Origin of the sequence: Brevundimonas diminuta (genome assembly GCF_039673845.1) — a bacterium.
GTDB lineage: Bacteria > Pseudomonadota > Alphaproteobacteria > Caulobacterales > Caulobacteraceae > Brevundimonas > Brevundimonas diminuta_E.
In genome coordinates this window covers 1-113095 of the sequence record NZ_JBDJMK010000003.1, presented here as the reverse complement: position 1 = coordinate 113095, position 113095 = coordinate 1, and the positions used below count along the sequence as shown (strand labels likewise).

Here is a 113095-nt window from a genome sequence, read left to right as displayed (position 1 = left end):
GGCGATGCGCGGGACGATGGCGGTCGAGGCCGGGTGGTCCCCCTCCAGCTTGCCGCGCGCGATGTCGTTGATGATCCCGACCGCCTGCAGGGTGTGCTCGTCCACCGTATAGGCGTGGTACATGTTGAACTGGGTCTGGCCGACGATCCGTCCCCACTCGGGCAGGAAGCGGCCGAGGAAACCCGTCTCATTCATGATCGACAGGACGCGATAGGGCCGCGCCCCATGCGCCAGCACCTTCAGGAAGGCCTCGGCCGCGCGCGGATCACGGCGCAGGGCGGGCGTCACCAAGGTCAGCGAGCGGATCACGGCGGCGAAGGCGTCGGGGTGCAGGTCCAGATCCAGCCGATCCGCCTCGACGAACAAGAGCAGCAGCCGCACCGGATCTCGGGCGAAGACGTTCGGTCCGGTGACGGTCAGCCGCCCCTCCTCCACCGCCAGACCGTCGAAGGCCAGCTTGACCCGGCGCCGCCGGATCAGCCGCGACAGGCCGCGCGCCAGCCCTTCGGCCTTCTTCTGCTGACGCGCCTCCAGCTGGGCCGAGACGGCGCGGGTCAGGGCGCCGACCTCGCGCGCGACCTGAAAATAGCGGCGCATGAAGCGCTCGACCGCCAGTTCGTCGCCGCGCCCCCGCCAGCCCATGCGCCGGGCGATCTCGGGCTGGAAGTCGAAGGTCAGCTTCTCCTCGGCTCGCCCCGCGACCAGATGCAGCAGGATGCGCACCCGCCACAAAAAGCCGATGGACTCGCGGAAACTGCGCAGTTCGCGCGCGGTCAGCAGGCCCTCCAGCGCCGCCTGCCCCCGCTCGCTGTCCGGGGCCAGAGAGCGGGCGATCCAGAACAGGGTGTTGAGGTCGCGCAAGCCCCCCTTGCCGTCCTTGACGTTCGGCTCGACGCGATAGCGGACGGCGCCGGTCTTCTGCAGGCGCACGTCGCGCTCGGCCATCTTGGCGGCGATGAAGGGGCGCGGATCGGCGCGGGCGACGGCGGTGCGGAACCGCTTCAGCAGGCTTTCGCCCAGACCGGCGTCCCCGGCCAGAACCCGCGCCTCAAGCAGGCTGGTCCGCACGGTCATGTCGTCGCGCGCCAGCGCCAGAGTCTCGCCGATGGAGCGGAAGGCCGAGCCGACTTTCAGGCCCAGATCCCACAGGACGTAATGGACGAACTCCACCACCGCCCGGGCGCGCGGGCTGATCGCCTGCCCCGGTCGCAGGAACAAAAGGTCGAGGTCCGAGAAGGGCGCCAGCACCCCGCGCCCGTAACCGCCGACCGCCAGCAGGGTCAGCCGCTCGTCGGGCGCCGGATGGATCTGTTCGGTCGTGAAGCGCCACAGGGCGGCCAGCATGGCGTCGGCGGCCTCGGCATAGAGGCGGGCGGCCTCGGCGCCGTCGGTCGAATTCTCTGCCCGGCGGGCGGCGCGGGCGCGGTCGGCGTCGAAGCTCTCGCGCAAGGCGGCGGTGACAGCGGCGCGTGGATCCGGCGCCGAGGCGGCGTCGAGAATGGCGGACGGGAGCGGGGACGGTGCGGTCACGAAAGGGAGCATAGCACCAATTCTCCCTTCCCCCTCGATGGGGGAAGGGCGGGGGATGGGGGTGCGCGCTCGACGGGGCGGTTGAGGCGCAGGAGACGCGACAGCCCCTCGCGCGCCTAGCTGGAAACCGCCTGCCTTCACCCCCACCCAACCATCCCCCATCGAGGGGGAGGGCTTAAGGTGTTCAGCCCTTCGCCATCCCCTTCAACCGATAGAGCGCCTCCAGCGCCTCGCGCGGGGTCAGGTCGTCGGGGTCGATGGCGGCGACAGCTCCGTCCAGCATGGACTTCACCGGCGGCGGGGGCGGTTCGGCCGCCGCGAACAGGGGCAGGTCGTCCAGACGGGCGGTCGCCGCCTTTTCGTTCTCCAGCCGCTCCAGCACCTCGCGGGCGCGGCCGACGACGGCGGTGGGCACCCCGGCCAGACGCGCCACCTGCACGCCATAGGAACGGTCCGCCGCGCCGGGCGCCGCCTCGTGCAGGAAGACCAGTTCGCCGTTCCACTCGCGCGCCTTCATCGACAGATTGCAGACGTGGTCGAGCCGTTCCTCGAGCTGGGCCAGCTCATGATAGTGGGTGGCGAACAGGGTGCGGGCGCGGTTGGTTTCGTGCAGGGCCTCGGCGGTGGCCCAGGCGATGGCCAGGCCGTCGTAGGTGGCGGTGCCGCGCCCGATCTCGTCCAGCACGACGAAGCTGCGGCCGGTCGCCTGGGTCAGGATGGCGGCCGTCTCGACCATCTCCATCATGAAGGTGGAGCGGCCGCGCGCCAGATCGTCTCCAGCCCCGACGCGGCTGAACAGACGGTCGACCACGCCCAGCTTCATCGATCGCGCCGGGACGAAGGCCCCGGCCTGCGCCAGCACCACCAGAAGCGCATTCTGGCGCAGGAAGGTCGACTTACCGGCCATGTTCGGCCCGGTGACGATGGACAGGCGCGAGGCCCCGACACCGTCGCCCGCCAGCTGGCAATTGTTGGGCGTATAGGGCAACCCTTGCGCCTTCACCGCCGCCTCGACCACCGGGTGACGGCCCGCCTCGACGGCGAAGCACAGGCTGTCGTCAACGGCGGGGCGCACTGCCCCGACCTCTTCGGCCCATTCGGCTAGGGCGGCGTGGGCGTCCAGTTCGGCCAGCGCCTCGGCCACGCCCTGAAGCGGCCCGGCCAGACGTGCGACCTCGCGCCGCCAGCCCTCGAAGGTCTCGGCCTCGATGGCGAGAGCGCGGTGCCCGGCCTGACTGATTTTCGCGTCCAGCTCCGACAGTTCGACGGTGGTGAAGCGCACCTGATTGGCCAGAGTCTGGCGGTGGATGAAGGGGCTGTCCGGCCCCGCGCGCAGCAGGGGTTCAGCCGCCTTGGCGCTGGTCTCCAGGAAGTAGCCGAGGACGGCGTTGTGGCGGACCTTGAAAGCGATTCCGCTGTCGGCGACGGCCCTGGCCTCCAGCTCGGCGATGATCTTGCGGCTGTCGTCGCGAAGGGTGCGGGCGGCGTCCAGTTCGGGCCGGTGGCCGGGGTTCACATAGCCGCCGTCGCGCGCCAGGTGCGGCGGCTCGTCCATCAGGCCGTCGGTCAGTTCGGCCAGCAGGTGCGAAAGGTCGCCCGCAAGCGCCAGCCGGTCGAGGCAGGCTGTCACCCGCGCAGGCGGCCCGGCCAGCGGGTCATTGACTGTGACGGCGAACAGGGCGCTGAGTCCTTCAGCCGTTTTCAGGCCCGAGCGGATCGCCGCCAGATCGCGCGGCCCGCCGCGTCCCAGCGCCAGACGCGAGGTCGCCCGCGCCACATCGGCCGAGGCGCGCAAGGATTCGCGCAGGTTCCGTCGCAGATCGCGCCGCTCCAGCAGCCACTCGACCGCATCCAGCCCGGCGTTGATCGCCGCCGGATCGCGCAGGGGCCGAGAGACGCGCTCGGCCAGCGCCCGCGCCCCGCCCGAGGTCACGGTGCGGTCGATGGCGTGCAGCAGGGACCCGTCGCGCTCGCCCCGTTGGGTGCGGTCGATTTCGAGGCTCAGACGCGTCGCCGGGTCGATGGCCAGAAAGCCGCTCTCGCCCGAGCGGCGCGGCGGGGTCAGGGCGGGAATCCTGCCCGCCTGCGTCGTCTCCAGATAGGCGGCGATCAGGCCGAGCGCGGAAATCTCAGCCTCTTCAAAGGCGCCGAAGCCGTCCAGCGCCGAGACGCCGTAAAGCCGCTGCACCCGGTCCTTGGCCCCGACCGGCTCGGCCAGGGCCTGAGGCATGGCCTGAACCACCCCGCCGGAGCCGTCCAGCGCCCCCTTCATCGTCTCGTCCGAAAACAGGCGGTCGGGGACCAGCACTTCGGACGGGCGGAACGCCGCCAGCGCCGCGCCCAGATCCGACAGGTCGCAGGCGACCGAATCCACCACGCCCGCCGACAGCTCGACCACCGCCACGGCGGCCCTGCCCTTGCGGATCGCCACGGCCGCCAGACGGTTGGCGCCGCGCGCGTCCAGCAGCGTATCCTCGGTCAGGGTGCCGGGCGTCACCACCCGCACGATGTCGCGGTGAACCACGGCCTTGGAGCCGCGCTTCTTGGCCTCGGCCGGGTCTTCCAACTGTTCGCAGACGGCGACCTTGAAGCCCTGACGGATCAGCCGCGCCAGATAGCCGTCCATGGCGTGGACCGGCACCCCGGCCATGGGGATGTCCTCGCCCTGATGCTTGCCGCGTTTGGTCAGGGCGATGCCCAGCGCCGCCGCCGCCTTCTGCGCGTCCTCGAAGAACAGTTCGTAGAAGTCGCCCATGCGGAAAAACAGCATGGCTTCGGGCTGGGTGGCCTTGACCGACAGATACTGGGCCATGACCGGCGTAGTGCCGGCGTCGGGCTTGAGGTCGGTTTTAGCCAAGGTCTTGGGGGGATGGGAAAGCGGCGCGTTCATCTGACCCGCAGGGTGGCGGATCGGGGCGGCGGCCTCAAGCGCGGGCGGCGTTCCTCATGCACAGGCGAAAGGCGACCTGTGGACAGCTCTGTGGATCAGGCTGCGCTGACGATGCGCAGACGCGGGCGCGAGGCCAGGGCGGCGGGCGTTTCGTCCAGCGCCAGGGCGTCCCAGTCGATGTCGGGGCGCGGGGCGTGGGAGGCGGCGATGATGGCGCGCAGCTCGGCCGAGGACGCCACGCTGGCGATCACCGAGGCCACGCCGGGCAGGGTCAGGGCGTAGGCCAGCGCCGCCTGCATCGGATCGACGCGCGCCTCGGCCAGACGGCGCCGCGTGCGCGACAGGGCCATGCCGTGAGCGGCCAGTTCCGGCGGCAGGCTCTCACGGTTGGCGAACAGCAGGCCCTGAGCGAAGACCGAGGCCAGATGCACCTCAATGCCCTGCGCGGCCAGATCGGCGATGACGCCGGTGCGCGCCGCGCGCTGGTCCAGAATATTGCAAGTCAGCTGCACCACGTCCGGCTGGAACCGGCGGGCCAGCAGGCCAGGGCCGTCCTCGACCGTGGCGACGACGCCGACCTTGCGGAAGACGCCGCGCGCCTTCAGGGCCTGAAGACGGTCCCACAGGGCGCGGCCCTCGGCGCCGGCCAGATCGGCGGCGTTCTGCACCAGAACGGCGTCGCCGCGCGGCAGGCCCATCCGCTCCAGCGAGCGGCGGGCGCGGGCCTCGACACGGTCCAGCCCGTCGGCCAGCGGCACGGTGCGCACGGTGACGCGGAAGGGCGAAGGGAAGGGCCAGGCCTGACCCAGCATCCGCTCGACGTCGCCTTCAGGTCGGGTGGCGACCAGGCCGATCCCGGCGTCGCCCGCGGTCTGAAGCAGGTGGCGCGTCGCCTCTTCCCGCTGGCCGGGCGGCAGCGGGCGGGACCGATCAGGCTCAACCACCAGTGCGATGGCGAGTTTGTCGGCCGGAGAGGGCGGAACGGCGAATCTCACAACCCCGATCATCCGACCCAAAGCTTAAGGGAGATTGACCGAAATCAAGGCTGTTGGTGAATGAAGACGCTTAATCGGCGTCCGGCTGGTTTTCCGGCTGAGCAGCGATGAAGGCCGGGTGGGCTTCAGCCTGCGCCTCGATCTCCAGCAGGCGCGGGAAGGCGCTCAGCTCGACATTGAACCGCCGCGCTGAATAGAGCTGAGGAATCAGATAGCAGTCGGCCAGCGTCGGCGCCGCGCCGAAACACCAGCCGTCGCCATGACGCGCGACCAGCGCCTCAAGGGCGGTGAAGCCGTCGATGATCCACTGACCGGCCCAGGCGTCGACGCCCGCCTGATCGGCGCCCATCGCCCGCACCGCCTTCAACACCCGCAGATTATTGAGCGGATGGATGTCGCAGCCGATCAGCGCCGCCATGGCTCGCACCTGGGCCCGGCCGCCTGCGTCCGATGGCAGCAGGGGCGGCTCAGGAAACGTCTCTTCCAGCCATTCCAGAATGGCCGGGCTCTGGGTCAGGACAAGGCCGTCGGCCGTCTCCAGCGCGGGGACCAGCCCCTGAGGATTCAGCGCCAGAAAGCGTTCCGACTTCTGCGCCCCGGTGCGCAGGTCCAGGGCCGCCCGCTCATAGGCGCCCCCTTTCAGATTGAGGGCGATGCGGGTGCGATAGCTGGTGCCGGAGCGCCAGTAACCGTGCAGGATCATGCCTTCACCGTAAAGCTGAGCGGCGGCAGGCCGCTGATGACCGCCTCGACCCGATCGCCGCGTTCGATGGCGCCGACGCCCTCGGGCGTGCCGGTGAAGATCAGGTCGCCAGGCGCCAGCGCCCACAGCTCCGCCGCCTTGGACAGGATGCCGTCGACGTCCCAGATCATGTCCGACAGGCGGCTGGACTGACGCACCACGCCGTTGACCTTAAGCTCGATGGTCGCGTCCGGCGCGGGCGGCGTCAGGCTGAGGGCGCCGCAGGGCGCGGACTGATCAAACGCCTTGCCCGCCTCCCACGGCCGCCCCTTGGCCTTGGCTTCGGCCTGAAGGTCGCGCCGCGTCAGATCGACGCCGACAGCCCAGCCGACCGGCCGCGCATCGGGGCCCAGGGCGACGACCAGTTCGACTTCATAATGCAGGTTTTCCGTCAGCGACGGATAGGCCGGGTCCGCCCCGTCCACGACCAGGGCGTCGCCCGGCTTGGCGAAGAAGAAGGGGGCGGGCTTGTCCGGGTCAGCGCCCATTTCGCGGGCGTGGGCGGCGTAGTTCTGACCCACGCACAGGATGCGCCGCACGGGCAGACGGCGCGTGTCTCCCTCGATCGGCAGGGACGGCGTCGGGGCGGGCGGGAACAGCCATTGGGTCATGAGATCGACTTCATATAAGCGCCGCTGACGGCGCGCCAGACAGGTGTGTCAACAGGATCAGCCCGGCGGCTGTTCCCCTGTTGCGTTGCAGGAACCTTGATCGTCGGTGTGGCGTTCCGGTCTGGGCTTCTCTATTTAATCGTCAAGCTTACACAAGGAGCGGAGCGCACATCATGGCCACGTCCAAGGCTCGCGAAGACATCAAGAACGATCTCAAGACCCTGAAGGAGGACCTCAAGGCCGGCGCCCGCGAGGAAACCCAGCGTCTGAAGGAAAAGGCCTCCGAAGCCGAAGCCCGCCTGCGGGAGCAGGGCGAGGAACTGCGTGAAAAGGCCCGCGGCTATTACGACGACGCCAAGGTGCGCGGCCGCGAGTATTATGACGACGCCGCCGAACGGTTCGACGAGGCCCAGCGCTATGTCGTCGAGCGCGTTCAGGAACGTCCGATCCAGTCGACCGCCATTGCTCTGGGCGTCGGCGTGGTTCTGGGTCTGCTGCTCGCCGGTCGTCGCCGCTGATGGTGGGGCAGGGGCTGATCAAACGCGCGGTGGCGACCTTCGTCGCCGCAGGCGCCAGTTTCGTGTCCATGGTCGCGCTGGGCGCCACGGTCTACTACCTGCTGCTGCTGGCGGTTTCGCCGCTGATCGCGGCGGCGGTGACCGCCCTGCTGTTCGCCCTGATCGCGGCCATCGTCGCCCTGGTCTTCCTGCGCAAGGCGCGCGGCGACGATGAAGACGACTACGACGACGAGCCCGAAGGCCTGGGCGTGCGCGCCATGCGCCTGTTCCAGCAACGTCCGATCCTGGGCGCGGCGGCGGCTCTGGCCGGCGGCTTCATCTTCCTGCGTAACCCGGCGCTGGCGACCATGGTGGCGGCCGCCTTTACGGAGAAGGGCCGCGCCGCAAATCGTAGCAGTCGGCGACGTTAACAGGGAACGGCCAAGCCTTCGGGGCGTTGTTTTCTGCAGGCGACGCTATCGACGGGAGGGGTCGAAAGCCCGCTTCCGTCAACACCTGAACCGGAGGGTAAGCCTATGTTCCGTTGGGCTATTATTTTCTTCATCGTCGCCTTGGCCGCAGGCGTTCTGGGTTTCGGCGGCATCTCGGGCATGTCGTTCGAGATCGCCAAATTCATCGCCATCATCGCCGTCATCCTGTTCATCGTCTCGCTTATCATGGGCGGCGTGCGGGGGCGCGGCGGACCGCGTTTGTAAGCCGACGCTGAACTGTCGAAATCAGGTCGCGACCTTCGGGACGCGGCCTTTTTTCATGGCGGAAGTCAGATCCCATATTGGTCGCTCTCCCCCCCGCTCATCCCGGCGGGCGCCGGGATCCAGCACTTTGGCTACGAAGCGCGGCCCAAGGGCGAGATCTCTGTTTGGCCGACTTACAGAGTCCCAGCGCCCGCCGGATGAGCGGGCATGTAAGCATCGACGCCCACGCTCAAAATGAGTTCGGATTTTCGAGGGGTCAGGCGCGGCGGCGCGGCAGGCGCCAGACCTGCTGATCGGCGAAGGTCCGGCCGTCCCACGCCACGACTGTCACCACCACGGCTTCGGCGTCCCACTCGATGCTGTTGAAGCTGGGCGGCGCCCCGCGCTCGCGGTGCGACAGCGTCCCGCACCCGATGGCGTAGGAGCACTGATCCCCCATCCCGATCGGCAGGGCGAAGGGCACATGGACGTGGCCGGTGGTGATCAGGTCCACCCCGGCGTCGGCGAAGATTTGTGCGGCCTCGGCGCCGCGCTTGACCTCGCCGGTCATGGGGGCGCCGATCATCTCGATCAGGGGGTGGTGGCAGGCGAGGATGCGCAACGCCCCGTCCGGCGCCTGACGCAGGGCCTCGGCCGCGCGCCGGGTCTGATCCAGATCGATGACGCCCTTGGACCAGTTGAGCCGCGCCTGCCAACCGCGCGCCGTGGTCACGCCGCGCACCATCAGATCGGGGTGGCGGAACTCATGGTCATGGGCCGGATGGCCGGTCGCCTGCTCAAAGGCGCGCCACGGCCAGAACAGCCGCGCCATCACATCCCAATAGGGCACGTCGTGATTGCCGACCGTGACGAAGACCGGCCGGGGCATGGCCTTCAGCCACTCGCCCGCAGCGGCGAATTCATCGGGCAGCCCCTTCTGGGTGATGTCGCCGGTGACGAGGATCAGGTCCGCCGCAGCGCCGTGGGCGTAGTCCAGCGCCGCCGCGATCGCATGGCGATGCTCGCAGCCGAAATGGACGTCCGAGAATTGGAGAATCCGCCCCACTAGAGGCCGTCTCCTCCGGCACTGGGTCTGGGCGCCAGGGCCATGAAGGCGCGCGGCAGGAAGCTGACCGTCGCCTCCCGGCCCAGCAGCACCGGCTCGCCGTCGATCACCGCCGGAATGCGCGAGCGCGCCTCGGCCACGATGCGGCGGGCGGGTTTGGCGGTCACATTGGGATCCTGGCGCCAGTCGTCGAACAGGGCGTGGGCCGCCAGTCGAAAGGCCTGCGCTGCGTCCCTGGTGTTCATCGCCGCCGCCTCCAGCCCGTCAGCCTTCTCCATCGCTTTGGAGATCAGGGGGCTGATCAGCACAAGGGCCTCGGCCTTCTGACGCTCGGACCCGTCCAGACTGTAGCGGACGCGGCCGCTGAAGGCCTTCTTCAGCGCCCGGCGGCCATAGGTCCAGGCCATCTTCAGCTTACCCTCGCGGATCGCCTCGCGCGCCGGGGCCCACAGGGCGGGCGAGCCGAGGATGGCGGCGCAGTAGAAGGCCTCGCCCTCGACCTCTCCGCCCGCGACGGGCTGGGGCGCGCCTTCTTCAAGCGCCAGCTTCAGGGCCGCCTTCCAGTCGGCCGTGCCGTACAGGGCCTTGGGCAGCATGTTCATGGTGCCGCCCGGCAGGGGGGCGACCAGCGGCCCGTCCGTACCGGCCCGCGCGGCGACCGAGCGCGCCGTTCCGTCGCCCGCGAGCACGAACAGCACGTCCGGCTTCGCCGTCAGCGCTTCGTCGATCTGTTCGGACATGCGCGGCCCGTCCAGCGACACCACCTCGGCCTGACAGGGATAGTCGGCCAGCAGGGCCTTCGCCTCGTCCGCCGCATGGGGACCGACGCTGCCCGACAGCGGATTGACCAGAATGATGATCCGCTCCAGCCGGACGGCGTCCGTCAGGGGACGCGCGCCGCCGCCCGCAGGCGTCGCATCGGCGGAAGAATTCTCAGGGGCGTTCAGGGTATCGGCCATGGGCGGCGAACGCCTGTCCCCCGCGCCAGTTCCGCCCGGCAGGCCCGGCGCGGGAATTAAAGTGAAGCTTGTGGCGTTTTGCCTCGGAACCGCCGGCTTCCGATTGCGTTATCGGGACTTCAGGGGAGCCCCCTAAGGGATGAAGGACAGAACCATGAACAAGGCGATCATCGCCATTGCCGGCGCCGGACTTCTGGTCACCGCCTGCGCCAGTGATCCGTATTACGGCGGCGGCGCCGGTTCGAGCCAGGCCGTTCGTCAAGGCGCCACCGGCGCCGCCCTGGGCGCCGTGGCCGGCGCCATCATCGGCAACAACGTCGGCGGCGGCAGCGCCAGCACCGGCGCAGCCCTCGGCGCCCTCGCGGGCGGCGCGGCCGGCGTGGTGCGCGGCTCCAACCAGGACCGCAACAACCAGCAGCGCTATCGCGACAACCAGGGCCGCTATTACTACTGCTACGATAACCGTCAGACCGAATGCTATTGGGAAAACGGCCAGCGCCGTTACTGATCCCGGCGTTACGCCTCTGGCGCCCGAAGCGTTTTCGGGACAATCTGAAGGGCGATCCGCATGGCGCGGGTCGCCCTTTTGCTGGACAGGGCGCGCGCCATACGGCGGGCGCAAGGGGCTTGAGATGAAACACGTTTGCGTCGCCGCTTTGCCGGCCGCTGCTCTGATCGCCGTCGTCGCCCTGGCCGGGTGCGCCACGACCGGCGCCTATAAGACCCGCAGCGATCTGGTGACCAACCCGTCGGCCTGCGCCGACAAGCGGTTCGAGGTCTATTTCGTGCCCGACCGCGCCACCCTGACCGACGCCGCCCGCATGGCCATCGGCATGACGGCGGACCAGCTTCAGGGCTGTCAGATCAAGCACGTCAAGGTGACGGGTCTGGCCGACGCCCGCACCGGCACCGCCGCCGCCAACCAGAGCATTTCCGAACGCCGCGCCCGCGCCGTGGCCGAGGCCCTGTCGGGCGCCGGTCTGCCCGCCCCCGCCTTCGACATCGAGGCGGCCGGGGCCGAAGGCGCCGTGGTCGGCGGGGTCAATGATCCCCTGCGCCGCCGCACCGAAGTCGTGATCGAGGTCGTCCCCCCACGCTGAAGCTGACTGGCAGAGCGACGCGACGGCGACTGCGGCTCGCCGTCGCGGCCTGTGGATGACGATGGCGCGACGGGCTAAGGTCGCGCCTTTCCTCCTGTTGTTCCGGCGGCGATTGTCTTGCGTATCCTGCTTCTGCTGTTGACCTGGTGCGCGCTGGCGCTCGTTCCGGCGCTTCCGGCGGCGGCGTCTGCGCCCGCGTCTGAAGCCGCCCTGCGTCAGGCCCTGGTCGCAGGCGCCGCCCCCGTCGCCAAGAGCGCTGTAGGGCCGGGGCCGCAACGCACCGAACGTATCGAGGCTGAGTTGGTCCCTATGGGCGCATGGGCGGTTCCCGGCTCGACCGCCGTCGTCGCCATCCGTCAGTCGATCAAGCCGGGCTGGCACACCTATTGGCGCAATCAGGGCGATTCCGGCGGGCCGACCAGCCTGAGCTGGTCCCTGCCTGCGGGCGTTGTCGCGGGCGACATCCTGTGGCCCCTGCCCGAGCGGCAACGTCTGCAGAGCCTGATGAACTACGGCTATTCGGGCGTGGTCTTCCTGCCTGTTCCGATTGAGATTCCGGCCGATGCGACGCCGGGCCGGAACCTTCCCTTACGCGTCACCGCCCACTTCTACGTCTGCAGCGCCGAGATGTGCGTGCCCGAGGATCTGGACCTGTCGCTGGACCTGCCGATGCGCGATGGCGCGGCGCCGCTGCATGCGCGCTTCGGTCAGGCGATTCAGGATGTCGTCGCCAGCGCGCCCCGTCCCGCCGGGATCGAGGCCCGCGCCGTACTATCGGACGGAAAACTGATCGTGACGGCCAGCGGCGGACCTCTGGCGGGCGCGGCGCCGAAATGGGCCTATTTCCATCCCTTCGACGGCGGAGTGATCGACCACGCCGCCCCTCAGTCCGGCGAGCGCGGCCCGCAGGGGCTGACGCTCGGCGTCGCCGCCGGGCGCGGCCTGACCACCGGCGGCCTGACGGGGCCGGTCAGCGGCGTGCTGTCGACCGATCTGGGCGCGTGGGAGATCACCGCTGAACCGGGCGCGGCCCTGACCGGCGTGACGGGCGAGGGCGCGATCGGCGACGGCGAAGGGCTTCAGGCCAAGGCCGGCGCCGCGTCTGGATCGACGGATTTCGTCAAGGCGGCGCTGTTCGCCCTGCTGGGCGGGCTGATCCTGAATCTGATGCCCTGCGTCTTCCCTATTCTGGCGATGAAGGCGGCCTCGCTCAGCCGCGCCGCCCATGACCCGGCCGAGGCGCGCCGCGACGGACTGGCCTTTCTGGCCGGGGTGCTGGCGACCTTTGTCGTTCTGGCCGGAGCCCTGCTGGCCCTGCGGGCGGGGGGGCAGGCGCTGGGCTGGGGCTTCCAGTTGCAGTCGCCGGGCGTGGTGGCCGCGCTGGCCCTGCTGATGCTGGCGGTGGCGCTGAATCTGTCGGGCGTCTTCCATATCGGCGCGGGGCTGCAGGGCGCGGGGCAAGGCCCGCTGTCGCGTCTGCCCGGCGCGGCGGGCGCCTTCTTCACCGGGGTGCTGGCGGTGGTCGTGGCCGCGCCCTGCACGGCGCCCTTCATGGCCTTTGCGCTGGGCGCCGCCCTGCTCATGCCCTGGCCGATGGCGCTGGCGGTGTTTCTGATGCTGGGGCTGGGGCTGGCCCTGCCCTATGTGCTGATCAGCCTGAACCCGCGCCTGTTGTCCCGCCTGCCCAAGCCGGGGCCGTGGATGGAGACGCTGCGCAATCTGCTGGCCTTTCCCATGTATGGCGCGGCCCTGTGGCTGGCCTGGGTCTATGGCCGTCAGACCGCCGACGCGCTGGCCCTGTTGTTCGGGGCGGGTCTGATGCTGGCGCTGGCGCTATGGCTCTATGGCCGGGTGCAGGCCGGAGGCGGCAAGGGCCGTGTCGCAGGCGTCGCCGCCCTCTTGGCCCTGATCGCGGCGCTGGGGCTGGGCGTTCTGGCCGTCAGGGCCGCGCCTGCGACGACTGACGGCGCGGCGACCTCAGCCCATCTATCTTCCGACGCTTGGTCCGAACAGGCCGTGCAGGCGGCTCTGGCGGAAGGGCGGCCGGTTCTGGTCAACTTCACCGCCGACTGGTGCGTCACCTGCAAGGTCAACGAAAGCACGGCCCTGTCGTCAGCCCGCACCGCGCAGGCGCTGGAACAGGCGAACGCCGTCTATCTGGTCGGCGACTGGACCCGGCGCGACGACGCCATCACCGCCGAACTGCAACGCCATGGCCGTTCGGGCGTGCCGCTGTATCTGGTCTATGCGCCGGGTAAGGCCGAGCCGCGCATCCTGCCTCAACTCTTGACCGAAGGCGTCGTCATCGACGCGCTGAAGGACGCCGCCGCCTGATATTTCGACCTCCGGGAGATCGCCATGTTCCGCCTGCTGACCGCCGCCTCCGCCTCGCTCCTTCTGCTGGCCGCCTGTCAGCAGCCGCCGGCCGCCGCCCCGGAACGATCAGAAACCGCCGCCGTCGCGCCCGAGGCGACCGAGGCGCCCGGTCCCGGAGAACTGGCCCCCGCCTTCACCCTGATCGACGCCGAGGGTCAGCAGCGCTCTCTGGCCGATTTCCGGGGCAGGACAGTGGTGCTGGAATGGACCAACGAAGGCTGTCCCTTCGTGCAGAAGCACTACACCGGCGCCATGCAGGCCCTGCAGCGCGAGGCGACCGCCGACGGCGTGGTGTGGCTGACCATCATCTCCTCGGCGCCGGGCACGCAAGGGTTCGTCGAGGGCGATGAGGCGCAGGGATGGAAGGCCAAGCACAAGGCCGCCTTCACCCACCTGCTGCTGGATCCGACCGGCGAGGTCGGCAAACGCTATGACGCCAAGACCACGCCCGACATGCGCATCATCGATCCGGAAGGGCGGCTGATCTACGTCGGCGGCATCGACAACCGCCCGACCAGCAAGGTCGAAGATCTGAACGGCGCCGACAACTTCGTCCGCGCCGCCCTGGCCGACGCCAAGGCCGGGCGCCCGGTCAAGACCGCCTGGGCCGCGCCCTACGGCTGCGCCATCAAATACCCGGAGACGGTCGAGGGCTGAGAACGGCCTTTTTCACGAGGACGTCGGCCCTCCTGAAGGCGCGGTAGGCCACATCGGGCCTCAAGTAGCGCGAAGCGCGATAGGCCCAAGAATAAGCCACAGCCAGAGGCTAGGCCTCGGGCTGTGGCGGCGAGGTGATGACCTCGACGTTGTCGTTCAGCAGATAGGACAGTTCGTCCAGCGCCAGCTTGCGCGCGGCCGAGTCCGCAGCCGTTTCCAGCGCCGCGACCTTGACCGGAATGTCTTCCGAAATGCCGCGCAGAATGCATTTCAGGTCATTGTCCGTGCCGCGTTCCTTCAGGATCAGATGGCCCTGCAGGTCCCGCTGGGCCAGTTCCGTCGCCTGGGTCTTGAACGCCGCATAGGCCGCGCCGGTGAAGAAGCCCGAGCGGTCCGCCTCGCCCGAGGCCATCCAGCCGTCGACGATCGACTTCAGCGCGCCCGAGCGGACGACCAGATCGGCGAACAGAGGCTCCTGCGCCACCGAGACGGGCGCGGCGGGGGCGACGGGCGGCAAGGAGGCGGCCTCGGCGACCGCGGGATCGGCCAGCATCAGGGCGACAGCGAGGGCTATTCCGCAGGACATGGCGTGCCTTTCACAAAGGATCGGGGACAATCGGCTTCCGACAGGAAATCCTGCTTGACCCGGTCTTGGATTGAACTCTTCTCGGCCTGAGCCGTAAACCTTAGCCTGCAAACACCGGGCCAGAATGCGGATCGCTTCCGAACAAGGCCCCCTTTGGGAGACCAAGATGCCGCATGCCGCCTGGACCGAACTGGAGGCCGTCGCCCGCCGGGACGCGGGTTCCCGCATCCAGGACCAGTTCACGGCTGACCCTGACCGGCTGTCGCGCATGACGCTGGAGGCGGCGGGTCTGCATCTGGACCTGTCCAAGCAGAGCTGGACCCGGGCGGGGTTCGAGGCGGCCCTGTCGCTGGCGCGGGCCTGTGACGTCGAGGGGCGCCGCGCCGCCCTGTTCGCGGGCGAGCCCGTCAATCTGACTGAGGAACGGGCCGTTCTGCACCCGGCCCTGCGCGCGCCGGACGGCGCCGATTTCCGCGCTTCCGGCGAACCGGTATCGGCCGAGGTCGAGGCTGTTCGCGCCGAAATGAAGACCTATGCCGAAGCTTTACGGTGCGGGAATGAGACAGGGGCGACCGGGCGCCGCTTCAATACGGTGCTCCATATCGGCATCGGCGGCTCGGATCTGGGGCCGCGCCTGATCTGGGACGCTCTGAGGCCGCTGGACCCGGATATCGACCTGCGCTTCGTCGCCAATATCGACCCGCGTGACATGGCCGAGGCGATGGCCGGGCTGGACCCGGAAACGACGCTGGTCATCGTCGTCTCCAAGAGCTTCACCACCCAGGAGACGCTGCTGAACGCCGAAGCCGCCAAGACCTGGCTGGCCGAGGCCCTGCCCGCAGAAGGACTGGAGCGGCATTTCATCGGCGTCACCGCCGCGCCGGACAAGGCGGAGGCCTTCGGCTGCGGCCGCACCTTCGCCTTCCGGGACTGGGTCGGCGGGCGCTATTCCCTGTGGTCGGCGGTCAGCCTGTCCTGCGTCATCGCCCTGGGGTGGGAGGCGTTTCAGGCGTTTCTGGACGGAGCGGCGGACATGGACCGCCATTTCCTCGAGGCGCCGCTGGAAAAGAATGCGCCCGTCGTGATGGCGCTGGCGGAAATCTACAATGTCGACGGCCTGCATCGCGGAGCGCGTAGCGTGGCGCCCTACGCCCATGCCCTGCGCCGCCTGCCCGCCTTCCTGCAGCAGCTGGAGATGGAATCGAACGGCAAACAGGTGCGCCGCGACGGCTCGCCCGTCGGACGCCAGACCTGCCCGGTCGTCTTCGGAGAGCCGGGCGCCAATGGCCAGCACGCCTTCTTCCAGCAACTGCATCAGGGGCCGCAGGTCGTCCCGGTCGAATTCATCGTCGTCGCCCGCACCTGCGAGGAGACGCCCTCGACCTATCTGTGGGCCAACGCCCTGGCCCAGGCCCAGGCCCTGATGCTGGGCAAGAGCGAAGCTCAGGCCCATGCCGAGTTGATTGCCTCGGGCGCCTCTGAAGCCGAGGCCGATCGGTTGGCGCCGCACAAGGCCTTTCCCGGCAACCGCCCGTCGACGACCGTTCTGATGAAGCGGCTGACCCCGCAGGCCCTGGGCGCACTGGTCGCCCTTTATGAGCACAAGACCTTCATCGAGGGCGTGATCTGGGACATCAACAGCTTCGACCAGTGGGGCGTGGAACTGGGCAAGGTTCTGGCCAAGGCGCTGTTGAAGGACGCCGCCAGCGGCGCGCCGTCGCCGGATCTGGACGCATCGACGGCCGACCTGCTGCGAAGGCTGACTGCGTGACAGTTGTCGCGACGGGCTGGCAGAGGCTGGAGGGGGTGGCCCTGCTGGCGGTCGCCGTTCTGGCCTATGTTCGTTTCGGAGCAGGGTGGGAGTTGTTCGCCCTTATGTTTCTGGCGCCTGACCTGTCGTTCTTCGGCTATCTGGCGGGACCGCGCATCGGCGCCCTGGCCTATAATCTGGCGCACAGCCTTATCGGGCCGTTGCTGCTGGCCGGCGTGGGCCTGCTGGCGGACCAGAGCCTGATCCTCGCTCTCAGCCTGATCTGGCTGGCCCATATCGGTTTCGATCGCGCGCTGGGTTACGGGCTGAAGTCGCCGGAAGCCTTCGGCGTCACCCACCTGGGGCTGATCGGCAAGGCCCGCAGAGGTCTGTCGGGCTGATCGGAAATTGAAAAAGGCCCGGTCGCGAAACCGGGCCTTCATTCACAGAACGTCTCAGCGCCTACCAGCGGCGATCATAGCGATAGTCGCGGTCGCGGCGGTTCTGATGGCTGCGCCATTCGCCCTGGTTCCGCCAGTAGCGGCCGTCGCGGTAATAGCGGCCGTCGTTGCGCTCATAACGGCCGTTGTAATAGCCGTCGCGGCTGTTGATGCCGTGTTCGCGTTCCCAGTGGCCCTGGTTCCGGTAGCAGCGGCCGCCGCGATAATAGCCGCAGCTGTCGTTGTTCGAGGATGAGGCCGCGCCCAGCGCCGCACCCGCCAGGGCGCCGCCCGCGACATAGCGTCCATCGCCCTGGCCCAGCAGAGCCCCGGCGACGCCGCCGACCACTGCGCCCAGGACGGCGTCACGACCGGTGTTGTCGCGATCGCGGTCGCGATAGTTCTGGGCGGCGGCAGGGGTCGAAGCCAGCATCGTCAGGGCGATAGCGCCAACGCCGATCTTGGACAGGGTCTTCATGGCGGGCTCCTTTCGAAAGCCGGTTGATCCGTTGTCCCCCTTTTAAGCGGGCCTGTCTGAACAAGCCCGGGGGCGCCTGTTCATTTTCGCTTCATCAAGGCGCCGAATTTCGGTCCGCCCCGCCCTTGACGCTCCCCGTCCCCCTGCCTAACTCCCGGGTCGTTAGCACTCGGGGAGGGCGACTGCCAAAGTCGTGGGCTCCGAGGGCTGCCACCAACATCCTGACAGGAGTTACTCAGATGGCGTTTCGTCCGCTCGGCGACCGCGTGCTGGTCAAGCGCGTTGAAGAAGAATCCAAGACCAAGGGCGGGATCATCATCCCCGACACGGCCAAGGAAAAGCCCCAGGAAGGCGAAGTCGTCGCCGTGGGCCCCGGCGTCCGTGACGAAGACGGCAAGCACGTCGCCCTGGAACTGAAGGCCGGCGACCGCATCCTGTTCGGCAAGTGGTCGGGCACCGAGGTCAAGATCGACGGCGAAGACCTGATCATCATGAAGGAATCCGACGTCCTGGGCGTGCTGTCGTAAGACAGGCTCAAGGTTTCCGGAATTCTAACGTAAAATCTTATAGATAGGAGCAGCCCGCATGGCCGCTAAAATCGTAAAGTTCAACACCGACGCCCGCGACAAGATGCTGAAGGGCGTCAACGTCCTGGCTGACGCCGTCAAGGTGACCCTAGGTCCGAAGGGCCGCAACGTCGTGATCCAGAAGTCCTTCGGCGCCCCGCGCTCGACCAAGGACGGCGTCTCGGTGGCCAAGGAAATCGAGCTGGAAGACGCCTTCGAGAACATGGGCGCCCAGATGATCCGCGAAGTCGCTTCCAAGGCGAACGACAAGGCGGGCGACGGCACCACCACCGCCACCGTCCTGGCCCAGGCCATCGTTCAGGAAGGCCTGAAGGCCGTGGCCGCCGGCATGAACCCGATGGACCTGAAGCGCGGCATCGACAAGGCTGTCGAAGCGGTGCTGGAAGAGATCAAGTCGAACTCCAAGCCGGTCTCCAACAACTCGGAAATCGCCCAGGTCGGCACCATCTCGGCCAACGGCGACGCTGAAATCGGCGACCTGATCGCTCAGGCCATGGCCAAGGTCGGCAACGAAGGCGTCATCACGGTTGAAGAAGCCAAGACGGCCGAAACCACCGTCGACATCGTCGAGGGCATGCAGTTCGACCGCGGCTATCTGTCGCCCTACTTCATCACCAACCCGGACAAGATGGAGGTCTCCCTCGAAGAGCCCCTCATCCTGCTCCACGAGAAGAAGCTGACCTCGCTGCAGCCGATGCTGCCGGTGCTGGAAGCCGTGGTTCAGTCGGGCCGTCCCCTGCTGATCATCGCTGAGGACATCGAAGGCGAAGCCCTGGCGACCCTGGTCGTCAACAAGCTGCGCGGCGGCCTGCGCGTCGCCGCCGTCAAGGCGCCGGGCTTCGGCGATCGCCGCAAGGCCATGCTGGAAGACATCGCCATCCTGACCGGCGGCCAGGTCATCTCTGAAGACCTGGGCATCAAGCTGGAAACGGTCACGCTCGACATGCTGGGCAAGGCCAAGAAGGTCCAGATCACCAAGGACGACACCACCATCGTCGAAGGTTCGGGCGAGAAGGACGGCATCGAGGCCCGCGTCGGCCAGATCAAGCGCCAGATCGAGGACACCACCTCGGACTACGACCGCGAGAAGCTGCAGGAACGTCTGGCCAAGCTGGCCGGCGGCGTCGCCGTCCTGCGCGTCGGCGGCTCGACCGAAGTCGAAGTGAAGGAAAAGAAGGACCGCGTCGACGACGCCCTGAACGCGACCCGCGCCGCTGCCGATGAAGGCATCGTCCCGGGCGGCGGCGTGGCCCTGCTGAAGGCCTCCAAGGTGCTGGATGGTCTGAAGGGCGACAACGCCGATCAGAACGCCGGCGTCAACATCGTCCGCCGCGCCCTGCAGGCGCCGATCCGTCAGATCTCGGAAAACTCGGGCGTCGAAGGCTCGATCGTGGTCGGCAAGGTGCTGGAATCGGCCAAGGCCGAGTTCGGCTTCAACGCCCAGACCGAAGAGTACGGCGACCTGGTGGAAATGGGCGTCATCGACCCGGCCAAGGTCGTCCGTTCGGCTCTGGCCTCGGCCGGTTCGGTCGCGGGCATCATGATCACGACCGAAGCCGCCATCGCTGACGCGCCGAAGAAGGCCTCGGCCGGCGGCGCCCCCGACATGGGCGGCATGGGCGGTATGGGCGGCATGGACTTCTAAGGAAGTCCGACTTCTCAAAGCTCAAACGACGGAAGGGCGGGATCGAAAGGTCCCGCCCTTTTCTTTGCGCACACGACGCCTCTCCCTCCCCGGGACGGGGAGGGAGAAGTCGCGCGCTAGCCTGTCAACTTCCTGTTTCGCCTACCTCACGCCCCGCCAGCCGCGCGCCTTCGACGACCGCCGGGTCGGCGCGGGCGGCCGCCAGCACCCAGTCGCGGAAACGGACGATCTTGGGAGTCAGACGGCGACCGGGCGGGTAGCAGAGCCAATACCCCTCGGCCAGGGCCACCGTCGCCTCGAACGGCCGGACCAGCAGGCCGCGCTCGATCTCGCGGCTGTAGAGAATGGGCGACCCCAGCGCCACGCCCTGATCGCCCAGAGCCGCCGCCACCTCCATCGCCTGATTATCAGCCGTCAGGCGCGGCGGCGCGGCCGCGTCAGCGGGCGCCACGCCGGCGGCGGCGAACCATGCGGCCCATTCGCGCGGCTCTCCGATCAGATGGGCGCGCTTCAGATCGGCGGGCGTCTTCAGGTCCAGCCCGTCGGCGCCCAGGCTGGACAGGGTGGAGCTGGTATCCACCCGCACGGCCAGTTCGGGATTGGCCAGTTGAAACGACCCCAGCCGCGTCGCTAGCCACTGGGTCGCCAACGTCTGCAGGGTGGTGATGGCCAAGACGCCCTGATCGGCCTCGACCACCTCGGCCACCGCCCGCCGCAACAGGGTCATCGCCTCGGTCGCCGCCGTGGACAGGCGCTCGCCCTCGGGCGTCAGGGCCACCTGCCGGGCGCCGCGTGTGAACAGGGGCCGATCCAGCCTCTCCTCCAGGTCGCGGATGCGCCAGCTGACCGCCGCCTGGCTCATGCCCAGAACCTCGGCCGCGCGGGTGAAGCTGAGCAGGCGCGCCGCCGCCTCGAACACGCGCAGGGCGTCTACAGGAATGCGAGCAAGAAGATCCGACATAAGCCTGCCTTATGGATAGGCGCCGCCGTCCCGTTTGTGGATTTCGGCGTCGTTCGCCATTCTGAGCTTACCAGAAAGGAGGACGACGTCATGGAGCATCTGCACCGCACTCATAAGGAACCCGCGTGGGGCTGGATCGGCGCCCTGATCGATGCCCGCCGCCTTTCACGCCAGAAGACCGGCGAAGTCCGCCTCAGGGCCCGACCCTGCCCGGCGCCCCCGCGTCGGGCGGCCTGCTGACGGCCGCCGTTCCGCCGGGCGCGATCTCAGGGCGCAACCCAAACGCGACACGGCGTCGCGCCCGGCTCCCTTCGGCCTGCAGGACAGTTGCCCCGACGCGATACGCCTGCCCATAAAGGCGCTTCATCGTCACAGAGGGGGCCCTGATCGATGCGCCGCACCATCCGTATTCCGTCCTTCGCCGCCGCCGCGCTGATCGCCGCCGCAGGCCTGACCATCGCCGTTCCGGCCGAGGCGCAGGCGCGTCGCGCCGCGCCGAGCGCAGAGCGTGCGGACTGGCCCGCACGAGCCGCGCCCGCTCAGGCGCGCGCCGTGACCTTTACCGCCGCCGTTTCGCCGTCGGGCTCTCTGGTGCTGCCGCTGGGGTCGCAGGCCGAACTGGCCGCGCGCGGCGCAGCTCTGGACGCCGGAACCCGTCAGGCCATCGCTGCGGCCCTGAGCGCCGCCCGCTTCGACTACAAGGCGCGCCAGACCCTCAGCCTGCACGGCGTCGGCGGCTGGGACCGCATCCTGATCGTCGGTCTGGGCGAAGCGCCCAAGGCCGCAGACATCCAGACCGCCGGGATCGTCGCGGGCCGCGTCCTGAACAGCCAGCCCGGCGCCCTGACGGCCCTGACGACCGGCCTGTCGGCGGATATGGCGTCGGAACTGGCGACCGGCCTGGGCATCGGTCACTACCGCTCAGACCTCTATGTCACCACCGGCCGCGACGGTCCGGCGCCGGGCGCCCTGACCGTGGCGGCCGACGACCCCGCGAGCGCACAGGCGCACTATCGTCGCGGCGCGGCTCTGGTCGAGGCCATGGCCTGGACCCGCGACGTGTCCAATGAACCGGCCAACGTCATCTATCCAGAAACCTTCGTCGAGCGCGCCCGCGCCGCCTTCGCCGGCGTGCCGGGGGTCGAGATCACCGTGCTGGACGTGCCCGCCATGGAGCGGCTGGGCATGGGCGCCATCCTCGGTTCGGGTCAGGGATCGGCGCGGCCGCCGCGTATGCTGGCCGTGCGCTATCGCGGTCAGGGCGCGTCTTCGGCCGGACCGGTGGCCCTGCTGGGCAAGGGCATCACCTTTGATTCCGGCGGCATCTCGCTGAAGCCGGGCGCGAACATGGGCAATATGAAGATGGACATGTCCGGCGCCGCCAGCGTCGTCGGCGCCGTCCTGGCCCTGGCCAAGGGCGGCGCGCCCGTGGATGTGGTCGCCGTCGCCGCCCTGTCGGAAAACATGCCGGGCGGAAACGCCATCCGGCCCGCCGATGTCCTGACCGCCATGAACGGCAAGACCATCGAGATCATCTCGACCGACGCAGAAGGGCGTCTGGTGCTGGCCGACGCCGTGGTCTGGGCCGATACGACGATGAACCCGGCCGCCATCGTCGATGTGGCCACACTGACCGGCGCGGTCGGCGGCGCTCTGGGCGGCGACTATGCAGGTCTGTTCAGCCGTCACGACGCCCTGGCCGATCAGTTGAAGACGGCGGGCGATGCGACGGGCGAAAACCTGTGGCGCCTGCCGCTGCACCCCAACTATGTGCGGGCGACATCTTCGACCATCGCCGACATCAAGAACTCGGGCGACGGCGGGGCGGGCGCAGGCACGGGCGCCCACTTCATCGGCGCCTTCGCCCGGCCGGAGACGCCCTGGGCGCATCTGGACATCGCCAACATGGCCTTTGGCGCGGCGAACGACGTAAAACCGGCTGGTTCAGCGGGTTTCAGCGTGCGCCTGCTGGAGCGGTTCGTGCGCGACTTCCAGCCGGTGGCGAAAGAAAAGGGCACGGGCGGCTACTGAGGCCGCCCCTTCTCAGCCTTCCTTGATGGCGACGATCTCGACCGACTGGCCCGCGACCGTCGCCTCATCCCCCTCGCGTTTGCCCATCAGGGCGCGGGCCAGGGGCGAGACGTGGCTGACGCTGCCCTTGGTCGGGTCAGCCTCGTCCTCGCCGACGATGCGCCAGGACTGGGTGCGGCCGTCCTCGCGCTCGATCGTCACCGTGTCGCCGAAGCGTACCTTGCCGTCGGGCGGCGCCTCGACCAGCTGGGCCGTGCCCCGGCGCGCCGACCAGTAGCGCAGGTCGCGCGTCGCCCGCGCCATGGCGGTGCGGTCGGCCTCGATCGAGCCCGCCGCCTGAGCCGCCGTATAGGCCGCGCGCGCAGCCGCCAGCTCGGCCTCGATCTGGGCCAGCCCCTGCGGCGTGACAAGATTCGGATGGGGCGAGATCGGCCGGTCCGGCAGGTCCGCCGCCGTGGCTTCCAGATCTTCTTCCCGTGTAAAGGCGACACTCATGTCCGCCAGCATAGGCCGCGGCGGTCATTCCGGCTAGGAAGGCGTCGATGACCTCCGCCCCCGCAACAGTCGCCGTGATCGGCGCCGGTCCCGCCGGACTGATGGCCGCCGAACGCCTGGCTCAGGCGGGCCTGCGCGTCGTCGTGCACGAGCGGATGCCCTCGGTCGCGCGCAAATTCCTGATGGCCGGACGCGGCGGGCTGAACCTGACCCATTCGGAGCCACTCGAGCCCTTCCTGAACCGCTATGACGCCGCCGCGCAGGCGCGCATCAAGGGCTGGCTGGACGCCTTTTCGCCCGCCGATCTGATCGAATGGGTCGAGGGGCTGGGCCAGCCGACCTTCGTCGGTTCGTCCGGCCGGGTGTTCCCGAAAGCGATGAAAGCCTCGCCCCTGCTGCGCGCCTGGCTGGCGCGGCTGGAAGGGCTGGGGGTAGAGATCCGCACCCGCTCACGCTGGACCGGCTGGCAGGGCGAGGCCCTGACCTTTGACACGCCCGATGGCGAGCAGATCGAGCGGCCCGACGCCGTGATCCTCGCCCTCGGCGGCGCCAGCTGGGCGAAGCTGGGGTCCGACGCCGCATGGGTTTCGACGCTGGAGGAGGCGGGCGCCGAGGTGGCCGATTTCCGGCCCGCCAATGTCGGCTTCGACATCGCATGGTCGCCGTTGTTCCGCGACCGCTTCGCCGGAACCCCGCTGAAAGGCGTCGCCCTGACACACCAGGACCGCACCGTTCGCGGCGAGGCCATGATCGCTGCCTATGGGATTGAGGGCGGCGGGATCTACGCCCTGTCCGCCGGTCTGCGCGAAGCGGTGGAACGCGACGGATCAAGCCTGCTGATGCTCGACCTGCGGCCCTATCTGAGCGTCGAGGCGCTGACGCAACGCCTGTCGAAACCGCGCGGCAAGGACAGCCTGTCGAACTGGTTGCGCAAGACCGTGCGGCTCGACGCCGCCGCTGTCGCCCTTCTGCGCGAAGGCGGGCCCCTGCCCGCAGAACCCGCCGAACTGGCCGACCGGATCAAGGGCGTCCCCCTGACCCTGACCGGGGTGCAGGGCCTGAGCCGCGCCATCTCCTCGGCCGGAGGCGTGGCGCTGAACTCTGTGGACGAACGGCTGATGTTGAAGGCGCGGCCCGGCGTCTTTGCGGCAGGCGAAATGCTGGACTGGGAGGCGCCGACGGGCGGTTATCTGCTGCAGGCCTCCTTCGCCTCGGGCGTCGTGGCGGCGGAAGGGCTGCGCCTCTGGCTGGACGAACGCTGAAGCCTTTCGGGGTCGACAGCAGCGGCCTCAAGGGGCAGCGTGGCGCAAATCGTTCAAGAGCCGAGCCTGCCCATGACCCTCGCCCGTTCCGCCGCCGTCGGCCTGATCGCCGTCCTGATGTGTTCGACCTCCGCGCTCGCCCAAACCGGCGTCCAGACCGGCCGCATCGACCCGGCTCGACTGAACGAAGCGACCCGCGTTCTGGCCTCCGATGAGTTCGAGGGCCGCGCCCCGGTCACGCCCGGCGAAGACCGCACTATCGCCTGGCTGACGCAGCAGTTTCAGGCGCTGGGCCTGGAGCCCGGCGGCCCGAACGGATCGTGGGTGCAGGTCGCCCAGGTCAGCCGCACCAGCCAGGACGGCCCCGCCGCCATCAGCGTCTCCTCCAACGGCCGCACCACCGAACTGCAGCGGGCCAAGGACGTCATCGTCTCCTCCGACCGGCCGGTGGAGCGCATCAGCCTGACCGACGCGCCGCTGGTCTTCGTCGGCTATGGCGTCGATGCGCCCGAGCGCGGCTGGGACGACTACAAGGGCGTCGATCTGACCGGCAAGATCATGCTGGTGCTGGTCAACGACCCCGACTTCGGCGCGCCCGAAGGCCACCCGGTCAACGGCAAGTTCGACGGTCCGGCCATGACCTTCTATGGCCGCTGGACCTATAAGTTCCAGGTGGCGGCGGCGCACGGGGCGGCGGGCGTTCTGGTCATCCACGACACGCCGGGCGCGGGCTATCCCTGGGCGACGCTGGAGAATTCCTCGACCGCGCCCAAGTTCGACATCGTCCGCGCCGATCCGGACAAGGAGCGCGTGGCGGCGCAGGGCTGGATTCAGGGCGCGATCGCCGAACAGCTGTTCCAAGACGCCGGGCTGGACTTCGCCGCCCTGAAGGACCAGGCGCGCACGCCCGACTTCCGCCCCGTGGCGCTGGACGGCGTGACCATGTCGATCGACTTCGGCCAGAAGGCCGACCGGGTCGAGACGCGCAACGTCATCGGCCGCCTGCCCGGAACCAGATACCCGAACGAGACGGTGATGTTCGGCGCCCACTGGGACGCCTATGGCCGCGCCACGCCCAAGAACGGCGACGACATCTATAACGGCGCCGTCGACAATGCGACGGGCGTCGCCGGCGTCATGGAGATCGCCCGCCTGTTCGCCGAGGGGCCGCGTCCCGAACGCTCGACCGTATTCGTCAGCTGGGCGGCCGAGGAAACCGGCCTGCTGGGCGCCGAATACTATGCCGCCAACCCGGTCTGGCCGCTGGAGACGACCGTCGCCAACATCAATATGGACAGCCTGCTGCCGGGGACCGAGATCGACCCCAACATCGTCGTCATCGGCGCGGGCAAGAACGATCTGGACGACCGGCTGGCGGTGCTGGCCGCGCGCGAGGGGCGACGCCTGATCCCCGACCCTGCGCCGCACGCGGGGGCCTTCTATCGCTCTGACCACTTCCCGCTGGCGAGGAAGGGCGTGCCGGCCCTGTTCGCCGCTGCGGGCTTCACCGGCCACAACGAAGCCAGCCGTGATTACGTCGCCAATCGCTATCATCAGCCCTCGGACGAATGGGCGCCGGACTGGAAGATGGACGCCGCCGCCGCCGATGTTCAGCTGCTGTATGAAGTCGGCCGCGATCTGGCCAACTCGCGCGACTGGCCCGCGTGGAAGCCGGGCGACGAGTTCGCTGGCGCCCGCAACGCCTCGGCCGCCGCGCGGAAATAACGCCTCCGTCATCCCGGAAGCGGCGCAGCCGCTATCCGGGACCGCCGGAATCTCAGACAGCGAAAGGTCGGCGCCTCTGGCGGTCCCGGCTCTGCGCTTCGCTTCGGCCGGGATGACGGGCGGGGCGCGGCGAGACGGTGCATTGTCCGCGGCGGACGTCCGTGAGATGGAACCCTCCAGCCTTCCGCTCCACGATCAGGCCGACAATTCATGACCACCCTCCCCGACCTCTACGGCGTCTGCCCGCCTCGTTTCAATGCGGTGAAGGACGCCTTCGCCGCCAACTTCACCGACGCGCCCGAAAGGCTGAACGAACTGGCCGCGCGCTTCAGCGTGACCATCGACGGCGAGGTGGTCGTGGACCTGTGGGCGGGATCGGCCGATCTGGCGGGAACCAGGCCGTTCGCCGGGGACACGCTGGTCCCGGTCTTCTCGACCGGCAAGGCGGTGATGGCCCTGATGATCGCGCGCTGCGTGGACAAGGGGCTGCTGTCCTATGAGGACCGGGTCGCCGACCACTGGCCCGCCTTCGGCGCGGCGGGCAAGGACCAGCTGACCGTCGGCCAGCTGATGAGCCACCAGTCCGGCCTGCCCGGCTTTGACGGCGGCGCCGAACCGGCCATCTGGTTCGACCAGCAGGCGGTGCTGGACAAGCTGGCGGCGCAGACGCCGATGTGGGCGCCGGGCACGGCGTCCGGCTATCACCCGATCACCATCGGCTATCTGGCGGGCGAACTGTTCCGCATCGTCGACGGGCGGACGATGGGGACAGCCCTGCGCGAAGACTTCGCCCAGCCGTTCGATCTGGACCTGTGGATCGGCCTGCCCGAGGCCGAACACGGCCGCGTCGCCCAACTTCGCAAACCCGCCGCCGCACCGGACCTCGGCCCCATCGACGCGATCAAGAAGGCCGCCTTCCTGGATCGCGGCTCGGCCCCCGGCGGGCGCGGCTCGACCGAATGGCGGATGGCGGAGATTCCGTCCGCCAACCTGCATGGCACCGCCAGGGATCTGGCGCGGATGATGTCCATCATCGCCACCGGCGGGGCTCTGGATCAGAAGGCGATCCTGTCACAGGAAACCCTGGCTCAAGCCACGCGTGAGCGCATTCACGGGCTGGATAAGGTCGTGCCGTTCCAGATGAACTGGGCGGCCGGGTTCATGCGCAACCAAGGCCTGAACATCTTCGGCCCCAATCCGACGACAGTCGGCCACACCGGCTGGGGCGGATCGATGGCGCTCGCCGATCAGGCCACCGGCGTCTCAGCCGCCTATGTCATGACGCGCCAGTCGCCGCATCTGCTGGGCGACCCGCGCGCCCTGCGCCTGGTCGAGGCCCTGTATTCGGCGCTGTAGACCTGAGCTTCAGGCTTCCGGACCCCAGGCCAGCTGGTCGTGGACGATCAGCCAGCCGTCGACGGTGCGGCGCAGGATGCGGGTGAACAGCCCGCGGTGGGGCTTGCCGTTGCGGGTCACGACCGCGCGGCCCGAGACGACCGCCGTGTTCACGTCGAACTGCAGCGTCTCGAACCACTCATAGGACAAGGCGCCCAGTCCCCCGGGCTGGGCGGCGCGCGCATCAAGGGCGGCGCGAACGCTGTCGGGGCCCTTCAGCGGGGTGTCGCCCAGAAAAACCAGCAGGGGTTCGTCGTGGACATAGGTGGCCATGACGGCGTCGACCTCGCCCGAGCTCCAGGCGGCGGCGGCGGCGTCCAGAGCATCGCTGACGGCGTCGAACGTCTCGGCGGTCGTGGGCGGCGCGACGACGGCGACGGGCGCGCCGGGGTCGATGGGCGCGGCAGCGTCCCGGGCGGCGCCGACGCGGGCGGTGCGGATGACTTCATCGCCGGTCTGGACCGCGCCGTGGGCGCAGGCGGATGTTCCTCCGGCCAGCAGGACGGACGCAGCGAGGGCGGAGAGCAGGCGGGAACGGATCATCATCGCCTTCTTCCTTACGCCGGGATGGCGCCTCGGCTCAACGCGCGGACGGCGGATTCTCGCCCAGAGCCTCCATCCGGTCCTCGGCCGGGTCGTCCAGAAGGCCCGGTTCGGGCGCGACGATGGTCTCGGCCGTGGCGGCGGCGCGGCGCACCTTCAGCACGGCGCCGACCGCAAAGACGGCCACGGCGATCCAGATGAAGACGAAGGAGGCGATCCGCAGCGGTCCCAGAGCCTCGCCCTGAAGCGCGCCGATGATGAAGACGATGGTCGGGGCCAGGAACTGCAGGAAGCCCATGCTGGACAGCGGCATCCGCCGCGCCGCCCAGGCGAACAGGGCCAGCGGAATGACCGTGGCCGGTCCGGCGAACAGCAGCCAGGCGGTGGCGGCGGGCGAGGCGGTGAAATGCCCCTGCCCCGTGGTTTCGATGTGGATCAGCCAGATCAGCCCCGGCAGGGCCAGCAGCAGGCACTCCAGAAACAGGCCCGTCTGGGCATCGACCGAGACGCGCTTTCTGATGATGCCATAGGCCGCGAACGTCAGCGCCAGAATGATCGACACCCAGGGCGCATGGCCCAGGGCGATGGTCTGCAACAGCACGCCGATGGCGGCCAGCACCATGGCGATCTTGCCCGCCCAGTCGATCTTCTCGCGGAACAGCCAGGCCCCCGCCGCCATGTTCAGCAGCGGATTGAGATAATAGCCCAGCGAGGCGTCCAGCGTGCGCCCGTCGTTCACCGCCACGATATAGGTGGTCCAGTTTCCGGCGATCAGAATGGCCGACAGGGCCAGCCAGCCCAGCACCTTGGGCTGGCGCAGCACGGCCATGACCTGCGGCCACTGGCGCGACAGCACGACCAGCAGGGCGGCCCAAACCAGACCCCAGACGGCGCGGTGGCCCATGATCTCCCAGGCGTTCGCGCCCTGATGACCCATCTGCTGAAAGACCAGCGGCACGAAGCCCCAGATCAGGTAGCAGACGATCCCGGCGGCCAGCGCAGCGCGGGCGTCAGAAGCGGGAGAGGCGGCGGCGGGAGCAGGGGAGGCGCTCACTCTGTTACCTTTCGATCCCCGCCGCATCGCCGACACGGCGGGGGTTCAACACGAATGACGCCCTCAAGCAGCCTCGCGCCGCGCGCGAGGCGTCAGGGGCCCCTTCTTACACAGTCAAAGTGCGGTAGCCGCTCTTGGGCGAGATGACGCCGGTTTCGTCCAGAAGCTGGGCGATCTGCACGGCGTTCAGGGCCGCGCCCTTGCGCAGGTTGTCCGACACGACCCAGAAGCTGAGGCCGTGCTCGACGGTCGGATCCTTGCGGATGCGCGACACATAGACGGCGTGTTCGCCCGCGGCGTCGACCGGGGTGATGTAGCCGTCGTGTTCCTGCTTATCGATGACCTGAACGCCCGGCGCCTCACGCAGGATTTCGCGGGCCTCGTCCGGGGCGATCGGGCGATCAAACTCGACCGTCACGGCTTCGGAGTGGCCGACGAAGACCGGCACGCGCACGCAGGTGACGGTCAGCTTGATCGACGGGTCGATCATCTTGTGCGTCTCGTCCCACATCTTGGCTTCTTCGTCGGTGTAGCCGTCCTCGTTGAAGGCGCCGATGTAGGGAATGACGTTGAAGGCGATCTGCTTGGGGAACTTCTTCGGCGTGGCGTCGCCCAGGCCGTAGATGGCCTTGGTCTGGTTCCACAGCTCGTCCATGCCTTCCTTCCCGGCGCCCGAGACGGACTGATAGGTCGAGACGACGACGCGCTTGATCTTGGCCGCGTCATGCAGCGGCTTCAGCGCCACCACCAGTTGGGCGGTCGAACAGTTGGGGTTGGCGACGATGTTCTTCTTTGTCGCCAGCTTGGCCGCGTCCGGGTTCACCTCGGGCACGATCAGCGGCACGTCCGGATCCATGCGGAAGGCCGAGGAGTTGTCGATGACGATGGGACCGGCCTTGCCGATCTTTTCGGACCATTCGCGCGACACGCCGCCGCCGGCGCTCATCAGCACCAGATCGACGCTGGAGAAATCGAACTGTTCGATGTCCTCGCACTTGATCGTGGTGTCGCCGAACGAGACTTCGACGCCTTTGGATTTTCGGGAAGCGATCGCGTGCATTTTCTCGACGGGGAAGTTCACTTCCTCGAGAATGGCCAGAATTTCCCGGCCGACATTGCCGGTGGCGCCTACGATGGCGACGCGATAGCCCATGACGAAATCATCCTTTGTTCGGGGGCGTTTGCGAGAAACGCTTCTGCATTTGGGTCCTTCGCAGCTGCGAAGCAACCAGAATCCTCCAATTCGGCGCCGGAATCCGCGAACGCCTTCCCCCGGCCCCATCCGGGGGCTATCTGCAGGGCATGACCTCCCGCATCCGCAACGCCTACGATATCCGCGTGGAAGAAGGCGTGATCACGCCCGAACCGGCCCAAGCCGCCCTGATCGGCGCGCTGGAACGGCTTGAGACCGATCTGGCGAAAAAGGGCCTGTTCGGCGCCCAGCCCACCGTGCGCGGCATCTATATCTGGGGCCCGCCCGGACGCGGCAAGTCCATGCTGATGGACCTCTTCTATTCCTCGACGCCCGAGCAGAAGAAGACCCGCGCCCACTTCCACGCCTTCATGGCGCGCATCCATGATCTGGTGAAACAGTGGCGCGAAGGCACGTCGCGCAGCCGCAAGGAGGTCTTCGGCACGCACAAGGGCGACGACCCCATTCCGCCGATCGCCGCCCTGATCGCCTCAGAAGCGCGCCTGCTGTGCTTCGACGAACTGCAGGTGACGGACATCGCCGACGCCATGATCCTGGGGCGACTGTTCGAGGCCCTGTTCGAGAAGAAGGTGGTGATGGCCGTCACCTCGAACCGCGCGCCCGAAGACCTCTATAAGAACGGCATCAACCGCCAGCTCTTCCTGCCCTTCATCGACATCCTGCGCCAGCGCTGCGACGTGGTCGAAACGGCGGGCGCCCGCGACTTCCGCCTGGACCGTATGAGCGGGGCCAAGGTCTGGTTCTCGCCGCTGGACGCCGAGGCGCGTCAGGGGTTCGAGACCCTGTGGTCCGACCTGAAGGGCGGCGAGCCTGAAAGCCCCATCGTCCTGCCCGTTCTGGGCCGCGAGGTGAGGCTGGAGCGCACGGTCGGCGGCATGGCCCGCGCCGCCTTCGACGAATTGTGCGGCCGCCCGCTGGGGCCGCAGGACTATCTGGCCATCGCCCGGCGCTTCCACACCCTGTTCCTGTCGGACGTGCCCCTGCTCAGCCCCGCCAACCACCACGAGGCGCGCCGTCTGGTGACGCTGGTGGATGCGCTTTACGAGGCCAAGACCCGTCTAGTGGTCCTGGCCGAGGCTGCACCCGAGGCGCTCTACACGGAAGGCGTAGGCGCCTTCGAGTTCGAACGGACAGTGTCGCGCTTCAACGAAATGCAGAGCGAAGACTGGCTGGAACAGCGCGAAGAGGCTGAGGCGGCGTAGGCCATAGCTGGACCGCGCCGCGCCGGGCTGGCAGGGTCCGGCCGATGTCAGATGCTTCGCTGTTTCCGCCGACCGCTCCGCCCGCGCGCCCTGTTTCGCCGGGCCTTTATCTGGTGGCGACGCCGATCGGGAACCTGCGCGACATGACGCTGAGGGCGCTGGACGTGCTGGCCGCCGCCGATCTGGTTCTGGCCGAGGACACGCGCGTCACGGCCAAGCTGCTGACCGCTTATGGGCTGAAGGCGAAGCTGGAGCGTTGCGACGATCACGCCTCGAGCCGCGCGGCCGAAATCGCTGTCGAACGACTGAAGGCGGGCGAGGTGGTGGCGCTGGTGTCGGATGCGGGAACGCCTCTGGTGTCCGACCCCGGCTATGTGGTGGCGCGGGCGGCGGTGGCCGAGGGCCTGCCCGTCCATCCCGTGCCGGGACCGTCCAGCCTGCTGGCGGCCCTGTGTATCGCTGGCCTGCCTGCCGACCGGGTGCTGTTCGCAGGCTTTCTGCCGCCCAAGTCGAGCGCGCGGCGCACGGCGTTGGAAGACCTTCGGACCGGCCGTCAGACGCTTGTTTTCTTCGAGAGCGGACCGCGTCTGCGCGACAGTCTGAGCGACATGGCCGAGGTGCTGGGCCCGCGCCCCGCCGCCGTCGCCCGCGAACTGACCAAGCTTTATGAGGAATGCGTGCGCGGAACGCTGGCGGAACTGGCCGCCGATCCGCGCCTTGACGCGCCCAAGGGCGAGATCGTCGTGGTGGTCGGTCCCGGCGAGGCCGAGATCGCCAGCGCCGATGACGCTGACGCCGCCCTGTCCGAGGCCCTGACCCGCCTGCCGCCCGGCGAGGCGGCGGCGGAGGTGTCCAGGGCGCTGAACCTGCCGCGCAAGCCGCTGTACAAGCGCGCGCTGGAGCTGAAGGCGCGGTGACGCCCGGCCCGCGCCCGCATCCGCCGTCTCGCCCGAAGGCGGCCTGGCGGCAGGCGTTGGGACGCAGGGCAAGCCGTCAGGGCCACGACGCCGAATGGTTCGCCGCCCTGTGGCTGATGCTGAAGGGCTATCAGGTGCTGGCTTTCCGGCTGAAGGGCCGGGGCGGCGAGATCGACATTCTGGCCCGGCGCGGGCGGGTTCTGGCGGCCGTGGAGGTCAAGCGCCGGGCGACGCTGGATCAGGCGGTTCTGGCCCTGAAACCTGATCAGCATGAGCGTTTGCTGCATGCGCTGGAGGCGACGGCGCGCGGGCGCCCGGCTCTCGCCGTTCTGGAGCCGCGGATCGACATTGTGGCGCTGGCCCCCGGCCGCTTTCCGCGTCATGTTCGCGGGGTGATCGCCAGGGGAGCGGATCGGCGTTGACGCGCGATGAAGCCGAAACAGTGCTGGAACGGGCGGGAAAGGGGTCGGACGACACCTTCCCCCTGCTGGAGTGCGCCATCGCCTGCGCCCTGCACGATCGGCCCATGCGCGAAGCGGGCGCCGTGCGCATTCTGGCGGACCATGCGGCCCAGCGCCTGAAGGAACGGGCGGCCAGCGAAAGCCCGGACGACGCCCTGACCGAGGCCCTGGCCGGCGACCTGCGCCTGAACGGCGACCTGCTGGATCATGACCTGCCCGCCAATACCGATGTAGTCGATGTCGCCGAGCGGCGGCGCGGCCTGTCGGCGGTTCTGGTCATCTTTTATCTGGATGCGGCGCGCCGGGCGGGGCTGACGGCGGCGGCGGTGGACTTTCCCGGCCACGTCCTGTTGCGGGTGGAGACGCCCGAGGGACCGGTGGCGCTGGACCCTTTCAGTCAGGGGCGGCTGGTGCTGCCTTCGGAACTGACGCGGCGCGCGCTGCTGGCTGGACTGACGCCGCACGTGGCGGACCGGCTGGACCTGCTGATGGCGCCGGTCAGCGAGCGTCAGGCCCTGATCCGCTTGCAGAACATACAATTCAATCGCGCTTTACAGGTGGGAGACTATGGCGGCGCCGAGCGCTCGGCCCTGCGCCGCGCCCTGTTGGATCCCGAAGATCACCGCCCCTGGCTGGACGTGGCCTCTGCGCGCGAAAAACAGGGCGCCCTGACCGGCGCCATGCAGGCTCTGTCACGCGCCCGCCGCATGAGCGAGGCGTGCGGTCTGTGCGACATCCGCCTCGACAGGGTCCGCCTGCAATTGAACTAGAACCTTGGCGGCCCCGGGGTCTGTGTTTCAGGTCCAAAAAAAGGGCCGCACCCGAAGATGCGGCCCTTCTCATCTTGGTCCGGCCGCGGTCAGAAGGCTTGGCCTTCTCGACCCGATGCGGCCTGATCGGCGCTCAAGCAGCGAGCCGTCGCGCGGCTCGCGTTAGCGCCCGCTGGCCTTAGGCCAGCGAGGAGTCGATATCCTTACAGGCCTGGATCAGGCCCTGGACCGAGGCGACCGACTTGGCGAACATCGCCTTTTCGTCGTCGTTGGTGGTGAACTCGATGACCTTTTCGACGCCAGCGGCGCCGATCAGGGCCGGAACGCCGACGTAGAGGTCCGACAGGCCGTATTCACCCGACAGCCACACGGCGCACGGCAGGACGCGCTTCTGGTCCAGCAGGTAGGACTTGGCCATGGCGATGGCGCTTTCGGCTGGGGCGTAGAAGGCCGAGCCGGTCTTCAGCAGAGCCACGATCTCGCCGCCGCCCTTGCGGGTGCGATCGACGATGGCGTCCAGATCAGCCTGCGACAGGAAGCCTGCGGCGACCGCGTCCGGCAGCGGCAGGCCGCCGACGGTCGAGTGGCGCACCATCGGCACCATGTCGTCGCCGTGACCGCCCAGGGTCCAGGCGTGGATGTCCTGCACCGACACGCCGGTCTTTTCAGCCAGGAAGTAGGCGAAGCGGGCCGAGTCCAGCACGCCGGCCATGCCGATGACCTTCTCCTTGGGCAGACCCGAGAACTTCTGCAGGGCCCAGACCATGGCGTCGAGCGGGTTGGTGATGCAGATGACGAAGGCGTTGGGGGCGTGCTGCTTGATGCCCTCGCCGACGGCCTTCATGACTTTGAGGTTGATGCCGATCAGGTCGTCGCGGCTCATGCCCGGCTTGCGCGGCACGCCGGCGGTGACGATGCAGACGTCGGCGCCCGCGATGTCGGCGTAGTCGTTGGCGCCCTTCAGGGCCACGTCCTGACCGAAGACGGCCGAGGCTTCGGCGATGTCGAGAGCTTTACCTTGCGGCGTGCCTTCGGCGATGTCGAACAGGATGACGTCGCCCAGCGCTTCGCGCGCGGCCACGTGGGCCAGGGTTCCGCCGATCATTCCGGCGCCGATAAGGGCGATCTTCGCGCGAGCCATTCAGGTCTCTCCAGTCGATATTGCGTGTGCGAAACGGTAGTCGCTGGAACGGCGGTCTAGACCTGTCGGCGGGTCGCGGCAAGCGTTCCGCGATACGGCTTTCGTCGTTGCGCCCCCCGCTGGCGACTGTCACGGTTCGCCATGACCTCGCACCCGCACCTACAGGCTGACTTCCGCGCCGACCCCGCCTTTGAGGCGGCCTCCGTCTTCGCCGCCGACTGGCCCCTGTGCCAGGTCCGCTTTCAGGACGACGCCCGTTTTCCCTGGCTGATCCTGCTGCCCCGCGTGGCCGGGGCGGTCGAGCTGGAAGACCTTTCGCCCGCCCAGCGCGCCCTGCTGAGCGAAGAAATCGTGCGGGCCGGGGCCCTGGTGCGCGAACTGGGCGCCCTGCGCGATCAGCCGGCGGACAAGCTGAACGTGGCCGCCCTGGGCAATGTGACCGCCCAGCTTCACATTCATGTGGTCGGGCGCCGTCGCGACGATCCTTTGTGGCCCGATCCGGTATGGGGGCGTCCCGGGGCGGTTCCGTGCGCATCACAGGCGCGCGAAACGGCGCTGTCGCATATCGCGGCCTTTTGATCCCCGTTCGCAGGTAGAACTTGACAGGAATCGGCCCCCTTCGTTGACACCCCCCCTTCTGCGTCACTAAAGCCTGTTGCACTGCAATCCGGCCCTGAATTTCCACGGGTTTTTTGAGAATCATTCGCATGTCGAACACCCCCCCGGCTGCGGGCGAAACTGGCGACCGGACGGGCCGCTACGTCCGTCACCCCAATGGGCACGTCGCACCGATGTCGCCCTTCACCGATATCTGGCGCTGGCACATGACCATGGTCGCGTCGATCCTGTTCCGCGTCACCATCGGCGCGGCCAGCGTGGGCACCGTCCTGCTGCTGGGCTGGGTCGCCGCCGTGGCCTCGGGTCCGGACGCCTTCGCCTCGGTCGCCGCCTTCTCGGGCTCGCCGTTCGGCCTGTTCATCTGGTTCGGCCTGACGTGGGTGCTGTTCTCCTTCCTGCTGAACGGCGCGCGCCACCTGATCAACGACGCGGGCAAGGGGCTGGATATCAAGTCCGCCAACCTGATGGCCCAGATCGCCGTCTGGGGTCCGATCGTGCTGGCCGTCCTGTTCTGGGTCGTGCTGTTCGCTGCCGGGAGGGTTTCGCTGTGAGCGCCGCGCCCAAGTTCAAGAACAATGTGAAAATCTCCGAGCGTCACGGCGCCGGGGAATGGAAAATCGAAAAGCTGGCCCTGCTGGCCCTGATGCCGCTGGGCCTGTGGGTCCTGTCGACCGGCTTCACCCTGGCTGGCGCCGACTACGGCGTGATCCTCGCCTGGTTCGGCAGCACGCTGAACGCCGGGCTTCTGGCCGTGACGGCGGTGGTCTTCTGCCTGTTCGCCAGCCTGGCCTGGAAGGTGATCCTTGAGGACTATGTCCCCGGTGCCTCCCGCCCGGCCCTGACCCTGGTGTCGAACCTGGTCTTCCTCGTGCTGGCGGCCGCCAGCGTCTTCTTCATCGTGCGTCTGGCGCTGGGCTCGGCCCCGCTGCCGGCCGGAGTCTGATCCCGCCATGGCTGCATACGAGCTTATCGATCACGAATACGACGTCGTCGTCGTCGGCGCCGGGGGCTCCGGCCTGCGCGCCGCCCTCGGCGCCGCCCAGCAGGGCCTGAAGGTCGCCTGCGTCACCAAGGTCTTCCCGACCCGCTCGCACACGGTTGCTGCTCAAGGCGGCATCTCCGCCTCGCTGGGCAACATGGGCGAGGACAGCTGGCAGTGGCACATGTACGACACCGTCAAGGGGTCGGACTGGCTGGGCGACCAGGACGCCATCGAATACCTGGTCCGCAACGCGCCGCAGGCCGTCTATGAGCTGGAACACTGGGGCGTGCCCTTCAGCCGCACCGACGAAGGCAAGATCTATCAGCGCGCCTTCGGCGGCATGACCCGCAACTTCGGCGAAGGCCCGGTGCAGCGCACCTGCGCCGCCGCCGACCGCACCGGCCACGCCATCCTGCACACCCTGTACGGCCAGTCGGTCCGTCGCGAGGTGAAGTTCTTCATCGAATATTTCGCGCTGGACCTGATCATGCAGGCCCAATCTGATGGAACTCAGGCCTGCACCGGCGTCACCGCACTTCAGCTCGACACCGGCCAGCTGCACCAGTTCCGCGCCAAGATGGTGGTGCTGGCGACCGGCGGTTACGGCCGCGCCTACTTCTCGGCCACCTCGGCCCACACCTGCACCGGCGACGGCAACGCCATGGTGCTGCGCGCCGGCCTGCCGCTGCAGGACATGGAGTTCGTGCAGTTCCACCCGACCGGCATCTACGGCGCGGGCTGTCTGATCACCGAGGGCGCCCGCGGCGAAGGCGGCTATCTGACCAACTCCGAAGGCGAGCGCTTCATGGAGCGCTATGCGCCGACCGTGAAGGATCTGGCCCCGCGCGACATGGTTTCGCGCTCCATGACCATCGAAATCCGCGAAGGCCGCGGCGTGGGTCCGAACAAGGACCATATCTTCCTGCACCTGGATCACCTCGATCCGGCCGTGCTGCACGCGCGCCTGCCGGGCATCTCGGAATCGGCCAAGATCTTCGCCGGCGTGGATGTGACCAAGGAGCCGATCCCGGTCATTCCGACCGTCCACTACAACATGGGCGGCATCCCGACGAACTATCATGGCGAGGTGCTGACGCTGCGCGACGGCAACCCCGACAGCGTGGTGCCGGGCCTGATGGCCGTGGGCGAGGCGGGCTGCGTCTCGGTGCACGGCGCCAACCGTCTGGGCTCCAACTCCCTGACCGACCTGGTGGTGTTCGGCCGCGCCGTCGGCCTGCGCTGCGGCGAGGTCGTGGACAAGAACTCGGCCGTGCCTTCGGCCTCCAAGGCCCAGACCGACGCCCACATCGCGCGCCTGGACCGCTTCCGCAACGCCTCGGGCTCGACCCCCACGTCGCACCTGCGTCTGGACATGCAGCGCGCCATGCAGGCCGACGCCGCCGTGTTCCGCACCGGCAAGACCCTTGAAGAAGGCGTGCAGAAGCTGCGCTCGATCGAGGCCGCCGGCGCCGACATCAAGACCACGGATCGCGGCCTGATCTGGAACACCGACCTGGTCGAGACGCTGGAATACGACAACCTGATCTCGCAGGCGCTGGTGACCATCGAAGGCGCGCTGAACCGCACGGAATCGCGCGGCGCCCACGCCCGCGAGGACTTCCCCGACCGCGACGACGAAAACTGGATGAAGCACACCCTGGCGTGGAAGCGTCCGGGCGAGGGCGTCCAGATCGATTATCGCCCGGTTCACAAATACACGATGACCGACGAGGTCTCCTACATCGAGCCCCGGGCTCGGGTGTACTAAGGAGGATTGCAGATGGTTCAGCTCAACCTCCCGCGCGGCTCCAAGCCGACCAACGGCAAGGTGCACAAGGCCCCGGCCGGCGCGCAGAACGTCAAGACCTACAAGGTCTATCGTTATGACCCCGAAGTGGATTCCGATCCGCGCTGGGACGTCTATGAAGTCTCGTCCGACGACCACGGCCCCATGCTTCTGGACGCCCTGATCCACATCAAGAACGAGATCGACCCGACCCTGTCGTTCCGCCGCTCGTGTCGCGAAGGCATCTGCGGGTCGTGCTCGATGAACATCGACGGCCGCAACGCCCTGGCCTGCACCAAGGGCTGGTCCGAGTGCTCGTCGCACAACATCACCATCGCCCCCCTGCCGCACCAGCCGGTGGTCAAGGACCTGGTGACGGACCTGTCGCTGTTCTACGCCCAGTACGACTCCATCCAGCCCTACCTCCAGTCCGACCTGCCGGACCCGGAGAAGGAGCGCCTGCAGTCGCCGGAAGACCGCGAAAAGCTGGACGGCCTGTATGAGTGCATCCTGTGCGCCTGCTGCTCGACCTCGTGCCCGAGCTACTGGTGGAACCAGGAAGAATACCTCGGCCCGGCGGCCCTGCTGCAGTCCTATCGCTGGATCGCCGACAGCCGCGACGACGCCACTCAAAAGCGCCTCGACGACCTTGAAGACCCCTTCAAGCTGTATCGCTGCCACACGATCATGAACTGCGCCCAGGTCTGCCCCAAGGGGCTGAACCCGGCCAAGGCGATCGCCGAAACCAAGAAGCTGATGGTCGCGCCGTCTCGCAAGAAGACGGCCGCCTGACGAACCGACCTGAGGCCGTTTCTTCCATGACCGACATCCTGCTCTTCTCTTACGGGACCTTGCAGGACCCTGCGGTGCAGAAGGCCAATTTCGGCCGACTGCTGGAAGGAACGGCCGATCGGCTGATGGGCTTCGTCCTGTCCGAGGTCGAGATCACCGATCCCGAGGTGATCGCCCAAAGCGGCCTGAGCCGCCACCCGATCCTTCAGCGCAGCGGCGATGCGGCCGATACGGTCGACGGCGCCGCCTTTCACATCACCGCAGACGAACTGCGCGCCGCCGACGCCTATGAGAGCGCAGACTATCAACGGGTCCTGGCGCCGATGGCCTCGGGCCGTGAAGCCTGGGTCTATATTGCGGCCTGACCTACGCCGCGTCTCCAACCTGTGCTAGCAGCCCCGACATGGCCAAGATCACCTACATCGAACATGACGGGACCGCGCACACGGTCGAGGTCAAAACCGGTCTCAGCGTCATGGAAGGCGCGATCCGCAACAATGTGCCGGGCATCGACGCCGACTGCGGCGGCGCCTGCGCCTGCGCCACCTGCCACGTCTATGTGGACGAGGACTTCGCCGCCGAGACGGGCCGTCCCTCGGCCATGGAGGAGTCCATGCTGGACTTCGCCGAGAACGTCGAGCCGAACAGCCGCCTGTCATGCCAGATCCGCGTCAGCGATGACCTAGACGGCCTGATCGTGCGCCTGCCTGAAAGCCAGCACTGAGATGATCGACGCCCGGCTGCTGGACGCGGTCGGGTCGCTGGTCGCGCGCCATGCCCGGCCGGGCCATACCCCCCTGATCGGCATCGCCGGCGCGCAGGGGTCGGGCAAGACCACGCTGGCCCGCGCGGCCGCCGCACGGCTGGGCGCTGCGCATCTTTCGCTGGACGACGTCTATCTGACCCGGGCCGAGCGGCAGGTTATGGCCCGCAAAACCCACTCCCTGTTCGCCGTGCGCGGCCCGCCGGGGACGCATGATCTGGCCCTGCTTGAGCAGACGATCGCCGCCCTGCGCGCCGCCGGGGCGGACAGCCGCTCGCCGCTGCCCGCCTTCGACAAACTGGCCGACGACCGCGCGCCCGAGGCGGACTGGCCCGTGTTCACGGGCCGCCCTTCGGCGGTGCTGATCGACGGCTGGTGTCTGGGCGCGACGCCACAGGCAGAGGCTGAACTCGTCGCGCCGATCAATGCTCTGGAGGCCAGGCAGGACGGGGACGGCCTGTGGCGAGGCGCCGCCAACGCCGCCCTGAACGGCCCCTATGCCGAAGTTTTCGCCCGTTTCGACGCCATCCTCTTCCTGAAGGCGCCGTCGTTCGACGCCGTGCTGGACTGGCGCTGCGAACAGGAGGCGGGGCTGATGGGCCTGCCGCCCGCCGACCTGCCCGCCGCCAGACGCGCCGAACTGGCCGTCTTCATCCAGCATTTCGAGCGGATCACCCGCCACATGCTCACGGGCGGCGTGAAGGCGGACCTCACCATAATGCTGGACGATCAACGTCGCCCCTTCTCCCCTTGAGGGAGAAGGTGGGCGCCGGAGGCGCTCGGATGAGGGGTGTCGGCGTCTAGGCGAGCCGTTGAAACCCGGCAGAAGATCAGGCCTCCATGCTGGGGCGCTCACCCCCCTCATCCGGCCCTGACGGGCCACCTTCTCCCACAAGGGGAGAAGGAAGCGGTCAATCCGCAGGCATGCGGCCGTAGTTGACGGCGATGCGGCCGATCAGCCCCTTGACGATCAGGTCGACCGGCGAGCCTTCACGATAGTCGCCCGCCGCCACGAAGTTCACCCGATCCTCCGAGATCAGACGATGGATCTTGTCCTGATCGCGCGGGGTGCTGTCGGGGTCATAGACGGCGATGGAGAAGCCGCCCTTGGTGTGCATCATCTTCATGGTCGGCACATCGGTGTCGCCGTCGCCCAGGAAGATCATCCGGTCAAACGGGATGGGGCGCTCTTCGTCCGGGATGAAGCGGTTGATGCGCTCGTCCTCCCAGTGGTTGTGCACGCCCTTGTTGATCCGGAACAGATACTGGGTCTTGGTCGTGTAGTTGACGCCCACGGCGGGCCAGACCGCGACATCATCGTCGTCATAGGCGTATTTCGAGGCGAAGACGTGGGTGAAGGCCCCGGCGATGGGGCAGCCCTCGATCATCTCCTCCAGCCCGGCCGAGATGATGTAGTGCTCGATCTCCAGTCCGAACTGGGCGCCGAAAGCGTTCATCCGGTCGAACCATGAACGGTCACGCAGACCTTCGAACAGGGCCACGTCGCGGCCGTGGTCGCGCAGCGTCTGGCGCGTGACCGGCGCCCCCTGTTCGCGCGCGGCCAGCAGCATCATCTGCATATACATCAGGATGCCGTCGCCATCGGCGGCGATTGTCCGTGGACGGACGGCCTCGTTCCAGAACTGCGCCGGCGTCATTCCGATCGACGGAATGAAGCTGACTTCCTGCATGTTGCCGCGCGCAAGCGTGCCGTCGAAATCATAGATGACGGCGGTCTTGAGCAGAGGGCGGGGGGCGTCGGCCATGGAGCGTCCTGAAAGGCTGGAACCGCCTTCTAGCACGACCTAAGCGTCGGGATCAGCCCAGCAGCAGTTCCGGCGCGGCGGTCGGCGCCTCGGCCTCGATCGGCAGGTGCAGGATGAAGGCTGCGCCCTTGCCGGGCTCGGACTGAACCTCGGCCCAGCCGCCATGCAGTTCGACCAGCGCCTTGACCAGCGCCAGCGCCACGCCCGGCCCGCCGCGCTCGCGCCGCACGAAGCGATCGAAGACGTGGGCCTGCAGGTGATAGGGGATGCCCCGGCCGGTGTCCTCAACGCGGATGCGCACCTCGCCCGGCCCGGTCTCGGCGGTCAGGCTGACGGCGCCGCCTTCTGACACGGCGCGGCAGGCGTTCTCCAACAGGTGATCGACCGCCTGGGCGATGCGGCGGGCGTCGGCGCGGATCGGCTTCAAACCCGCCGGGCAGGCCAGATGCAGGGTGGCGCCGCGCCCCTCGACCTTGGCCCTGATCTTTTCCGCCGCCTCGTCCAGCAGGTCGCAGACCCGCACGTCGCCCAGCGACAGCTCCATCTCGCCCGCGTCGATCTGGGCCATGTCCAGCACGTCGTCGATGGAGCGGGCCAGATGGCTGGCCGCCACGCGGATGGCGCCCGCGTGCTGGCGGCTGCGCTCGGGCAGATCGCCCATCGCCTCCAGCAGTTCCGAATAGCCGACGATGGTCGTCAACGGCGTGCGCAGTTCATAGGAGACGCTGCCGACGAACTCGCGCTTCAGGGCCTGGCTCTCGGCCAGGGCGGCCTCCTTGGCGGCCAGGGCCTGTTCCAGTTCGCGGCGGGCCGTCACGTCGAAGAAGGCGACCAGGGTGGCGCCGTCGGGCAGGGGGCGCGTCTGCCAGGCGGCGATGCGGCCGTCCTCGGTGCGGCCCTCGCCGGAGATGGCCACGCGGCTTTCGGGATCGGGGTCGGCCACCCGCGCCTTCAGCCCCAGCCACAGGGCGGCGTCGGGCAGGACCGGGCGGCACAGGGCGGCCACGGCGTCGAAATCGCCCGCCTCCATCAGCCGCTCGCCAGCGACGTTCCAGAAGCTTTCAAAAGCCTCATTGTGCAGCCGCAGCCGTCCGTCCGAGCCGAACACGGCCACGGCGTCGTTCAGCTTGTCCAGCGTCGCGCGCTGGACCTGAATCTGGGCGTTGTAGCGGCTGCGCAGCTGCAGTTCGCCGGTGATGTCCGAGAAGATCAGCAGGATGCCGCCCAGCGGGTGCGGCTGGCGCACCACCCGCAGCGTCCGCCCGTCAGGCAGGGACCAGCTGTCGTCCGGCGAGGCCTGGGCGGCGCCGTAGAAGTCCAGCTCCTCGGCCTTCCACGCCGCATAGTCGACGACCTCGGGCAGGAGGCGCTTCTGGCGCAGCCGGTCCAGCAATTCGGCGTGGGTCGGGCGCTCGTCCAGCCAGGCCGGGTCGACCCCGAACAGCGACTGGAAGGCGGTGTTGTGGAAGGCCAGCCGCTTGGACGGGCCGAAGATGGCCACGGCGTCGGCCAGATGGTTCAGCGTCTCGTCATGGGCCTCGACGTGACGGCGCAGGGTGTCGCGCGTCTCTTCGGCCTCGGTCATTTCGATGGCGAAGGCGATGACGGCGCCGCGCCCGCCCGCCAGCGGCTCGGCCAGAATTTTCCACGCGCGGCGCCGCCCGCCCGCCGTGGTCCACCGGAAGCCTTCCTGACGCGCGTTCAGGCGCAGGGCCTCAGCCACCACGGCGTCGGCGCCCCGGTCGAAGCTGAGGGCCTTGCCTCGCGCCTCGTCCAGCGTCTCGGCGCCGGTTTCCAGCAGCCAGGCGCTGTTGGCCCAGATCAGGCGCCCTGCGCCATCGACCACCCATGTCGGAGCCGGGGACTGTTCCGCCAGGGCGCCGGGCCCGGCCTCGCCGCCCTTGTCCGGCCCGCCCAGACGCGACAGTCGCAGCCATGCGCCGCCGCCATGCGGACGCCCCTCGACGGCCCAGGCGCCGTCGGCCGTCTCCAGCAGGGTCTCGAACGCCTCGCCCGCGTCGAGCAGGGCCTCCATGCGCCCGGTGTGCGACTGGTTCAGCACCGCCAGAACGGCCGCGGCGGCGTCATCCGCATTCCCGTCCGGCGACAGGGCGGCCAGCATGTCCGGCGCGCCGAACACCGCCTCGATCCCGCCGTCGGCAGTCAGCGCCAGCCGCACGTCGTCAAAGGCCATCAGGGCCGTGGCGCCGGCCTCGGCCTGCGTCAGGACGTAGTTCAGGCGATCCGTCGCTTCAGTCTCACGCGCGACCAGGCGGGCGCGCAGACGCCAGGCCCAGACGCTGACCGCCAGCGCCAGTCCCGCCGCGCCCGCTGTGGCCGCAAAGGCGATGTCGGCCGCGAGATCCGCCTCGGCCATGCCTTCCCCAGAAGTTCTGATCCATGTCCGGCCGCCTGTCTGAGGCAGGCCGATTCGGCGTTTACCATACTCTGATTGGGCGAATTGCGATGCGGCTCATCTACGCGCGGCCATACCGCCGATTGCGACCGGGCGCCGGGCAGGCGATACCGGCGCCATGAGCATGACCTGGACCGACCAGACCGCCCCCTCGCTGGACGACTTCGCCCGTCTGGCGGAAGAGGCCTTCGCCGCCCTGCCCGAGCTGTTCCGTCAGGCGGCGGGGGATGTCGTCATCCGCATCGACGACTTCGCCGATGAAGAAACCCTGCGCGATCTGGAAATCGAAGACCCGTTCGAGCTGACCGGCCTCTATTCCGGCGTTCATATCGGCGAGCGGGACGGCATGGGTCCTGCGCCGGAACCGTCACGCGTCTTCCTCTACCGCCGCCCCATTCTGGACGAGTGGTGCGAGCGCGGCGATGTCGGTCTGGCCGAGATCATCGCCCATGTGCTGATCCATGAGATCGGCCATCATCTGGGGCTGGACGACGACCAGATCCACGCCATCGAGGACGATGATGACTGAGCCCCTGCTGCGGATCGAAAACGCCAGCGTCGTGCGCGGCGACCGGCGCATTCTGGATGATGTCAGCCTGGCCATCGCGGCGGGCGAACACACGGCGATCCTGGGCCGCAACGGCTCGGGCAAGTCGACGCTGGTCAAGCTGATCCTGCATCAGCTCTATCCGGTGCATGGCGCGCGGGTCGAGGTGTTCGGCCAGAGCCCGTGGGACGTCTTTTCCCTGCGCCGCCGCCTCGGCTTCGTCTCGCCCGCCGCCCAGTCGGACCTGACCGGCGAGGATGCGCTGGAGGTGATGGACGCGGTCGTTTCGGGCTTCTTCGCCTCACGCGGGATCTGGCGGCGCGAAACCGTCCAGCCCGCCATGCGCGACGCCGCTGCCGAGGCCCTGCATCGCATGGGGGTCGAGCATCTGGTCGGCCGGTCGATGGCCACCCTGTCCTCGGGCGAGGCGCGCAGGGTGCTGATCGCCCGCGCCCTGGCCCACCGGCCGGACGCCATCCTGCTGGACGAGCCGTGCGGCGGGCTGGACCCGGCGACGCGCCGTCTGTTCCTCGACAGCCTTCGCCCGCTGGCGCAGGGCGGAGCCACCCTGATCCTTGTGACCCATCACATCGAGGAAATCCTGCCCGAGATCGGCCGCGTCATCATGATGAAGGACGGCCGCGTCGCCCGCGACGGCGCCAAGGCGGACATGCTGACCGACGACGCCCTGACCGATCTGTTCGGCCTGCCCATCCGCGTGGATGAGGGGCGCGACGGCTGGCGCAGCGCCCGGCTGGATTAGAGGCGTGTCGCCTCGAAGGTGATGACCTCGTCATCGCGGCGCGGCGGGCGTCCGTGTTCATAACCGCCTGAAACGGTGATGTCGGCGAAACCGGCCGCCGTCAGGGCCAGCCGCATCTCCTCCACGCCCCACCAACGCAGGGCGAACAGCTCCAACTCCGACGCCGTCAGTCGACCGTCCGTCCACTGATCATAGCGCAGATGCGACACGACGCTCTGGTTCAGCAGGTCGGAATCGACCCGTTCTTCGGTCAGGGTCAGCACCTCGCCGTCCGCGTCGGTCCAGCGTCGGGTCGGCCCGGGCGGCGCCAGAACGGCGCTGACCGGATCAAGGTCGAGGATCAGACGCCCGCCCGGCGCCAGATGATCGTGAAGGCGCCGCAGCACGGCCAGACCCTCCTGCGCCGTGGCGATCAGCTGGAACGATCCGGCGGGCACGATGGCGGCGGCGAACCGCGTCGCATAGGCGAAGTCGTCAAAACGCGCGACGGACAGATCCGCCGTCAGGTCGCGCCGGGCGCACGCCGCCCGGCACAGGTCCAGCATGGCTTCGGAGGCGTCGAAGCCGACGACCTCAAACCCGGCCTCCAGCAGAGGAACCAGCACGCGGCCGGAGCCGACGGCGGGCTCCAGCACGGGACCGTCGCATCCTTTCAGCCGCGCGGCGTAGAACTCCACATCGCCGAAAGAGCGCCCGACCGGCTTGTCCAGTTCATAGACCCGCGCGGCCAGACCGGCGTAGCGATTACTCAGCGCGTCCGTCATCGGCCTTCAGTCCGCGATCCGCTCCAGCTTGGCGGCGAAGAAGCCGTCCAGACCACCCCGTTCCGCCCATTGCGAGGGCAGGATGCGAAGCCAGCCTTCAGGCGTCAGGGCCTCGTCCGGCGCGCCGACTTCGGCGGGAAAAGCCGCGACGGTGCGGAAGGCCGGGTTGCGGCGCAGGAAGGCGATCACCTGCGTCTCACCCTCTTCGCGCTCCAGCGAGCAGACGCAATAGACCAGACGACCGCCCGGCTTCACCTTTTCGGCGGCGGCGTCCAGCAGGCGGTGCTGGACGTCGGCCAGTTTGGCCACATCGGCGGGGCGGGTGGCGCGCAAGACTTCGGGGTTTCGGCGATAGGTGCCGGTGGCCGTGCAGGGCGCATCCAGCAGGACGGCGTCGAAGGTGCGGTCATCTTCCCAGTCTTCGGCCGGAATGGCGACGACCTCAGCCTTGAGGGCCATGCGCTCGAAATTCTGGCGCAGGCGCTTCAGACGCGCCTCCGAACGGTCCAGCGCGACAACTTCGGCTCCGGCGGCGGCCAGTTGCAGCGTCTTGCCGCCCGGCGCGGCGCACAGGTCCAGCGCCGTCTCGCCTGCCTTCACCGCCAGCAGGCGGGCGGGGACGGCGGCGGCTGCGTCCTGCACCCACCAGTCGCCGGTCTCGAAGCCGGGCCATGCGGCGACGTCGCCGCGCTTGCCGGTGCGGATCGTGCCGCCGGGCAGGGCCTCGCCCTCGACCGCCGCCGCCAGTTCGGCCGGGTCGACGCCGGGCTTGGCCGTCAGGTCGGTGGCGGGTTCCTCGCGCGTGGCCAGGGCCAGACCGATCAGGGCCGCTTCGCCATAGGTCGCCTTCCAGCGCTGGGCCAGCCAGTCGGGCAGGTTGGATTCAGCGGTCGTCAGGCCGGGGCCGTCGCGGCCGACGCCGCGCAGAACGGCGTTGACCAGATTCTTGTAGGGGCGGGTCTTGGGATCGCGCTCGGCCAGTTTGACCGCTGTCGACACCGCCGCGAAGGCGGGCGTATCCAGCACCAGCGTCTGGGCCAGCGCGACGCGCAGTATGGTCAGCACCGCCAGCGGCGGGGCCTTCTGCAGGCGGCGATCGAGGATCTGATCGATCTCGCCCAGACGTCGCAGGGCCGCCATGGCCACAGCGCGGGCGAAGGCCCGGTCCTGCGGCGGCAGATCGCGCGCGGGCGACTGCGACAGGGCCTCGTCCAGACCGGTGCGCTTTTCCAGCGCGGCGTTCAGCAGGACGCCGGCGACCAGACGCGCCTCAACGCCGATGTCGGCGTGGGGATCGTTCGCGTCCGGATGCTGCGCCGGTTCGCGACGCGGGCCGCGCGCCTTTTCGGCGATGCGACGGCCGCGCGCGGCGGAGCTTTTGCCCTTGGGCGCGCCCCCGCTCACACCGACACCTGGGTGCCGAGTTCGACCACGCGGCCGGGCGGAATGCGGAAGAAGTCGGTCGGGTTGGCGGCGTTACGCATCAGGAAGATAAACAGCTTGTCCTGCCAAAGAGGCATGCCCTGGCGGGCGGTGGGAACGACGGAGCGGCGCCCCAGGAAGAAGCTGGTCGACATGATGTCGAACTTCAGCCCCTGCTTGCGGCACAGGCCGAGCGCACGCGGCACGTTCGGCGTCTCCATATAGCCGAAGGTCAGGGTCAGGCGCTTGAAATCGTCGCTGATCGGCTCGACCGCCACCCTTTGCAGATCCGGCACGCGCGGCCGGTCGGACGTATGCACGGTCAGGATGATGTTCTTCTCGTGCAGCACCTTGTTGTGCTTGAGGTTGTGCATCAGGGCCACCGGCGCGACATCGGCGTCCGAAGTCAGGAAGATGGCCGTGCCCGGCGCCCGGTGCGGCGGACGGGCGCGCAGCATCTCGATCAGATCGGTCAGCGGCAGGCTGTCCTTGCGCGTCTTGTCGGTCAGTATCTGCGTGCCGCGCACCCAGGTCCACATCAGCATGACCAGACCGCCGCCTAGCACCAGCGGCATCCACGCCCCGGCCGGGATCTTCAGCAGGTTCGAGGTCAGGAAGACCGCGTCGATGAAGCCGAACGGCACCAGCGTCAGCAGCACGGCCCACATCGGCCACTTCCACTTGTGCCGGACCACGGTGAAGGACATCAGGGTGTTGACCATCATGGTGCCGGTCACCGCCACCCCATAGGCCGCCGTCAGATTGTGCGACGACTGGAAGGTGACGAGCACGAACAGCACCCCGACCATCAGCAAGCTGTTGATCGCGGGCACGAAGATCTGGCCCGCCTGCGTCTCTGAGGTGTTGCGGATGTCCAGACGCGGCAAGAGGCCCAGCTGAACCGCCTGTTGCGTCACCGAGAAGGCGCCGGTGATGACCGCTTGACTGGCGATCACCGTGGCCGCGGTCGCCAGCAGCAGCATGGGCCAGTAGACCAGCTGCGGCACCATGTTCCAGAAGGGGTTGTTGGCCGCGCCGGGGTGCGACAGCAGGAAGGCGCCCTGCCCCAGATAGTTCAGCGTCAGACAGGGCAGGACGATGAACAGCCAGCCGCGACGGATCGGCGACTTGCCGAAATGGCCCATGTCCGCATACAGCGCCTCGGCGCCGGTGACAGCCAGGAAGACGCTGCCTAGAATGACGAAGCCCAGGAAGCCGTCGGCGATCAGCAGCTTGATGCCGTAATAGGGCGACAGGGCCTTCAGGATCGACAGGTCGTCGAAGATGTGCGCCACGCCCATCAGGCCCAGCGACAGGAACCAGATCAGGGTGACGGGGCCGAAGAATTTGGCCAGCCCGGCCGTGCCGCGCGACTGGACCATGAACAGGGCGATCAGAATGCCCGCCGCCAGCGGCACGATGAAGGGATCGAGGCGTCCGTTCAGACCCGGCGCCTCCTGCAGGCCCTCTATGGCCGACAGCACGGAGATGGCAGGCGTGATGACGCCGTCGCTGTAGAACAGGGCCGCGCCGCAGACGCCCAGAACGAACAGCCAGGCGCTGCGCCGTCCGATGGCATGCTGGGCCAGCGCCATCAGCGACAGGGTGCCGCCCTCGCCCTTGTTGTCGGCGCGCATCAGGAACATGACGTATTTGAACGTCACCACCACCATCAGCGCCCAGAAGGCCAGAGACACCACGCCGATGACGGCCAGATCGCCCTCGACGCCCTTCTGGGCGTGGCCGATGGCTTCGCGCAGGGCGTAGATGGGGCTAGTGCCGATGTCGCCGAACACGACGCCGATGGCGCCCAGGATCAGGGCGCGCCCGCCGGTCTTGCCGGATTTACGGCCCTGACCGTCGCCTGCGTCTCCGGGAGGCGGAGTCTTGGCGTTCGCGGGTTCGGAAGCAGAAGCGGGCGACGTGGGAGCGTCCCCGCGGGGCGTATCCCCGACCATGCATATCCTCCGGGTCGCGCGACGACGCGCCCATCAAGAGCGGCGGGGCTTTAGACCCTTTCCATCAGCGGTTCAATCGCGCGACGGTTCCGGGCGCGCGGCCGAGGACAGGATGCGGCGGTCGTCCTTGGCCTGAAGAAGCACCACCATGCTGTCGGCCTCATCCGTATCGGCGGGCAGGGAAAGCAGCACGGGGCGGCCCGTCCAGTCGCCCAGACGGCGCACTTCGCGCACCACATTGACGTGGGGCACGGCCTGACCGCGATTGTCGCCGCCCTTGATCTCGACCGTCTGCAGGCCGGAGCGATACAGCACCGCCACCACCTCGGCCCCGCCGGGCGGCGGACGGCCCGAGCCGACGCCGACGCGATCGCCGGTTTCGCGGAACTCGATCTCGGGCGGCCAGCCGCGATCACGGGCCTCGGCCTCAACCGCGGCCTTCAGTTCGGGGGGGCGGGCGCCAGACACCTGACGCCGCCCGTCGATGACCACCTGCGGGGTCGAGACGTTGCGCAGCTTCAGCGCCTGACGATAGGCGCGCTGGCGCTCGGCGAACTCGGGCCGGGCGAAGGTGTCGGGCCAGCCCAGATAGTCCCAGTAATCAACGCCATAGGTCAGGACGATGACCCCCGGCTGGGTCGCCACCGTGCCGACGGTGCGGTTGGCCTCGGGACAGCCGGAGCAGCCCTGTGCGGTGAACAGTTCGACCACCACCGGCTGGCCCGGCGCCGGAAGCGGCGCATCCCGGTCCCGCGCGCCGCGCGCGGCCGAAGGCGCAATAGCGGCGGCCGCCGTCGTCAGGCCTACGCCCGCGACGACCGCCGCCATCATCCCGTATCTGATCCAGCCCCGCGCCATGATGGCCGCGATCCTATCCCTTCGGGCCGACGGCGCCGCTCATAAATGCGTGAGCGACGTCACACGCCTTCGCGCTCAAGCAGGCCGAAGGCCGTTAGCGCACTAATAAAGCCCTTTAATCCATCAACTGCTGGGCCAGATAGACATAGTGGCGGGCCCAGCGCCGGGCGTTGGCGACCGGATCGGCGTCGTTGGAGTGGCCGCCCGCCGTGTCCTCATAATAGAGGTGGTCATGGCCCTGATCGCCCAGACGCGCCGCGAACTTGCGGGCGTGGCCGGGGTGGACCCGGTCGTCGCGCGTATTGGTCGTGATGTAGACGCGCGGATATTTCACCTCGGGCCGCAGCTGCTGATAGGCCGAATAGCGCGAGATGAAGGCGGCGTCGGCCGGAATGCGCGGATCGCCGTATTCGCCCATCCACGACGCGCCAGCCGGCAGTTCCTGATAGCGCATCATGTCGATCAGCGGGCTTTCTATGACCGCCGCATTGAACAGCTGCGGGTTCTGGGTGATCGAGACGCTGGTCAGCACCCCGCCGTTGGAGCGGCCATAGATGCCCAGATGACGCGGGCTGGTGATGCGGCGCTGCTCCAGATCGCGGGCCACGGCGGCGAAGTCGTCAAAGGCGCGCTGGCGGTTTTCGCGCAGGGCCGCCTGGTGCCATTGCGGCCCGAACTCGCCGCCGCCGCGGATGTTGGCCTGAACGAAGACGCCGCCGTTCTCGAGCCACAGCTTGCCCATCTCGGGCTTGTAGGCAGGCGGGAAGCTGGCCTGGAAGCCGCCATAGCCGAACATGATGGTGGGCCCGGTCCCGTCCATCGCCAGATTCTTGGGCCGGGTGACGAAGTAAGGGATCTTGGTCCCGTCGGTCGAGGTCGCCTCGAACTGCTCGACCACATGGGTCGAGGCGTCGAACTTGGCCGGGGCCGACTTCAGTTCTGTCAGGGCGCCGCTTGAGACATCGGCCAGGCTGAGCGTCGGCGGCGTCAGGAAGCCCTGCGTCGAGACGAAGACCTGCCCCTTGCCCCGGGCGCTGTCGCCCAGCCCCACGGCGCTGTTGGCCGGCACGGCGATGTCGGTCGCGGTCCAGCCCCCGGCGCCCGGGGTGAAGCGCTTCAGCGTGCCGACGACGTTGTCGGCGATGACGGCGACGATGCTGTCCTCGAACACCCGGACATCCTGCAGGGACTGACGCGCGCCGGGGGCGAAGACCGTGGCGGCTTCACGGCTGATACGGATGTGCTGACGCGGCTGGCCCAGAACCCCCATCGGCAGGGCCAGAAGCGAACCGGCGGCATAGTCCTGACCATCGAAGCTCCACGCCTGTTCGGGCGAGAAGACCAGCTTGCCGCCCAGCACGCCCTGAACGCCCACGCGTTCGGGCAGGGACAGCTGATAGGGCTTGCCGTCGGAACCCGGCGCCCAGATTTCCGAGCGGAAGGTATCCAGCGGACGGCTGAACAGCACCGCCTCGACCTTGCCCGCGCCGTCGCGGAAGACGCGGGGACTGACGCCATAGCCGCCGTCGCCCTGCTGGCCGCGATAGACCTCGGTCGCCTGCGACAGGGACTGGCCGCGTTTCAGGGATTTGATGATGAAGGGATAGCCCGACTCCGTCAGGCTGCCGGGGCCGAAGTCGGTGGCGATCAGCAGGGTGTCGCGGTCCAGCCACGACAGGCGGTGCTTGCCCTCGGGGATGACGAAGCCGCCATCGACAAACCGCTTGGTCGTCAGGTCGAACTCACGCACCGTCACGGCGTCCATGCCGCCGTTGGACAGGTTGATCAGGCAGCGCGTCTCGTCCGGCGCCAGGCAGTTGGCGCCCTTGAACACCCAGTCCTTGCCCTCGGCCTTGGCCAGGGCGTCGATGTCCAGCAGCATCTCCCACTGCGGCTGGGCGGTGCGATAGCTGTCCAGCGTGGTGCGGCGCCAGACGCCCTTGGGATTGGCGGCGTCCTGCCAGAAATTGCCCAGACCCTCGCCCAGGAAGCTGACGCCGGGGATGCGGTCGGTCGCGGTCAGAATGGCCTCGGCCTGCTGGCGGAAGGGCTCATAGCGGCGGTCGCCGGTCAGGGCGGCCAGCGACTTTTCATTCTCGGCGGCGACGAAGGCGCGGGCCTCGGCGCCGTCGACCTCTTCCAGCGCCAGATGGTCGTCAGCGGCCCGGACCCCCTCAGGCGACAGGTCGCGCGGGAAGTGCGGCGGCGGGGTCGTCGCCGAGGCGGCGGCAGGATCGGACACGGCGCCTTCGGCCATGGCGGGCGCGGCGGCCAGCATCAGGGTCGGCAAGGCGACGGACAGGAACAGGTTTTTCACAATCTTCTCCGCTCATCCCCGCGGAGGCGGGGACCCAGTGCTTTGGCCTCAGCAGCCGTCGCCAAAGTTTCGCTCACGGCCAAGGTCGAGCGCAGGGCTCGAACCTGGATCCCCGCCTCCGCAGGGATGAGCGGTGTGGTTTTACCGCTGCGAGGGCTGATCCATCAGCCGCCGCGTCAGATAGGTGTATTCCAGCGCAATGCGGCGGGCCGTCTCGCGCAGGTTGGCGCCGGCCGCGTGGCCGCCGTCGGTGTTTTCATAGAAGAGCACGGGATAGCCCAGTTCTTCCAGTCTCGCCGCCGCCTTGCGGGCATGACCGGGATGGACGCGGTCATCCTTGGTCGAGGTGTGGATGAAGACTTCCGGATAGGGCTGGCCCGCCGCCAGCCGCTGATAGGGCGAGTACGCCTCGATCCAGGCGCGCTGTTCGGGGATGTCCGGGTCGCCGTATTCGCCCATCCATGAGGCGCCCGCCAGCAGCTTGTGGAAGCGCAGCATGTCGAACAGGGGCACCTGAATGACCGCCGCATTGATCAGGTCGGGGCGCTGGGTCAGCATGGCCCCCATGAACAACCCGCCCTGCGAGCCGCCCATGATCCCGAGGTGCGGCTGGCTGGTAATGTTGCGCGCGATCAGATCCTGGGCCACGGCCTGAAAGTCTTCATGAGCGCGCTGGCGGTTCTGCTGCTGGGCAGCCTGGTGCCATTTGGGACCGAACTCGCCGCCGCCGCGCGTATTGGCGATGACATAGACGCCGCCCCGCTCCAGCCACAGCTTGCCCACCGTCGGCGAATAGCCGGGCAGCAGCGACGACTGGAAGCCGCCGTAGCCATAGAGCACCGTCGGGTTCGAGCCGTCCATCGCCATGGCGTCCTTATGGACGACGAAATAGGGGATCATCGTCCCGTCAGCGCTGCGGGCCTCAAACTGGTCAACGCGCATCCCACTGGCGTCGAACTTGTCCGGCAGGGCCTTGGTCAGCGCGACCGCGCCGGTCGCCGCATCGGCCAGATAGAGGCTGGACGGATTCAGATAGCCGGTGACGCTGACGAAGACCTTGTCGTCCTGTTCCGAAGCCGAGCCGACGCCGACGGAGACGTTCTGCGGCAGGTCCAGACGGGTGCGGCTCCAGTCGGCCGGGTCATAGACATAGACCGAGCCGCGCACGTTCTCGTAAAGGGCCACGACCAGCTTGTTGCGGGTGGCGTTGAGCCCCTCGACCGCCTCGCGCTCGCCGGGACGGATGACCAGACGCGCGGGCGTCTTCGGATCGGCCAGCCAGGCCTGAAGCGGCCAGGCGATGACATCGCCGGTCCTGAATTCCTGGCCCGAGGGCGCGGTCCAGTCCTGATCCGTCGTCACCACCAGCTGGCCAGCGACCAGGGCGTTGATGCTGGACTTGAGCGGCAGCTCCAGCTTCCTGGTCCGGCCGTGATCATCCAGCAGCCAGGTCTCGCTTTCGTAGAAGTTGATCCCCCGGTTCAGCAGCACGGCCTGCAATGCGCCGTCGGCGTCGCGCAGGGTGTAGCTGGATACGGAGACATCCGTCTTCTCGCCCGCAAAGACCTCGGCCTGATCGGCTGACGGCCCGCGTTTCATCAGGCGAACCGTGCGCGGATAGCCCGAGTTCGTCAGCGAGCCTTCGCCGAAGTCGCGCGAGACCAGCACCGTGGAGTGGTCGATCCACGTCACGCCGCCCTTGGATTCCGGCAGGTTGAAGCCGTCGGCGACGAAGGTCTTCGTCACCGTGTCGAACTCGCGGATCGTCACCGCATCCTTGCCGCCGTCCGACAGAGAGATCAGGCAGTAGCGCTCGTCCGGCGCCAGGCAGGTCGCGCCCTTATAGACCCAGTTGGCGCCCTCGGCCGCCGACAGGGCGTCGAAGTCCAGGATCGTCTCCCACTGCGGCGCGTCGGTGCGATAGCTGTCCAGCGTCGTGCGCCGCCAGATGCCGCGCACATGGTCCGCGTCCTGCCAGAAGTTGTCCACATAGCCGTCGTGGGTGAAGCCGGGCGAAGGGATGCGGTCGCGCGACTGCACCAGATCCAGCGCCTGCTGATGCAGGGTTTCATAGCGCGGATCGCCCTGCAGCACGCCCAGAGAGGTTTCGTTGTGGGCCTTGACCCAGTCCATGGCGCGTTCGCCTTCGACCTCTTCTAGCCACAGATAGGGATCGGTCGCGTCGCTGGTCGCGAAACCGCCGGTCGTTGCGGCGGCAGGGGAGGGCGTCTGGGCCATGGCGAAGGGGGCGGCTCCGGCGGCAAGGGAAAGAACGGCGATGGACGCCACAGTGCGAATGATCATCAGGTCCCTCGGGTGGGCTATGAATCTTGGCCGTCACCCTGACCGTCGCGCCGCAAGGGGGCAAGCGTCCGCAATCTTACGGCTGTGTAATCTTTCGACGCAGCGCGGGGGTCTCAGTCGCCGTCGTCGGGGATGCACAGGATCTGGCCGCAGGCCTTGCAGTGGACGGCGTCGGGGTCGTGTTTCTGCAGGCCGCAGGTGGGGCAGGGGAACTTCACCTTGTGCGGCCGCAACAGGGTCTGGGCCAGACGGATGAACAGGGTGATGCCCACCAGCATGACGACGATGGAGATCACCCGGCCCCAGTTGCCCGGCAGGGTGATGTCGCCGAACCCCGTCGTCGTCAGGGTGGCGACGGTGAAATAAAGCGCGTCGAGATAGCCGTTGATATGCTCGGCCTTGCCCCGGAAATAGGCGTAGACGAAGCCGGTCACGACAAAGACGAAGGTGATCAGGGCGGCCAGGGCGCGGGTGATCTCCTCGACCCGCGTGTCGTCGAACCGGCGGCCGATGGTGCGCCAGAACAGGTCGCTGTTCAGCAGGCTCCATAGGCGCAGCAGCCGCAGGAAGCCGAAATTGGCCAGCCATGCGGGAAACAGCAGCGTCGCCAGCACGAACAGATCGACCCAGACGATCGGCTTCTTCAGCCAGTCGCGGATGTCGGAATAGGCATAGGCCCGCGCCGCCAGATCCAGCCCCAGAATGGCGGCGATGAAATAGTCGGCGACATAGAAGACCCAGCCCGCCTCCTTCAGGATCGGCGCGGCCAAAAAGAAGCCGATGATCATCAGGTCGATGCTGATGACCATCAGGCGGAACTTCACCGCTGTCGGCTGCGTCCCGTGATAGAGGTAGCGCAGGCGGGCCCGCAGCCTCAGTCTGTCGTGATCGACGCTTGCGCCGTTTTCGCTGGTCATCAGGCCAAGCGATACATGAAGCCGCGAAAAATCCTATATGAAGATGGCCATGACCGCTTCTTCCGCTCTCGCCTCCGGCCGCCCCTATGTCCGCATGAACGGCGCCGGGAACGCCTTTGTCGTCGTTCAGGCCTTCGACCGCCCCTTCCATCCGACGGGCGATCAGGTGCGCGCCATGGCCGATCCGGCCACGGGGCCGGGCGGCTTCGACCAGTTGATCGGCATAGAGCCGTCGGAAACGGCCGACGCCTTCATGCGGGTGTGGAACGCCGACGGGTCTATGGTCCAGACCTGCGGCAACGCCCTGCGCTGCGTCGGCTGGCTGCTGCTGCAGGCCACGGACAAGGAGACGGTGGTCATCGACACCGCCGCCGGCCCCACCACCGCCCGCCGCGCTTCCACGCCCTCAGCCCCCCACTCCCCCTCCCCTTCAGGCCGCGTCGGGTCGGGAGATCCCGCAGGGTCGACGATCGCGGCCCATCATAGAGTCACCGTCGACATGGGTCCGCCGCGTCTGGAGTGGGATCAGGTTCCGCTGGCCGAGGCGATGGATACGCGCGGGATCGAGCTTCAGGTCGGGCCGATCGATGCGCCGGTCCTGCACACGCCCGGCGCCGTCTCCATGGGCAATCCGCACGTCGTCTTCTTCACCGACCGTCAGGACGACGCCTTCGTGCGCGCGTCCGGCTCTCTGGTTGAACACCACCCGCTTTTCCCGGAGGGCGTCAATGTCGGCTTCGCCCATGTCCTGTCGCCCGATCACATTAGGTTGCGGGTCTGGGAGCGCGGCGCGGGCCTGACGCTGGCCTGCGGCACGGGCGCCTGCGCCGCCCTTGTGGCCTGTGCGCGACGCGGCCTGACCGGCCGAAAGGCTGCTGTGACGGTTGATGGCGGGGAATTGACCATCGAATGGGACGAGGCGTCAGGCCACGTCTTCATGACCGGCCCGGTCGAGGTCGAAGGGACCGGCGCCCTGCCGACAGCGTAACTACAGGGCTTTTGAGGGCCCTTGACCCGGCGTCAGCTGTTGTCCCCGCCGTTTGCAGGTTCTAGGAACGAGGAGCGCCCCCCTTTCCGAGACACAAATGCCCGAACTGACCGATAAACAGACCTTCTCCGACGACGACGCCCTGGAGTTCCACAGCGATCCGACGCCGGGCAAGATCTCCATGGCCCCCACCAAGCCGATGGCGACCCAGCGCGACCTGTCGCTGGCCTATTCGCCGGGCGTGGCCGTGCCGGTCCTGGCCATCGCCGAAGATGCGGACAAGGCCTATGACTATACGTCCAAGGGCAATCTGGTCGCGGTCATCTCGAACGGCACCGCCATCCTGGGCCTGGGCCATCTGGGTCACATGGCCTCCAAGCCGGTGATGGAAGGCAAGTCGGTCCTGTTCAAACGCTTCGCCGACGTCGACAGCTTCGACGTCGAGGTGAAGACCACCGATCCGGACGAGTTCGTCACCGTGGTCAAGAACATCGGCGACACCTGGGGCGGCATCAATCTGGAGGACATCAAGTCCCCGGAATGCTTCGAGATCGAGGCTCAGCTGCAGGACCTGCTGGACATCCCCGTCTTCCACGACGACCAGCACGGCACCGCCATCATCTCGACCGCCGGTCTGATCAACGCCTGCCACATCGTCGGCAAGAAGCTGGAGGACATCAAGGTCGTCCTGTCCGGCGCGGGCGCGGCGGGCCTGTCCTCCATCGCCCTGATGAAGGCGGCGGGCGTCAAGGCCGAGAACACCACCATCTGCGACCGTCAGGGCGTCATCTACAAGGGACGGGACAACGTCTCCCAGTGGCAGGCGGCGCACGCCACCGACACGCCGCACCGCACCCTGGCGGACGCCATGGTCGGCGCCGACGTGGTGCTGGGCCTGTCGGCCAAGGGCGCGATCACCAAGGAGATGGTCGCCTCCATGGCGCCCAATCCGATCATCTTCGCCATGGCCAACCCCGACCCGGAAATCACGCCCGAAGACGTGATGTCGGTGCGCTCTGACGCCATCATGGCGACGGGCCGCTCGGACTATGTGAACCAGATCAACAACGTCCTGGCCTTTCCCTATCTGTTCCGCGGCGCGCTGGACGTGCGCGCGCGCCAGATCAACCACGACATGAAGATCGCCTGCGCCCACGCCCTGGCGGCGCTGGCGCGCGAAGACGTGCCGGACGAGGTCGCCGCCGCCTATCGCGGGCGCAAGCTGAAGTTCGGCCCGGACTACATCATCCCGACCCCGTTCGACCCGCGCCTGATCTGGTACATCCCGCCCTTCATCGCCCAGGCGGCGATGGATTCCGGCGTCGCGCGCAAGCCGATCGAGGACATGGACGCCTACCGCATCAGCCTGCGCCAGCGGGTCGATCCGTCGGCCGCCCTGATGCAGAAGATCCAGGGCAGCGTGCGCTCGGGTCCGAAACAGCGCGTCGTCTTCGCCGAGGGCGAGGAACAGTCGGTGATCCGCGCCGCCTGGGCCTTCAAACAGGCTGAACTGGGCACGCCCATCCTGGTCGGCCGCGAAGAACTGATCCGCCAGAACGCGGCTGAAGCCGGTCTGATCTTCGATGATCTGGGCATCCAGATCATGAACGCCCGGATTTCCGAGCGGAACACCGAATACGTCGACTGGCTCTACGCCCGCCTGCAGCGTCGCGGCTATCTGCGCCGCGACGTGCAGCGTATGATCAATCAGGACCGCAACTATTTCGCCGCCGCCATGGTCGCGCGCGGCGAGGCGGACTGCATGGTCACCGGCGTGACCCGCAACTTCAACATGGCCCTGAAAGAGGTCCGCCGCGTCCTGGACGTCAAGGACCGCATGATCGGCCTGTCGATCCTGCTGGCCAAGGGGCGCACCCTGTTCGTGGCCGACACCTCGATCCACGAACTGCCCGACGCCGCCGAACTGGCCGAGATCGCGGTCAAGGCCGCCGCCACGGTCAAGACGCTGGGCCGCACGCCGCGTGTCGCCTTCCTCAGCTATTCGACCTTCGGCGATCCCCCGGGCAACCGCGGCGAGAAGGTGCGCGAGGCCATCCGCATCCTGGACGGCATGGGCGTCGACTTCGAATATGAAGGCGAAATGCCCCCGGCGCTGGCGCTGAACTCTGAGGCGCGGGCCAACTATCCGTTCATGCGCCTGACCGGCGACGCCAATGTGCTGGTCATGCCGGCCATCCATTCCGCCGCCATCTCGACGCGCCTGGTTCAGGCGCTGGGCGGCGCGACGGTGATCGGCCCGCTGCTGGTCGGTCTTGAGAAGTCGGTGCAGATCGTGCCGCTGGGCGCCTCGGTCAGCGAGATCATGACCGCCGCCACCTTCGCCGCCTATGCGGAGGGGCCGAACGAGGCGTAACCCTCGTCACCCGGTGAAGATTGAAGAGGCGGCTCCCTGCGGGCCGCCTCTTTCTTTTTGGGCTAAATTCCCATGAAGCGTTGGGCAATGCCTGCTCACCCGCTCATCCCGGCGGACGCCGGGACCCAGTAAGAACGCCAAACTCCAGCTTGAACGCGGAAGCCCGCCCTTTAAAGCCAAAGCGCTGGATCCCGGCGTCCGCCGGGATGAGCGGAAATCAAGCGTCTGCGCCTCCATTCAAGACGCAGTCAGCCCTTGTCTTTTTAAACGTCAGGCGTCCTGCCCCAGACGGCGGCGCTCGAACGTCAGCCGCACCCATTCCGCCAGACAGAAGATCACGGCGATCACGCCCAGCCAGGCGGCGATGACGAACATGGCGGCATAGCCCTGACGCTCGATCAGTTCGCCCAGCGCCCCCCGGCCAAGGGTGCCGATCAACAGGGCCAGAGAGGTGAAGACGGCGAACTGCACCGCGCCGAACATCTTGTTCGACAGGGCCGACAGATAGGCGACGAAGGCCGCGCCCGCGAAGCCGCCGGCGATGTTCTCGCCCGCGATGGCCAGCATCAGCCGCGCCAGAGGTTCGCCGATGCCGAAGGCGCCGAACAGCTTGTACAGACCCGTCATCTGCATGAAGCCGCCGATCCACGGCGCGCCCAGCGCCAGATCCATCATAAGCAGGTTCGTCGCCGCCGACAGCACGGCGCCCAGCAACAGACTGGCCATCCGGCCGATGACCAGCAGCGCCCATCCGCCCAGAGCAATACCCAGAATGGTCATGACCACGCCGAAGGTCTTGGACGCCAGGGCGATCTCGGTCTTGGTGTGGCCCAGCGCCCCGCCGGTGTCCCCCATGTAGAAGGGGAAGGCGAACGGCCCCCAGACGCCGTCAGTGATGCGATAGGTCAGGATCAGCCCCAGCACGATCACCGCGCCCCAGCCCAGCCGCCCCATCAGTTCGACCAGCGGCGCCAGAATGGCGTCATAAAGGGTGTTGGCGAAGGCTGGTCCCTGATCCGTTGCGGCGGCGGGCCCTGCCTTGCCCCCGCGCCAGACGATGATGCCGGCCAGAAGGGCGGGCAGGATCACCGCCATGCCGACGATCCACGGTCCCCAGACGGCGGTGAATTCTCCGGCGCTGGGCGCAGGCTTGACGGTCAGGGCCGTGACCATGAAACGCACCAGCATGAAGGCCGCCCACGCCCAGGCGATCAGGGTGATCCCCAGCGCCGTCATCCGCAGACGCGGCGACCCGATCCGCTCACGCGCAATGGCGGCGCGCGGCGCAGGCTTGGGCTCGGGCGCGATCAGGGCGCCCAGAACGCCCAGCCCCATCAGGCCCGCCCCGATCACAAACGTCGCCGACCAGCCCAGATGATCGGCCAGCACCAGCGCCCCTGCGCCTCCGACCAGCGCCGCCGTGCGGAAGCCCAACTGATAGACGGTGGACAGCAGGTCGACCGGCGTCCGCTCGTCCGCCACCTCGATCCGCCAGGTGTCGATGACGATGTCCTGCGTGGCCGAGGCGAAGGCGCCCAGAGCCGCAGCACAGGCCAACACCACAATGGCGCCCGTGCCCGGATGCGACAGGGCGATGGCCAGCAGCGCCGCGATCAGCACGGTCTGGCACAGGATCAGCCACGAGCGCCGCCGCCCCATCCGGCCCAGCACCGGCGGCGTCAGGCCGACCGCAGGCGACCACAGAAACTTGAAGGCGCCGAACAGCCCCACCCACGACAGCACGCCGATGGTGGCGACCGACACGCCCGCGTCCGACAGCCAGGCGTTCAGCGTGCCGAACAGCATGGCGAAGGGCAGTCCGGCCGAGAATCCCAGCAGCAGCATGGCCAGGGTCCGCCGCTCGCGGAAGGCGGCCTTGAGCACGCCCAGCCCCTTTGGGGACGGCTGCAGCGCCGCGACCTCGGAAGCGGGCGTCTTGGAATCGGTCATGCAAGGCTCCGGCGGACGCCGCCGGGGCAAACGGACGACGGGCTACTGGCGGTTCAGGAAACCGCGACCTTGGCGCGGTTGGCGGCGTTCGTCCAGCGGGTCAGGATCAGGCGAAGGGCGTCGGCTTCCAGCGGCTTGGCCAGATGATCGTTCATTCCCGCTTCCAGACAGACGGCGCGATCCTCGGCGAAGGCGTTGGCGGTCAGGGCGATGACCGGCGTCCGGTCCCCCCGCGCGCGCAGGGCCCGGGTCGCGCGCGGCCCGTCCAGATGCGGCATCCGCATGTCCATGAACACCATGTCGAACCGGGCCGCCGCCATCGCGTCCAGGGCTTCGTGTCCATCAGCGGCGGTCTGGACGACGCAGCCCTCGCGTCTCAGCAGGGTTCTGGCCAGAAGGGCGCCCACCGGATTGTCCTCGACCAGCAGGACGCGCACGCCGCGGAACGCGACCCGGGTCACGCGGTCGTCCTCGACAGGCAGGAGCGGCGGCGTCGGCAGACCCCGCTGCGGAGCCGCCGCCGCCAGCACCCGTTCGGCCAGGGATGCGGGGCGCAGCGGCTTGATCAGATAGCCGCAGAAACCGGCGGCGCGGTAGCGGCTGATCAACTCCCGCTCGGACGGGCGCAACAGGACAACCGCTTGCCCGGCGGCCGGTTTGTTCGCCAGTTCGTCCGGCTCGGCGCCGGCATGATCGACCAGGGTCACGGCCGCCTGCCGCGCGATACGGCCCCCGCAGGCGATGACCTGATCGGTGGCGGCCTGACGCACGAAGGCGTCGGGCGTGCGGATGGCGACCGCCATGCCCTCCAGCGGCCGGGCGCGCCCAGCCGCCCCGGGGGCGACCGGAAACGACGCCTCGAACCGGAAGCGGGCGCCGGGGCCGTCGGGGCGGTCCAGCACCTCGACCTGACCGTTCATGGCCATGGCCAGCCGTCGCACCACCGCCAGCCCCAGACCTGCGCCGTCGAAGCGGGCGGCGTCGGAAACATCGGCGTGGCCGAACTCTTCAAAAATGCGGCTGCGCGCCTCTGGCGGCACGCCGGGCCCGGTGTCGTCGACGATGAAGGCCAGCCGCGCCTGAGCCGGGTCCGTAGAAACGCCGTCAGGAGGGAGGGCCTCCACGGCCAGTCGGACGCCGCCCCGGTCGGTGAACTTCACCGCATTGCCCGTCAGGTTGAACAGGATCTGCCGCAGACGGCCTTCATCGGCGACGATGTCCGGCGCATCGGCGGCCACCGACCAGACGATCTCCAGATCCTTGTCATGGGCGCGCGGACTCAGCAGTTCGGCGACGCCCCGAACCATGGCCTCCAGATCGACCGGCGCCGGGTCGAACTCCAGCGCGCCCGCCTCAAGCCGGGCGTAGTCCAGAAGATCGTTGACCAGCCCCAGCAGATGTTCGGCCGATTTCTGCGCCGCCTCCGCATAGGCGCGCTGCGCCCCGTCCAGACGGGTGCGCGACAACAGGCCCAGCATGCCGATGACGCCGTTCAGGGGCGTGCGCATTTCGTGGCTCATCAGTCGCAGGAATTGCTGCTCAGGCGCGACGCCCGACCCCGCTTCCGCGTCCGGAGAAGGCGGGTGGTCGGCCGTGGCGGGCGCGGGTGTTCTGCGGGTCTGTCCCATGACCGCCAGACTGGCGCGGCCGGGTTAATTACACGCGAACGGCGTCTGATCCTTTCCGGACGCCGGGATCGGGAAACAAGGCCCGCCGACTGGCCTGCCGGTCGAAGTCCTCATGGGCGCCCAGCGTGCTGCGACGATACATCAGGGCCTCGGCGACATGGCGGCGCAGCACGCCGTCCATCCCGTCCAGATCGGCGATGGTGCGCGCCAGCCGCAGGGTGCGGACCCAGCCGCGCGCAGTCAGCCCGCCTGCCTCGCCCGCCTTCATCAGCAGGGCGCGCCCCGCCTGATCGGGGGCGGCGAACCTTTCCAGCGCCTCGCCCGAGGCGCGGGCGTTCAGCGCCTGAATACCCGTCAGACCCGCCTCGGCCTGACGGGCCTCCTGCATCTGCATGGCGGCGGCGACGCGCGCGGCGGCCTCGGCTGTGCCCTCGGCGGGCGGCGGCAGGATCATGTCCGCAGCCGTGACCGCAGGGGTGTCCACCGTCAGGTCGATGCGGTCGAACATCGGGCCGGAAATGCGGTTCTGATAGTCCTTCTGACAGCGGGGCGCCTTGCCGCAGGCGCCCCGCCCCGGCCCGCCCAGACCGCAGCGGCAGGGGTTCATCGCCGCCACCAGCTGAAACCGCGCCGGATAGCGCACATGGGCGTTGGCCCGCGCCACCACGATCTCGCCCGTCTCCAGCGGCTGACGCAGGCTGTCCAGCGCCTGAGCCGAATATTCCGGCAGCTCATCCAGGAACAGCACGCCGTTATGGGCGAGGGAGACTTCCCCGGGCCGGGCCTTCAGCCCGCCGCCCGTCAGAGCCGCCATCGAGGCCGAATGATGGGGCGCGCGGAACGGTCGCTCGCGTGTCAGAGCGCCGCGCTCGATCAGGCCCGCCACCGACCAGACCATCGACGTCTCCAGCCGCTCCATCGGCGTCAGCGGCGGCAGCAGGCCGGGCAGTCGCGCCGCCATCATCGACTTGCCCGAACCGGGCGGGCCGACGAATAGCAGATTGTGGCCGCCGGCGGCGGCGATCTCCAGCGCCCGCTTGGCGCCTTCCTGGCCCTTGACCTCGCGCAGGTCGGGGGCTGCGCGGCCCTCGATCACCGGCCCGGGCTGGGGCGGGCGCAGCACCTGGGTTCCGCGGAAATGATTGATCAGCCCGATCAGGGAGCGCGGCGCCAGCAACCGCACATCGCCCGCCCAGGCGGCCTCTGGACCGTTCGTCTCGGGGCAGATCAGGCCCAGACCCATGCCGTTCACCGCCATCGCGGCGGGCAGGGTTCCTCCAACCCCGGCGATCTGACCATCCAGCCCCAGTTCGCCCACCGCCGCCCAGCCGTCCAGCGCGTCCGGCCCGATCACCCCCATGGAGGCCAGCAGGGCCAGGGCGATGGGCAGGTCGAAATGGCTGCCCTCCTTGGGCAGGTCGGCCGGGGCCAGATTGGCGATCACCTTCTTGGCCGGAAGCGCCAGACCAATGCCCGCAAAGGCGCCGCGCACCCGTTCACGGCTTTCGGCCACCGCCTTGTCCGGCAGGCCGACAATGGCGAAGGCCCCGGCGGGCGAACCGACCTGTTGCACCTCGACATCGACCCGACGCGCCTCGACACCGTCGAAAGCCACCGTCACCACCCGCGCGACCATGCCTGTTCCCTCCGCAGAAATGGGAACAAATCACGAACTTACACGAACTGCAAGAGCGTTGTTTGGTCAGTTTTCCGGCAGGTTCGCCTCAGGCGCAATCGTATGGATCACCTCGCCTTTTGCGTTGAGGAACTGGATGGCGCCGAAGCCTTCTTCCGTCACCGTCAGGCGCAGGCGCGGCTTGTCGTTGCGGTCCGACAGGGCGACGGCGGGCGTTCCGTCCGCATCCAGCGACAGGCGCATGCGCGTCGGCGTCGCGACCCCCGGAACCAGAGCCCCGCCCAATCCGGCCTCGCGCACCAGAGGCGGCGCCTGATTGAAGACGAAACTGACCGAGCCGTCGGGCGACACCCGCCAGCCGACCGCATCCATCGCCGGATGGTCCAGCGCCAGCACGGCCATGCCGCCGTCCACGTCGGCCGTGCCGAAGCCGCCGCGCTCGCTGCCCTTGTCGTCATAGAGGATCAGACCGGCGACGTTGAAGGCGCGCTTGTACTGGATCCCGTCGATGATCGGAGGCGGGGTCGCGCCCGACAGGGTCATGCGGATCGTCCCGTCGGCGTCGACGATGTCGATACGGCGGGCGCTGATGCGGTCGTGATCGGGCGTCTCGATCCGCGTCTGCGGCGTTCGCGTCTCGATGATGCGCTCAAGCGCCTCCAGCGACGGGCGTCTGGGCGCAGCCTCCTGAGCCAGCGCCGGACAGGCGATCGCCAGCGCCGAAACGGCCAGCGCCGCCCTGCGGATGCCGGTCTTGATGAATGTCGTCATGGGCTCCCCTCCCTTTGAATGCGGCGTCAGGCGGCCGCAGCCTTCTTCTGTTCGATGACTTCCCACATGCGTTCGGTCGCATCGATCCCGGCGAAGTTCAGCAACTGCTGGGCGCCGGTGGGGGAGGTGACGTTGATCTCGGTCAGATAGTCGCCGATCACGTCGATGCCGACGAAGATCAGGCCGCGTTCCTTCAGATAGGGGGCGATGGCGGCGCAGATCTCAAGGTCGCGCGGCGTCAGCTCGACCGGCGCGGCCGTGCCGCCGACGCGCAGGTTCGAGCGCACCTGATCCTTGGCCGGAATGCGGTTGATCGCGCCGACCGGCTCGCCGTCGACCAGGATGATGCGCTTGTCGCCCGCCGAGACGGCCGGGATGAACTTCTGGATCACCAGAGGATCGCGCGACCCGGCCGCGTGGATCTCGATCAGGGCTTCGAGGTTGGGATCGTCCGCTTTCAGCCGCACCACGCCCGAACCGGCCGCGCCATGCAGGGGCTTGAGCACCACATCGCCATGACGGCGGTGGAAGTCGACCAGGGCCTTCGGATCGGACGACACCAGGGTCGGCGGCTGCAGGCCGGGGAAGAGGGTGGCGATCAGCTTCTCGGGCGCCGAGCGCACCTCGGCCGGATCATTGACCACCAGCGTCCTGGGATGCACCCGCTCCAGCAGATAGGTGGCGGTGACATAGGCCATGTCGAACGGCGGATCCTGACGCATCAGGATGACGTCGATGTCCTTTTCCAGATCCAGCCGCTGTTCCGGGCCGAAGTCGGCGTGCTCGCCCTGTTTGCGCTGTACGGTCACCGGGCGGGCGCGGCAGAACAGGCGGCCGTCCTCCAGAGCGAGGGTGCGGAAATCATAGACCCACAGCTTGTGACCGCGCGCCTGCCCGGTCAGGGCCATCAGAAAGGTGGTGTCCGACTCGACGTTGACCGCCTCGAGCGGGTCCATCTGGATGGCGACCTTGAGCATGGGGTGTCCTTCTTGGTGGGCGCTATCGCTCGCGCCGCGGGCGCTTGCTGCTTGAGCGCGGTGCGCTGCTGATCGTTAGTTGAGACTGTGAAGCGTCGGCCGCAAGGGCGAACTGCGTGGTGTTGGCGGATTGGCGCGCATCTGGTCTTCAGACGCCCATGAAGCTGGCGCGCGACGGACACAGGTCCGAGATCACGCATCCCGGACATTTCGGCCGCTGCGCCAGACAGGTGTAGCGGCCGTGCAGGATCAGCCAGTGGTGCGCCTTGGCCAGCCAGGCGTCCGGCACGATCTGGTGCAGCTGCTGCTCGACCTTGTCCGGCGTCGCGGCGTTGGCCAGACCCAGCCGGTGCGAGACGCGGAAGACGTGGGTGTCCACCGCGATGGCCGGCTCGATCCCCAGTTCGTTCAGCACCACGCTGGCGGTCTTGCGCCCGACGCCGGGCAGGGCCTGCAGGTCAGCGCGGTTCAGCGGCACCTCGCCGCCGTGCTGTTCGACCAGCATCCGCGCGGCGGCGATGACGTTCTTCGCCTTGGTGCGATAAAGGCCGATGGAGGCGATCAGGGGGATCAGTCCCTCCTCGCCCAGAGCCAGCATCTTCTGCGGCGTATCGGCGATGGCGAACAGGGCCTTGGTCGCCTTGTTGACCCCCACGTCGGTCGCCTGCGCCGACAGGGCGACGGCCACCACCAGCGTATAGGGATTGACGAAATCCAGCTCGGTCTTCGGATCGGGCATGATGTCCGACAGGCGGACGAAGATCTCCTCCACCCGGTCTTCATCGGGCGGCCAGCTGATGATGGCGCCGACAGGGGCCTTCTTCGGCTGACGCGAGCGCTTGCCCGGCGGCGGGGTCAGGGCGGCTCGGGTCGCGCGTGAAGCAGGGCGACGAGCGGCGGTAGGAGGCGAGGTGGTTTTGCGGCCGGTCATGCGACGGACTTCGCCTTCCGCAGGGCCGTCGTCAACGGGCGGAGCCTGCTTGACGCTGATTGCGGCTTCGCTCAAGCCTCCGGACCAGGGAAATGGGGGAGAGGATCATGGTCAAGCATGCGCGCGCCCTGGCGGCTGCGTCGATGATGATGCTGGCGATGGCGCCGCTGTCGGCGGGGGCGGCGGACAGGGCGGATCATCCGACCGACCGCGCCGTTGTCTATCATGGGGCTGTCCTGATTGACGGAACCGGCGCCCCGCCGCGCAGCGGACTCAGCGTTGTGGTGCAGGGCGAGCGCATCGTGGCCGTCCAGCCGGACTCTGCGCCCGCGCCTGCAGGCGCTGAACGGGTCGATGTCTCGGGCCTCCATGTCCTGCCGGGCCTGATCGACAGCCATGTGCATGTCGCCACCCCGCCGGATGCGGCAAGGGCGCACGCCCATATGCGCCGCTGGCTCTATTCGGGCGTGACCGCCGTGCGCGGCATGGCGGACGATCTGCGCTCCGTCAGCGAACTGGCGCGTCAGGCGCGGGTGGGCGAGGTCGCCTCGCCGGACATCTATTACGCCGCCTTGATGGCGGGTGAGGGCTTCTTCAACGATCCGCGCACCCATGCCGTGACGGCGGGCGCGGTTCCGGGACAGACGCCGTGGATGCAGGCGATCGGGGTCGATACGGATCTGCCTCTCGCTGTCGCCATGGCGCGCGGCACTTCAGCCTCGGGGATCAAGATCTATGCGGACCTGCCTGCGGAGTGGGTCGCGGCCATCGCCGCCGAGGCCCGTCGTCAGGGCGTCCCCGTATGGACCCACGCCATGGTCTATCCGGCGACCCCGCAGGAGGTGATTGACGCCGGACCTGACGTCATGTCCCACGCCTGCATACTGGCGCATCAGGCCCAGCCGCCGCAGGACCGCCCGCAAAGCTACGCCACCCGCACGCCGATTGATCGCGCCCCCTTCCTGAACGGAGACAATCCCGTCGTTCAGGGCCTGTTGGACCAGATGCGCGACCGGGACATCATTCTGGATGCGACGGTGTGGGTTTACGCGGATCAGGAACGGGCCGTCGCCGACCGTCCCGGCGCCCGACAGCCCATCTGTTCCGGTCCCATGGTCTTCGCCTTGACCCGGCAGGCGTATCGCACCGGGGTCGCCATCGCCGCCGGCACGGATGGAGAGACGCCGGACGCTGATCCCTGGCCCGCTCTGTTGCAGGAGATGGAGCTGTTGCAGAACGCGGTCGGCATGACGCCGGGCGATGTCATTGTCGCGGCGACGGCTACGGCTGCGCGGGCGTTGAACCAGCAGGCGGACATGGGAACCCTGGCGCCGGGCAAGCTGGCCAATATGATCTTTGTGGCGGGCGACCCCTCGACCGATGTGGCGGAACTGCGCCGCCTTGTCTTCACGGTGAAACGGGGTCAGCGCTTCGTGCGCAGCGATTTTACAGTTCCTTCGAATTGAAACGCCGACGCCCTGATGCGACAAAAAATCGCAGATACGCCTTGTATTCCGGACAACGCTGTCCATTTTACGCGCCGGAATTGAAGCGAGCTGTCTCCCCATGGCCCTCCCCGCCACGCTCAAGAAGCGTCTGCCCCTTATTGTCGCCGGCGTCGTCGGACTGGGCCTGATTATCGGCGGCGTGGTCTGGTGGCAGGGCAAGCAGCGCTGGGAAGGCACCGACAACGCCTTCGTTCAGGCCGACACCGTGGCCGTCAGCCCCCGCATCGGCGGCGAGGTGGTCGAGGTTCTGGTCAAGGACAATCAGCGCGTCGAGGCCGGTCAGGTGCTGGTCCGGCTGGACGACGCGGACGCTCGCGCGGCTCTGGCGCAGGCGCAGGCCAATCTGGCGGCCCTGACCGCCGCCGTGGCCAATGTCGACGCCCGCGCTGAACAGGAACAGGCCACCATCGCCGCCCGCGTCGCCAGCGTGACCCAGGCTCAGGCCCAGGCCAATCTGGCCCGCGCCGAGGTCGACCGTTACGGCAAGCTGGCCGATCAGGGATGGGTGTCGCAGCAACGTATCGAGACCCAGCGCGCCACCGCCGACACCGCCCGCGCCTCGGTCGCCCAGGCTCAGGCCGACCTGACCGCACAGCAGCGCACCGCCGCCGTTCTGGGCTCGACCCGGCAACAGAGCGTGGCCGCCGTCGAACAGGCCCGCGCCCAGATCGATCAGGCACGGCTGACGCTGGACCGCACCGTCATCCGCGCGCCCGTGGCGGGCGTCGTCGGCGCGCGCGGCGTGCGCGTCGGTCAGGTGGTGCAGGCGGGCGGCCAGCTGATGTCGGTGGTGCCGCTGCAGGACACCTATGTCGTCGCCAACTTCAAGGAGACGCAGGTCGGGCGGATGCGTCTGGGCCAGTCGGTCGAGATCAGGGCCGACGCCTTCCCCGGCCGGTCGCTGCACGGCCGCATCGACAGCTTCGCCCCGGCCACCGGGTCCGAGTTCGCCCTGATCCCGGTCGAGAACGCCACCGGCAACTTCACCAAGATCACCCAGCGCGTGCCCGTCCGCATCGTGGTCGAGCGCGACGACAAGGGCCAGCCCACGGTCCTGCGTCCCGGCCTGTCGGTCGAGGTCAAGGTCGACCTGAAGAGTCAGGGCGGCGCCGCCTTCGCCGAGGCGCATCCGGGCGAGACGGGCCCGGCCCGGTGAGCGATACGGCGGCGCCTGCGCCGGCGACTGCCGCCGGCCAGCCGGAAATCAACTGGACCGTCCTGCTGCTCGGCTTTGCGGGCATGGTCATCGGCCAGTTCATGGCCATTCTCGACATCCAGATCGTCGCCGCCTCCCTGCCGCAGATTCAGGCCGGGGTCGGCGCCTCGGCCGATGAGATCAGCTGGATCCAGACCGCCTATCTGATCCCCGAGGTCGTGATGATCCCTCTGTCGGGATATCTGTCGCGGCTGTGGGGCACGCAGAAGGTGTTTCTGGCCTCCTGCCTCGGCTTTCTGATCATGAGCGTCATGGTCGGACTGTCGTCGTCCATCGAGATGATGATCATCTTCCGCGCGCTGCAGGGCTTTGTCGGCGGGGCCATGATCCCGACGGTCTTCGCCGTGGCCTTCACCGCCTTTCCGCCCGAAAAGCGGGTGACGGCCAGCGTCATCATGGGGCTGATCGTGACGCTGGCGCCGACGGTGGGGCCGACGCTGGGCGGCCATCTGACCGAATGGCTCAGCTGGCGCTGGCTGTTCTTCATCAACGTCTTTCCCGGCGTGATCGTCCTGTTCCTGGTCGGGCGCTACGCCCATTTCGACAAGGGCGATCCCAGTCTGGCCAAGGGCTTCGACTGGCTGGGTCTGATCCTGATGGCCGCCTTCCTGATGAGCCTGCAGTATGTGCTTGAGGAAGGCGCCAAGGAGGACTGGTTCGCCGATGACCTGATCCTGCTGCTCAGCATCGTCGCCGCCGTGTGCGGCCCGGCCTTCGTCTGGCGCTCGCTCAGCTATCGCAATCCGATCGTGGAGCTGCGCGCCTTCGGCAACCGCAACTTCGTCGTCGGGGTGATGATGACCTTCATCGTCGGGGCGGCCCTGTTCGGCGGCACCTTCCTGCTGCCGCTGTTCCTCGGCCGGGTGCGCGACTATTCGGCGGCCGAGGTCGGCACCACCATGGTCGTCTCAGGGCTGGCGATGTTCGCCACCGGCCCCATCGCCGGACGGCTGGTGCGCAAGGTGGACGCGCGTGTGCTGATGTTCATCGGCTTCATGCTGGCGGCCTGGGGCATGTGGGACGCGCGCGTGCTGACCGACCAGTGGGGCTTCTGGGAGTTCGCCGGGGTGCAGGCCATGCGCGGCGTCGGCGTCATGATCGCCATGATCGCCTCGCAGCAGGTGACGATGGCCACCCTGCCCCCGCACATGGTCAAGAACGCCTCGGGGCTGGTGAACCTCAGCCGCAACGTCGGCGGCGCCTTCGGCCTGGCGGTGCTGAACACCTCCCTGACCCAGAACACCGCCCTGCACCTGGCCGAGCTGACCAGCGCCATCGACCAGACCCATCAGGGGGTGCGCGACATGCTGGCGGGCATGGCCGTGCGCTTTTCCGGTTCGATCGACCCGCAGGCCTCGGCTTTGAAGGCCATCCATGGCATGTTGATCAAACAGGCGACCACCCTGGCCTTCGGCGACGCCTTCGCCCTGCTGGCCATCGGTTGCGCCTGCGCCGGTTTCCTGACCCTGCTGTCCCGGCCGGCCAAGCCCAACCCTTCCACAGCCCCTTCGGACGCCCACTGAATGCCTCGCGCCCTCGGACAGATCGATGAAATCAAGAGCCGCGCCATCCTGCGCGCGGCCGCCGAACTGTTCATGGAAAAGGGCGCCAAGCTCTCCATGGCCGAGGTCGCCCGGCGCGCGGGCGTCTCGCGCCAGACCCTCTACAACCGCTATCCGACCAAGACGGACATGGCCCGCGATCTGGCGGCCCTGCGCTCGGAAGAGGCGGTGGCGCCGCTGCTGGCCGACACGGGCGTCGAACAGGCTCTCAGCGCCATGGCCGAGACCCTGATCCGGCGCATCTATGTCGAGGGGCGCGGCTCGGCCCTGCGCGGCATGGCCCTGACCTCGCCCGAGACTCCCGAACTGGCGCGCGTCGTCTATGAGGCGGGGGCCGGTCAGAACATGCGCCGTCTGGCCGACTGGCTGGAGGAGCAGGACCGCGAGGGAACTCTGCGCGTGCCCGATCCTGTCCTCGCCGCCGAGATGTTCAGCGGCATGGCCCTGGGCCACGGCCACCTGCGCTCGGTGCTGGGCCTGCCCCAACCCGAAATCGACGACATTCCCGCCCGCGCGCGCGACGTCGCCCGCCGCTTCATGCGCGCCTTCACGCCGGACGGGGACGACGGCGCAATTGGCCCTGACGCCGGATCAGCGTAAAGCCGCCCTCACCCCCTTCATCCGCCGTCCGCCGGAGCCTTTTTCATGCTGATCCACCTGTCGTCCTGGCCCGAGATCGATGAGCGTCTGAAGTCCGGCGCCCTGCTGTCCAAGACGGTGATCGTGCCGATCGGCTCGAACGAGCAACACGGGCCGACGGGCCTTCTGGGCACCGACTGGCTGTGCCCCGAGATCATCGCCCACGCGGCGGAGAAGGGCGACGACAGCCTGATCGTCACGCCGACCTTCAACATCGGCATGGCCCAGCACCATCTGGCGTTCCCCGGCACCATCACCCTGCGCCCGTCGACCTTCATGGCGGCGATCGCCGACTGGGTGTCGTCGCTGACGCGCCACGGCTTCGAGCGCATCTATTTTCTGAACGGTCACGGCGGCAACGTCGCCACCATCGAGGCCGCCTTCGCCGAAATCTACGCCGACTGGTCCTTCACGCCCGAACCCTGGGCCGAGCGCCCGCCCTTCGTGCTGAAGCTGCGCAACTGGTGGGACCTGCCGGGCGTGCAGAAGCTGTGCGAGGACATCTTCCCGACGGGCCACGGCAGCCACGCCACCCCGTCCGAGATCGCCGTGACCCAGGCGGGCTATCCCGACCGGATCAAGACCGCCGACTATGAGCCGAAGATCGCCCCCTTCGGCCCGATCCGCGACGCCAACGACTATCGCGCCCGCTTCCCCGACGGCCGCATCGGCTCGGACCCGGCGCAGGCGACCCCGGAAAAGGGCCAGCGCATCATCGACGCCTCCGTCCCGGCCCTGATCCGCGATCTGACCGACTTCGCACAGGAAGTCTTGCCGGTCGCCTGAAACAGGCTCAGGGTCGCGTCATGAGCCCCATGCAGAAGACCGCCCGCAACGCCCTGCGCAACGCCCAGGCCGGTCAGGAACTGGCCGAGGCCTCGGCCGCCGTCATCACGCGGCGGCTGGGCATCATGGGCGAGGCCATGGCTGATCCGCTGCGCGCCGACCACGCCGAGCTGGGCCGGATGGGCGTCGAAAAGGTCGAGGCCATGACGGCCTCGGCCGGGGCGGCCTTCGCCGGGGCGATGGACCTGAGCCAGCGGGCGGGCCGCATGGCTGCGCGCGAAGGGGCCGAGGCCGCCGACTGCATGGCCAGACTGGCGCGCGCCGACACCCCCTTCGCCTTCGCCGCCGCCCAGACCGACTGGGCCATGGGCGCCTGGAGCCGGGCGATGCGCGACGGCTGGTCCTTCTACGGCGCCGCGCTGAAGGCGCAGGGACAAGCCATGGCGCCGGTCCACGCCAAGGCCACCGCCAACGCCCGTCGCCTGAAGCGCTGAACGCGGCTCAGACCGGCTCGCGCGGGCGTGATGGAACGCCCAGCCGCTTCGCCGGATTGCCCTTGCATCCATGCAAAGGACGCGACGATGGCCGACAAGGATCCCAAAGACCCCCATCCCGGCATGATGGGCGACGGCACTGAGGAACAGAACCTCAATCAGCCGGGCGACCCGTCCAAACGGATCACTGAGGACGAGGTCGACGACGCCTTCACCAAAGACCCCAAGCTGGTCCCGAAGAAATAGGGCGACCCCTCTCTCACTTCGCCGTCATCCTCGGGCTTGACCCGAGGATCCAGAGACAGCGCGCGACGGGCATCCGTTGGGAGCGCCTTCGCCGTCCCTCTGAACGAAGCAGAGCCGAAAGCTGGATCCTCGGGTCAAGCCCGAGGATGACGGCAACATTGGAGCGCGCGATGAGGGCGCGACAACTCCGCCCCTTACGCCGTGCGGATGACTCCACCCCGCGCCTCGACCGGCCACGGCGTCAGCTTGCCGCCCGCGCAGGGTCCGGCGACGCAGGCGCCCGACAGCGGCTCGAACGCCGCCCCGTGCCAGCCGCACAGGATCAGCGACCCGTCCGGCGTCAGATAACGGTCCAGCTCCATCGCGATGGGAAAGCCCGCGTGCGGGCAGCGATCCACCCAGCCCGCGACCTGACCGTCCTTCTTCACGACAAAGCCGTGGAAGAAGGCCTCGCCGATCTGCAGCACGAAACCGCGCGAGCCGGGATCGGCGATATCCGCCTCCAGACACAGGGCCACGTTCGGCGGCGTCTTCCAGACCCGCTTGCGCTCCTGCGTCTCAGGCGCCGGGCCCTCTTGCGCCACTATTCGCGCTCGGGCTTCAGCGGGCGGCTCATCAGGCTCTCAATCGCCTGATCCACCGTCAGTTCGCCCGCCAGCACCGCCGCCGTCGCCTCGCAGATGGGCGTGTCGACGCCCAGTTTGCGGGTCAGTTCGCGCACGGCGGGCGCGCTCTCATAACCCTCGGCCACCGAACGCTTGCCCTCCAGCGCCTGTTCGACGCTGAGGCCCTGTCCCAGCGCCAGACCCAGGCTCATGTTGCGCGACTGCGGGCTGGAGCAGGTCAGCACCAGATCGCCGACCCCGCACAACCCCGCCACCGTCTCCGCCTTGCCGCCCAGAGCTGTGGCGACGCGGACGATCTCGGCATAGCCGCGGGTGATGACGGCCGCATGGGCGCTGCGGCCCAGTTCGCGGCCCTCGACGATGCCGCAGGCGATGGCCAGCACATTCTTCAACGCCCCGCCCGTCTCGGCCCCGATCAGGTCGTCGGCGTAATAGGGCCGGAAGACCGGCCCCGACAGGGCGCCCGCCAGCGCCTCGGCCATCGCCGCATCGGCGCAGGCCAGCGTCACGGCGCTGGGCAGACCCCGCGCCACCTCGGCGGCGAAGCTCGGCCCCGACAGCACGGCGGCCGTGGCCGACGGGATCGTCTCGGCCAGCACATCGGTCATCAGCTTCAGCGAGCCGCGCTCAATGCCCTTGGAGCACAGAATGATCGGCAGCCCCGGCCGGGCATGGGGCGCAAAGGCCTGCAACGTCGCCCGCATGTGCTGGGCCGGCGGAACCGCCAAAATCAGGTCGCAGTCCGCCAGGTCGGCCAGGTCCGACGTCACGTTGATGGCCGAATCCAGCTCGATCCCCGGCAGGAAGGCTTCGTTGACCCGCCGCGTGCGGATGCTCTCGATCACCTCGGGCTCGCGCGCCTGCAGGATGACGGCCAGACCCGCCGCCGCCGCGCTCTGCGCCAGAGCCGTGCCCCAGGCGCCGCCGCCAATTACGCCTGCCGTATGAAATTCCATGTCTTCTCCGGTCCCCCGACCCCCGCCGAGCGTCAGGCTATTCAAGCCTTGGCGCCCTTGCGGCCCGTTTTCTTGTGCACAGGATCAACGCTCGCGCGCGTCTCGTCCAGAGGCCATCGTGGCCGGGCCGCGACATCAATGTCTGAGGTCAGCCCTTTTTCCAGTCGTTCAGCCCCCGCCAGTGCAATCATCGCCGCATTGTCGGTGCAATAAGCCATCGGCGGCGCCAAAAAGGCGAAGCCGTGTTTCGTCGCCAGATCCTCCAGCGTCCGCCGGATCGTCTTGTTGGCGGCGACACCACCGGCCACCACGAACAGTCTTTCTTTTTGCCCTACCGCCTCGCGCGCGGCGCTCGGCTGCTTGAAGGCGCCGTCAGCGAGTTCCGGATGCGCCTCGGCGTAATCCTTCATCGCCCGCTCGGTGCGTTCGGCCAGCTGGCGCGCGATCGCCTTCTGCACCGCATCGGCCAGATCCGCCCGATCCTGCTCCGTCTCGCAGGTCTGGGCCAGACGCGAGGCCGCCGTCTTCAGCCCAGAGAAGGAGAAGTCGCAGTCCTTGCGCCCCACCAGGGCGCGCGGCAGTTCGAACCGCGACCCGTCGCCCGACGCCGCCAGCTTCTCCAGCGCCGGGCCGCCCGGATAGCCCAGCCCCATGGCCTTGGCGATCTTGTCGAAGGCCTCGCCCGCCGCATCGTCGATGGTCGTGCCCAGACGGCTCATGTCGCCGATGCCGCGCACTTCCAAGAGCTGGCAATGCCCGCCCGACACCAGCAGCAGCAGGAAGGGATAGCTCGTCTCCGCCCCCAGCCGCGCCGACACCGCATGGCCTTCCAGATGGTTTACCGCGATCAGAGGCAACCCCCGCGCCAGCGCCGCCGCCTTGCCGTAGGACAGGCCCACCATGACCCCGCCGACCAGGCCCGGCCCCGCCGTCGCCGCCACGCCGTCCAGCGCGCTCCAGTCCAGCCCGGCCTCGGCCATGGCCCGACGCGTCACGCCGTCGATCATCTCCACATGGCTGCGGGCGGCGATTTCCGGCACCACCCCGCCATAGGCCGCATGATCGTCGATCTGGCTGTGGATGACGCTGGACAGCACCTCGGCGCCCGCCGCCGACAGTCGCACCACCGAGGCGGCGGTCTCGTCGCAGCTGGTCTCGAGCCCCAGCACGGTCAAACCGTCCGACCCGCGTTCGGTTGCCCCGTCCGCCGCCCTGCTATAGTCCGCGTCCATCTTCATTGGGCGGAGTTAGCGACCCGCCCCCCCTTTCGCAACGGCGACCCGACTTGACTGAACCCCTTCTGCGCATCGGCACCCGGCGTTCGCGCCTGGCTCTGGCCCAGTCCGGCATGATGCAGCGCGCCATCGGCCGCGCGCTGGGCGTGCCCGACGCCGAGGTCGAAACCCTTGTTCCCCTGGTCGAGATCGTCACCACCGGCGACCGCATTCAGGACCGCCGCCTGCTCGAAATCGGCGGCAAGGCCCTGTTCACCAAGGAGATCGAGGAGGCCCTGCTGGACGGCCGCGTCGACGTCGCCGTCCACTCGATGAAGGACGTTCCCGCCGAACAGCCCTCGGGCCTCGCCATCGCCGCAGTGCCCGAACGCGAAGACCCCCGCGACGCCTTCATCAGCGACCATTACGCCACTTTCGCCGACCTGCCGCAGGGCGCCCGCTTCGGCACCGCCTCCCTGCGGCGTCAGGCGCAGGCGCTGGCCCTGCGCCCCGATCTGAACATCGAGATGCTGCGCGGCAACGTCGACACCCGGCTGAAGCGGCTGCGCGACGGCGACTTCGACGCCATCCTGCTGGCCTGTTCAGGCCTCAACCGCCTCGGCCTCGGCGACGTCATCCGCCAGCGCCTGCCGCTGGACGCCTTCCTGCCCGCGCCGGGCCAGGGCGCCCTGGCCCTGCAGACGCGCGAGGGCGATGTCGACGCCGCCTGGACCCGCGCCCTGAACCACGCCCCTACCGCGCTCGCCGTCGCCACCGAGCGCGGGGCCATGGCCGCGCTGGAAGGCTCCTGCCGCACCGCCATCGGGGCCTACGCCCACATCGCCGACGGCCGCCTGCATCTCAGCACCGAAATGCTCAGCCCCGACGGGTCGAGCCGCTGGACCCGCTCGGGCGATATCGCTGCAGACGTTGATCACGCCGCCGCCCGCGCCCTCGGCCTCGACCTCGGCGGCCAGATTCAGGCCGTTGCCGGCGACCAGAAGATCGCGCTTTAGAACGATGACGCCGATCCGCCGCGTCTGGGTCACGCGCGCCGAGCCGGGCGCCGCCCGCACTGCGGACCGGCTGACAGCTCTTGGCTTCACCCCGCTCGTCGTCCCTTTGCTGACGCTCGCCCCCCTGCCCGGCGCCCTCGACGCCGCGCCCGAGCCTGACGCCGTCGCCGCCCTCGCCTTGACCAGCCCCAACGGCGTCGAGGCCTTCGCCCCGCTGATCCCGCGTTTCAGCAATCATCCAGTCTTCGCCGTCGGCGACGCCACCGCCGAAGCCGCCCGCGCCGCGGGCTTCGCCGACGTGCGCTCAGCCTCCGGCGACATCCACGCCCTGGCCCGCCTGATCGCCGCCGAAGCGCCGCCCGGTCCCCTGCTGGCCCCCGGCGCGCGCGAACCGGCGGGCGACCTGCCCGCCCTGCTGCCCGACCGCCCGGTCCAGCGCCTGCCCGTCTACGCCGCCTTCGAGACCCACACGCCCGCCCCCGAACTTTTCGACGCGGTCATGCTCCACTCCCCCCGCGCCGCCCGGGCGCTGGCCGCCGACCTGCCGCGCGCCGCCTCATCCGGCCGCATCGCCATCTGCATCTCCGAAGCAGCCGCCGCCCCCCTGCGCCCCTTCGATTTCGCGCAAATCCGCATCGCCGCCGCCCCTGATGAACCGGGGATGCTATCGGCTCTTGGCAAGCCTGCCGCTCCCGTATAAAGAGCCCTCCTCGCTCGTTCACGCCTCCATACGCGGACGACGCCGGGGCCGCTTTAGCTCAGCTGGTAGAGCACCTCATTCGTAATGAGGGGGTCAGGTGTTCGAGTCACCTAAGCGGCACCATTTTTTCCTGCATTTCAGGTAAGCAAGGCCTTCAGGATGGCGTCCAGCAGGGGGCGGCCTGCGGCTGTGGCGGCGATGCGGTTTTCGGTCAGGTGGACGAAGCCGTCGTCCATCATGTCGGCCAGCGGGCCTTCGGCCGTCGATAGTCCAAGGCGCTCCAGCACCGGCAGGGGGACGCCCTCGACCGTGCGCAGGCCTAGCAGAACGTGTTCCTCATCGGCGTCCGTCGGGCTGAGAAGGTCGCGCTCAGCCCAGGGCGTTCCGGCGGCGACGCCGGCGATATAGTCGTCGATGCGGCGTTCGGCGACGGTGGCGGTGCGGCCTTGCGGTAGGGTGATCCGGCCGTGGGCGCCGGGGCCGAGGCCCAGATAGTCGCCGCCGCGCCAGACGTGCAGGTTGTGGCTGGAGCGGGCCGCGATGTCGCGAGCGTGGTTGGAGACTTCATAGGCCTCGAATCCGGCGGCCTCGAGCGTGTCCTGCGTCGCTTCATAGAGGGCGGCGGCCAGATCTTCGTCCGGCGGGGACCAGGCGCCGCGCGCCACGGCCCGGCCGAAGGCGGTCGTGCCCTCTATGGTCAGTTGATAGGGCGAGACGTGCTCGAACCCCATGCCGAGGGCGGCGGTCAGTTCAGCCCGCCAGTCGGCGACGCTCTGGCCGGGGCGGGCGTAGATCAGGTCGATCGACAGGCGCGGAAAGGCGCGGGCCGCCAGATCGATGGCCCGGCGGGCCTCTGCGGCCGAATGGTCGCGGCCCAGGAATGTCAGGGCGTCGTCGTCGAACGACTGCACCCCCATCGACAGGCGGTTGATCCCGGCGTCAGCCAGGGCGGCGTAGCGACCGGCCTCCGCGTCGGTCGGATTGGCCTCAAGGGTGATTTCGATCTCATCCTGCGGCGGAAACAGCGCCTTGGCGCGCGCGATGACCGCCGCCACGGCTTCGGGCGCCATCAGGGAGGGGGTGCCGCCGCCGAAAAAGATCGAGGCCAGACGGCGCGGGCCGGTCAGGGACGCCTGCGCCTCCATGTCCGCCATGATGGCAGCGGCCAGACGCGCCTGCTGGTCGCGGCGCCCCCGGTCGCGCACCACGTTGAAGTCGCAATAGGGGCAGATCCGCGCGCAGTATGGCCAGTGGAGATAGAGGGCGATGGAGGAGGGCCCCCCGTCGCCCGTCGACTGGTCGGCGGGCGAAAGAGCGCGCGTCTCAGTCAATCAGCGCCGCCTTCAGGCGGTCGAAGGCGCGGCCGCGGTGACTGACGGCGTCCTTTTCGGCGGCGTCCATCTCGGCGAAGGTCTTGTCGGAGCCTTCGGGCTGGAAGACCGGGTCATAGCCGTGGCCGCCGTCGCCGCGCGGCGGGAAGACCAGCTGGCCGTCGACCCGGCCCTCGACCACCACGCAGGGGCCGTCCGGCCAGGCCACCGCCAGGGCCGAGGTGAACCAGGCGGAGCGATCGGTCGAGCCGGTTTCCTGCAGCCGCTCCTCGACCTTCTGCATGGCCAGGGCGAAGTCCTTGTCCGGCCCGGCCCAGCGGGCGGAAAATATGCCGGGCGCCCCGTCCAGCGCGGCGACCGACAGGCCGGAGTCATCGGCCAGTGCGACCTCGCCCGAGACCTGGGCGGCGTGGCGCGCCTTCAGCATGGCGTTGCCGGCGAAGGTGCTTTCAGTCTCTTCCGGCTCGGGCAGATTCAGCTCTCCGGCCGTGACGATCCGGTAATGTCCATCCAGCAGCGCCTCGATCTCGCGCGCCTTGCCCGGATTGTGGGTGGCGGCGACGAGCCGCATCCCCTTGATCAGCTTGAGATTCATGGCGCGACCTTAGTCCTGTCCGATCCATTGCGAAATGGTAACATCGTTAAACGATATGTAAGTTGGCATTTTGCGGCGCACAACCTATCTTCATTTTCAAGAACGACGGGCCGCACCGTTCACATGCAGGAAACATTCTGCAACATAAATCCAGCGGCGCAGCAGAATTGCACAAAAAATGTGCATTGATGGAGATAGCCACATGCAAGCGATGCGCACCACCAACTTCCTCGACCGCCTGGCCCACAGCCTGGGCAACGCCTTCCTTCTGGCCGCCCTGCCCGCCGCGGCGATCGCCCTGGTCATCCAGAGCCTCTGATCGCTCAAAGGTTCGAGGGGGGCTTTGACGATCGCCATGAACGCCGGAAAGAATAGAGCCGTGCGCGGGTCGGCCGGACCCGCCACGGCGACGGCGCCTCACCCTCCGGCCTGAGATGCGATCATGATCCGCTTCCCGAACATGAAATCCGCCGGGAAGCCGAGAGCGTCTTCTCTGCGCGCGCCCAATCTGCGGACCATCGGCCCCGGTTCGGTCGCCAGCATCCTGAAGATCGCGCTGGACGTCGCCTATGTGCTGATGATCCTGCTGACCAGCCTGCTGCTAGCGCTGTGGATCGCGTCCATCTTCATTCCCGTCGACAATCTGAACGTCACCGTGTCCGACGGCACGGACGGCCGCGAGATGCCGTTGACGCGCCCGCTGCTGCTGTTCGGCCTGGGCGCCCTGAGCGCCTATTTCGGCGGCTTCCTGATCATACTGCGGTATCTACGCAAGATCTTCCGCACCCTGACGCTGGGCGATCCGTTCCAGCCGGACAATGTGCGCCGCCTGCGCCAGATCGGCCTGATCCTGGCCGTCGTCACCGGCGGGGTGTGGATCGTGCAGGGGCTGGTCGCGTCCCGTCTCGCGCCCGGCGTCATGGAGCCGCAGGGGATCAGCGACCTGCTCACCCCCGTCTTTTCCGTGCTGGTCGTCTTTGTTCTGGCCGAGGTGTTCCGCGAGGGCGCGCGCCTTCGCCGCGAATCCGAACTGACGATCTGACCGGGACACGCTAGAAGCATTCGCCATGGCCATCCGCGTCCAACTTGACCGTATTCTCGCCCAGCGGCGCATGTCGCTGACGGAACTCGCCGACCGCGTCGGCGTGACCGTCGCCAATCTGTCGATCCTCAAGACCGGCAAGGCGCGCGCCGTGCGCTTCACCACCCTGGACGCCCTGTGCCGCGAACTGGACTGCCAGCCCGGCGACCTGTTGATCCATGAGCCCGGCCCTCCGGCCGCCTTCGACGACGGGGACTGAGGGTGGCCCGCCCCCCTTCCGGCAAGGGGCCGCCGAAAGCCGCATCCGCGACCGCCGAGGACGACACGCGCATCTGGCGCCGTGTGACCTCGACCGTAACGCCGCCCGCCTATCGCAAGGCCGCGCGGGTGACGCCAGGCGCCGTCCTGCCGACCCCCGATGAACCGCCGTCCGTGGCGGCCCCGCCCCTGCGCGGCGTGGCGGGCAAGAAGCGCGAGGCCGCTCTGACGCCCGCCTCGGCCGGACGGGCGACGACGCCGCCTTCATCAAAGACCGCCGCGCTGAGGCCCCGGTCCGCGCCCGAAGAACTGGAGCCGCGCCGCCAGCGCCGCCTGTCGCGCGAACGCGATCCGATCGAGGCGCGCATCGACCTGCACGGCTTCGGGCGGTTCGAGGCCGAGGATCAGCTGCGCGGCTTCCTGATCGGCTGCCAGATGCGCGGCCTGCGCTCGGTGCTGGTCATCACCGGGCAGGGCAGGCGGGGCGGCGGCATCATCCGCGCCTCGGTGCATGAATGGCTGACGGGGCCGCATCTGCGCGGCGTCGTGTCCGGCTTCGCCTCGGCCCATCAGCGCCACGGCGGCGATGGCGCGCTGTATGTGACGCTGAAGGGGCGCTGAATTCTTCAATGTTCCGCTCACCCCGGCGGACGCCGGGGCCCAGTAAGACCCCCCCGCTCGTCGTTCAAAGATCGACTAAACCCAAGCCCCGAGAATGAAGCCAAAGCACTGGGTCCCGGCGTCCGCCGGGATGAGCGGGAAGAGGCGGATCAGCCCTGCGCGTTCCTGACCGCCGCCGCGCCCGCAACCGGCGCGATCACCAGCGCAAATAGGACATAGGCGCCCAGCAGGGCCAGCGCCGAGGCCGGGCTCTGAGCATTGGCGGCGCGGGTCAGGGCGCCCGCTCCGAACACCACCGGCGGGATGAACAGCGGCAGCACCACCACGGCGATCAGCAGACCTCCGCGTCGGGCGCCCAGCGCCAGCGCCGCGCCCAGCGCCCCGGTGAAGGCGAACCCCAGCCCGCCCAGCGCCGCCGAGGCGCCGGTCAGCACGATCAGCTCCGGCGGCTGGCCCAGCGCCAGCGCCGCGACCGGGGCGGCCAGCGCCAGCGGCAGGCCCGTCGCCAGCCATTGCGCCAGCGCCTTGATCCCCACCGTCGCCTCCAGCGGCAGTGGGCCCGTCGCCAGCAGGTCCATCGCCCCGTCCTCCAGATCACGCTCGAACATCCGCTCCAGCGACAGCAGGGAGGCCAGCGCCAGCGCCATCCAGCTGGCCCCCGAGGCCGCCGGGGCCAGAACGCGCGGATCGCCCCCCGCCGCCAGCGGCAGGATGGCCGTCAGGCACAGCAGGAAGCCGCAGGCCAGCAACGGCCCGCCGCCGCCGCCCCAGGCCAGCGACAGCTCGCGCGCGAACAGGGCGCGGACGGCCTTCATCGCACGCCTCCAAGATCAAGAGGACGGGCCGGAACGGGCAGGGGGTCGTGCACGGCGGCCAGGATCATCCCCCCGCCCGCCAGATGTTCAGCCATCAGTTCGGCGGCGACGCCGCGCCATGCCTCGTCCAGCGGCGCCAGCGGCTCGTCCAGCAGCCACAGGGCGCGCGGGGCGGCGACCAGACGGGCCAGCGACAGCCGTCGCCTCTGCCCCGCCGACAGCTTGCGCGTCTCCAGATCCAGCAGAGGCGCCAGCTTCAGCCGTTCGACGGCCGCGTCCATCGCGTCGCCTGATCCGCCCAGCCATTCGACCTGAAAGCCCAGTTCCTGCCGCGCCGTGCGCTGGGGCTTCAGCCCCTCGTGGTGGCCCAGCAGGTGCAGCGCCGCGCGCCGGGCCGTCTCGGCCTCCATCGCACCGTTTGCATCATGAAAAACGACCGTGCCCGCATCGGGCCGGATGAAGCCCGCCACGGCGCGCAGCAGACTGGTCTTGCCCGCGCCATTGGCCCCGGTCAGGGCCGCCGCCTCGCCCGCCGACAGGCTGAAAGACAGTTCGTTGAACAGCCGCCGTTCGCCGCGCGACAGGCTTAAGGCCGCGATGCCGAGACGGGTCAGCATTTGCGAGTCTCTCTCAATGTCCACGTCAAGGGTGTGGATACATGGACGGCCCTCGCGCGCGGGACTATATGCGCATTCGCCGCAGCAGGCTTTCGCCGCGCGCGCCGGGGACCTGTGCGCCCCGACGTCCAGCGCGCGAAGGCGCAACCGAATTGTCGGGCGGCGTTTGTCAGAGGACTACTCTCCATGCCGTCGATTGACAGCCTCAAGACCCGCCAGGACCTCGCGGTCGGGCGCAAGAAATACGCCTATTACAGCCTTCCCGCCGCCGAGGAAGCCGGTCTGGCCGGGATTTCCCGTCTGCCGCGCTCGATGAAGGTGCTTCTCGAGAACCTGCTGCGTAACGAAGACGGCGTCTCCGTCACCGAAGCCGACCTGAAGGCCGTCGCCGCCTGGATCGAGAACAAGGGCGCCGTCGAGCACGAGATCGCCTTCCGTCCGGCCCGCGTGCTGATGCAGGACTTCACTGGCGTTCCGGCGGTCGTCGACCTGGCCGCCATGCGCGACGCGATGGACAAGCTCGGCGCCGACGCCAAGAAGATCAACCCGCTGGTCCCGGTCGATCTGGTCATCGACCACTCGGTCATGGTCGACCACTTCGGCAACGCCCAGGCGTTCAACCAGAACGTCGAGCGCGAGTATGAGCGCAACATCGAGCGCTACAACTTCCTGCGCTGGGGCTCGTCGGCCTTCAACAACTTCCGCGTCGTGCCGCCCGGCACCGGCATCTGCCACCAGGTGAACCTGGAGAACCTGGCCCAGACCGTCTGGACCGCCGAGGAAGGCCGCAAGACCGTCGCCTATCCCGACACCGTGGTCGGCACCGACAGCCACACCACCATGATCAACGGTCTGGCCGTTCTGGGCTGGGGCGTCGGCGGCATCGAGGCCGAGGCCGCCATGCTGGGCCAGCCGATCCCGATGCTGATCCCCGAAGTCATCGGCTTCAAGCTGACGGGCAAGCTGCCGGAAGGCGCGACGGCCACCGACCTGGTGCTGACCGTCACCCAGATGCTGCGCAAGAAGGGCGTGGTCGGCAAGTTCGTGGAATTCTTCGGTCCCGCCATCGCCGGCATGACCATCGAGGACCAGGCCACCATCGCCAACATGGCCCCGGAATACGGCGCAACCTGCGGCTTCTTCCCCGTGTCGCAGGCCACCATCGACTATCTGACGGCCACCGGCCGCGAGAAGGCGCGCGTCGCCCTGGTCGAAGCCTACGCCAAGGCGCAGGGCCTGTGGATCGACGAAGAGTCCGAAGACCCGATCTTCACCGACGTTCTGGAGCTGGACATCTCGACGGTCGTGCCGTCGCTGGCCGGTCCGAAGCGTCCGCAGGATCGCGTTGAACTGACCACCGCCGCCCCTGAGTTCGAAGGCCACCTGACCGGCACCTTCAACCGTCCCGCCGACGCCCCGCGCTTCGCCGTGGAAGGCGAAGATTTCGACATCGGCGACGGCGATGTGGTGATCGCCGCCATCACGTCGTGCACCAACACCTCCAACCCGTCGGTCCTGATCGCCGCCGGTCTGGTGGCGCGCAAGGCCCATGCGCTGGGCCTGAAGCCCAAGCCGTGGGTCAAGACCTCGCTGGCGCCCGGTTCGCAGGTCGTCACCGACTATCTGACCGACGCCGGTCTGCAGAAGGACCTGGACGCCCTGGGCTTCAACCTGGTCGGCTATGGCTGCACCACCTGCATCGGCAACTCGGGCCCGCTGGACCCGGCCGTGTCCAAGGCCATCAACGACAACGCCCTGGTCGCCACCTCTGTGCTGTCGGGCAACCGCAACTTCGAAGGCCGGGTGAACCCGGACGTCCAGGCCAACTACCTGGCCTCGCCGCCGCTGGTCGTCGCCTACGCCCTGGCCGGTTCGATGCGCATCGACATCACCAAGGAGCCGATCGGCAAGGACAAGAAGGGCAATGACGTCTTCCTGAAGGACGTGTGGCCGACCTCGCAGGAGATCGCCGCCATCCAGAAGAAGTCGGTCACGCCCAAGATGTTCGCCAAGCGCTACGCCGACGTCTTCAAGGGCGACGAGCACTGGCAGGCGATCGCCGTCACCGGCGGTCAGACCTATGAGTGGGAAGACACCTCGACCTACGTTCAGAACCCGCCCTACTTCGAGGGTCTGACCATGGAGCCCGCTCCGGTCACCGACATCGTCGAGGCGCGCATCCTGGGCATCTTCGGCGACTCGATCACCACCGACCACATCAGCCCGGCCGGTTCGATCAAGAAGGCCTCGCCCGCCGGTCAGTACCTGACCAACCACGGGGTCGACGCCCTGGACTTCAACAGCTACGGCGCCCGCCGCGGCAACCACGAAGTCATGATGCGCGGCACCTTCGCCAACATCCGCATCCGCAACCGCATCACCCCCGACATCGAGGGCGGCGTCACCAAGCACTTCCCCTCGGAAGAGACGATGTCGATCTACGATGCGGCCATGCGTTACCAGTCGGAAGGCCGTCCGCTGGTCGTCTTCGCCGGCAAGGAATACGGCACCGGTTCGTCGCGCGACTGGGCGGCCAAGGGCACCCGCCTGCTGGGCGTCCGCGCCGTCATCGCCGAAAGCTATGAGCGCATCCACCGCTCGAACCTGGTCGGCATGGGCGTCGTCCCGCTGCAGTTCAAGGAAGACGGCTGGCAGAAGCTGGGCCTGACCGGCGAGGAGATCGTCACCATCCGCGGCCTGACCGACGCCAACATCGGCAAGCTGAAGCCGCGTCAGGACCTGTGGGTCGAAATGTTCCGTCCGTCGGACGGCAAGATGGCCCGCTTCCCGGTCCGCTGCCGCATCGATAACCAGACGGAGCTGGACTACTTCAAGGCCGGCGGCGTCATGCCTTACGTCCTGCGCAATCTGGCGCGCGGCGAAGCGAAGTAGGGTCTCAAGCAGCGCAAAAGCGCGATAGACCGACAAGAATGAAGGCCGGCGGAGCGATCCGCCGGCCTTTTTCATTGGTCGGACAATTTGTACTGACGCCAATGCATTTGGCCGGAGTGTTGAGGCTTGTTCCATGACGAGGGGCTATTAGGTGTTCATCCTGGTCCTCATTTTTGGAGCCTGTCATGAGCCAGCACGTCGCCGTTGTTGAATGGAGCCGGGGCGATCAGCCTTTCAGCGACAACAAGTACAGTCGGGGCCATGACTGGCGTTTCGACGGCGGCGCGGTGGTGCGTGGGTCTTCGGCGCCGTCGGCGATGATCCCCCCGCCCTTGTCTGAAGAAGCCGCGGTGGACCCGGAAGAGGCTCTGGTCGCCGCCCTGTCCAGCTGTCACATGCTGTTCTTTCTGGCCTATGCCCGCAAGGACGGATTCATCGTCGATTCCTATCGCGATGAGGCGCAGGGCGTTCTGGGCAAGGATGAGCGCGGCAAGGTCTCCATCACTGAAATCGTGCTGCGCCCGACCATCATCTGGTCCGGCGAGAAACAGCCCGGTGCTGCGGCCATCGCCGATCTGCACCATCGCGCCCACGACAGTTGCTACATCGCCAATTCGATCCGCGCCGAAGTGAAGATCGAGCCGCGCTAGGTCGGCATCAGGCCGTCTCCTCTTCGATCAGGGAGCGGAAGGCGGCGTGGGCGGCGGTCATGCCGTCCGTCGTGGCCAGGGTGATGTTGCCCGCCGGGCGGGCCAGATCGCCGGCGGCGAAGACGCCCGGCTGGCTGGTCTGTTGCTGGGCGTCGACCTTGATGATGCGGCCCATGGGGGTGTCGGTCATCTCGCAGCCCAGGTTCTCGGCGAAGCGGCCGGACTGCCGCACATGGGCGCCGACGAAGATGGCCTTCAGCGGGATGAAGCGGCCGTCGGCCAGCCGCGCTCCGGTCAGGGTCGGCGCCTCGCCCTCCAGCCGTTCCAGCGGCGTCGGCTCGATGGTCACGCCGCGTTTGGCCAGAAGACGGGCGTCGTCCGGGCTCAGGCGCGCCGGGTCGATGAACAGGACGGCCTGACCCCATTCGGCGACGGTGACGGCGTAGTGGACCGCATGGTCGCCGCGCCCCAGGACGCCGATCGGACCGCCGCCGACTTCATAGCCGTGGCACCAAGGGCAGTGCAGGGCGGTGCGGCCCCAGCGCTCCTTCACGCCGGGCAGTTCGGGCAGGACGTCCTCGACGCCGTGCGCCAGGATCAGGCGTCGGCCCGTGGTGCGGCTTCCGTCGGCGAAGGCGACTGAGAAGCCGTCGTCGATCCGTGTCACGTCCACCGCCTCGGCCATACGGAAGGCGGCGGTGGGATAGGCCGCGACCTGGGCGCGGGCGGCGGCGGCGATCTCAGACCCCGGACGGCCGTCGTTGCTCAACACGCCGTGCGAGCGGACGGCGAAGCGGTTCCGGGGGCGGCTGTCGTCGATGACCAGAACGCGGCGGCGCGCCCGCACCAATTGCAGGGCGGCGGACAGACCGGCGTAAGAGCCGCCGATGATGACGGCGTCATGAGGCATCGGATTTTCGCGCATGGGCATGGAGCAAGTCTTCCTTGGGGCGTGCGGCCAACCGGCGCGAGAAATCCGCCGCCAGATCAGCCAGGGTGATGGCGTCCAGTCGCGCGGCCAGCAGGGCGCGGGCGGCGGCGTAGGTGTCGGACAGGGCCTCGTTGACGGCGGCCTCGATCAGACAGCCTTCTGCCTCGACTGGGGGCGTTTCGGGCAGCAGGACGGGCTCGCCCAGGGCGGCGTGGACCTGGCCCAGGGTGACGGCGTCCAGCGAACGCGCCAGCCGCCAGCCGCCTCCGTGGCCCTTTTCGGACACGACCAGCCCCTGCTCGCGCAGACCCGCCATGGTGCGGCGGACCACGACGGGATTGGTCGACAGACAGATCGCCAGCATGTCCGAGGTCATCGGCTGGCCGCAGCGTTGCTCGTGCTCGGCCATGTGCAGCAGGGCGTGCAGGATGTTGGAGAGGCGGGAGTCCCTTTTCATGTAACTTTAATTGTTACGTGATGGGTCGCGCGTCAAGGCGTTCCTGCAGGATTAATTTCAGTCGGGGGCGGCGGCGCCTTTCAGGAAGGCGCCGAAGCGGTTCAGCGCCTGCGCCGTCAGGTCCGGGTCATGGCGCATCGGGCCGTTGTTGGTCGGTTCGTCAAAGGCGTGGGTGCCGTCGGCGATCCAGCTTTCGACCTCAGAGCCGCCGTCGCGGATCATGGCGTTGACCCGTTCGGCGTTGCGGACAGTGGTCAGGTGATCGCGCCCGGCCGTCAGGGCGAAGACGCGCGGATGATGCCGCCAGGGCTTCATCCGGTTGAAGGCCCACGGGCCGATATAGGCATAGGCCAGAAAGACGGACTTCACCCCAGACAGGTCGACGGCGTCCGGGTCCGCCACCCCCATGCGACGGGGGGCGGGCGTCTCGCTCATCATCTCCATGATGGCCCATCCGCCGTGGCTCCACCCCGCCAGCGCCAGTTGCGAGGCGTCGACGTCCGGGCGCTGCGACAGGCCGTGGATGGCCGCCAGAACATCGCCCGCCCGCTCATATCCCCGGAACATCAGCCCGGTGCAGACGGTGGTCAGCGTCAGGGCCCGGCCCCAGCCGCGCGGGCCATAGGAATCGACGATGGCGGCGCGCCATCCGGCGGCCTTCGCCGCTTCGGCGTATCGGGGCAGATGGCTGCGCAGACCGCCGCAGCCGTGGAACAGCAGCACGGTCGGGCGCGGCCGGTCGTCGTCGGGACCGACGACCTGCACGTGAGGCTGCAACCGGGCCCAGCGGGCGGCGATGGTGTCCATGCCTGCAGCCTACGCCGCCGACTTTTTCTGGAAAAGGGCCTTGCGCCTTCGTCATATCGATATATCTGTTTGCGAGTTAGATATATCGAAGAGAGACATGACATGAGAGGATCCAAGGGGATCGGAAAGCGTGGCCACGGTTCGGGCCACGGATTTGGGCGCGTTTTCGGCTTCGGCCACGGCGAGCAGGGCCGCTCGATGCGCCATGAAGGCCGCCGCATGGGCGAGGGCCGGATGCGCGGCGAGGGCCACGGCCGTCGCGGCGGCGGCCGGATGTTTGAACACGGCGCCCTGCGCTGGGTGCTGCTGTCGCTGATCGCGGACAAGCCCGCCCACGGTTATGAATTGATCAAGGCCATCGAGGCGCGCATGGGCGGCGCCTATACGCCCAGCCCCGGCGTCATCTACCCCAGCCTGACGCTACTGGAGGACATGGGCGCCCTCAGCGCCGTCGCCGACGGCGGCAAGAAGCGCTACGCCATCACCGAGGAAGGCCGTCGCCTGCTGGTCGAGAACGCTGAGGCCCTGACCCACGCCGAGCGCAAGATGAAGGCCCTGCGCGGCCGCGCCGACCGCCCGGCCCGCGTCGCCAAGGCCATAGAGGCCTTCCGCACGGCGACCCACGACCGCCTGACCCAGGAGCCGCCGCTCAGCGAGGCCCAGGTCGAGGCCATCGCCGATCTGATCGAAGCAGCAGCCGAAAAGGTGAGACAGGCATGAGCCCAGCCCTTTTGCGACAACCGCGCCGCGTGCGGCACGAACTGAAATTTCGCCGCGCCCGCGTCGAAAGCGTCGAAGACCTGACGCCGGTCCTGAAGCGGATCGTGCTGACCGGCGATGAGCTGGAGGGCTTCTTCAGCCCCGGCTTCGACGACCATGTGAAGATCTTTCCCGTGCCGCGCGGCAAGCCGGTGGTCCTGCCCGATATGGGGCCGGACGGGCCGGTCTTCCCCGAGCCGCGGCCGGTCGCGCGTGACTACACCCCGCGCGTTTTCGACGTGGCCAACCGTCGGCTGACCATCGACTTCGCGGTCGGCCACGGCGGTCCGGCGACGGCGTGGGCCGAGGACGCCCGCCCCGGCGACGAACTGGGCCTGGGGGGGCCGCGCGGCTCCCTTCTGGTGCCGACCAGCTTCTCCGAACACCTGTTGATCGGCGACGAGGCGGCCATCCCCGCCATCGCCCGCCGTCTGGAGGAACTGCCTGCAAACGCCCGCGCCATCGCCTGTATCGAGGTGAACGACGCCGTGGGCGAACTGGACATGCCCAGCCCCGCCGACGTCGAGATCATCTGGGTCCATCGCAACGGCGGCCCGCGCGGCCGTCCCGAGGCGCTGACGGAAGCGGCGGTCGCAGCAGCCAAACGGATCGACCCGGCGGACGCCTATGTCTGGGTCGCCTGCGAAGCCTCGGTCGCCCGCTCGATGCGCGCGGCTCTGCTGGCCGCCCGTTCGTTCAACCAGAAATGGATGAAGGTCGCCGGCTACTGGCGCCTGGGCCGCGCCGCGACCCACGAGGTGATCGAGGACTGACGTTCCATCTCCCGCCCATCCCGGCGTCCGCCGGGACCCAGTAAGAGCGCCCGTCATAAGGACTGATCATGGGCGTGGCGTCTGAGGCCAAAGCACTGGGTCCCGGCGTCCGCCGGGATGAGCGGTGGTGAATGTGCGGCGCTAGAATCGGCCATGAAAAAAGGCGCTGCCGATGACCGGCAGCGCCCTTTCTGTGCTCAAGCAGCGAGCCGCCGCGCGGCTCGCGTTAGTGCTCTATCAGTGCCGGAAGACGCGCACGCCGGTGAAGGCCATGGCGATGCCGCGTTCGTCGGCGGCGGCGATGACCTCATCGTCACGGATCGAGCCGCCCGGCTGGATCACCGCCGTGGCCCCAGCGGCGACGGCTTCCAGCAGGCCGTCGGCGAAGGGGAAGAAGGCTTCGGACGCACAGGCTGAACCTTCGGCCAGCGATTGTGTCAGACCCTTGGCTTCGCCCGCTTCCTTGGCGCGGATGGCGGCGATGCGGGCGCTGTCGCGGCGGTTCATCTGACCGGCGCCGATGCCCGCCGTCTGGCCGTCCTTGGCATAGACGATGGCGTTGGACTTGACGTGCTTGGCCACGGTGAAGGCGAACAGCATGTCCTGGATCTCGGTCGGCGTCGGCTGGCGCTTGGTGACGATCTTCAGGTCCGAGGGCTTGATCAGCGAGCGGTCGCGCGACTGCACCAGGAAGCCGCCCGCGACCGAGCGGAAGACCTCGCCCGCGCCGTGCGGGTCGGGCAGGCCGTCAGTGATCAGCAGGCGCAGGTTCTTCTTGGCGGCGAAGACGGCCTTGGCTTCGTCGTCAGCGCCCGGCGCGATGACGACTTCAGTGAAGATGCCGGTGATGGCGCATGCGTCTTCACCGTTCAGCGGACGGTTGACGGCGATCACGCCGCCGAAGGCCGACACGGCGTCGCATTCCAGCGCGCGGGCGTAGGCTTCCGACAGATCCTTGCCGACGGCCACGCCGCAGGGATTGGCGTGCTTGACGATGACGCAGGCCGGGGCCTCGAACTCGGCCACCAGTTCATAGGCGGCGTCGGCGTCGGCGATGTTGTTGTAACCTAGTTCCTTGCCCTGCACCTGCGTCGCATAGGCCACGCCCGGACGGCGCTCGCCGGTGCGATAGAAGGCGCCGGTCTGGTGCGGGTTCTCGCCATAGCGCAGGGTCTGGGCCAGAGAACCGGCGATCGACTTGCGGGCCGGGGCGGCGTCTTCCAGCTGACCGGCGAACCAGCCGGACACGGCGGCGTCATAGGCGGCGGTGCGGGCGAAGGCGCGGGCGGCCAGCTGCTTGCGCAGGTCCAGCGAGGTCGTTCCGTCGGCCTTCAGCGCCTCGACGATCAGGCTGATGCTTTCCGCGTCCACGGCGACGGCGACGTGGCCGTGGTTCTTGCTGCCCGAGCGGATCATGGCCGGGCCGCCGATGTCGATGTTCTCGATGGCTGCTTCAAAGCCGCCGCCGGACTCAACAGTCTTCTCGAACGGATAGAGGTCGATCCAGACAATATCGATGGCGCCGATGTTGTGCTCGGTCATGGCGGCGGCGTGGGCCGGGGCGTTGCGCACGCCCAGCAGGCCGCCGTGGACGACGGGGTGCAGGGTCTTGACCCGGCCGTCCATCATTTCCGGGAAGCCAGTCAGATCGGCCACGTCTTTGACCGGCAGGCCAAAGCCCGCGATCGCCGCCTTGGTGCCGCCGGTCGAGACCAGTTCGACGCCCAGCCCCGCCAGAGTGCGCGCGGCGTCTTCCAGCCCCGCCTTGTCCGAAAGAGAGATCAGGGCGCGGACGGGTTTGATCGCGTCGGGTGCGGGCGGAAAGTCGGGAGCGGCGGGCATGGGCGGCGTCCGTTACAGCTGGGGCGGGGAGATGGCGGGGCCTCTAGCACCAACGGGACGCGGCGTCAGCCCTTCGACCCAAACACGCCGTCATCCTCGGGCTTGACCCGAGGATCGAGTTGTCCGCCACTCGACCTTCCATGAACGAGCGCCGCCCCTTCATCGCGACCTATATTTTGGCCAGCCGCCCGCTCGGCGTCCTATACGTCGGTATGACGTCGAACCTCTATGAGCGTATTCGTCAGCATCGGGAGGATGACATCGAAGGCTTTGCCCAGCGTTACGGCTGCAAGACGCTGGTCTGGTATGAAGCGCACGGCTTCGTCACTGAGGCGATCCGGCGAGAGAAGGCGCTGAAGCGCTGGAACCGCACGTGGAAGCTGGAGCTGGTCGAGAAGACCAACCCGCAGTGGCAAGACCTCTATCCCAGCCTGTTTGGATTGGCGCCTGATCCTCGGGTCAAGCCCGAGGATGACGGAGGGGGAGAGGGAGGCGTCGAGGCATTTCTGAAACGCCTCGACAACGCCTAGTCCGGATCGCCGCTCGCGCCTGCGGGGCTCAGCTTCCAGCGGACCTTGGTTTCGGCGTCGGTGCGGGCGGAACCGCGCACGACGATCTGCAAGGAACGGCGGGTCAGGCCTTCGTCGATATGGACAGCCGGTTCGATGGCCACGTCAGGGCCGTCGCTGCGGAACCACCAGCCGCGACCGGACGGGCCGCGCAGCAGGATGGAGCGGCGGTCGCGGGCCAGCGACGCCTGCACCCCCGGCTCCAGCTGGAAACGCAGGGCGTAGGGGGCGGCGATGGCGCGGGCGGCCTCGGGGCGGCCCTCGGGCGGGTGCAGCCGCTCTTCGGCGCGCAGTTCGTCCAGCCTCTGGTCGATGTAGAGGCGGCGCTGGTGCATCAGGCCGTACAGCGGCATCCAGCCGTCGTGCTCGACCTCCAGCCAGACGGCGCCTTCGCCTTCCTGATGCTGGCGGGTGACGCCGATGGCGGGGCCGACGAGGCGCGGGCCCAGAAGTTCGCCCTTCCAGCCGGCCAGAGGCTCGGCCAGAGGCTGTTCGCCCAGCGTCAGGGTCGAGGCGCCCGGCGTCAGGCGCAGGGCCTGACGGTCCAGGGCGCGCGGCGTCCATCCGGCCGAGGTGAACAGGCGGTCGCGGCCGCAGACGACTTCCAGCGCGGCGGGCTGGCCGCAGGCGGCGGCGGACCAGGCGTTGCGGGCCGGGGCCTCGACATCGACCATGACGGTCAGAAGCGGGCTGGAGACGCGCAGCAGGCCGCCGACAGCGCCGCTGGGCGGGGCGGCGGGCGCGTCGTCATGGGCGCGCGCGGCGGCGATGCGTTCGGGCGTCGAGGGGCCGCCGCCCTGAAGCACGGCCAGCCGCCGGTCGGGCAGGGTCTGGACGCGAAGCGCCAGCGTCAGGCGCGATATGGCCTCGGCGATCGCTTCGGGCGTCACCTCGGACAGCTGGGCCAGGGCGTCGTCCAGCGTCAGCAGGTCGAGCAGCAGCTCCAGCCCCATTTCCGGCGCACGCGAGGCGTGGCCGCCGTCCGGCGCGACTGTGGCGGTCAGGGCGGCGGGCAGGCGTTTCAGCGCCCTGTTGCGGATGGCGGCGCCGGTCTTGCCGGTCAGGGCGCATCCGGCGACGGCGGCGGCGGTCAGGCGCTCGGCCCGGCCCATGATCCCGCCGGGCGGACGCAGCAGCTGGCGCGCCTGATGGGCCAGAATGTCGGTCAGCTGAAGGCGTTCGACCTCGGTCGCCACGCCCGCCAGACGCCGTCCGGCGCAGGCCAGATGATAGACGCGGCGGGCCAGAATGTCCGGGTCCCACGAGAAGGGCGACCAACGGCTGAAGACCTCGTTCCACGCCAGCGTCATGGCCAGGACTTCGCGCGCGCCGCGATCGCCCTGGGCCATCATGGCGGGCAGCCAGTTGAAGCTGTGCAGTTCGACGGCGAAGGCGCGGCTGGGCGTGGGGCTGTTCCACAGCTCCACCGGGTTTCCGGCGTCAAGGCTCAGGCCCGCCAGCGTCAGCTTGCCCGACAGCAGGGGACGGGGCGCCTCTTCGGGCAGGGGGCGGAAATCGCGCGGGCTGACGGCGAAACCCTCGGCGGTCGGGCCGCCCAGCGTCAGGCCATAGCCGGGCAGGCCGTACAGCTCGACCCACAGCTGGCGCGCGCCCAGCCCCTTGGCGACCGAGGCCCACAGGCGCGGGTCGGGCCGGGCGCCGGAGGCGCTGCGCACGGGGGTCCGCATCGGGGCGCCCTTCAGGCCGGGGATGTGCCCCTCGGCCAGGGGGACGTCGCTGTCGCGTGGGGCGAAGGGGCCGAGGGGGCTCACGCGGCGGCGGCCTTCAGGGCCTGAATGTTGGCGGCATAGGCGTCCGGCCCGCCCTTGAAGACGAAGGAGCCGGCGACCAGCGCATCGGCCCCGGCGGCGACGCAGGCCCCGGCGTTGGCGGCGACCACGCCGCCGTCGACCTGAAGGTGCGCCTTCGATCCGGCGCGGTCGAGGATGGCGCGGGCGCGCTCGATCTTCCTCAGCGAGGTCTCGATGAATTTCTGACCGCCGAAGCCGGGATTCACCGACATGATCAGCACCAGATCGACCAGTTCGACGGTCTCTTCCAGCACGCTCAGCGGGGTGGCCGGGTTGAAGACGAGGCCCGCCTTGGCGTCCAGCTGGCGGATCTGGCCCAGGGTGCGGTGGACGTGGGGGCCGCTTTCGGGATGGACGCTCATGATGTCGGCGCCCGCCGCGCGATAGGCCTCCAGCCAGTTATCGACCGGGGCGACCATCAGGTGCACGTCGAACGGCAGGGTCGTGTGCGGGCGCAGGGCCTTCACCACGTCCGGGCCGATGGTCAGGTTGGGCACAAAATGGCCGTCCATGACATCGACGTGGATCCAGTCGGCGCCGGCTGTCTCCAGCGCGCGGATCTCCTCGCCCAGTTTTGAGAAGTCGCTGGCCAGGATGGAGGGGCAGATCAGCGGGGCGGCGGTCGCGGACGTCTGGGTCATGGTCCTGCGACTTAGGGCTCCTGAAGGCGGGGGGCAAGCCGGGCGGCAGACGCAAGGACAGACGACCGCGATGGCGACAGCTGTTCGTCGGCGCTTCGTGAACGGCATGTCGTGGTCGTTGGCGAAGGCGCGACGGTCGGGCGCGCAAGGCTGCTGGCGGGCGCCGGGCGCCGCGGCGATGACGGCGGCGCACCGCTTTTTCCCGTCCCCGAAAGGACTACGCCATGATCCGTTTTCTTGTTGCCGCCGCCGTGCTGGCGCTGGCTTCGCCTGTTTCTGCACAGGTCGCCGGCAACCGCCTGACCTTCACCTTCGAGACGGGCGCCGACACCGGGGCGGTGCTGGTGGCCCTGTATGACAGCGAGGCGGCCTATGCGTCCGGGGCGCCGGTCCGTGCGGCTCGGGTCGATGTGGCGGCGGGCGCGCGCGACGCCGTGTTCGAGGGGCTTCCTGCCGGGGCCTACGGCATGAAGGCGGTTCACGACGTCAACGGCAACGGGAAGATGGACATGAACCCGTTCGGCATGCCCGCCGAACCCTACGCCTTCTCCAACAACGCCGTCGGCAACATGGGTCCGGCCGGATGGGACCGCGCCCGCTTCGAGGTTTCGGGCGAGACGGCCCAGACCATCCGCATCCGCTGAACCCGCCGCTCGGAGCCGACGTCATGACCCCGACCCGCCGCAACCTGTGCATGGGCGCCGCCGCTTTTTCCGCCGCCCCTTCCGCTGTCCTGGCCGCCAGCCGCGTGCTGACGCCTGACAAGACCCGCGCGGCGCAGGCCATAGCCGCCGCTGCGGACTGGTCGTTGGCGACCGAGGACGTCGAGGGCGATATCGCGCCGCGCGCCCTGCGTCTGGTTCACGGACGGACGCCGGAGGGGCTGTCGGGCAGCCTTTATCGCAACGGCCCGGCCAAGTTCCGGCGCCCCGGCGGTTCGGCCGGGCACTGGTTCGACGGCGACGGCCTGATCCGGCGGTGGCGGATCGCGGACGGTCAGGCCAGTCTCGCCGCCCGCTTCGCCGATACGCCCAAGCGGCGTCAGGAGAGCGAGGCCGGGGCCATGCTGACGCCCGGCTTCGGCACGGCGGCGGACCCGCGCGCCCGGATTGGATCGGCCGATGACGCGAGTCCGGCCAACACCTCGATCCACAAGGTCGGCGGCAGGCTGTGGGCGCTGTGGGAGGCGGGCTCGCCTCTGGCCATGGACCCCGAGACGCTGGAGACGCAGGGCTTCGTCACCCTGCGGCCGGACCTGAAGGCCATGCCCTTTCTGGCCCATCCGCGCATCGAGCCGGACGGCCGCATCTGGAATCTGGGCGTGAACGGCCGACAGGCCATGGTCTGGCGTCTGGCGGCCGATGGAGGGTTGGAGGACGCCGAGGTCATCGCCCTGCCGCGCGCCAGCTATATTCACGACTTCAGCGCCACGGCCCGGCATCTGGTCATCGTGCTGCAGCCGTGGGTGCACGCCCGCCAGATCGCGCCGCTGGCGGCGGGCTTTGACTGGACGCCCGAGGCGGGGACGCAGGTGCTGGTGGTCGACAAGGCCGACCTGACGCAGCGCCGCCTTTATGAGCTGCCGCCCTTCGGCTTTTTCCATGTCGGCGACGCCTGGGAAGAGGCGGGCGGCGCGATCCGCTTCGACCTGTGCGCCCACAAGGACATGACGTTCGCCGCGCGCGGCGCGGGACAGATCCTGAGCGGCCTGCCGATGAACCATCAGCCTGCCGAACTGGCCATGGTCGTCCTGTCGCCGGACGGGCGTGGGCGGTTGGAGCGCACCGGCGTGACGGCCGAGTTTCCACGCAGCGATCCGCGTCGCGCAGGGCGCACGCGCCGCTTCAGCCTGCACACGACGGGCGAGCGCGTCGACCGGCCGCTGGCCTCGGCGGTCGCGGTCACCGACTGGTCGAGCGGCCGCACGCGATCCTTCGATTTCGGGCCGGGCCATGTGGCCGATGAGATGGTCTATGTCCCCCGATCCGGCGGCGCGCATGAGGCGGACGGCTGGCTGATCGGCCCGACGATCAACCTGAGGGCGGGGGTCAGCGAACTGCACGTTCTGGACCTGCTGCATATCGAGGACGGCCCGGTCGCCACATGGCGCGCCGATGTGGCCTTGCCGGCGTCTTTTCACGGGAACTGGGCGTGAGCGCCGCACATTTCATGTCCGGCGTCCGGGCCGGCGGGCGTGCGGTTGACCCGCGCGACCGAACGGTTCAAGACCCCATCGCCGTCCGGATGCGCGTCCTTGGGGCGGCGTCTTTTTGGAACCCTTCAGATGAACCCCGAAGATCGAAGTCCGTCTTCACCTTCTTCGACGCACTGAGGACCCCCGGCTTCCGCGCGGGCGTTCTCGCGAAAGGAAGCAACCATGCTGAACGCCTATGACTGGCGCGCCGATCGGCTGGTGCGGCTGGACACGGCCGTGGATCAGGGCCCGGCCTGCTGGATCGACCTGGTCTCGCCCAGCGCCGACGAGGTCGCCGCGCTTGAAGCCCTGACCGGCATCGACATCCCCAGCCGGGACGAGATGGACGACGTCGAGCCGTCGGCCCGCCTCTATTCCGAAGACGGCGGCGTCTTCATGATCGCTGCCGTGGCGACGGACCTGGAAACGCACGATCCGGTCAAGACGCCGGTGACCTTCATCCTCAAGGGCGGGCGTCTGGTGACGGTGCGTTACGGCCAGCCGCGCTCGTTCCAGTTCTTCATCGCCCGCGCCACCAACAAGCCGGGCGAGAAGCTGGCCACCGGCGAAACCATCATGATGGGGCTGATCGAGGCTGTCATCGACCGATACGCCGACGCGCTGGAGATGAAGGGGCTGGAGCTGGACGCCATCTCCCGCCTGATCTTCCGCAAGCGCGATCCCAATGCCGTCGAAAGCCACAACCTTCAGGCGCTGATCCGCGACATCGGCCGGGCGGGCGACTTTCTGGCCCTGATCCGTGAAAGCCTGGCCAGCCTGCAGCGGCTGCTGGCCTATCATGCGGCCCTGTCGGGCGCGCGGGCCGGGGGCAAGGCCGAGCGCGAGGCCCGCCAGACCGTGCGCCTGCTGCAGCGCGACGCGGCGGCGCTGAGCGAACTCAGCGTCTCCATGACCTCGAAGGTTACCTTCCTGATGGATGCGACGCTGGGCCTGATCAATCTGGAGCAGAACCAGATCATCAAGATCTTCTCGGTTGCGGCCGTGGCCCTGCTGCCGCCGACGCTGATCGCCTCCATCTACGGCATGAACTTCGAGATCATGCCTGAGCTTCAGTGGCGCTTCGGTTATCCGGCGGCGATCGTGGCGATGATCCTGTCGGCCGCCCTGCCCTATTTCGTCTTCCGCAAGAAGCGCTGGCTGTAGGGTCTCACCACCAGCCCGCGTCGCGCAGGGCGCGGGCGTAGCGGCGGCTGACCGGGGCGGTCAGTCCCTGATCCAGCGTCAGGGTCGCGCGCCCGTCGCCGCGCGCCACCGAGACGACGGCGTCCCGGGCCACCCACCAACTGCGGTGCGTCTGGGCGCCTTCCAGCCCTTCCAGTTCGGCAAGGGCGTCGGACAGCCGCATCAGGATCAGGTCCGACCCCTGCGCGGTGTGCAGGCGCAGATAGTGGTCCTCGGCCTGAACGGCGATCAGGCGCGCGCCGCGCAGCTTCGGCGGCAGGCGCTCCAGAAAGCGGGCAGGCGCGGCGCCGGGGACGGCGGCGTGGGTCTCGACCGGCTGTTTGCGGCCCAGAAACACGTTCAGCACGCTGAGCGCGGCGGTGATCAGGGCCACCGGCGGCAGGAAACGGATCAGATCGGCGACGGGCCTCAGCCGACCTTCGAACATCCACCCGGTTAGCGCCCATACGACCAGCGTCAGCGGCCCGGTGATGACCAGCGTCAGCACCGCCGCGCCCATCCACGGCCGGGCGTCCACATCAACGAACCGCTCGATCAGCAGGCTGCAGGCGTGGCCCCACAGCCCGCCGATGACCAGCAGGGGAATCCAGTAGCCGAGACGCTGGATCAGCGAGGCCCCGCCCGAGCCGAAGGCGCCGCCCAGCGCCAGGAACACCCCCGCCGCCAGCGCCACGGCCAGACCGCGCAACAGGTCGCGCCCTGCTGGCCCCGAAAAGACGGCGGCCGCGCCCATCAGGCCCGTTCGGGGCCGCAGACGGCGCGGAATCCGGCGGCGGCGAAGCGCACCATATAGTCGCAGGCGCTGTCCAGATCGCCGGACCGGCACAGGCCGTCGGACAGCCTGTCCAGCCGCCCCGTCTCGCCCAGCGTCAGCGTCAGGGCGCCGGACAGATTGTGCCAGGCCCAATAGAGCTGCTCGTCCTGCGCCTCGGGCATGATGCGCTTGACCAGTTCCAGCAGGCGCCGGATCGCCGGGTCGAAATAGCGGGCCATGGTCTCGCCGCCGAAGGCGGGCTGGGCGTTGGTCTGGGCCACCAGGGCGGCATAGTGCTTCCACCCCGGCCCGCCCTTCAGCGACCACTGGAACGGGGGGCGCAGGAAGGCTTCGAACAGCCCCTCCAGCGTCATGTCCGCGCCCGCCGCCTCGGCGTAGCGGTCGATGGCGGCGACGCGCTCGCTGTTCCAGACCTCGGCGCGGCGGTTGAAGACGGAATCGAACAGTTCCTTCTTGGCCCCGAAATAATAGTGGACCAGGGCGGTATCCACGCCCGCCTCGCGCGCCACCTCGCGGATGGTGACGCCATAGAAGCCGTGCTTCGAAAACAGGTCTTCGGCCGCGTTCAGGATGGCGTCGCGCGTCTCGCCCACGGCCGTGGCCTTGGACTTCTTGGGCCGACCGCGCCGCGCGGGCGTGGCGGGAAGCGGCGGAATCTGGGGCGGCGGCAGGTCGCTCTTCGTCATGGGCGGAAGCTAGTCGCGCTTGGGGGCTCAGTGCAACGGCGCCACAGGGCGGCGATTGCGTGACGTAAATGCAGCGTCGCCGTTTGACAGGTCGGCGAAAGCCCGTCACCTATGCTGAAAATCATTGAACGCTGAATAAAAAGCGTCGATCGGGCCGGAAACAAGATTGGGATGCACATGAACAGACTCGTGAAGACCGCCCTGCTGGCGGGCGCCGCCTTTGGCGCAATGACCTCGGCCGCACAGGCGCAGGAAGCCGCCGCCCAGGTCGAAGACATCATCGTCACCGCGCGCCGCACCGAAGAGTCGGCGCAGAAGACGCCTCTGGCCCTGACGGCCTTCAGCGGCGAGACGCTGGAGCGCACGGGCGCCCAGCAGGTGACGGACCTGCAAGGCGCGGTGCCGAACCTGAACCTTGTGCAGGGTCGCGGCTCGTCGAACTCGACCAACATCTACATCCGCGGCGTCGGCCAGCCGGACGCCCTGCAGACCTTCGACCCGGCTGTGGGCGTCTATGTCGACGACGTCTATTATTCGCGCATCCGCGGCACCCAGTTCGATCTGCTGGATCTGGAGCGCGTCGAGATTCTGCGCGGCCCGCAGGGCACCCTGTACGGCAAGAACACCATCGGCGGCGCCATGAAGCTGGTGTCGCGCCGCCCGGATCAGGAATTCCGCGCTCGCGCTTCGGCCGCCTATGGCGACTATGATCTGGTCGAGGTTCAGGGCTCTGTCTCGGGCCCTGTGACCGACACCCTGGCCCTGGGCCTGTCGGCCCTGCATTCGGAACGCGGCGGCTATGTCACCGATCCGGCCACCGGCGCCGAATACAACGACAAGAACTCGACCGCCGTGCGCGCCAGCCTGTCCTGGGACCCGGCGTCGAACTTCCGCATTGACCTGAACGCCGACTACGCCAAGGACGACGCGGGCATGACCGTCGGTCAGGCCCAGAATGATCTGACGGATCTGCTGAAGAGCACGGTTCTGCGTCCTGTGCCGAATCCGGTTCCAGAATATGATTTCAAGACCCGTACGACGCCGGGTCTGCCGAATGAGACGCGGCTGGAAAGCTGGGGCACGGCGCTACGCGCGACCTGGGATATCTCTGACGCCCTGTCGCTGAAGTCGATCACCGCCTATCGCGCGATGACCACCGACGACTACATCGACTTCGATGCGACTGAGCTGGAAATCGCCGACGCCCTGGTGGCCGTGGATCAGAACCAGTTCAGCCAGGAGCTGCAACTGACCTATACCGGCGACCGCCTGAACGCGGTGGCGGGTCTCTACTACCTCAAGGAAGACGTGGACTCTCATCAGGAGAGCTACAACGACGCCCTGCTTGGCCCGGCGTTCGGCAACTCGGGCTTCCTGCGCACTATCGACGATACGCTGGAGACGACCTCCAAGGCGATCTACGGCAACCTCAGCTATGATGTGACCGAGAAGCTGCGGCTGTCGGCGGGCATCCGCTACACCGAGGAAGAGAAGGACTACTGGCGCACGACGTCGACCTTCTACAGCCTGCTTCCGGCATATAATGCGACCTATGTGTTCGCGCCGGACGTGGGTAAGTACGACGACACCTCGATCATGCTGTCGGCGGACTATCAGCTGTCGGACGACGCCATGGTCTATGCGCGCTATTCGCAGGGCTTCAAGTCGGGCGGTTTCAATGGCCGCGCCAACTCCCCGACGGAAGCGACCGAGTATCAGCCGGAAACGGCCGACTCTTTCGAGGTCGGCGCCAAGACCTCGTTCTGGGATCGTCGCGCGCGTTTGAACCTGGCGGCCTTCCTGACCAAGTATGAGGATTTCCAGGCCCGCGTCGCCGGACTGGACACCGATCCGGTCACGGGCCTGCCTGCGCCCGTCCTGTCGGTGCTGAACGCCGGTCAACTGGACATCTTCGGCTTTGAGCTGGAAGGCGTGCTGGTTCCAATCCGCGGCCTGACGCTGGACGCCCAGGTCGGCTTCCTCGACGCCGACTACAAGGAGTTCAAGGACGACCGCTTCACCAACTTCGGCGGCAGCCGCGCCTTCCAGGACCCGGCCTTCTCGCCCAAGTGGACGCTGCGGTTCGGCGGCCAGTACGAATGGTTCCTGTCGGGCGGCTCTTCCGTGACGGTCGGCGGCGCGGCCAAGTTCCGTTCCAAGATGGCTCTGGCGGTCGACAACACCTACGAGAACACGGCCACCGAAATCCCCGGCATGTATCAGGACGACTACTGGCTGTACGACGCCCGCGTCGTCTGGTCGGATGCGTCGGATCGCTACACGGTCGGCCTCTACGGTCAGAACCTGTCGGACGAGGTCTACAAGACCGACGCTCAGGAGTTCTCCTCGATCGGCAACATCCGCACCGCCTACTACGGCGCGCCGCGGACCTGGATGATCAAGGTTTCGGCCAAATATTGATGCTGCGCGCCTGAACGCAGCGCACTGGCGGCGGTTCGGATGAGCCGCCGCCTTTCTTTTTTGTGGCGCGGGGCGGCGGGACCGTTACCGTCGCCGTCTGAGACATCGTCGGGGAACGTCCATGAGCCAGAACGGGGCCGCCAAGGTCGAAGCGGGAGCGGTCGATGCGCGCGACGCATCGCCGGGTTATCGCTACTATGTGCTGGGGATACTGATCCTCATCTATATGCTGAACTTTCTGGATCGGCAGATCATCGGCATCCTGGCGGCGCCGCTGAAGGCCGAGTTCAATCTCAGCGACACCCAGTTCGGCCTGTTGGGCGGGCTGGCTTTCGCCCTGCTCTATTCGACCCTGGCCATTCCGATCGCCTGGCTGGCGGACCGGTTCAGCCGGGTGTGGATCATGACCGGCGCCCTGACGTTGTGGTCCGGTTTTACGGCGTTGTGCGGTCTGGCGGGCGGGTTCGGTTCGCTGTTCCTGTGCCGGATGGGCGTGGGCATCGGCGAGGCGGGCGGCGTGGCCCCGGCCTATTCCCTGATCGCCGACTACTTCCCCAAGTCGCAGCGGGCGCGGGCGCTGGCGGCCTATGCCTTCGGGATTCCGCTGGGCATGGCGGCGGGCACTCTGGTCGGGGGGCTGCTGGCGGCGACCTATGGCTGGCGCACGGCCTTCATCGTCGTGGGCGTTCTGGGCGTGCTGGTGGCGCCGGTGCTGCGCCTGACGGTCAAGGATCCCAAGCGCGGCGGGCTGGATATCGAACCGGCCGCGGCCGCCGCGGCGCCGGTCCAGACGCCCAAGGCGCCGCCGTTCAAGGAAGTGGTGCGCACCCTGGCGCCCAAGCCCAGCTTCTGGCTGCTGGCCTTCGGGGCGGCGTCATCCTCGGTGTGCGGCTATGGAGTGGCCGCCTGGCTGCCCAGCTTCTTCATGCGCAGCTTCGGCCTGACCCTGTCGCAGACGGCCTGGTATTATTCGGCCATCGTCCTGGTCGGCGGGGTGGCGGGCATCTGGCTGGGCGGGTCGATGGCCGACCGGCTGGGCAAGACGTCCAAGGCCGCCTATCCGCTGACGCCCGCGATCGCGTTTCTGATCTCCGTGCCCTGCTTCATCCTGGCGATGAACTCGGGCGCGGTGGTGGGCGCGGTCATGCCCGGGTCCGATCCCAACGGTTTTGCGGCGCTGGCGCTGGCCTTTGTGATTTTCCTGATCCCGACAGGGCTGAACTTGACCTGGCTGGGGCCGATCACGGCGGCGGTGCAGCATCTGGCCACGCCCGCCATGCGGACCACGGCTTCGGCCCTGTTTCTGCTGATCAACAACCTGCTGGGGATTGCGGTCGGCATCTACTACTTCGGGTGGATGAGCGACCTGCTGCGTCCTACCTTCGGCGAAGAGAGCCTGCGCTGGGCCATCTATACCGGCATGGGCTTCTATCTGCTGTCGTCGGCCCTGTTGTTCGGGGCTTCGCGCACGCTGAAGAAGGACTGGGTCGACTGAAACGGCGTTCGTCGGGGCCGCCCTGCGCGGCATAAGAAAATCCTCATGAGGCCATAAGGCGACAGACGGTTGCGCAGGGGAAGCCGCGACGCCTATAAGCGCGGCCAAAGTTTCCACAAACCTCCCTCAGAACGGCGCGGGTCCAACATGAACATTCACGAGTATCAGGCCAAGCAGGTCCTCAAGGGCTACGGCGCCCCGGTCGCGGACGGCGTCGCCATCACCTCGGCCGACCAGGCCGAGGCGGCCGCCAAGCAACTGCCTGGCCCGCTCTATGTCGTGAAGTCGCAGATCCACGCCGGCGGCCGCGGCAAGGGCAAGTTCAAGGAACTGGGCGCCGACGCCAAGGGCGGCGTGCGTCTGGCCTTCTCGATCGAGGAAGCCGTCGCCCACGCCAAGGAAATGCTGGGCAACACCCTGGTCACCGCCCAGACGGGCGAAGCCGGCAAGCAGGTCAACCGCCTGTACATCGAAGACGGCGCCGACATCGCCCGTGAGCTGTACTGCTCGCTGCTGGTCGACCGTTCGGTCGGTCAGACGGCCTTCGTCGTCTCGACCGAAGGCGGCATGGACATCGAGGAAGTGGCCCACGCCACCCCGGACAAGATCCACACCATCGCCATCAACCCGGAAGCCGGCGTCACCGCCGAGAACATCGCCGCCATCAACGCCGCGCTGGAGCTGACGGGCGACGCCGCCGAAGACGGCAAGTCGCTGTTCCCGATCCTGTACAAGGCCTTCGTCGAGAAGGACATGGACATGCTCGAGATCAACCCGCTGATCGTCATGGAGAACGGCCATCTGCGCGTTCTGGACGCCAAGGTTTCGTTCGACGGCAACGCCCTGTACCGCCACGAAGACATCCGCGCCCTGCGCGATGAAACCGAAGAAGACGCCAAGGAAATCGAGGCCTCGAAGTGGGACCTCGCCTATGTGGCCCTGGACGGCAACATCGGCTGCATGGTGAACGGCGCCGGTCTGGCCATGGCGACGATGGACATCATCAAGCTGTACGGCAAGGAACCCGCCAACTTCTGCGACGTCGGCGGCGGCGCGGGCAAGGACAAGGTCGCGGCGGCCTTCAAGATCATCACCGCTGACCCGAAGGTCGAGGGCATCCTCGTCAACATCTTCGGCGGCATCATGAAGTGCGACGTCATCGCTGAAGGCGTTGTCGCTGCGGTGAAGGAAGTGGGCCTCAAGGTGCCGCTGGTCGTGCGTCTGGAAGGCACGAACGCCGAGCTGGGCAAGAAGATCCTGAACGAGTCGGGCCTGACCATCCAGGCCGCCGACGACCTGGACGACGCCGCCCAGAAGATCGTCGCGGCGGTCGCGTAAGCGCCGCTACCGCCCAGCAGACACACAGAATTCAGAGCACAGACACATGTCCATCCTCGTCAACAAGAACACCAAGATCCTGGTTCAGGGCCTGACCGGCAAGACCGGCGGCTTCCACACCGAACAGGCGCTGGCCTATCACGGCACCCAGATGGTCGGCGGCGTCCACCCGACCAAGGGCGGCCAGACCTGGACCGGCTCGCACGGTGAAACCCTGCCGATCTTCGCCTCGGTCGCCGAAGGCAAGGAGCGCACCGGCGCCGACGCCACCGTCATCTACGTCCCGCCGGCAGGCGCGGCCGACGCCATCATCGAGGCCATCGAGGCCGAGATCCCCTTCATCACCTGCATCACCGAAGGCATTCCGGTGCAGGACATGGTCCGCGTCAAGGCGCGTCTGGACCGTTCGAACTCGCGTCTGCTGGGCCCGAACTGCCCGGGCGTCCTGACCCCGGACGAGTGCAAGATCGGCATCATGCCGGGCAACATCTTCAAGAAGGGCAACGTGGGCATCGTCTCGCGTTCGGGCACCTTGACCTATGAAGCCGTGTTCCAGACCACGAACGAAGGCCTGGGCCAGACCACGGCCGTCGGCATCGGCGGCGACCCGGTCAAGGGCACCGAGTTCATCGACGTGCTGGAGATGTTCCTGGCCGACGACGCCACCGAGTCCATCATCATGATCGGTGAAATCGGCGGCGCGGCCGAAGAAGACGCCGCCCAGTTCCTGATCGACGAAGCCAAGAAGGGCCGCAAGAAGCCGATGGCCGGCTTCATCGCCGGTCGTACCGCTCCGAAGGGCCGCACCATGGGCCACGCCGGCGCTGTCGTCTCGGGCGGCAAGGGCGATGCGGAATCCAAGATCGCTGCGATGGAGGCCGCGGGCATCCGCGTCTCGCCGTCGCCGGCGCGTCTGGGCACCACTCTGGTGGAAGTGCTGAAGGGCTAAAGCCCTTCAACAGCGCACGCTGCGCGTGCGGGCGCTATCGCTCGCCGCGCGGCGGCTCGCTGCTTCAGCGCCTTTTTTTGAGGGGCGCGGCGCTATGTTCGGGACGCGGCGGATTAGACTAAAGTCTGATCGATCCGTGTTCCGGGGGTGTTTTTCGCGCCATGTGACCTTTTGTAACGCCTCCGGAATCGTCCGGAGGCGTTTTTTCTTGCGGAATCGACCAAATTCCACCCGCTCCGCCTCCCTTCGGTCATGACCAGTAAGGAAACTGGGCCTATATGAACGGCGCTGCTCTCCGCGCGGCTGTGCGCGGGCGGTTGTAAAGGGACGATTGAGAGAAAAATGGCGGACGATGCGGGTCGGCTGAACCAGGTCTTTGCCGAGACCTCCTTCCTCTATGGCGCGAACGCCGCCTTCATTGAGGACCTGCACGAAAAATGGGCTTCTGACCCCGGCTCGGTGTCGGGCGAATGGCGCGCCTTCTTCGATCAGCTGAAGGACAACGCCGACCTGGTGAAGCAGTCGGCCGCCGCTGGCTCCTGGGGTCGTTCGGGCGTGACCGAGCCGACCGAGGAAACCGCCGTGTTCGACGGCCGCTGGCCCGCGCCCAAGGTCGACCCCAAGGCCGCCGGCAAGCCCGGCGCCCGCCCGGCCGCCGCGGCGCCTGCCGCGGCCGCCGTGGATGTGCGCGCCGCCGCCCATGACTCCATCCGCGCCCTGATGCTGATCCGCTCCTATCGCGTGAACGGCCACCTGCAGGCGACCCTCGACCCGCTGGGCATCGAGCAGCCGGTGCAGAACCCGGAGCTGACGCCTGAATTCTACGGCTTCACCGAAGCCGACATGGACCGCCCCATCTATCTGGACGGCGTGCTGGGCCTTGAGACGGGCTCGCTGCGTCAGGTGATGGAGCTGCTGCGCCGCACCTATTGCGGCAACATCGGCGTGCAGTTCATGCACATCGCCGAGCCGGAGGAAAAAGCCTGGCTGCAACAGCGCATCGAAGGCCCGGACAAATACGCCCAGAACGCCTTCACCAAGGAAGGCAAGCTGGCCATCTTCAAGAAGCTGGTCGAGGCCGAAGGCTTCGAACGCTTCCTGCACAAGCGTTTCCCCGGCACCAAGCGTTTCGGTCTGGACGGCGGCGAGGCCATGGTCCCGGCGCTGGAGCAGGTCATCAAGCGCGGCGGCGCCCTGGGCGTCGACGAAATCGTTCTGGGCATGGCGCACCGCGGCCGCCTGAACGTGTTGGCCGCCGTCATGGGCAAGCCCTACAAGGCCATCTTCCACGAGTTCCAGGGCGGCTCTTCGGTCCCCTCGGACATCGAAGGCTCGGGCGACGTCAAATACCACATGGGCGCCTCGTCGGATCGTGAGTTCGACGGCCACAGCGTTCACCTGTCGCTGACCGCCAACCCTTCGCACCTTGAGATCGTCAACCCGGTCGTCCTGGGCAAGTCGCGCGCCAAGCAGGCGTTCGACATCCGTGAGGCCGAGGTCAATATCGGCAAGCCGGACACCGAATGGGTGCTGGACCGCTCCAAGGTCGCGCCGCTGCTGATCCACGGCGACGCCGCCTTCGCCGGTCAGGGCGTGGTGGCCGAGTGCTTCGCCCTGATGGGGCTGAAGGGCTACCGCACCGGCGGCACCCTGCACTTCGTCATCAACAACCAGATCGGCTTCACCACGGCGCCGCGCAACTCGCGCTCGTCGCCCTATCCGTCGGATGTGGCCCTGATGGTTCAGGCGCCGATCTTCCACGTGAACGGCGACGATCCCGAAGCGGTCGTCTTCGCCGCCAAGGTGGCCACAGAATACCGCCAGAAGTTCCACAAGGACGTGGTGGTGGACATGTTCTGCTACCGCCGCTTCGGCCACAACGAAGGCGACGACCCTACCTTCACCCAGCCGCTGATGTACGCCAAGATCAAGAACCAGCCCTCGACGCTGGAGATCTACGCCAAACGCCTGATCGGCGAGGGCGTCATCACCCAGGCTGAAGTCGACGCCGAAATCGCCCGCTTCGAGGCCTACCTCGATGCCGAGTTCGAAGCCGGCAAGACCTTTGAAGCCAAGAAGGCCGACTGGCTGGACGGCGAGTGGAAGGGTCTGGGCGCCGAGAAGACCGATGACGCCGCGCAGCGCGGCGACACCGCCGTCGCCGCCGACAAGCTGCGTGACTACGGCCATCGCCTGACGGCCCTGCCGAACAGCGTCGACGTCCACAAGACGCTGAAGCGCGTCATCGACGCCCGCCGCGACACGGTGGCGGCCGGCGAGAACATCGACTGGGCCACGGCCGAGAGCCTGGCCTTCGCCAGCCTGCTGGACGAGGGCTACAATGTGCGCCTGTCCGGTCAGGACTCGGTGCGCGGCACCTTCTCGCAGCGTCACTCGGGCATCACCGACCAGACGACCGAGCAGCGCTACTTCCCGCTGAACAACCTGCGCGACGGCCAGGCCCATTTCGAGGTCATCGACTCGGCTCTGTCCGAAGAGGCGGTGCTGGGCTTCGAGTACGGCTATTCGCTGGCCGACCCGAACACCCTGACCCTGTGGGAAGGCCAGTTCGGCGACTTCGTGAACGGCGCTCAGGTGGTGATCGACCAGTTCATCTCGTCGGGCGAGCGCAAGTGGCTGCGGATGAGCGGCCTGGTGATGCTTCTGCCGCACGGCTATGAAGGCCAGGGCCCCGAGCACTCCTCGGCGCGTCTTGAGCGCTTCCTGCAGCAGTGCGCCGAGAACAACATGCAGGTCGCCAACTGCACGACGCCGGCCAACTACTTCCACATCCTGCGTCGCCAGTTGCACCGCTCGTTCCGCAAGCCGCTGATCCTGATGACGCCCAAGTCGCTGCTGCGTCACAAGAAGGCCGTCTCGACCCTGGCCGACATGGCCGAGGGTTCGTCCTTCCACCGCGTGCTGCGCGACGACGCCCAGCTGCGTCCGGACGTGGCGGGCGTCACGCTCAAGGCTGACAAGGACATCCGCAAGGTCATCGTCTGCTCGGGCAAGGTCTATTACGACCTGCTGGACGCGCGTGAGAAGGCGGGCGTCAACGACATCTACATCCTGCGTCTGGAACAGTTCTATCCGTGGCCGATCAAGTCGATCTCGGCGGAGCTGGCGCGCTTCCCCAACGCCGATCTGGTCTGGTGTCAGGAAGAGCCCAAGAACATGGGCGGCTGGACCTTCGTCGATCCGTGGATCGAGCTGACGCTCGAGAAGATGGACGTGAAGGCCAAGCGCGCGCGCTACGTCGGTCGTCCGGCTTCGGCCTCGACCGCTGCGGGCCTGATGAGCCGACACCTGAAGGAACTCGAGACCTTCCTCGCCGAGGCCATGGCCTGACCGCCGCGCCTGACCTAAAAGACAAGCAAAGTTCAGACACGAAAAGACACACTGAAGATGGCCGATATCCTGACCCCCGCCCTCGGTGAATCCGTCGCCGAAGCCTCCATCGCCAAGTGGACCAAGAAGGTCGGCGACGCCGTGAAGAAGGACGAAGTCCTGGTCGAGCTGGAAACCGACAAGGTCTCGCTGGAAGTCGTCGCCCCCGCCGACGGCGTGCTGTCGGCGATCAACGCCGGTGAAGGCGACACGGTCGTTCCCGGCACGGTGCTGGGCGCCGTGACCGAAGGCGGCGGAGCCGCCGCCTCCGCCCCGGCTGCTGCTGCTGCTGCGCCCGCCGCTGCGGCTCCGGCCGCTTCGGGCGGCGCTGCGGTCGACATCGCCGTGCCGACCATGGGCGAAAGCGTCGCCGAAGGCTCGATCGGGACCTGGCTGAAGAAGTCGGGCGACACCGTCGCCAAGGACGAACTGCTGGTCGAGATCGAGACCGACAAGGTGGCTGTGGAAGTCTCGGCCCCGGCCGCCGGCGTCCTGACCATCACCGCCGCTGACGGCGCTACCGTGACCCCCGGCCAGGTGATCGGCTCGGTCGCCGCCTCGGGCGCTGCTGCTGCGGCCGCTCCTGCCCCGGCTGCGGCTCCGGCCAACACGGGTTCGGCGCAGGCTCCGGCGTCTGCGCACCTGTCGCCCGCCGTCCAGCGCGTCGTTTCGGAAAACAACCTGAACCCGGCCTCGCTGTCGGCTTCGGGTCCGAAGGGCAACATCACCAAGGCCGACGCCATCGCCGCCATCGGCGCCGCCGCTCCGGCTGCGCCCAAGGCTGCCGCCCCCGCCGCCCCGCGCGCCGACCAGCCGCGCGAAGAACGGGTGAAGATGACGCGCCTGCGTCAGACCATCGCCCGCCGTCTGAAGGAATCCCAGAACACGGCCGCCCAGCTGACCACCTTCAACGAGGTGGACATGACCAACGTCATGGCCCTGCGCGCCCAGTACAAGGAAGTCTTCGAAAAGCGTCACGGCGTGAAGCTGGGCTTCATGTCCTTCTTCACCAAGGCCGTGGTTCAGGCCCTGCACGAAATCCCGGCCGTCAACGCCGAGATCGACGGCACGGACATCATCTACAAGAACCACTACGACATCGGCATCGCCGTCGGCACCGACAAGGGTCTGGTGGTTCCGGTGCTGCGCGACGCTGAAAGCCTGTCGCTGGCGGGCATCGAAAAGGGCATCGGCGCCCTGGGCAAGGCCGCCCGTGACGGCGCCCTGACCATGGATCAGATGCAGGGCGGCACCTTCACCATCACCAACGGCGGCACCTATGGCTCGCTGATGTCGACGCCGATCCTGAACGCGCCGCAGTCGGGCATTCTGGGCATGCACAACATCGTGCAGCGTCCGATGGCCGTGAACGGCGAGGTCAAGATCCGTCCGATGATGTATCTGGCCCTCAGCTACGATCACCGCATCGTCGACGGTAAGGAAGCCGTGACCTTCCTGGTCCGCATCAAGGAACTGCTGGAAGATCCGGCGCGCGCCCTGCTGGACCTCTAAGGTCCGCGCGACGCGAACGACTGACGACGGCGGGACTTTCGGGTCCCGCCGTTTTCAATTGGGCGGCGGGTGCTAGGGTGACGCCATGAGCCTGATCGAGATCGCCCGCTATCACGATGTCTATGAGGCCGATCTGGCGGCGGCCTTCCTGGCGTCGCACGACATTGAGGTATCGGTGACAGAGCGGTTCCAGACCACGGTCGATCCCTTGATGCAGCGCGCCCTCGGCATCCGCCTGATGGGGCGGGCGGATCAGGCGGCGCAGGCGCGCGACCTGTTGGCGCGCGCCGGGGCGGGCGAGTTCGCCAGCGACGAGGGCGATGATCTGGGCGCGCCGGACGCCCGGACGCGGGCGGCGTCGCGCGGCCTGGCGCTGTTCGGCTTCGCGGCCGGGGCGGCCTTTGTCGGCACCAGTTTGCCGCGCCGGTTCGGGCCGCTGCAATGGGCGGGCGTGGTCCTGATCCTGTCGGTCCTGATCGTCAGCGGTCTCGCTATGCTATGGGCCGGAAGTCATGGCGCCATGGGCTGACGCCTTGACGCGACGGCCGAAAATGAAGGAGTTTCGCCTTCTACCTGTGACGGAGAGTTTCGCGTGCGCCTCAATCTGAAAGCCGTATCGGCTGCCCTTGGCCTGTCGATGGCGCTGGTGGTCTGCGGACCGGTTCTGGCGGGCGGCGCTCAGAATGACGACAGCGCGAATTTCCTGCGCGTGGAGCCGTCAGCCGGCGACCTGACCCTGATCCGGGAGAAGAGCCAGTGGCGCGTGCTGATCCGCGCCGGGGGCCTGCCCAACGGCGCCGCCACGGCCGCCGACTGCGAGCTTCAGGCGCGCGGCGTCCAGGACCGCGACGACGTCATCCACGCCCGCATCATCCCCTTTCAAGGCGAACTCAACGACCTGACAGAGGCTGATATCGGCGCCGACGCCCCCGTCGTCCTGGTGCGGGTGGGGCCCGAGGGCGCCTTTATCGAGGACAGCGGGGCGGCCGCCCGCTTCTGCGGCATGGGATCGGACATTTCCGGCTTCTATGTGCGCGCACAGACGCTGGACTGAGGGCTCTAAAGGCCTGAATCCCACGCGCCGGCGTCGCGCATCCGGCTGTCGCGGGCCTCTGCCGCGCGGCCTTCCAGATCGCGGGCCATGCTGCAGATGGTGCTGGACACGGTCGTCTTGTGAACGCCCGGCACGAGCGCGTGAACAAAGGCGCAGCCCGCCAGCCGCAACAGCCTGAAGCCGAAGCGGGACGAGGCGGCCATGTGCTGGATATAGGTTTCCCCGACCTCGCGCGGGTGTTCGCGGAACAGGCGTTTGAAAGCACGCGACATACAGTCGACCTGAGCTGGCGGCACGGGCGCCTCTACCCGGCGGCGATATTCTGGCCTAAACCGAAGATAGAAACAGGGGGCGCATGGTCACGCCGTTTCAACCCCGCGTGAGGCCCCAACCAGACGTAAAGGACGACCGATGGCCGACGCCAAGACCGCTTCCGCCCAGAAATCCTCGGGTCAGACCTTTCGCTGGGATGATCCGTTCGACCTGACGGGGCGTCTGATGGACGAGGAGCGGATGGTTCAGGACGCGGCCCGGTCCTATGCGCGCGAGGCCCTGCTGCCGCGCGTGGTCGCCGCCTTCCGAGACGAGACCTTCGACCGCGCCATCATGACCGAGATGGGCGAGATGGGCTTCCTCGGCGCCACCCTGCCGGAACAGTACGGCGGCTCTGACGCCAGCCACGTCGCCTATGGCCTGATCGCG

Annotated in this window: 106 protein-coding genes and 1 tRNA gene (1 of these 107 cut by a window edge); 61 read left to right on the top strand and 46 right to left on the bottom strand. The window is 68.4% G+C overall.

All coding sequences use genetic code 11. The features are described 5' to 3' along the window. The 5 genes from glnD to ABE454_RS04015 form a co-directional block, all read right to left on the bottom strand. Window positions 1-1530 carry the 5' portion of a [protein-PII] uridylyltransferase gene (gene glnD / locus ABE454_RS04035; RefSeq protein WP_346529331.1) on the bottom strand. It extends 1161 nt beyond the left edge of the window, so the window shows 1530 of its 2691 coding nt (coding positions 1-1530); it begins with the start codon at window positions 1528-1530; its stop codon lies beyond the left edge, outside the window. A 184-nt stretch (window positions 1531-1714) separates the two neighbouring features. Further along, window positions 1715-4342, bottom strand: a complete 2628-nt coding sequence (mutS, locus tag ABE454_RS04030; protein WP_430825686.1) for a DNA mismatch repair protein MutS — start codon at window positions 4340-4342, stop codon at window positions 1715-1717. A 173-nt stretch (window positions 4343-4515) separates the two neighbouring features. Next, the gene (locus ABE454_RS04025) at window positions 4516-5415 is read right to left on the bottom strand and encodes an aldo/keto reductase (protein ID WP_346529328.1); all 900 of its coding nucleotides are present in this window, start codon (window positions 5413-5415) and stop codon (window positions 4516-4518) included. 70 nt (window positions 5416-5485) lie between these two features. Next, window positions 5486-6118: a maleylacetoacetate isomerase gene (maiA, locus tag ABE454_RS04020; protein WP_346529327.1), complete on the bottom strand. Its 633-nt coding sequence runs from the start codon at window positions 6116-6118 to the stop codon at window positions 5486-5488. Continuing rightward, window positions 6115-6768 (bottom strand): fumarylacetoacetate hydrolase family protein, encoded by a 654-nt coding sequence (locus ABE454_RS04015; RefSeq protein ID WP_346529326.1) that lies wholly within the window; start codon window positions 6766-6768, stop codon window positions 6115-6117. The genes maiA and ABE454_RS04015 overlap by 4 nt, the downstream gene beginning before the upstream one ends. A 173-nt stretch (window positions 6769-6941) precedes the next feature. Here ABE454_RS04015 and ABE454_RS04010 point away from each other — a divergent pair, with 173 nt between their 5' ends. From ABE454_RS04010 to ABE454_RS04000, 3 genes are all read left to right on the top strand, one after another. Further along, entirely contained in the window at window positions 6942-7286 is a 345-nt protein-coding gene (locus ABE454_RS04010) for a glycine zipper domain-containing protein (RefSeq protein ID WP_346529325.1), read from the top strand. Then, window positions 7286-7696 carry a hypothetical protein gene (locus ABE454_RS04005; protein WP_346529324.1) on the top strand — a complete coding sequence of 137 codons (411 nt, stop codon included), beginning with the start codon at window positions 7286-7288 and terminating at the stop codon, window positions 7694-7696. Before ABE454_RS04010 ends, ABE454_RS04005 begins: the two co-directional genes overlap by 1 nt. 105 nt (window positions 7697-7801) lie before the next feature. Further along, window positions 7802-7981 carry a DUF1328 domain-containing protein gene (locus tag ABE454_RS04000; RefSeq protein ID WP_346529323.1) on the top strand — a complete coding sequence of 60 codons (180 nt, stop codon included), beginning with the start codon at window positions 7802-7804 and terminating at the stop codon, window positions 7979-7981. 256 nt (window positions 7982-8237) lie between these two features. Here the strand turns inward: ABE454_RS04000 and ABE454_RS03995 are convergent, their stop codons facing one another. After that, complete coding sequence (locus tag ABE454_RS03995) at window positions 8238-9026, bottom strand: metallophosphoesterase family protein (RefSeq protein ID WP_346529322.1); 789 nt, start codon at window positions 9024-9026, stop codon at window positions 8238-8240. After that, entirely contained in the window at window positions 9026-9985 is a 960-nt protein-coding gene (locus ABE454_RS03990) for a diacylglycerol/lipid kinase family protein (protein ID WP_346529321.1), read from the bottom strand. The genes ABE454_RS03995 and ABE454_RS03990 overlap by 1 nt, the downstream gene beginning before the upstream one ends. A gap of 154 nt (window positions 9986-10139) precedes the next feature. Here ABE454_RS03990 and ABE454_RS03985 point away from each other — a divergent pair, with 154 nt between their 5' ends. From ABE454_RS03985 to ABE454_RS03970, 4 genes are all read left to right on the top strand, one after another. Next, on the top strand, window positions 10140-10493 hold the full coding sequence (locus tag ABE454_RS03985) for a DUF3482 domain-containing protein (protein ID WP_346529319.1): 354 nt from the start codon (window positions 10140-10142) through the stop codon (window positions 10491-10493). A 124-nt stretch (window positions 10494-10617) separates the two neighbouring features. After that, window positions 10618-11085, top strand: coding sequence for an OmpA family protein (locus tag ABE454_RS03980; RefSeq protein ID WP_346529317.1), 468 nt, complete (start codon window positions 10618-10620; stop codon window positions 11083-11085). A 117-nt stretch (window positions 11086-11202) separates the two neighbouring features. Further along, entirely contained in the window at window positions 11203-13419 is a 2217-nt protein-coding gene (locus tag ABE454_RS03975) for a protein-disulfide reductase DsbD family protein (RefSeq protein WP_346529316.1), read from the top strand. Between the two features lie 24 nt (window positions 13420-13443). Beyond that, entirely contained in the window at window positions 13444-14118 is a 675-nt protein-coding gene (locus ABE454_RS03970) for a thioredoxin family protein (protein WP_346529313.1), read from the top strand. A gap of 109 nt (window positions 14119-14227) precedes the next feature. Here ABE454_RS03970 and ABE454_RS03965 read toward each other — a convergent pair whose 3' ends face one another. Then, on the bottom strand, window positions 14228-14704 hold the full coding sequence (locus ABE454_RS03965) for a hypothetical protein (RefSeq protein ID WP_346529310.1): 477 nt from the start codon (window positions 14702-14704) through the stop codon (window positions 14228-14230). A 166-nt stretch (window positions 14705-14870) separates the two neighbouring features. Here ABE454_RS03965 and pgi point away from each other — a divergent pair, with 166 nt between their 5' ends. Next, the gene (gene pgi, locus ABE454_RS03960; protein ID WP_346529307.1) at window positions 14871-16475 is read left to right on the top strand and encodes a glucose-6-phosphate isomerase; all 1605 of its coding nucleotides are present in this window, start codon (window positions 14871-14873) and stop codon (window positions 16473-16475) included. Continuing rightward, window positions 16472-16855, top strand: a complete 384-nt coding sequence (locus ABE454_RS03955; protein WP_346529304.1) for a DUF4260 domain-containing protein — start codon at window positions 16472-16474, stop codon at window positions 16853-16855. Before pgi ends, ABE454_RS03955 begins: the two co-directional genes overlap by 4 nt. Before the next feature lie 61 nt (window positions 16856-16916). Here the strand turns inward: ABE454_RS03955 and ABE454_RS03950 are convergent, their stop codons facing one another. Then, window positions 16917-17372 (bottom strand): hypothetical protein, encoded by a 456-nt coding sequence (locus ABE454_RS03950; protein WP_346529301.1) that lies wholly within the window; start codon window positions 17370-17372, stop codon window positions 16917-16919. A gap of 239 nt (window positions 17373-17611) precedes the next feature. On the opposite strand from ABE454_RS03950, the gene groES reads away from it, so the two are divergent. Then, window positions 17612-17899, top strand: coding sequence for a co-chaperone GroES (gene groES, locus ABE454_RS03945; RefSeq protein WP_003167913.1), 288 nt, complete (start codon window positions 17612-17614; stop codon window positions 17897-17899). 58 nt (window positions 17900-17957) lie between these two features. Continuing rightward, window positions 17958-19604, top strand: a complete 1647-nt coding sequence (groL, locus tag ABE454_RS03940; protein ID WP_346529298.1) for a chaperonin GroEL — start codon at window positions 17958-17960, stop codon at window positions 19602-19604. A 124-nt stretch (window positions 19605-19728) separates the two neighbouring features. Here the strand turns inward: groL and ABE454_RS03935 are convergent, their stop codons facing one another. Next, window positions 19729-20565, bottom strand: a complete 837-nt coding sequence (locus ABE454_RS03935) for a LysR family transcriptional regulator (RefSeq protein WP_346529296.1) — start codon at window positions 20563-20565, stop codon at window positions 19729-19731. A gap of 390 nt (window positions 20566-20955) precedes the next feature. Between ABE454_RS03935 and ABE454_RS03930 the strand changes: the two genes are divergently transcribed. Beyond that, window positions 20956-22596 (top strand): leucyl aminopeptidase, encoded by a 1641-nt coding sequence (locus ABE454_RS03930; RefSeq protein WP_346529293.1) that lies wholly within the window; start codon window positions 20956-20958, stop codon window positions 22594-22596. A 12-nt stretch (window positions 22597-22608) separates the two neighbouring features. Here the strand turns inward: ABE454_RS03930 and greA are convergent, their stop codons facing one another. After that, window positions 22609-23091 carry a transcription elongation factor GreA gene (greA, locus tag ABE454_RS03925; protein WP_179205128.1) on the bottom strand — a complete coding sequence of 161 codons (483 nt, stop codon included), beginning with the start codon at window positions 23089-23091 and terminating at the stop codon, window positions 22609-22611. A gap of 47 nt (window positions 23092-23138) precedes the next feature. Here greA and ABE454_RS03920 point away from each other — a divergent pair, with 47 nt between their 5' ends. The 3 genes from ABE454_RS03920 to ABE454_RS03910 all read left to right on the top strand — a co-directional run bounded on the left by ABE454_RS03920 (window position 23139) and on the right by ABE454_RS03910 (window position 27434). Then, complete coding sequence (locus ABE454_RS03920; protein WP_346529290.1) at window positions 23139-24353, top strand: TIGR03862 family flavoprotein; 1215 nt, start codon at window positions 23139-23141, stop codon at window positions 24351-24353. Between the two features lie 72 nt (window positions 24354-24425). Then, window positions 24426-26078 carry a M28 family metallopeptidase gene (locus tag ABE454_RS03915; RefSeq protein ID WP_346529288.1) on the top strand — a complete coding sequence of 551 codons (1653 nt, stop codon included), beginning with the start codon at window positions 24426-24428 and terminating at the stop codon, window positions 26076-26078. 210 nt (window positions 26079-26288) lie between these two features. Continuing rightward, a complete protein-coding gene (locus ABE454_RS03910) occupies window positions 26289-27434 on the top strand; it encodes a serine hydrolase domain-containing protein (protein WP_346529286.1) in 1146 nt (381 codons plus the stop codon). A gap of 9 nt (window positions 27435-27443) precedes the next feature. On the opposite strand, the gene ABE454_RS03905 is transcribed toward ABE454_RS03910, so the two are convergent. The 3 genes from ABE454_RS03905 to ABE454_RS03895 form a co-directional block, all read right to left on the bottom strand. Further along, complete coding sequence (locus tag ABE454_RS03905; protein WP_346529285.1) at window positions 27444-28019, bottom strand: hypothetical protein; 576 nt, start codon at window positions 28017-28019, stop codon at window positions 27444-27446. A gap of 34 nt (window positions 28020-28053) precedes the next feature. After that, complete coding sequence (rarD, locus tag ABE454_RS03900; protein ID WP_346529283.1) at window positions 28054-29070, bottom strand: EamA family transporter RarD; 1017 nt, start codon at window positions 29068-29070, stop codon at window positions 28054-28056. A gap of 106 nt (window positions 29071-29176) precedes the next feature. Then, window positions 29177-30223, bottom strand: a complete 1047-nt coding sequence (locus ABE454_RS03895; RefSeq protein ID WP_346529281.1) for an aspartate-semialdehyde dehydrogenase — start codon at window positions 30221-30223, stop codon at window positions 29177-29179. A 149-nt stretch (window positions 30224-30372) separates the two neighbouring features. Between ABE454_RS03895 and zapE the strand changes: the two genes are divergently transcribed. Genes zapE through ABE454_RS03875 form a run of 4 tightly spaced genes read left to right on the top strand, consistent with a single transcriptional unit; the run spans window position 30373 to window position 33633 of the window. After that, window positions 30373-31485: a cell division protein ZapE gene (gene zapE, locus ABE454_RS03890; RefSeq protein WP_346529280.1), complete on the top strand. Its 1113-nt coding sequence runs from the start codon at window positions 30373-30375 to the stop codon at window positions 31483-31485. Window positions 31486-31529: 44 nt separating this feature from the next. Then, window positions 31530-32402, top strand: a complete 873-nt coding sequence (gene rsmI, locus ABE454_RS03885) for a 16S rRNA (cytidine(1402)-2'-O)-methyltransferase (RefSeq protein WP_346529277.1) — start codon at window positions 31530-31532, stop codon at window positions 32400-32402. Beyond that, window positions 32399-32824: a YraN family protein gene (locus tag ABE454_RS03880; RefSeq protein WP_346529275.1), complete on the top strand. Its 426-nt coding sequence runs from the start codon at window positions 32399-32401 to the stop codon at window positions 32822-32824. Before rsmI ends, ABE454_RS03880 begins: the two co-directional genes overlap by 4 nt. After that, window positions 32821-33633, top strand: coding sequence for a transglutaminase family protein (locus ABE454_RS03875; protein WP_346529273.1), 813 nt, complete (start codon window positions 32821-32823; stop codon window positions 33631-33633). Before ABE454_RS03880 ends, ABE454_RS03875 begins: the two co-directional genes overlap by 4 nt. A gap of 178 nt (window positions 33634-33811) precedes the next feature. Here ABE454_RS03875 and mdh read toward each other — a convergent pair whose 3' ends face one another. Then, window positions 33812-34774: a malate dehydrogenase gene (mdh, locus tag ABE454_RS03870; RefSeq protein WP_346529272.1), complete on the bottom strand. Its 963-nt coding sequence runs from the start codon at window positions 34772-34774 to the stop codon at window positions 33812-33814. 141 nt (window positions 34775-34915) lie between these two features. Between mdh and ABE454_RS03865 the strand changes: the two genes are divergently transcribed. From ABE454_RS03865 to ABE454_RS03830, 8 genes are all read left to right on the top strand, one after another. Then, window positions 34916-35353 carry an HIT domain-containing protein gene (locus ABE454_RS03865; RefSeq protein WP_346529270.1) on the top strand — a complete coding sequence of 146 codons (438 nt, stop codon included), beginning with the start codon at window positions 34916-34918 and terminating at the stop codon, window positions 35351-35353. Window positions 35354-35481: 128 nt separating this feature from the next. Then, entirely contained in the window at window positions 35482-35943 is a 462-nt protein-coding gene (gene sdhC / locus ABE454_RS03860; RefSeq protein WP_346529268.1) for a succinate dehydrogenase, cytochrome b556 subunit, read from the top strand. After that, entirely contained in the window at window positions 35940-36335 is a 396-nt protein-coding gene (locus ABE454_RS03855; RefSeq protein WP_346529266.1) for a succinate dehydrogenase, hydrophobic membrane anchor protein, read from the top strand. The genes sdhC and ABE454_RS03855 overlap by 4 nt, the downstream gene beginning before the upstream one ends. Window positions 36336-36342: 7 nt before the next feature. Then, window positions 36343-38142, top strand: coding sequence for a succinate dehydrogenase flavoprotein subunit (gene sdhA, locus ABE454_RS03850; protein WP_346529264.1), 1800 nt, complete (start codon window positions 36343-36345; stop codon window positions 38140-38142). Window positions 38143-38154: 12 nt separating this feature from the next. After that, window positions 38155-38952, top strand: a complete 798-nt coding sequence (locus ABE454_RS03845) for a succinate dehydrogenase iron-sulfur subunit (protein WP_346529263.1) — start codon at window positions 38155-38157, stop codon at window positions 38950-38952. A gap of 26 nt (window positions 38953-38978) precedes the next feature. Next, window positions 38979-39317 (top strand): gamma-glutamylcyclotransferase family protein, encoded by a 339-nt coding sequence (locus ABE454_RS03840; protein WP_346529261.1) that lies wholly within the window; start codon window positions 38979-38981, stop codon window positions 39315-39317. A 38-nt stretch (window positions 39318-39355) separates the two neighbouring features. Beyond that, the gene (locus ABE454_RS03835) at window positions 39356-39676 is read left to right on the top strand and encodes a 2Fe-2S iron-sulfur cluster-binding protein (protein ID WP_346529258.1); all 321 of its coding nucleotides are present in this window, start codon (window positions 39356-39358) and stop codon (window positions 39674-39676) included. A 1-nt stretch (window position 39677) separates the two neighbouring features. After that, window positions 39678-40469, top strand: a complete 792-nt coding sequence (locus ABE454_RS03830) for a kinase (protein ID WP_346529256.1) — start codon at window positions 39678-39680, stop codon at window positions 40467-40469. 157 nt (window positions 40470-40626) lie between these two features. Here the strand turns inward: ABE454_RS03830 and ABE454_RS03825 are convergent, their stop codons facing one another. Beyond that, window positions 40627-41481: an HAD family hydrolase gene (locus tag ABE454_RS03825; protein ID WP_346529254.1), complete on the bottom strand. Its 855-nt coding sequence runs from the start codon at window positions 41479-41481 to the stop codon at window positions 40627-40629. Between the two features lie 52 nt (window positions 41482-41533). Next, complete coding sequence (locus ABE454_RS03820; RefSeq protein ID WP_346529251.1) at window positions 41534-43858, bottom strand: ATP-binding protein; 2325 nt, start codon at window positions 43856-43858, stop codon at window positions 41534-41536. Window positions 43859-44021: 163 nt separating this feature from the next. On the opposite strand from ABE454_RS03820, the gene ABE454_RS03815 reads away from it, so the two are divergent. Together ABE454_RS03815 and ABE454_RS03810 are read left to right on the top strand one after the other, a co-directional pair. Then, window positions 44022-44426 carry a metallopeptidase family protein gene (locus ABE454_RS03815; RefSeq protein ID WP_346529704.1) on the top strand — a complete coding sequence of 135 codons (405 nt, stop codon included), beginning with the start codon at window positions 44022-44024 and terminating at the stop codon, window positions 44424-44426. Beyond that, on the top strand, window positions 44419-45207 hold the full coding sequence (locus tag ABE454_RS03810; protein ID WP_346529249.1) for an ABC transporter ATP-binding protein: 789 nt from the start codon (window positions 44419-44421) through the stop codon (window positions 45205-45207). Before ABE454_RS03815 ends, ABE454_RS03810 begins: the two co-directional genes overlap by 8 nt. Here ABE454_RS03810 and ABE454_RS03805 read toward each other — a convergent pair. The 7 genes from ABE454_RS03805 to ABE454_RS03775 form a co-directional block, all read right to left on the bottom strand. After that, window positions 45204-45971: a class I SAM-dependent methyltransferase gene (locus ABE454_RS03805; protein ID WP_346529248.1), complete on the bottom strand. Its 768-nt coding sequence runs from the start codon at window positions 45969-45971 to the stop codon at window positions 45204-45206. The genes ABE454_RS03810 and ABE454_RS03805 overlap by 4 nt on opposite strands. Before the next feature lie 6 nt (window positions 45972-45977). Then, complete coding sequence (locus ABE454_RS03800) at window positions 45978-47375, bottom strand: RsmB/NOP family class I SAM-dependent RNA methyltransferase (RefSeq protein ID WP_346529245.1); 1398 nt, start codon at window positions 47373-47375, stop codon at window positions 45978-45980. Next, entirely contained in the window at window positions 47372-49351 is a 1980-nt protein-coding gene (locus ABE454_RS03795; RefSeq protein WP_346529242.1) for a potassium transporter Kup, read from the bottom strand. Before ABE454_RS03795 ends, ABE454_RS03800 begins: the two co-directional genes overlap by 4 nt. 72 nt (window positions 49352-49423) lie before the next feature. Further along, a complete protein-coding gene (locus ABE454_RS03790; RefSeq protein ID WP_346529241.1) occupies window positions 49424-50209 on the bottom strand; it encodes a DUF1223 domain-containing protein in 786 nt (261 codons plus the stop codon). A gap of 115 nt (window positions 50210-50324) precedes the next feature. Next, the gene (locus ABE454_RS03785; RefSeq protein ID WP_430825684.1) at window positions 50325-52487 is read right to left on the bottom strand and encodes a prolyl oligopeptidase family serine peptidase; all 2163 of its coding nucleotides are present in this window, start codon (window positions 52485-52487) and stop codon (window positions 50325-50327) included. A gap of 180 nt (window positions 52488-52667) precedes the next feature. Continuing rightward, complete coding sequence (locus tag ABE454_RS03780; protein ID WP_346529237.1) at window positions 52668-54830, bottom strand: prolyl oligopeptidase family serine peptidase; 2163 nt, start codon at window positions 54828-54830, stop codon at window positions 52668-52670. Between the two features lie 113 nt (window positions 54831-54943). Beyond that, a complete protein-coding gene (locus tag ABE454_RS03775; protein WP_346529234.1) occupies window positions 54944-55747 on the bottom strand; it encodes a potassium channel family protein in 804 nt (267 codons plus the stop codon). Window positions 55748-55796: 49 nt separating this feature from the next. Here ABE454_RS03775 and dapF point away from each other — a divergent pair, with 49 nt between their 5' ends. Together dapF and ABE454_RS03765 are read left to right on the top strand one after the other, a co-directional pair. After that, window positions 55797-56735 carry a diaminopimelate epimerase gene (gene dapF, locus ABE454_RS03770; protein ID WP_346529232.1) on the top strand — a complete coding sequence of 313 codons (939 nt, stop codon included), beginning with the start codon at window positions 55797-55799 and terminating at the stop codon, window positions 56733-56735. 97 nt (window positions 56736-56832) lie between these two features. After that, window positions 56833-59109: an NADP-dependent malic enzyme gene (locus ABE454_RS03765; protein ID WP_346529230.1), complete on the top strand. Its 2277-nt coding sequence runs from the start codon at window positions 56833-56835 to the stop codon at window positions 59107-59109. Window positions 59110-59379: 270 nt separating this feature from the next. Here ABE454_RS03765 and ABE454_RS03760 read toward each other — a convergent pair whose 3' ends face one another. The 6 genes from ABE454_RS03760 to nth all read right to left on the bottom strand — a co-directional run bounded on the left by ABE454_RS03760 (window position 59380) and on the right by nth (window position 67002). Next, window positions 59380-61059, bottom strand: a complete 1680-nt coding sequence (locus ABE454_RS03760; protein WP_346529227.1) for an AmpG family muropeptide MFS transporter — start codon at window positions 61057-61059, stop codon at window positions 59380-59382. Between the two features lie 53 nt (window positions 61060-61112). Further along, a complete protein-coding gene (locus ABE454_RS03755; protein ID WP_346529225.1) occupies window positions 61113-62687 on the bottom strand; it encodes a response regulator in 1575 nt (524 codons plus the stop codon). Window positions 62688-62715: 28 nt separating this feature from the next. Beyond that, window positions 62716-64323, bottom strand: a complete 1608-nt coding sequence (locus ABE454_RS03750; RefSeq protein WP_346529222.1) for a YifB family Mg chelatase-like AAA ATPase — start codon at window positions 64321-64323, stop codon at window positions 62716-62718. Between the two features lie 66 nt (window positions 64324-64389). Further along, complete coding sequence (locus ABE454_RS03745) at window positions 64390-65094, bottom strand: hypothetical protein (protein ID WP_346529220.1); 705 nt, start codon at window positions 65092-65094, stop codon at window positions 64390-64392. 26 nt (window positions 65095-65120) lie between these two features. Beyond that, complete coding sequence (gene gshB / locus ABE454_RS03740) at window positions 65121-66071, bottom strand: glutathione synthase (RefSeq protein WP_346529217.1); 951 nt, start codon at window positions 66069-66071, stop codon at window positions 65121-65123. A 148-nt stretch (window positions 66072-66219) separates the two neighbouring features. Then, complete coding sequence (nth, locus tag ABE454_RS03735) at window positions 66220-67002, bottom strand: endonuclease III (protein ID WP_346529215.1); 783 nt, start codon at window positions 67000-67002, stop codon at window positions 66220-66222. A gap of 107 nt (window positions 67003-67109) precedes the next feature. Between nth and ABE454_RS03730 the strand changes: the two genes are divergently transcribed. From ABE454_RS03730 to ABE454_RS03700, 7 genes are all read left to right on the top strand, one after another. Then, window positions 67110-68468 (top strand): amidohydrolase family protein, encoded by a 1359-nt coding sequence (locus ABE454_RS03730; RefSeq protein ID WP_346529213.1) that lies wholly within the window; start codon window positions 67110-67112, stop codon window positions 68466-68468. A gap of 100 nt (window positions 68469-68568) precedes the next feature. After that, the gene (locus ABE454_RS03725) at window positions 68569-69666 is read left to right on the top strand and encodes an HlyD family secretion protein (protein WP_346529210.1); all 1098 of its coding nucleotides are present in this window, start codon (window positions 68569-68571) and stop codon (window positions 69664-69666) included. Next, window positions 69663-71249: a DHA2 family efflux MFS transporter permease subunit gene (locus ABE454_RS03720; RefSeq protein WP_346529208.1), complete on the top strand. Its 1587-nt coding sequence runs from the start codon at window positions 69663-69665 to the stop codon at window positions 71247-71249. The genes ABE454_RS03725 and ABE454_RS03720 overlap by 4 nt, the downstream gene beginning before the upstream one ends. After that, entirely contained in the window at window positions 71250-71888 is a 639-nt protein-coding gene (locus ABE454_RS03715; RefSeq protein ID WP_346529207.1) for a TetR/AcrR family transcriptional regulator, read from the top strand. Between the two features lie 45 nt (window positions 71889-71933). Further along, complete coding sequence (locus ABE454_RS03710) at window positions 71934-72713, top strand: creatininase family protein (RefSeq protein ID WP_346529204.1); 780 nt, start codon at window positions 71934-71936, stop codon at window positions 72711-72713. Between the two features lie 29 nt (window positions 72714-72742). Then, the gene (locus tag ABE454_RS03705) at window positions 72743-73207 is read left to right on the top strand and encodes a phasin family protein (protein ID WP_346529201.1); all 465 of its coding nucleotides are present in this window, start codon (window positions 72743-72745) and stop codon (window positions 73205-73207) included. Window positions 73208-73294: 87 nt separating this feature from the next. Next, complete coding sequence (locus tag ABE454_RS03700; protein ID WP_346529198.1) at window positions 73295-73453, top strand: hypothetical protein; 159 nt, start codon at window positions 73295-73297, stop codon at window positions 73451-73453. Window positions 73454-73647: 194 nt separating this feature from the next. On the opposite strand, the gene ABE454_RS03695 is transcribed toward ABE454_RS03700, so the two are convergent. Genes ABE454_RS03695 through tsaD form a run of 3 tightly spaced genes read right to left on the bottom strand, consistent with a single transcriptional unit; the run spans window position 73648 to window position 76267 of the window. Next, a complete protein-coding gene (locus ABE454_RS03695; RefSeq protein WP_346529196.1) occupies window positions 73648-74037 on the bottom strand; it encodes a Rieske (2Fe-2S) protein in 390 nt (129 codons plus the stop codon). Next, window positions 74037-75035, bottom strand: coding sequence for an NAD(P)H-dependent glycerol-3-phosphate dehydrogenase (locus tag ABE454_RS03690; protein ID WP_346529193.1), 999 nt, complete (start codon window positions 75033-75035; stop codon window positions 74037-74039). Before ABE454_RS03690 ends, ABE454_RS03695 begins: the two co-directional genes overlap by 1 nt. A 41-nt stretch (window positions 75036-75076) precedes the next feature. Further along, window positions 75077-76267, bottom strand: coding sequence for a tRNA (adenosine(37)-N6)-threonylcarbamoyltransferase complex transferase subunit TsaD (gene tsaD / locus ABE454_RS03685; protein WP_346529703.1), 1191 nt, complete (start codon window positions 76265-76267; stop codon window positions 75077-75079). A gap of 53 nt (window positions 76268-76320) precedes the next feature. Between tsaD and hemC the strand changes: the two genes are divergently transcribed. The 3 genes from hemC (at window position 76321) to ABE454_RS03670 (ending at window position 78088) form a co-directional block, all read left to right on the top strand. Beyond that, window positions 76321-77265: a hydroxymethylbilane synthase gene (hemC, locus tag ABE454_RS03680; protein ID WP_346529191.1), complete on the top strand. Its 945-nt coding sequence runs from the start codon at window positions 76321-76323 to the stop codon at window positions 77263-77265. Window positions 77266-77269: 4 nt separating this feature from the next. Beyond that, the gene (locus ABE454_RS03675) at window positions 77270-77965 is read left to right on the top strand and encodes a uroporphyrinogen-III synthase (RefSeq protein ID WP_346529189.1); all 696 of its coding nucleotides are present in this window, start codon (window positions 77270-77272) and stop codon (window positions 77963-77965) included. A gap of 47 nt (window positions 77966-78012) precedes the next feature. Further along, a tRNA-Thr gene (locus ABE454_RS03670) sits at window positions 78013-78088 on the top strand. A 14-nt stretch (window positions 78089-78102) separates the two neighbouring features. Here the strand turns inward: ABE454_RS03670 and hemW are convergent. Then, window positions 78103-79296, bottom strand: a complete 1194-nt coding sequence (gene hemW, locus ABE454_RS03665; protein WP_346529187.1) for a radical SAM family heme chaperone HemW — start codon at window positions 79294-79296, stop codon at window positions 78103-78105. After that, window positions 79289-79891, bottom strand: a complete 603-nt coding sequence (gene rdgB / locus ABE454_RS03660) for an RdgB/HAM1 family non-canonical purine NTP pyrophosphatase (RefSeq protein ID WP_346529185.1) — start codon at window positions 79889-79891, stop codon at window positions 79289-79291. Before rdgB ends, hemW begins: the two co-directional genes overlap by 8 nt. 442 nt (window positions 79892-80333) lie before the next feature. On the opposite strand from rdgB, the gene ABE454_RS03655 reads away from it, so the two are divergent. Genes ABE454_RS03655 through ABE454_RS03645 form a run of 3 tightly spaced genes read left to right on the top strand, consistent with a single transcriptional unit; the run spans window position 80334 to window position 81812 of the window. Further along, window positions 80334-80933 carry a DUF2975 domain-containing protein gene (locus tag ABE454_RS03655; RefSeq protein ID WP_346529184.1) on the top strand — a complete coding sequence of 200 codons (600 nt, stop codon included), beginning with the start codon at window positions 80334-80336 and terminating at the stop codon, window positions 80931-80933. Between the two features lie 25 nt (window positions 80934-80958). Beyond that, window positions 80959-81192, top strand: a complete 234-nt coding sequence (locus ABE454_RS03650; RefSeq protein WP_346529182.1) for a helix-turn-helix domain-containing protein — start codon at window positions 80959-80961, stop codon at window positions 81190-81192. A 2-nt stretch (window positions 81193-81194) separates the two neighbouring features. Beyond that, on the top strand, window positions 81195-81812 hold the full coding sequence (locus tag ABE454_RS03645) for a Smr/MutS family protein (protein ID WP_346529180.1): 618 nt from the start codon (window positions 81195-81197) through the stop codon (window positions 81810-81812). Window positions 81813-81961: 149 nt separating this feature from the next. Here ABE454_RS03645 and ccmB read toward each other — a convergent pair whose 3' ends face one another. Beyond that, window positions 81962-82627 carry a heme exporter protein CcmB gene (gene ccmB / locus ABE454_RS03640; protein ID WP_346529178.1) on the bottom strand — a complete coding sequence of 222 codons (666 nt, stop codon included), beginning with the start codon at window positions 82625-82627 and terminating at the stop codon, window positions 81962-81964. Then, a complete protein-coding gene (ccmA, locus tag ABE454_RS03635) occupies window positions 82624-83244 on the bottom strand; it encodes a heme ABC exporter ATP-binding protein CcmA (protein ID WP_346529175.1) in 621 nt (206 codons plus the stop codon). Before ccmA ends, ccmB begins: the two co-directional genes overlap by 4 nt. A gap of 186 nt (window positions 83245-83430) precedes the next feature. On the opposite strand from ccmA, the gene acnA reads away from it, so the two are divergent. Both acnA and ABE454_RS03625 read left to right on the top strand, forming a co-directional pair. After that, window positions 83431-86136, top strand: a complete 2706-nt coding sequence (acnA, locus tag ABE454_RS03630; RefSeq protein ID WP_346529172.1) for an aconitate hydratase AcnA — start codon at window positions 83431-83433, stop codon at window positions 86134-86136. A gap of 185 nt (window positions 86137-86321) precedes the next feature. Further along, complete coding sequence (locus tag ABE454_RS03625; protein WP_346529169.1) at window positions 86322-86786, top strand: OsmC family protein; 465 nt, start codon at window positions 86322-86324, stop codon at window positions 86784-86786. 7 nt (window positions 86787-86793) lie between these two features. Here the strand turns inward: ABE454_RS03625 and ABE454_RS03620 are convergent, their stop codons facing one another. The 3 genes from ABE454_RS03620 to ABE454_RS03610 are packed head-to-tail and all read right to left on the bottom strand — an operon-like array spanning window position 86794 to window position 88981. Further along, window positions 86794-87717: an NAD(P)/FAD-dependent oxidoreductase gene (locus ABE454_RS03620; RefSeq protein ID WP_346529166.1), complete on the bottom strand. Its 924-nt coding sequence runs from the start codon at window positions 87715-87717 to the stop codon at window positions 86794-86796. After that, window positions 87686-88174, bottom strand: a complete 489-nt coding sequence (locus ABE454_RS03615; protein ID WP_346529164.1) for an Rrf2 family transcriptional regulator — start codon at window positions 88172-88174, stop codon at window positions 87686-87688. The genes ABE454_RS03620 and ABE454_RS03615 overlap by 32 nt, the downstream gene beginning before the upstream one ends. A 57-nt stretch (window positions 88175-88231) precedes the next feature. Beyond that, window positions 88232-88981: a dienelactone hydrolase family protein gene (locus ABE454_RS03610; RefSeq protein WP_346529161.1), complete on the bottom strand. Its 750-nt coding sequence runs from the start codon at window positions 88979-88981 to the stop codon at window positions 88232-88234. Window positions 88982-89083: 102 nt separating this feature from the next. On the opposite strand from ABE454_RS03610, the gene ABE454_RS03605 reads away from it, so the two are divergent. Beyond that, window positions 89084-89701 carry a PadR family transcriptional regulator gene (locus ABE454_RS03605; protein ID WP_346529160.1) on the top strand — a complete coding sequence of 206 codons (618 nt, stop codon included), beginning with the start codon at window positions 89084-89086 and terminating at the stop codon, window positions 89699-89701. Beyond that, the gene (locus ABE454_RS03600; RefSeq protein WP_346529157.1) at window positions 89698-90513 is read left to right on the top strand and encodes a siderophore-interacting protein; all 816 of its coding nucleotides are present in this window, start codon (window positions 89698-89700) and stop codon (window positions 90511-90513) included. The genes ABE454_RS03605 and ABE454_RS03600 overlap by 4 nt, the downstream gene beginning before the upstream one ends. 237 nt (window positions 90514-90750) lie before the next feature. On the opposite strand, the gene purH is transcribed toward ABE454_RS03600, so the two are convergent. Further along, window positions 90751-92355, bottom strand: a complete 1605-nt coding sequence (purH, locus tag ABE454_RS03595) for a bifunctional phosphoribosylaminoimidazolecarboxamide formyltransferase/IMP cyclohydrolase (protein WP_346529155.1) — start codon at window positions 92353-92355, stop codon at window positions 90751-90753. A 140-nt stretch (window positions 92356-92495) separates the two neighbouring features. Between purH and ABE454_RS03590 the strand changes: the two genes are divergently transcribed. Beyond that, a complete protein-coding gene (locus ABE454_RS03590; protein ID WP_346529153.1) occupies window positions 92496-92885 on the top strand; it encodes a GIY-YIG nuclease family protein in 390 nt (129 codons plus the stop codon). Here the strand turns inward: ABE454_RS03590 and ABE454_RS03585 are convergent. Both ABE454_RS03585 and rpe read right to left on the bottom strand, forming a co-directional pair. Next, window positions 92882-94696: a heparinase II/III family protein gene (locus ABE454_RS03585; RefSeq protein WP_346529151.1), complete on the bottom strand. Its 1815-nt coding sequence runs from the start codon at window positions 94694-94696 to the stop codon at window positions 92882-92884. The two genes, ABE454_RS03590 and ABE454_RS03585, sit on opposite strands and share 4 nt — an antisense overlap. Beyond that, window positions 94693-95376: a ribulose-phosphate 3-epimerase gene (rpe, locus tag ABE454_RS03580; RefSeq protein ID WP_346529149.1), complete on the bottom strand. Its 684-nt coding sequence runs from the start codon at window positions 95374-95376 to the stop codon at window positions 94693-94695. Before rpe ends, ABE454_RS03585 begins: the two co-directional genes overlap by 4 nt. A 224-nt stretch (window positions 95377-95600) precedes the next feature. On the opposite strand from rpe, the gene ABE454_RS03575 reads away from it, so the two are divergent. The 3 genes from ABE454_RS03575 (at window position 95601) to ABE454_RS03565 (ending at window position 98734) form a co-directional block, all read left to right on the top strand. Continuing rightward, entirely contained in the window at window positions 95601-96020 is a 420-nt protein-coding gene (locus ABE454_RS03575; RefSeq protein ID WP_346529146.1) for a DUF2141 domain-containing protein, read from the top strand. A 23-nt stretch (window positions 96021-96043) separates the two neighbouring features. Then, window positions 96044-97531 carry a carotenoid oxygenase family protein gene (locus tag ABE454_RS03570; RefSeq protein WP_346529145.1) on the top strand — a complete coding sequence of 496 codons (1488 nt, stop codon included), beginning with the start codon at window positions 96044-96046 and terminating at the stop codon, window positions 97529-97531. Between the two features lie 222 nt (window positions 97532-97753). Further along, the gene (locus ABE454_RS03565; RefSeq protein ID WP_346529143.1) at window positions 97754-98734 is read left to right on the top strand and encodes a magnesium transporter CorA family protein; all 981 of its coding nucleotides are present in this window, start codon (window positions 97754-97756) and stop codon (window positions 98732-98734) included. 4 nt (window positions 98735-98738) lie between these two features. On the opposite strand, the gene ABE454_RS03560 is transcribed toward ABE454_RS03565, so the two are convergent. Both ABE454_RS03560 and ABE454_RS03555 read right to left on the bottom strand, forming a co-directional pair. Next, complete coding sequence (locus tag ABE454_RS03560; RefSeq protein WP_346529141.1) at window positions 98739-99506, bottom strand: LytTR family DNA-binding domain-containing protein; 768 nt, start codon at window positions 99504-99506, stop codon at window positions 98739-98741. Beyond that, window positions 99506-100234, bottom strand: a complete 729-nt coding sequence (locus ABE454_RS03555) for a TetR/AcrR family transcriptional regulator (protein ID WP_346529139.1) — start codon at window positions 100232-100234, stop codon at window positions 99506-99508. Before ABE454_RS03555 ends, ABE454_RS03560 begins: the two co-directional genes overlap by 1 nt. Window positions 100235-100411: 177 nt before the next feature. On the opposite strand from ABE454_RS03555, the gene ABE454_RS03550 reads away from it, so the two are divergent. From ABE454_RS03550 to ABE454_RS03515, 8 genes are all read left to right on the top strand, one after another. Next, entirely contained in the window at window positions 100412-102655 is a 2244-nt protein-coding gene (locus ABE454_RS03550; protein WP_346529137.1) for a TonB-dependent receptor, read from the top strand. Between the two features lie 121 nt (window positions 102656-102776). Beyond that, the gene (locus ABE454_RS03545; RefSeq protein ID WP_346529135.1) at window positions 102777-104150 is read left to right on the top strand and encodes a spinster family MFS transporter; all 1374 of its coding nucleotides are present in this window, start codon (window positions 102777-102779) and stop codon (window positions 104148-104150) included. Window positions 104151-104297: 147 nt separating this feature from the next. After that, window positions 104298-105488 (top strand): ADP-forming succinate--CoA ligase subunit beta, encoded by a 1191-nt coding sequence (gene sucC, locus ABE454_RS03540; protein ID WP_346529133.1) that lies wholly within the window; start codon window positions 104298-104300, stop codon window positions 105486-105488. 46 nt (window positions 105489-105534) lie between these two features. After that, entirely contained in the window at window positions 105535-106437 is a 903-nt protein-coding gene (sucD, locus tag ABE454_RS03535; RefSeq protein ID WP_346529131.1) for a succinate--CoA ligase subunit alpha, read from the top strand. Window positions 106438-106779: 342 nt separating this feature from the next. Continuing rightward, on the top strand, window positions 106780-109788 hold the full coding sequence (locus ABE454_RS03530; protein WP_346529129.1) for a 2-oxoglutarate dehydrogenase E1 component: 3009 nt from the start codon (window positions 106780-106782) through the stop codon (window positions 109786-109788). A gap of 57 nt (window positions 109789-109845) precedes the next feature. Next, on the top strand, window positions 109846-111339 hold the full coding sequence (gene odhB / locus ABE454_RS03525; RefSeq protein WP_346529127.1) for a 2-oxoglutarate dehydrogenase complex dihydrolipoyllysine-residue succinyltransferase: 1494 nt from the start codon (window positions 109846-109848) through the stop codon (window positions 111337-111339). Between the two features lie 85 nt (window positions 111340-111424). Next, window positions 111425-111868, top strand: coding sequence for a hypothetical protein (locus ABE454_RS03520; RefSeq protein WP_346529125.1), 444 nt, complete (start codon window positions 111425-111427; stop codon window positions 111866-111868). 63 nt (window positions 111869-111931) lie between these two features. Then, window positions 111932-112393 (top strand): hypothetical protein, encoded by a 462-nt coding sequence (locus tag ABE454_RS03515; protein WP_346529123.1) that lies wholly within the window; start codon window positions 111932-111934, stop codon window positions 112391-112393. Between the two features lie 5 nt (window positions 112394-112398). Here the strand turns inward: ABE454_RS03515 and ABE454_RS03510 are convergent, their stop codons facing one another. Further along, window positions 112399-112665 (bottom strand): DUF6356 family protein, encoded by a 267-nt coding sequence (locus tag ABE454_RS03510; RefSeq protein WP_346529120.1) that lies wholly within the window; start codon window positions 112663-112665, stop codon window positions 112399-112401. A 139-nt stretch (window positions 112666-112804) separates the two neighbouring features. On the opposite strand from ABE454_RS03510, the gene ABE454_RS03505 reads away from it, so the two are divergent. Further along, window positions 112805-113095 (top strand): acyl-CoA dehydrogenase family protein (locus tag ABE454_RS03505; protein ID WP_346529118.1); only part of this gene is annotated, 291 nt, incomplete at its 3' end.

Bases quoted from the DNA above. Each gene is read 5' to 3' on its own strand.
- mutS (WP_430825686.1), bottom strand. From the start codon at position 4,342: ATGGCCCAGTATCTGTCGGTCAAGGCCACCCAGCCCGAAGCCATGCTG.
- maiA (WP_346529327.1), bottom strand. From the start codon at position 6,118: ATGATCCTGCACGGTTACTGGCGCTCCGGCACCAGCTATCGCACCCGC.
- ABE454_RS04015 (WP_346529326.1), bottom strand. From the start codon at position 6,768: ATGACCCAATGGCTGTTCCCGCCCGCCCCGACGCCGTCCCTGCCGATC.
- ABE454_RS04010 (WP_346529325.1), top strand. From the start codon at position 6,942: ATGGCCACGTCCAAGGCTCGCGAAGACATCAAGAACGATCTCAAGACC.
- ABE454_RS04005 (WP_346529324.1), top strand. From the start codon at position 7,286: ATGGTGGGGCAGGGGCTGATCAAACGCGCGGTGGCGACCTTCGTCGCC.
- ABE454_RS04000 (WP_346529323.1), top strand. From the start codon at position 7,802: ATGTTCCGTTGGGCTATTATTTTCTTCATCGTCGCCTTGGCCGCAGGC.
- ABE454_RS03990 (WP_346529321.1), bottom strand. From the start codon at position 9,985: ATGGCCGATACCCTGAACGCCCCTGAGAATTCTTCCGCCGATGCGACG.
- ABE454_RS03985 (WP_346529319.1), top strand. From the start codon at position 10,140: ATGAACAAGGCGATCATCGCCATTGCCGGCGCCGGACTTCTGGTCACC.
- ABE454_RS03980 (WP_346529317.1), top strand. From the start codon at position 10,618: ATGAAACACGTTTGCGTCGCCGCTTTGCCGGCCGCTGCTCTGATCGCC.
- ABE454_RS03970 (WP_346529313.1), top strand. From the start codon at position 13,444: ATGTTCCGCCTGCTGACCGCCGCCTCCGCCTCGCTCCTTCTGCTGGCC.
- ABE454_RS03965 (WP_346529310.1), bottom strand. From the start codon at position 14,704: ATGTCCTGCGGAATAGCCCTCGCTGTCGCCCTGATGCTGGCCGATCCC.
- pgi (WP_346529307.1), top strand. From the start codon at position 14,871: ATGCCGCATGCCGCCTGGACCGAACTGGAGGCCGTCGCCCGCCGGGAC.
- ABE454_RS03950 (WP_346529301.1), bottom strand. From the start codon at position 17,372: ATGAAGACCCTGTCCAAGATCGGCGTTGGCGCTATCGCCCTGACGATG.
- groES (WP_003167913.1), top strand. From the start codon at position 17,612: ATGGCGTTTCGTCCGCTCGGCGACCGCGTGCTGGTCAAGCGCGTTGAA.
- groL (WP_346529298.1), top strand. From the start codon at position 17,958: ATGGCCGCTAAAATCGTAAAGTTCAACACCGACGCCCGCGACAAGATG.
- ABE454_RS03935 (WP_346529296.1), bottom strand. From the start codon at position 20,565: ATGTCGGATCTTCTTGCTCGCATTCCTGTAGACGCCCTGCGCGTGTTC.
- ABE454_RS03930 (WP_346529293.1), top strand. From the start codon at position 20,956: ATGCGCCGCACCATCCGTATTCCGTCCTTCGCCGCCGCCGCGCTGATC.
- greA (WP_179205128.1), bottom strand. From the start codon at position 23,091: ATGAGTGTCGCCTTTACACGGGAAGAAGATCTGGAAGCCACGGCGGCG.
- ABE454_RS03920 (WP_346529290.1), top strand. From the start codon at position 23,139: ATGACCTCCGCCCCCGCAACAGTCGCCGTGATCGGCGCCGGTCCCGCC.
- ABE454_RS03915 (WP_346529288.1), top strand. From the start codon at position 24,426: ATGACCCTCGCCCGTTCCGCCGCCGTCGGCCTGATCGCCGTCCTGATG.
- ABE454_RS03910 (WP_346529286.1), top strand. From the start codon at position 26,289: ATGACCACCCTCCCCGACCTCTACGGCGTCTGCCCGCCTCGTTTCAAT.
- ABE454_RS03905 (WP_346529285.1), bottom strand. From the start codon at position 28,019: ATGATGATCCGTTCCCGCCTGCTCTCCGCCCTCGCTGCGTCCGTCCTG.
- ABE454_RS03895 (WP_346529281.1), bottom strand. From the start codon at position 30,223: ATGGGCTATCGCGTCGCCATCGTAGGCGCCACCGGCAATGTCGGCCGG.
- zapE (WP_346529280.1), top strand. From the start codon at position 30,373: ATGACCTCCCGCATCCGCAACGCCTACGATATCCGCGTGGAAGAAGGC.
- rsmI (WP_346529277.1), top strand. From the start codon at position 31,530: ATGTCAGATGCTTCGCTGTTTCCGCCGACCGCTCCGCCCGCGCGCCCT.
- mdh (WP_346529272.1), bottom strand. From the start codon at position 34,774: ATGGCTCGCGCGAAGATCGCCCTTATCGGCGCCGGAATGATCGGCGGA.
- ABE454_RS03865 (WP_346529270.1), top strand. From the start codon at position 34,916: ATGACCTCGCACCCGCACCTACAGGCTGACTTCCGCGCCGACCCCGCC.
- sdhC (WP_346529268.1), top strand. From the start codon at position 35,482: ATGTCGAACACCCCCCCGGCTGCGGGCGAAACTGGCGACCGGACGGGC.
- sdhA (WP_346529264.1), top strand. From the start codon at position 36,343: ATGGCTGCATACGAGCTTATCGATCACGAATACGACGTCGTCGTCGTC.
- ABE454_RS03845 (WP_346529263.1), top strand. From the start codon at position 38,155: ATGGTTCAGCTCAACCTCCCGCGCGGCTCCAAGCCGACCAACGGCAAG.
- ABE454_RS03840 (WP_346529261.1), top strand. From the start codon at position 38,979: ATGACCGACATCCTGCTCTTCTCTTACGGGACCTTGCAGGACCCTGCG.
- ABE454_RS03835 (WP_346529258.1), top strand. From the start codon at position 39,356: ATGGCCAAGATCACCTACATCGAACATGACGGGACCGCGCACACGGTC.
- ABE454_RS03830 (WP_346529256.1), top strand. From the start codon at position 39,678: ATGATCGACGCCCGGCTGCTGGACGCGGTCGGGTCGCTGGTCGCGCGC.
- ABE454_RS03825 (WP_346529254.1), bottom strand. From the start codon at position 41,481: ATGGCCGACGCCCCCCGCCCTCTGCTCAAGACCGCCGTCATCTATGAT.
- ABE454_RS03820 (WP_346529251.1), bottom strand. From the start codon at position 43,858: ATGGCCGAGGCGGATCTCGCGGCCGACATCGCCTTTGCGGCCACAGCG.
- ABE454_RS03815 (WP_346529704.1), top strand. From the start codon at position 44,022: ATGACCTGGACCGACCAGACCGCCCCCTCGCTGGACGACTTCGCCCGT.
- ABE454_RS03810 (WP_346529249.1), top strand. From the start codon at position 44,419: ATGACTGAGCCCCTGCTGCGGATCGAAAACGCCAGCGTCGTGCGCGGC.
- ABE454_RS03805 (WP_346529248.1), bottom strand. From the start codon at position 45,971: ATGACGGACGCGCTGAGTAATCGCTACGCCGGTCTGGCCGCGCGGGTC.
- ABE454_RS03795 (WP_346529242.1), bottom strand. From the start codon at position 49,351: ATGGTCGGGGATACGCCCCGCGGGGACGCTCCCACGTCGCCCGCTTCT.
- ABE454_RS03790 (WP_346529241.1), bottom strand. From the start codon at position 50,209: ATGGCGCGGGGCTGGATCAGATACGGGATGATGGCGGCGGTCGTCGCG.
- ABE454_RS03785 (WP_430825684.1), bottom strand. From the start codon at position 52,487: ATGCTGGCCGCCGCGCCCGCCATGGCCGAAGGCGCCGTGTCCGATCCT.
- ABE454_RS03780 (WP_346529237.1), bottom strand. From the start codon at position 54,830: ATGATCATTCGCACTGTGGCGTCCATCGCCGTTCTTTCCCTTGCCGCC.
- ABE454_RS03775 (WP_346529234.1), bottom strand. From the start codon at position 55,747: ATGACCAGCGAAAACGGCGCAAGCGTCGATCACGACAGACTGAGGCTG.
- dapF (WP_346529232.1), top strand. From the start codon at position 55,797: ATGACCGCTTCTTCCGCTCTCGCCTCCGGCCGCCCCTATGTCCGCATG.
- ABE454_RS03765 (WP_346529230.1), top strand. From the start codon at position 56,833: ATGCCCGAACTGACCGATAAACAGACCTTCTCCGACGACGACGCCCTG.
- ABE454_RS03760 (WP_346529227.1), bottom strand. From the start codon at position 61,059: ATGACCGATTCCAAGACGCCCGCTTCCGAGGTCGCGGCGCTGCAGCCG.
- ABE454_RS03755 (WP_346529225.1), bottom strand. From the start codon at position 62,687: ATGGGACAGACCCGCAGAACACCCGCGCCCGCCACGGCCGACCACCCG.
- ABE454_RS03750 (WP_346529222.1), bottom strand. From the start codon at position 64,323: ATGGTCGCGCGGGTGGTGACGGTGGCTTTCGACGGTGTCGAGGCGCGT.
- ABE454_RS03745 (WP_346529220.1), bottom strand. From the start codon at position 65,094: ATGACGACATTCATCAAGACCGGCATCCGCAGGGCGGCGCTGGCCGTT.
- gshB (WP_346529217.1), bottom strand. From the start codon at position 66,071: ATGCTCAAGGTCGCCATCCAGATGGACCCGCTCGAGGCGGTCAACGTC.
- nth (WP_346529215.1), bottom strand. From the start codon at position 67,002: ATGACCGGCCGCAAAACCACCTCGCCTCCTACCGCCGCTCGTCGCCCT.
- ABE454_RS03730 (WP_346529213.1), top strand. From the start codon at position 67,110: ATGGTCAAGCATGCGCGCGCCCTGGCGGCTGCGTCGATGATGATGCTG.
- ABE454_RS03725 (WP_346529210.1), top strand. From the start codon at position 68,569: ATGGCCCTCCCCGCCACGCTCAAGAAGCGTCTGCCCCTTATTGTCGCC.
- ABE454_RS03715 (WP_346529207.1), top strand. From the start codon at position 71,250: ATGCCTCGCGCCCTCGGACAGATCGATGAAATCAAGAGCCGCGCCATC.
- ABE454_RS03710 (WP_346529204.1), top strand. From the start codon at position 71,934: ATGCTGATCCACCTGTCGTCCTGGCCCGAGATCGATGAGCGTCTGAAG.
- ABE454_RS03705 (WP_346529201.1), top strand. From the start codon at position 72,743: ATGCAGAAGACCGCCCGCAACGCCCTGCGCAACGCCCAGGCCGGTCAG.
- ABE454_RS03700 (WP_346529198.1), top strand. From the start codon at position 73,295: ATGGCCGACAAGGATCCCAAAGACCCCCATCCCGGCATGATGGGCGAC.
- ABE454_RS03690 (WP_346529193.1), bottom strand. From the start codon at position 75,035: ATGGAATTTCATACGGCAGGCGTAATTGGCGGCGGCGCCTGGGGCACG.
- tsaD (WP_346529703.1), bottom strand. From the start codon at position 76,267: ATGGACGCGGACTATAGCAGGGCGGCGGACGGGGCAACCGAACGCGGG.
- ABE454_RS03675 (WP_346529189.1), top strand. From the start codon at position 77,270: ATGACGCCGATCCGCCGCGTCTGGGTCACGCGCGCCGAGCCGGGCGCC.
- rdgB (WP_346529185.1), bottom strand. From the start codon at position 79,891: ATGAATCTCAAGCTGATCAAGGGGATGCGGCTCGTCGCCGCCACCCAC.
- ABE454_RS03655 (WP_346529184.1), top strand. From the start codon at position 80,334: ATGATCCGCTTCCCGAACATGAAATCCGCCGGGAAGCCGAGAGCGTCT.
- ABE454_RS03650 (WP_346529182.1), top strand. From the start codon at position 80,959: ATGGCCATCCGCGTCCAACTTGACCGTATTCTCGCCCAGCGGCGCATG.
- ccmB (WP_346529178.1), bottom strand. From the start codon at position 82,627: ATGAAGGCCGTCCGCGCCCTGTTCGCGCGCGAGCTGTCGCTGGCCTGG.
- ccmA (WP_346529175.1), bottom strand. From the start codon at position 83,244: ATGCTGACCCGTCTCGGCATCGCGGCCTTAAGCCTGTCGCGCGGCGAA.
- acnA (WP_346529172.1), top strand. From the start codon at position 83,431: ATGCCGTCGATTGACAGCCTCAAGACCCGCCAGGACCTCGCGGTCGGG.
- ABE454_RS03625 (WP_346529169.1), top strand. From the start codon at position 86,322: ATGAGCCAGCACGTCGCCGTTGTTGAATGGAGCCGGGGCGATCAGCCT.
- ABE454_RS03620 (WP_346529166.1), bottom strand. From the start codon at position 87,717: ATGCCCATGCGCGAAAATCCGATGCCTCATGACGCCGTCATCATCGGC.
- ABE454_RS03615 (WP_346529164.1), bottom strand. From the start codon at position 88,174: ATGAAAAGGGACTCCCGCCTCTCCAACATCCTGCACGCCCTGCTGCAC.
- ABE454_RS03610 (WP_346529161.1), bottom strand. From the start codon at position 88,981: ATGGACACCATCGCCGCCCGCTGGGCCCGGTTGCAGCCTCACGTGCAG.
- ABE454_RS03605 (WP_346529160.1), top strand. From the start codon at position 89,084: ATGAGAGGATCCAAGGGGATCGGAAAGCGTGGCCACGGTTCGGGCCAC.
- ABE454_RS03600 (WP_346529157.1), top strand. From the start codon at position 89,698: ATGAGCCCAGCCCTTTTGCGACAACCGCGCCGCGTGCGGCACGAACTG.
- purH (WP_346529155.1), bottom strand. From the start codon at position 92,355: ATGCCCGCCGCTCCCGACTTTCCGCCCGCACCCGACGCGATCAAACCC.
- ABE454_RS03590 (WP_346529153.1), top strand. From the start codon at position 92,496: ATGAACGAGCGCCGCCCCTTCATCGCGACCTATATTTTGGCCAGCCGC.
- rpe (WP_346529149.1), bottom strand. From the start codon at position 95,376: ATGACCCAGACGTCCGCGACCGCCGCCCCGCTGATCTGCCCCTCCATC.
- ABE454_RS03575 (WP_346529146.1), top strand. From the start codon at position 95,601: ATGATCCGTTTTCTTGTTGCCGCCGCCGTGCTGGCGCTGGCTTCGCCT.
- ABE454_RS03570 (WP_346529145.1), top strand. From the start codon at position 96,044: ATGACCCCGACCCGCCGCAACCTGTGCATGGGCGCCGCCGCTTTTTCC.
- ABE454_RS03565 (WP_346529143.1), top strand. From the start codon at position 97,754: ATGCTGAACGCCTATGACTGGCGCGCCGATCGGCTGGTGCGGCTGGAC.
- ABE454_RS03560 (WP_346529141.1), bottom strand. From the start codon at position 99,506: ATGGGCGCGGCCGCCGTCTTTTCGGGGCCAGCAGGGCGCGACCTGTTG.
- ABE454_RS03555 (WP_346529139.1), bottom strand. From the start codon at position 100,234: ATGACGAAGAGCGACCTGCCGCCGCCCCAGATTCCGCCGCTTCCCGCC.
- ABE454_RS03550 (WP_346529137.1), top strand. From the start codon at position 100,412: ATGAACAGACTCGTGAAGACCGCCCTGCTGGCGGGCGCCGCCTTTGGC.
- ABE454_RS03545 (WP_346529135.1), top strand. From the start codon at position 102,777: ATGAGCCAGAACGGGGCCGCCAAGGTCGAAGCGGGAGCGGTCGATGCG.
- sucC (WP_346529133.1), top strand. From the start codon at position 104,298: ATGAACATTCACGAGTATCAGGCCAAGCAGGTCCTCAAGGGCTACGGC.
- sucD (WP_346529131.1), top strand. From the start codon at position 105,535: ATGTCCATCCTCGTCAACAAGAACACCAAGATCCTGGTTCAGGGCCTG.
- ABE454_RS03530 (WP_346529129.1), top strand. From the start codon at position 106,780: ATGGCGGACGATGCGGGTCGGCTGAACCAGGTCTTTGCCGAGACCTCC.
- odhB (WP_346529127.1), top strand. From the start codon at position 109,846: ATGGCCGATATCCTGACCCCCGCCCTCGGTGAATCCGTCGCCGAAGCC.
- ABE454_RS03520 (WP_346529125.1), top strand. From the start codon at position 111,425: ATGAGCCTGATCGAGATCGCCCGCTATCACGATGTCTATGAGGCCGAT.
- ABE454_RS03510 (WP_346529120.1), bottom strand. From the start codon at position 112,665: ATGTCGCGTGCTTTCAAACGCCTGTTCCGCGAACACCCGCGCGAGGTC.